This window comes from Chryseobacterium sp. II3a, from assembly GCF_057815135.1.
Genome location: NZ_JBYPZJ010000006.1, coordinates 230,686 through 315,610, shown reverse-complemented (window position 1 = coordinate 315,610; position 84,925 = coordinate 230,686). Strand labels below are relative to the sequence as shown.

Below are 84,925 nucleotides of genomic sequence, written 5' to 3'. Positions count from 1 at the left end.
GGAGATACCCGGAAACAACTTCTGGCAAGAAGCAGATACCTGCTTTATAAGAGCCGGGAAAAATGGACTCTATCCCAAAGACAGAGAGCCTGCATCCTTTTTACTGAATATCCTGACTTGGAACAAGCTTATCAGCTAACTGATAAACTTAGAAAAATTTATAATCAGAATATTTCAAAATCTATTGCGATGACCAAGTTGGCGCATTGGTTTAAAAACGTCGAAGAGGCAGGATTTAAATCGTTTTCTACATTAAGAAAAACAATAATGAATCATTACAGAGATATTTTAAACTTCTTTGATAAAAGAAGTACGAATGCTTCTGCTGAATCCTTTAATGCCAAGATTAAAAACTTTAGATTACAGCTTAGAGGGGTAAAAGACAAAACTTTCTTTATCTTCAGATTAACCAAACTTTTTGCTTAGCCCCCCAGATTTTGTGCTTGATCCCATGAATGCACCACTAAAAGAATTTCTATATTCGTGGCTAATAAAAAAGGCTAACTCAAAGTGAGTCAGCCTTTATATTTTCAGTAGGTTTTAATATTATTCAAAGTCTTTGTTTTCGTATTTAGAGAAATCTTCTTTCTTTCCGAACATGAATTTGATAATTACCGGAAGCGTTGTTATCAATACAATTACAATGATAATGTATTCTAATTTTTCTTTCAGATTGATATTAAACTGTTCCATGAAAAGTTTATCAAGATAATGTCCTGCAAAGATCAAAATAAATGACCACAGAACAGCACCAATAATATTATCCCTTAGAAATTCTTTTTTGTCCATTTTTACGATTCCTGCTACAATTGGAGTAAATGTTCTCACCACAGGTAAAAATCTTGCCATAATGATGGCCAATGCCCCATGTTTTTCAAAAAAATCATGAGCCTGATAAAGATATTTCTTCTTGAAAAGCATAGAATCTGGTCTCTTGTATAAAGCAGGACCTGCTTTTCTTCCGAAATAATATCCTACTTCATTTCCAACAATGGCAGCAAGCGCCACACCGGAAGCAAGAATAGTTGTATCTAAAAAATCACTTCCTGTAGAACCAAATGTCTCTTTGATGATTTCAACGGCATATATTCCTGAAACAAATAATAAAGAATCTCCAGGCAGGAAAAATCCTACAAAAAGACCTGTTTCAGCGAACACAATAAATAAAATAAGCCAAAACCCTCCCATTTTAATATAAAACTCCGGGTTTAATAAATCCTTCCAGCTATTGAAATCTTCCATATATATTGATGAACAACAAAAATAAGTCTAAAATATCTGAAACAAAAATTAATTATAAGATTTTAACTAAAATTTCACATGATATTTATAAGTCAAGATCATCATCGGAAACTGCGGTCCCATCGGCCATAAGGAATGCTTTAAGAAAAGGAGTAAGGTTTCCGTTCATTACAGCGTCCACATCTGAGGTTTCATGGCCTGAGCGTACATCTTTTACCAATTTATAAGGATGCATTACGTAGTTTCTGATCTGGCTTCCCCACTCGATCTTCATTTTGTTAGCTTCAATCTCATTTCTGGCCTTCATACGTTCTTCCAATTCCATTTCATAGAGTCTGGAACGTAAGAGCTGCATTGCTTTTTCTTTGTTCTGAAGCTGGGAACGGGATTCTGAGTTTTCAATGATAATTCCTGTTGGTGCGTGACGAAGACGTACAGCCGTTTCTACTTTGTTGACGTTCTGTCCTCCGGCTCCGGAAGACCTCATCGTTTCAAAGGAAATATCAGCAGGATTAATATTAATTTCAATCGTATCGTCTACTAAAGGATAAACATATACGGAAACAAAGCTGGTATGGCGTTTAGCATTCGAATCAAAAGGTGAAATTCTTACCAATCTGTGAACTCCATTTTCGCCTCTTAAATATCCAAAGGCAAATTCACCTTCTATTTCTAAGGTTACCGTTTTTACTCCGGCTACATCTCCTTCCTGAAAGTTCAGTTCACGGATCTTATACCCTTGTTTTTCTGACCACATGGTGTACATTCTCATCAGCATGGCTGCCCAGTCACAACTTTCTGTTCCTCCGGCTCCGGCAGTAATCTGAAGAACAGCAGAAAGCTCATCACCTTCATTGGAAAGCATATTTTTGAATTCCAGGTCTTCAATTTTTTCCATCAATTGCGGGAATGTATCATCCAGCTCTTTTTCTGAATCCGGATCTTCTTTAGCAAAATCTGCTAATACCTGAAGATCTTCAAACTGGGTATGAATCTCATCATAACTTTCTACCCATTTTTTCTTGGAACGAAGCTGCTTCAGGAAAGCTTCTGCGGTTTTAGGATTATCCCAAAACTCAGGTGCCGCTGTTTTTTCATCATCATTGGCTATTTCGATCTTCTTTTTTTCAATCTGTAAATATCTGTGTAAGTCTTCAATTCTGGATTGAGCTTCTTTTATCTGGTCGTTGTTGATCACGATTTTTTCTTTTTTGCAAAAATAAGGGATTTCTTTCAGAGTGGAAAGCTTAGTGTTCAAGGTTTAAAGTTTCCGATAAAGCAGAAATCATCTTTTAATCTTCCCGAAACCTTTTTCTTTATTTCAGATCTATTATCTTTTCGTCTATTGTCTTTTATTCTCTCTTTATTTCCGCTTCAAAGATTTTTCTCAGATATTCTTTTGACTTTTTACTTTCTATTTTGAATCCTGCCATAGTTAGCCCATACATAAATAGCAGCATAATTAAAGGAATAAAAAATTCTACGGTTATTTCTTCATCTCTTATCCCTTTCATCAATATGAAAACAAAGAAAGAGGAAGCTATTAAACACCATCCTATTGTAAAGAAAAATACGAATCCATCCAGGGTCATGGTTACCTGAATTTCCGTTCCATAATTATTGTTTTGAATACTTCCGTATATCTGGGGCAGAAATGAGTTTCTATAGTTGATGACTCTGCTGATATCAAACCTGTCAGTATCTACAGAACCTTCATAATCCTGAGTATGATTCCTTCTAAAGCTGAATTTTTTCGGTTCAACAACATCTGAAAGTCTTTTTATGATTTCCTGTTGGGACAAATTTGTTCTGTAAACAATACGTTCAAAAGGCAAATATTTCATTGAATTTAATTCTTTAATACCATAGTTGTGATGAGTTCTCCAATCTTCGGAGCTAAAGCCACTCCCATCCCGGAAAGTCGTACTGCACAAAATTGTCTTTCTGAAAGTTGTTTCACAATAGGAGTTTTCTCATTTCCCATAGCCATAATTCCGGACCACCGGAGAGCAATCTTAAATTCCTTATTAGGCAGAATGACTTTTTTTAAAAAATTTTCTAAGTGATTTTGTAAAAATTCAGTGGTTTCAAAAGCAGAGGTTTCTTCAGTTTTAAAATCCTGATTTCTTCCACCACCCAACAAAACTCTATTTCCAACATTCCTGAAGTAATAAAAGCCTTCATTATAATGAAAGGTTCCCTTTAATTTTAAATTTTCTATAGGTTCGGTCAAAAGAATCTGTCCTCGGGCAGGAATTATATTTTCCTTTTCCAAAAATGCCGAACTGAATGCATTGGTACAGTGAATTAATTGATCTGCCTGAATGGAAAGTTCTTCTGAAAGGCCGATATTCAATTCATATACAGTTTCCTCAACATATCTTACTTCTGTTCCAAATAAAAATTCAATCTTCAATTCATGGCATCTTTCTAAAAGTTTCTGCAATAATTTTCCTGAATGCAGGCTTCCTTCACATGGGTTCTCAATCAAAAATTGAGATTTATGAAGTCCGAATTCTGTTATTTTATCCTGTTGTAAGGAATAGGTCTGTTGAAGTCCGGTTATAGATTTAAGTTTTTCATTGACTTGATTGATATACTGTAAAGGTTCTTCATTATTCAGAATTTCATATCCTCCATTCAACTCAAAATCTATCTCATCATTTTTAAAATATTGTGTGATCTTCTGAAGTCCCTCAAACCGCATTTTAACGAGGTCTAATGTCTTATCCCAACCCATCTTTTGAGAATCAGCAATCACTTCTGTAAGACTTCCAAAGCAGGCAAAACCTGCATTTCTTGTTGAAGCACCTAGTGGAACAGTATTTCTCTCGATAATCAAAACCGATCGGCCAGGAAGCTTCTCTTTAATAGAAATTGCTGTCCAAAGCCCGGAAAATCCGGCCCCAATAATGATAATATCTCTTTTACGATAAAAGGTTTCCTGCTCCCAAATGCTGATCATGAGTAATGAATAATGATTAATTAATGATACATGATAATGGAAGATATGAGATAATAGACAGATAGATGATAGACATGGAGGTTAAAAAAAAGAGGTTATTGAATGATTATCACATTACCTCACATCTCAGACCTTGTATCTCGAATCCCGCCTACTCTTCTTTTTCTCCGTTATGATGAAATCCGATCGCTCGTCTAGGCTCCTCAACTACCTTATACGTTTCAAGTTCTTTTTTTAGAGCCTGGATTCTAAATTGAAATTCATCAAAATTATTGATGATGACATCTGCTAAAAACCGGGCTACCTGATCGAGATATTCTTCAGTAAGTTTTGCCGCAGCATCTCTTAATGCTCCATTGATAAGTTGCTGATCTATTTTAAGCTTTTCGTTTCGGGTTCTTTGATAAAGATTTTTGATCCTTTTCTTTAAGCTTTGGGTAAAGTCAATTAGCATGGTATTGCTGAAAACCTTCATCCTTGAAGAAACTTCATGCCAGAAAGGAACTTTGTCTGCTTTATTATTTTTAAGTATTTTGTATAATAGAGAATCTTCTTCAAGCCCTCTGGTCATCGCATATAGGATAATTTCTGAACGTTCAGAAGCATTCGGCGGAAATATAGGAATCATCACATCAAATCTTCCCGGCGCTAAAATTTCTTCATCAATTTCAGATACAGAATTGGCTGAACCTACCATCAACACGCCTTCTTTCTCAAATTTTGCAATATAGTGCAGGATAAGCTCCTGGGCTTCAAGATTACAGGATGCAACATCGGTCTCTGCTTTTCTTTGCATCATGATTTCATCAAAATCATCAAGGAAAAGCAGCATTTTATTTTCTTTCATCATCGCTAAAAGAAAATCACTGAAATTGATCTGATTCCCGTCAATTAATGAAGTTCCCAGATAATGTTTTTTCACTTCCTTGAACTGATAACCTATGATTTCAGCAATTTTATTGGCCCAGAAAATTTTCCCGCTTCCAGGAGGCCCATACAGAATAATCCCTGCCGGTTTATTGATCCCCCAATCTTTGATCTGCTGCGGATTCAAAAATGGCTCAAGAACAGTGGATGTATAGAAAAACAAGTCCCTATATCCTATAAAATCTCTTTGTTGTAAGCTGGTTTTATGTCCGAAATAGTCATATACAAACTGGTAATTCCCACCTAGTTTATTATCGATACCGTAACTTGAAATTGAAGATTTGAAAAAGCCATTGTCAAAAATGTTAGGATTATTATCTTTAATCGCTTTCTCAACTTTCTCTTTCGGTTGATTGATCACTTCAGCAATCTGTTCCAGTGTTTTATTCTTGTCCAGATCCTTTTCGTATAATCTTAAAAAGTCTACATTTTCACGAGCAAATTTTTCAAAATCCTGCTGTACTTCAAAATTTGTACTGATACAGTCTACCAATTCCAGATCAAAATCCTGTATAAACTGCTTTATTGCTTCTGCAGAAACATTGAGTTCTTCTGCAAGTTCAATTAACTTCATAATTCCCTATTAGTTCTATCAAATTTAATATTTTAATCTTGAAATTCTATGAAATCCTATCAATTTAACAACATTTTAATTTGATTCCTATCAGCATTCTATATTTTGAATTATTTTATACTATTAAAAAATGAAAGTTTCCTATTTTTACCTTCCCACTCTCCTATTATTTCATAATTTTATCAAAAACTAAGCGAATGAAAAAGATTTATTATACTCCGGGATTAATCAGTGCTTTGGTGATTCCTGTTCTAGTTTGGCATTTTGGAAACAGAAAAATTGAAGAAATCACCACTTCAGTGATAGATATTGGTATTCCAGCCAAATTACAAAAAGACAAAAACAATAATAATGATACTCTTGAACCATTAAGAAGTTCAAATTTTAAAAAAATAGAAGTTCCGGCTGGTAAAGGAAAAGAAAATTCAGATTTATATGTTTCAGAAATTAAAGCTCTACAGCAAAGAAATGAGAGAAATACTGGCATTGAGTTTATTCTAGGGGAAGAAAACACTTATGGGGATTTTGTTTCTCTTCTCAATGATATGCATATTTCAAAACATGAAGATTATGGAATAGATTTAGAAAAAACAGGAAATCTTCTTGTGCCTGTCACTTATCTGGATCCGTACCCGTTGGCAGAACCTTGTTTGCTTTGTAATGACGTGGTAACTACCTATGTAGATACTGACTCAATGGAACCCAATCTTTTTGAAAAAACACAGGAATTTTTCTCTCATTTTACCAAAGAAGCTTATGTTCTTATCATAGGATTTCTCATATTATCCAATATTTCTATATTAAGTTTTAAAGAAAGGTACCCATCCTCTACATACAATTTAAAATAAAAGGCTGCCAAATGGCAGCCTTCCTTTCACATTACTTTTTATCTAACAACGGAAGATATTTTCCGTATCCTTTTTTCTCCATATCCGCTTTGGGAATAAACTTCAAGGAAGCACTGTTGATACAGTAACGAAGTCCTCCTTTATCCTCTGGTCCATCTGTAAAAAGATGTCCTAAGTGAGCGTCTCCGGTTTTACTTCTTACCTCTACCCTTGTCATTCCGTGGCTACGATCCAGTTTTTCATCAATCAGACCTTTGGTGATCGGTTTTGAGAAGCTTGGCCATCCGCAGCCGGATTCAAATTTATCTGTAGAAACAAACAAAGGTTCTCCTGTTGTGATGTCTACATAAATTCCTTCACGAGTTTCATTCCAGTATTCATTTTGGAAAGCTCTTTCTGTTCCGTTTTCCTGTGTTACATTATATTGTTCTGCACTAAGTTTTTCCTTTAGAACCTTTTTATCCTGCTTTTGATAGGTTGTCGCTTTTGGGAGTGGGTTGGCTTTTTTCGCCATTTCAAAAAGTCCCGGTTCAATATGACAATATCCGCCTGGGTTTTTATCCAGATAATCCTGATGATAGTCTTCTGCTTTATAGAAATTCTTCAAAGCAGTAGTTTCTACTACAACCGGTTTGCTATATCCTTTTGCCAGCTTCTGAACTTCATTTTTTACAAGAGCTTCATCGGCTTTATCAGTATAATAAATTCCTGTTCTATATTGGTCTCCCCTGTCATTTCCCTGCTGATTAAGGCTTGTAGGATCAATGGTTTTAAAATAAAGATCAATAAGCAATTTCAAATCTACCTGTTCAGGATCATATTTTACTTTCACTGTTTCTGCAAAACCTGTTGTGTGGCTTACTACTTCTTCATAGGTAGGATTCTGAGTTTTCCCGTTAGCATACCCTACTTCTGTTCCTACAACCCCACGAATCTGCTGAAAGAAATGCTCTGTTCCCCAAAAACATCCACCGGCAAAATAAATTTCCCTTACATTTTTATTATCCATAATTTCCTGTTTTTCTCTTTTCACGTCTGTTTCAATAGGCTTATTCTTTTTAAAAAGCCCGCTTCCGGCAGCAAAGACTGCAATACCCAGAACAATTCCGAGTACAATTAATATATTTTTCATATTTAGCTTTTTATTCATTATTTTTTATTTTGTAATACCATGAATCCAAATCCTAAAAGCATCAGATCCTTCAATATAAAAAAGTCCGTAACAGGAATTCCATCTACTATTTTCCACATTCCAGGAGTCGTAAACAGATAGCTTAATGTTACCAGAAAAGTAACAATCATTCCTATTCCTGCATATCTTTTTAGTACAGCAAATTTCGCACTAAATATCAGTAGTAAAGCAATGATAATTTCTATCGCTCCGATAAGATTTGACACTGTCTGAGCGCTCATAATCTTATATACGAAAAAAGTTAAGAAATGGTTTTCTACCAAAGGTTTTATAGCTGCTGCTTCAGTAGGAGTGAATTTGAAGATCCCTATCCAAAGCAATATAAGCGCTGCTCCGAAAAGAGAAATATAATATCCCAGGGAATACGTTGATTGATTTTTATCCGGTTGATGTACTGTTCCGATCATTTTTTTAGGTTTTGAATTAATACTTTTATCATTTTCAAAAGGATAGTCGGTACTATTTCAAAATCCTGACAAAATTTTCTTAAAAATCTAATTTTTCAATCATTTTATTTTTAAAATCCTGAATTTCAGATTCATTAATTTCAGCATTTTTTTCTGTAAGTGTCTTTCTGAAAATCTTATCCAGCAACTTCAGTTTTTCATTATAGACCTTACACCATTTACAGATAGCAATATGAAGGCTCAATCTCCTGTTTTCTTTGGCAGAGATTGTTTGGGCATTACGTTTTTCCATCAGCAAAGTGGCTTCTTTACATGGCAAAAACAGAATATGTAATATCTTTTTCAGCATTTTAATTATAATCTTGAAAACCAGTTAAACTCCAGACATTCTCTCAATTGCATACGGGTTCGTTGAAGGATCTTCCAAAGGTTAGTCGTAGAAACATTCAATTCCTGACTCACATCAGATGCTTTTTTTTCTTCAATGTAATACATTTTCAATAAAATTTTCCATTTGGCAGGCAATTCCTCGATACATTCTTCAAGTGTTTTATTAAATTCCTGATTGTCTAACAGTTCAGATTCAGTGGAAACATTCCAATCATTCAGAACATCATTATTTTTCCATGAACCAGATTCATCAAAAAAGTGATCCAGCCTTATATCAGGCTCAGATTTATATTTTTTACGGTAAAAATCAGCAATTTTTCTCTGAAGAATAGCCATAAGCCAAGTGAGTGGCTGACTCTTCCCTTCAAAAGAATCATAATTGGAAAAGGCTGCAATAAAAACATCCTGAACCACATCCTGAGCGTCTTCTTTATTGGAAAGCATATATAAAGCTTTCTTCAAAAGCGGTCCGGAGTATTGCTCTATCCAGCTTTTCAGAATTTCGTTTTTCATCATTATGGGTTGTTTTTATCTTATTTCAGATCTTAACGAAGGTAATAAGTTAAATGCAAATAACAAAAATTTTCTTGGAGTGAATACTTTGTTGTTGGAAATCGCAAAGGCACAAGATTTAGAGAATGAGATTGTTTTTAAGGCACAAAGATTTTATCTCCAATAAAATTGTACACTGTTGTATTGGCTATGAATACACAAGTTATTTACCTGCAAATAAATTCTATGTGGTTAAATTAAAGTGTTTTTTAAACCACATAGATACATAGAATAAGATTATTCCTGCATTCGTGGCAAAAAATAACGCTTGTCTTTGCATCTATCCGTATAATAAAAATGATATTCAATATGTAATTTTTTACCTCTTGTCATTGGCTACGCCGAATCTTTGATTTCTGGTGAAGGAAGAATCTCATTAATGAGTTTAGATTCTTCATTTCACTTCTGAACTACGTTCGCAAACCTTCAGTTTGTATTCGGAATGACAGATCGAAATAACAAATTGATATAAAATTAGAGTTACCATAAAAATTTAAGAGTCTATATGAGCATATATTTCTAACTATTACTAATTATTATGTCCGGCATTTGATAAAACATCCTTGAAAATATGAAATATTAAATATTAAATCACCTAAAAATCTTAAATTTGCATCTTATCAAAATTTGATATTAAAAAAAGCAAAAGCAATACTATGACATCACAAGAGATACGTCAAAAATTTTTAGACTATTTTAAAAGTAAGGAGCACCTTATCGTTCCTTCAGCTCCTATTGTGCTGAAAGACGACCCTACCCTTATGTTTTCCAACTCAGGAATGACGCAGTTCAAGGATTTCTTCCTTGGTTACAAAACCCCTACGGCCCCAAGAATCGCCGATACACAGAAGTGTTTAAGAGTTTCAGGAAAGCACAATGATTTGGATGATGTAGGTAGAGATACTTACCACCACACTATGTTTGAAATGTTAGGGAACTGGTCTTTCGGGGATTACTTCAAAAAGGAGGCTATTGCTTTTGCCTGGGAATTACTGACTGAAGTATACGGAATACCAAAAGAGAATTTATATGTAACCATTTTTGAAGGAGATGCATCTGAAAATCTCAACAGAGACCAGGATGCTTATGATTTCTGGAAATCTCATATTGCAGAGGATAGAATTATCAACGGAAACAAGAAGGATAACTTTTGGGAAATGGGTGCAAGCGGACCTTGTGGCCCTTGTTCGGAAATCCATATCGATTTAAGAACTCCAGAAGAAAAAGCTAAAGTTTCTGGTTTGGAATTGGTGAACAACGATCATCCTCAAGTAGTTGAGGTTTGGAATCTCGTTTTCATGGAATTTAACAGAAAAGCAGATGGTTCTCTGGAAAAATTACCTGCTCAGCATGTAGATACAGGAATGGGCTTTGAGCGTCTTTGTATGGCACTTCAAGGGAAATCTTCCAACTATGACACAGATGTTTTCACTCCGCTTATTGCGAAGGTTGAAGAACTTTCAGGGAAAAAATATACCGGAATTTTAGAAGATGAAAAAGATATTGCCATTCGTGTAGTTGTTGATCACATCAGAGCTGTCTCTTTTGCAATTGCAGACGGACAATTGCCTTCCAACGGAGGAGCTGGTTACGTTATCAGAAGAATTTTGAGAAGAGGAATTTCTTATTCTTACCGATTCCTAGATATGAAAGAACCTTTCCTTTACAAATTGGTTGCTGTTCTTCAGGAACAAATGGGAGCTTTCTTCCCTGAACTTGAAAAGCAAGGAACTTTGGTAACAGAAGTCATCAAAAGTGAGGAAGATTCATTCTTAAAAACGATTGAAAATGGTCTGATCAGAGTTGATAAATTAATTCAACAGACCATTACTGATAATCTGAAAGTATTACCAAGCGAAGAGGTTTTCGAATTGTATGATACCTATGGTTTCCCTGATGATTTAACAAGAATTATTGCTGAGGAAAAAGGATTAACGATCGATGAAAAAGGTTTTGAAGCTGAAATGGAGAAGCAAAAACTTCGTTCAAAAGCTGATTCTGCTCAGAAAGTTTATGACTGGGTAACATTGGAAGAAAAGCCTGAAATATTTGTGGGATACGACCAGATTGAATCTGAAACCTATATTACAAGATACAGAAAGGTAGAAAATAAAGACGGAGAATTTTATCAGGTAGTATTAAGCAACTCTCCTTTTTACCCTGAAGGAGGTGGACAGGTTGGAGACAAAGGTATTCTTGAGAATGCTACGGAAAGCTTCGAAGTTCTGGAAACTAAAAAAGAAAATGGATTGATCATTTCTTTGATTAATGGTCTTCCTAAAGATGCAGGAGCTGTTTTCTATGCTAAAGTAAATGCAGCAGATAGAAAGAACTCTCAAGGTAACCACTCTGTAACTCACCTTTTACATGAGGCATTAAGAGATGTCCTGGGAACTCACGTAGAGCAAAAAGGTTCTTACGTAGGTCCTGATTATCTGCGTTTCGACTTCTCTCACTTTAATAAAATGACTGAAGAAGAAATTGCTTTAATTGAAGAAAAAGTAAACCACAAAATCAAAGAAAGCATTGCATTACAGGAGTTCAGAAGCATTCCAATCAAGGAAGCTTTAGAGAAGGGAGCAATGGCTTTGTTTGGTGAAAAATATGGTGACAATGTGAGAATGATCCAATTCGGAAGTTCTAAGGAACTTTGTGGGGGAACACACGTAAAAAACACCAGCGAAATCGGTCATTTCAAAATTACTTCTGAAGGGTCTGCTGCAGCAGGAATCAGAAGGATTGAAGCGATCTCAGGAGACAAATCTGAAGAATATTTCAAAGGTCTTGAAAAACAAATCATTGAACTTTCTCAATTATTAAAATCCAAAGATGTTGTAAGATCTATCGAGAAATTAATTGAAGAAAATGCATCATTAAAATCTGAAGTTGATGCTCTCAAAAAAGAAAAGGCAAAAGGAGAAATCGGTGATTGGAAAAATGCTTATGAACAGAAAGGTAACAAACAGTTATTAGTAAAAAAGACTTCTTTGGATGCTGGATCTGTTAAAGATATCGTATTCCAGTTGAAGAAAGAAATCCCAACTTCGGTGACGATCATTCTTTCTAATGCTGATGGTAAGCCAATGATTACGGTAGGAGTTTCCGATGATCTGGCAGCAGACTATCAGGCAGCAGCTATTGTAAAGGATCTTGCTAAAGAAATCCAAGGTGGCGGAGGTGGAAATCCAGGTTTCGCAACAGCTGGAGGTAAAAACCTTGATGGATTGGAAAATGCTTATCAGAAAGCTTTGAATATTTAATAAAAAAAAATTCAACATATTGAAAAACACCTGAATGAATCCATTCAGGTGTTTTTATTTATATCCATTCTAATTATTGACTATTCCTTAACAAACCTCTACCTAATCTTAAACTATTTGTTTTCTCCCCGTAAAGTCTAATTAACACTAGCCTATTAGTTTTGCCATAATCGAAATTCAAAAAAATGTAATTATGAAAATTAACAAAACTATTGGAGCTTTAGTCTTTGCTGCACTTGCTTTTCAAAGCTGTAATGAAGACAATAACAGCGATAATAATACTCCTGTCAATGACAAAATCAAAATTGAAAACTTCTCTAAAGAGTCGGCTTTTGTGTATGGGATGACTGGTTTTGAAAACTTAAATATTACCACGCTTATTTCCAGTTCCGATGTTCTTTCTGGCTCTCCTGATTTTGTTTTCGGAGGACAGCCGGATGGAATGGGAATCATGAAAGATCCTAAATCCGATGGTTATCTGATGATTACCAACCATGAGATCAAACAATCTGTCTCAAGGGTATATCTGGATAAAACATTCAGACCTGTAAAAGGAGAATATATTTTAAATGGAACCGGAGGAATGACAAGATTGTGTTCTGCGACTTTGGCAACTCCTGAAATTCATGGTTTCAGTGCATTCCTAACTGCCGGAGAATCTGGTGAAGAAAGTATGGTTCATGCTTTGGATCCATTGTCACCAGCTTCTCAGGCATCAGATAAAACCCGAGTAAAGCCAGCTTTAGGAAAGGCTTCTATGGAAAATGCGGTTCCGCTTCCTAAAGATGTTTCTAATGGAAAATCTTATATCCTGATTGGTGAGGATCAGTCGTATTCTTCTTCCCATCAGTCTGCAGGGCAGCTGATCATGTATGTATCAGATACTCAGGGAGACTTGAACAACGGAAAATTATATGCTCTGAAAAGAACAAATAATAATTATACTGAAACAGATATGACGAAAGGAAACTCCTACGATGTAGAGTTTGTTGAGATTCCTAACGCCAAAAACCTTACCGGAGCTCAAATCAATCAGAAAAATATTGATAATAATGCGATCCGTTTTTCAAGAGTTGAAGACGTAGATTACAGAAAAGGAGCAGGAAAAGGAAGAGAGATCTACTTTACTGCTACAGGAGAATCTTCTGATGGTGCAAACCCAAAACCGGGATTAACGATGTGGGGAAGAGTTTACAAACTTGTTCTTAACTCCAGTAATATGCTGGCAGGAAAATTAGAAGTAGTGGCAGAAGGAGATTCTGATCCAGGAAATAACCTGATCAATCCTGATAATTTATGTGTAACTGAAAACTTCGTTTACATCCAGGAAGATGGAGACTCCTATTACAAAGCAGCCAAACATGATTCTCATATCTGGCAATTGAATATCGCTACAAAGCAATATAAGCCATGGCTGAATATGAAACATAACAGAGGTAATACTGCATGGAATACAGCTTACAACCAATCCGGAGACCTTGAGAAGTACGGTTCATGGGAGTATGGAGCAATGGTTGACATTTCTGATATCATTGGAGTTCCTAATACATTTGCTGTGAATATCCACTCTCACACCTGGCAGCTGGATAAATTTAAAAATCCTGACGGTTCCGGAGTCAACACCAACAAGGAAGGTGGACAAATTGTAATTATCAGAAACGTAGAAAAATAGTTTTAAATTCTCTATATAAATCAAAGTATCAACAGAAAAACCCTGTTGATGCTTTTTCATACTTATGAAGAAACTTTCAAAATATCCGATACTTCTTCTTTTATATTCTGCGGCGGCACTTTTTGTACTTTCCTACTGTAAGAATGAGAAACAGCAGCCAGTATATGAAGATCTGGGTTCTGTGAAAAACAGAATCATCACCACCAACACTGATTTTGAAAAACAGATCAATGAACTGAAAGCCCTTGTTTCTCAAGACTCTGATGAAAAGCTACTTCAGGAGAAGTTTGAGAGTATCAGAAAAACTTATAAAAAAATGGAATGGGCTATAGAGTATTTTCTTCCGCATTCTGCAAGATTCATTAACGGCCCTGCTCTTCCGGAAATAGAAATGGATGAACATACAGAAATAGAACCTGAAGGATTACAGGTTTTGGAGGAAATGTTTTATCCTTACCAGAAAGGAAATAAAGATGAGGTAACCAGAATGCTCAACAAACTCATCAATAAAAGCAATACCATAAAAACCAATTTTCAGGTTATTACTATGAGCAAAAATCAGGTTTTTGATGCTTTAAGGCAGGAAACTTTCAGAATTTCAAGTCTGGGAATATCAGGTTTTGACACCCCTATTTCCGGAGTATTTTTAAAGGAAATTCCTTCTTCTCTTGAAGGGATTAGAGAAACCTTGGAACAAATATCAACTGACAGATCAAAAGATAAAGCTCTAAAAAGCATTATAACGGAGATCAATGCAGCTACACAAGCTCTGAAAAAAAATACGGATAAAAATACATTCGATTATAAAAACTTTATACCGGATCACCTTAATAAGATCACCGCCCTGATGCTTGATTTTAAAAATCAGGAAAAAATTCCTGATGTAGAGGTAACGACAGCATTAAACAAAAATGCGGCTACTTTTTTTTCTCAAAATGCTTTCAATCCTAATGCTTTCAATCCCGGAAAAGAGTATGCTTATTCCGAAGAAAAAGCCACTCTTGGACAGCAGCTTTTTAATGATCATATGTTATCAAATAATAACAACCGCAGCTGTGCAACGTGCCACATTCCCGAAAAAGCTTTTACTGATGGGCTTGCAAAATCGATGTCGCTTGAAAATTCGGAACTTACAAGAAATGCTCCATCTCTTAACTATGCAGGATTTCAACATGGTCAATTTTGGGATATGAGAAAGGATGATCTTGAAGGACAAAGTTCGGATGTTATCTCTAACAAAGAAGAAATGCATGGTGATTTAACTATCATTCTTGCCAAAATTAACCAAGATAAAAACTATCAGGCTGCATTTAAAAAGATTTATCATTCACAAAAAACTGAGGTATGGCAGCTTCAGAATGTATTGGCAAGTTATATACGTTCTTTAGCAAAGTTCAATTCCAATTTTGATGAATATATGCAGGGAAATAAGTCAGCAATGAGCGAAAGTCAAAAACGTGGGTTTAATCTTTTTGTTGGGAAAGCACAATGTGCAATATGCCATTTTCTTCCTTTATTTAATGGTACTGTCCCTCCCAATTTCAAAAAAACAGAACAGGAAGTATTGGGAATAGCTATCAATGGAGAAAATAAAACATTCGACAATGATCTGGGAAGAGGAAAATTCCATGAAACAGTGGCGGCATTGCAGCATTCTTTCAAAACACCTACTCTTAGAAACATTCATAAAACAGCTCCTTATATGCACAACGGAGGTTATAAAACCTTGAAAGAGGTCATGAATTTTTACAATAAAGGCGGTGGAAAAGGTTTCGGATTTAAGGTAGAAAACCAAACACTTTCTGATGCTCCTTTGCAGCTAACAGAACTTGAAATAGATGATATTATTGCATTTATGAAGGCTTTGGATGATAATAAATAATGTAAGATCTAAACAATGATAAAAACTCCTGGACAAATAGAATTCAGGAGTTTTTTTATTGGAATTTTTCAGAAAATATAGAAACACCATCTAAAGGTATACTTTGCAACGGGTATTTTAGAAAAATAGTAATCCCTATCTTAGATTAAATCAATGTTATACTGTGTTAAAAACTTTTCTACCACAATAAATATTATTAATTTTGACCTAGTTTTTTTACATGAAAAGGGGTTTACAATTATTTTTTTTCCTGATATGCTTTTTGGGGTATTCACAGCTTAAAATTAAAGTTGTAGATGCCGCCAGTGAAAAACCCGTCTCAAAAGCTAAGATTTTCTGTGGCAGTACCATTCTTGGCTATACCAACACACAGGGGATTCTTGAATTTAAAGCGGAGTGCAAAAACATAGAAGTTGAAGCTGAATCATACCAAAAGGAAACAACCACTGTAGAAAGCAGTATGGAAGTTTACCTGACCAAAAAAACTTCAAAAACCACCAATATTGAAACGGTAGTGATTGAAGACAAAAGTGATCCGAGAGCTTTGGAAATTCTGAAAAAGGTAAATAAGCTCTTCAATGAAAACTCTCCCAAAAGCTTAGGTTCTTACACTTATAAATCTTACGAAAAAATTTCCCTTGATATTGATCAGGACAGTCTGACTCAATTCAATCAGTATTTTAATGATTTAAACTTTTTTAAGAAAAAGAGGGAAAAAGACTCCCTGAATAACATCAGTGCAAGAAAAATTTTTGCGAAAAGCAAACTCTTCCTTTGGGAAAGAGCCCAGGAGTTTTTATATTCCAAAAAATACGGTGAAAAGATTAATATCCTTGATAACAGAATTTCAGGTCTGAAACAGCCGGTCTATGAAATGATTGCTCTTCAGCAAAGTAACAGAGATATTGTTCCCGAGCAGGTAAAACCAGAAAACAGAGGTCTTTACAGGTATTTTCTTTCCGATACTATAGAACTTGACGGAAGGAAAAACTTTGTCATCCGTTTTCGTGAGGTGAACTATAAAAATCCTGATAAAAAAAGAAAGTACACAGGAGCCATCTATATTGACACTGAAACTTACGGGATCAAAAAAATTGAAAACTTCAGTAAAAACAAGAACGACGGTATTATCACCAGTACCTGGATTTTTTACAACAACAAATGGTTCCTTGCCCATGAAACTACAAAGCTTAAAATGGGAAAAATGGCTATGGACGATAAGGAACATACCGACAAAAAAGATAAAAAAAGCTTTGGCACTTACGCGTTTCTTACTTCAAAATATTTTGACTTTGCTTCCCCTATTGAAGAAAAACCCCAGGATTTCAAAGGGTATACTTTCTCTGTAAAAAGCATTGACGGGCATTCTCTGAATCAATATAGAACTGAGCCGCTTACAGAAAGGGAACAAAATACTTACAAAACCATTGACAGTCTTGGTAAGAGATATAAGATTGACAGCAAAGCACAAATCATTTCAGGATTGCTTAATGGGCAAATAAGAGTTGGTATTGTGGATTTTGCTGTAGATGAAATCGCCAATTATAACTCCTACGAAGGATTCCGATTGGGATTAAAGGCTAAGATCAATGAAAACTTCAATCCTTATTTCTCTCCGGATTATTATTTTGCTTATGGTGTAAAAGACAGAAGATGGAAATACGGGATGGGAATCGATATCAAAACAACGTTGGAAAAGAATTCCTTTTTCAGGTTTGATTTTTATGATGATGTGACTGCTTCGGGGGAATTTTACAGAAGACTCTGGAATTTCAAAATGCGAATGATGAACTTTGGAAATAACCTGAACAATGATAAGTATTTCCACTTTAAAGGCGCCTCATTATCTTACCTGAATGACGTTACAAACGGTCTTACCTTAGCCCTTGCTGTAAGAAGAAATATTGAGGAAGCCGAATTTGATTATCAGTTCAGAGATGGCGGATCTTCTTTCAAGAACTTCAATACGTTGTTTACATTAAAGTATTCACCGAATTCTACTAATATTATGACCCCTCAGGGAAAATCTCTGATTGATCAAAAATATCCTGAATTATACTTCAATTATGAACAGAGTTACAAAATGGCGGGTGGAAGTTTCAATTATTCCCGTTTCGATGCTCTTTTTGTTCATAATTTTAAAACAGCAATCGGAACAACAGGTTTCAGATTGTATGGCGGAGTTGTTTTAGGAGAAGCTCCAATCTGGAAAAATTTTACGATGAACGGGCTTGCCTCTCCGGGCAAGGATTTTAATTTTAACCTTACTTCGTTTCTTGGGTTTGCTACTTTAGAAGGTGGAAAATATTATAACGATAAATTTGTTGCTTATTATTTCACTCATAAACTGCCATTTTACTTTAAAAGTTTTGGACATAATGTTTCCAGCTTTGATTTTGTACTGCGTGGAACGATTGGTGATATGAAACATCCGGAATACCACCAGTTCAAGTTTAAAAAACTGGATCACCTGTATCAGGAGGTAGGATTGGAATGGAACAACTTCCTTTCCAGCTATTTCAACCTTGGGTTATTTTACAGAGTGGGATATTATGCTACGCCACACTTTAAACAGAATTTTGCTATTCAGTTTAAATTGAAATTCCTTGAATTTTAATCAAGAATAAATTATACATACAATAACATGCAAAGAATAGAGATCAAAGCGGAGGGCTTTTTTGAGTTATTAAAATTAAAAGATACTTCCATGTGGGCTATTTTCTCACAGATGATTGATGGGAATGAAAAAGAAATCATATTTTTAGATCATGAAGGTAAAATCCTTTTCAACTATATTTTACCAGCTGATGCAGAGAAACTGGAAGAAGACAGAAAAGAGTTCTCCAAACAGTTTGCTGATAAGCTTAGCAGTTTAAATTAAAAGCCAATGAATAAGAATTATATTTTTTCTTTACTGGGTCTTCTTGTATTCAGTATCGGAAATGCTCAAAGCTATCAAAAGCCTTTGGTATCAGCGATCAAAGAAGCTGATCTCAGAAAGGATATGTATGAATTGGCTGCAGATCAGTTCTGGGGCCGAGAAGCAGGAACACTTGATGAGTTAAAAGTATCGATGTGGCTGGCTGACAAAGCCAAGGAAGCGGGGATGAAACCTGCCGGTGACCATGGTACTTTTTTCCAGTTTTTTGATATGTACAGACACCAGACTACTCCACAAAGCAGCCTGACAATCGGAGATACTCCATTGAAACTATGGAAGGATTTCCTTGTGGCAGAGCCAGTAAATGCTTCTATAGATGCTGAAATTGTTTATGCAGGAAATACGGAACCTGAAGATCTTGCCAAACTGAATCTTAAAGGAAAAGTGCTTGCAGTAAATGCTTCTGACAAAAACATTGATAAAGAAATGACACTCTTTGTAAGAAGATATCCCGGATTTGTAAGAACAAAATATTACAATAAAGCGAATGAGCTGGGAGCAAAAGCGATCATTTTTATTACGGATGATATCTCAGACAAAAGCTGGGTGGAAGTTCTTCCTCAAATGACCAGAGGAACCTATGGTGTAGAAGGGCTTAGAGAAAAAATCACCAATAATATTCCTGTTCTTTGGATCAAGAGAGAGAATGCTGCCTGGGTAAAAAACAACCCTAAAGTTGCTCTTAACCTGATGACGGAAACGTACAAATATCCTTCAGTAAACATCATCGGGAAAATTGAAGGCACAGACCCTGTTCTTAAAAAAGAATATGTTCTGTTGAGCGGGCACCAGGACCACGACGGAATCAGACATCCTGTAAAAAACGACACGATTTACAATGGTGCTGATGATAACGCAAGTACCTGTGTTGCAATGCTGGCCATGGCAAGAGCTTACAAAAAACAACCGGGAAAAAGAAGTATTCTGTTTGTTTTCCATGGTGCTGAAGAAAGAGGATTATTAGGTTCAAGATGGCATGCTTCCCATCCCGTAGTTCCGAAAGAGAATATTGTAGCAGTACTGAATGGGGATATGATTGGAAGAAACGATAACAATGAAGCTGCACTATTAGGTGGAAATGCCCCGCATAAAAACTCTGAAGAGCTTGTAAAAATGGCTGAAGATGCTAATAACGAAAGTACAAAATTCAAGTATTTAAAAGATTGGGATTCTCCAAATCATGCTGAGTATTTTTATTTCAGAAGCGATCATCTTCCATATGCTAAAGTAGGTATTCCTTCCATATTTTTCACCAGTGTGCTGCATGATCAGTATCACACTCCACAGGATGAATCTGAAAACATCAATTACAAGAAACTATATAAAATGACAGAATGGATGTACAGAACATCCTGGAAAGTTGCCAATGAGGCTGAACGTCCGAAAGTCATTTCAAATTTTACGCTTGAAAGATAAAATGACCAACTCCGGCTCACATTCGTGAGCCGGAGTTTTCTTTTAGTAATCCCCCGAATGCATGAATATTTTTAGTTGAGTGCTATCATTTTCTTCTTATATAAACATCAACATATAGTTTGTCATTCTGACGAAGGAAGAATCTCAACTTCTCTTTCAGAATATGTCGTATAGATTTCTACAGAATAACGAACAGGAAGTTAGAAGACTAATAATTTTCAGCAAATAATAGGGAATGACTTCAACTCTTTTAGCAACAAAATTCTATGTAACTATGTGGTTATTTTTTTAAACCACATAGATACATAGATTAACTACAGCCATAATTTTATTCGTGCATTCGTGGCTGATAAAAATGTGGATGTATTTATAATTAGATCAACAAATTCATCAAAGAAGGATCATTGTTGAGGTAGTTAACAAAAAAATCCTGCTTTTTCATATTATCCATCAAGGGAGTGAAATCTTCTTTTTGCTTCAGAGCAATTCCTACTACGGCAATTCCTTTTTCTTTTGAATTTTTCTGAGTATATTCAAAAAAAGTAATATCGTCATTCGGCCCCAGCACATCCATTACAAAAGTTTTCAATGCTCCCGGCCGCTGTGGAAACCTGACTAGAAAATAGTGCTTTAAGTTCGCATATAGTAAAGCTTTTTCTTTGATCTCTTCCATTCGGGTAATATCATTATTGCTTCCACTGATAATACAGACTACATTTTTTCCTTCTATCTGATCTTTATATTTTTCTAAAGCGGCTACGGAAAGGGCACCTGCCGGTTCTACCACAATTGCATCTTTATTATATAAGGAAAGAATGGTTTCACATACGAGGCCCTCCTCTACTGTAACTACATCGTACAAAGTATTTTTACATAATTCAAACGTGAGATTTCCTACCTGCTGTACAGCAGCACCATCTACAAAGCGACTGATCTTTTCAAGATGTACGGGTTTACCATTTTCCAGAGCCTTTTTCATGCTTGCTGCCGCTGAAGGTTCTACTCCAATGATTTTGGTTTGAGGAGATAATTCTTTAAAGACAGAACAAGCACCAGCTGCTAATCCACCACCACCGATCGGTACAAAAAGATAATCTATAGGTTCTTCCGACTGTTCCAAAATCTCTAATGCAGTTGTCGCCTGGCCTGCAATAATCGCAGGATCATCAAAAGGATGAATGAATGTTCCGTTATTTTCATTACAAAACCTCATCGCCGCATCTTTTGCTTCATCAAAAGTGTCTCCATGCAGAACAATATCAATATAGTCTCCACCAAACATCCTAACCTGTTCCAGTTTTTGTCCCGGTGTAGGTAAAGGCATGAAAATAGTTCCTTTCACTTGCATGGTATTGCATGCGAAAGCAACTCCCTGAGCATGATTACCGGCACTGGCACAAACAATCCCTCTGGAAATATCTTCTCTTGACATGGTAGACATTTTGTTATAAGCCCCACGAATTTTATAAGATCTCACCCTTTGAAGGTCTTCTCTTTTAAAATGAATTTGAGCATTATAAATTCCTGATAAATTATTGTTAACAGCCAATGGCGTTCTGACACACACATTTTTAAGTCTTTCTGCTGCTTTGTAAACAGTATCCAATACAGATAAATAGGTTTCTCCCGTCCTCATTGTTCTTTTATATTAATTGTTCTCCGGTCTCAGGCTTCGTACAGTTTTTCCTGCTTGCCACATTTCGCTTTCTCTTAACTCTGTTAACTCTACTTCTAATTTTTCTCTGTAATCAGGTTTGCTATTACTGTCAATTGATCTTTGGGCTTCATTTCCTGCGGCAACATTATCATACAATTCCTCAAATAAAGGAGAAGTGGCATCTCTGAAACGCTTCCACCAATCCAATGCTCCTCTTTGGGCTGTTGTACTGCAGTTAGCATACATCCAATCCATCCCATTTTCTGCGACTAAAGGCATTAATGATTGAGTAAGTTCTTCCACCGTTTCATTGAAAGCTTCAGAAGGACTGTGCCCGTTTTTCCTTAATACATCATATTGTGCAGCAAATATTCCCTGTACAGCTCCCATTAACGTTCCTCTTTCTCCGGCAAGATCGCTGTATACTTCTTTTTTAAAATCTGTTTCAAATAAATATCCGCTTCCTATTGCAATTCCCAATGCTGTTACTCTTTCCCTTGCTTTTCCTGTAGCATCCTGATAAACGGCAAAGCTGCTGTTCAAACCTCTGTCCTGAAGGAACATTCTTCTCAATGAAGTTCCTGATCCTTTCGGAGCTACCAAAAACACATCTACATCAGCCGGAGGAACAATTCCCGTACGTTCATTAAAAGTAATTCCGAAACCATGAGAGAAATACAGTGCTTTTCCAGGAGTAAGATGTTGCTTAACCTTCGGCCAGTATTCAATCTGTGCTGCATCACTCAGAAGATAGCAGATAATGGTTCCTTTTTCTAAGGCTTCTTCTATTTCAAATAAGGTTTCTCCAGGTACAAATCCGTCTGCTACAGCCTTATCCCAGGATTTAGAATTCTTTCTCTGCCCTACGATTACATTAACTCCATTGTCTTTTTGATTAAGAGCCTGCCCTGGCCCCTGCACTCCATAACCAATTACGGCTACCACTTCATCTTTTAATACTTCTTGAGCTTTATTGAGTGGAAACTCTTCTCTTGTTACTACATTTTCTTCTACTCCTCCGAAATTTAATTTTGCCATTTTCTATAATTTTATTTTGTTGTTTATTTTAATTTTGTTGACTATATACAATTTTACTCTACTCTCATTGGCTACGCCGAAATAACATTCATCGACTGAAAGGAGATAATCTTCGATTTCTGACAAAGAAAGAATCTCATAATATAATTTAGATTATTCATTTCGCTTCGTTACATTCAGAATGACAGACTCATAATAATAAGGCAACTGTATTGTATATAATTACCTTGTTATGTTTAGCTAGCGTATTCTATTGCTGTGAGATATGGATTTTTATGATAATGAACTTCCAATACATCTACCTGTTTTTCCATTTGCCTGGTGATCTTCTGAACAGATTCTTCTGTTTCTCTAATGGTAATCACAAACTTTTTTACATTCTCTGTTTCAGACGGCCCCATATTGAAATGGGTTATAGAAATTCTCCTTCTTGAAAAAATAGCATTGATTCTGCTCATCAATCCCAAACAATCCTCCGTATAGGCTGTTATGGTATATTCTTTATTTTCTGTTCTCATTTTTGTTGATTTTTATTATTTATGATTCAATACAATTTCTGAAACACTTTTTCCCTGGGGAATCATTGGAAATACATTGTGTTTTTTGCCTGTCATTACCTCCAGCAGAAAGGCTCCTTGATGACTAAGCATTTCCTCCAATGCTTCTTTCAAATCTTCTCTCTGACTAACCTTTCTTCCCGGAATATGATATCCGTTTGCTACCTGAACAAAATCCGGACTCTGGATGTCTACGGAAGAATACCGTTCTTCATGAAAAAGCTCCTGCCACTGTCTTACCATTCCCAGATAACTGTTGTTCAGAATTAGAATTTTAACCTCAGGATGATACTGCATGATTGTTCCCAATTCCTGGATATTCATCTGAGCTCCTCCGTCTCCCATTACTGCAATAACAGGAAGATTGTGTTCCCCATAAGCCGCTCCTATTGCTGCCGGAAGACAGAATCCCATTGTTCCCAATCCACCACTTGTAACATTAGTCCGGGAGTGTTGGAAGTTGGAATACCTGCACGTGATCATCTGATGCTGACCTACATCCGTTACAATTACTGCTTCTCCTTTCGTCATTTCATTAAGACATCTGATAACCTCTCCCATCGTCAGTTCTTCTTCATTGGGATACAGCTCTTCATTAATAAGATTGATGTTTTCCACTTCCAGACAGTCTTTAAATCTTTGATGCCATTCCGGATGTTCTCTTTTTTCAATCAGCTCTGTAAGAATCGGTAAAGTCTCTTTACAGTTTCCAAGAACCGGAACATCTGCCTTTACATTTTTATTGATCTCTGACCGGTCAATGTCAAAATGAATGACTTTTGCCTGTTTCGCATATTGATCTAATCTTCCGGTCACACGATCATCGAAGCGCATTCCTACAGCAATCAGCACATCACATTGATTGGTTAAAATATTAGGTCCATAATTTCCATGCATTCCTACCATTCCTACCGCCTGTGGGTGATTTGTAGGAATAACACCTATTCCCAAAGCCGTCCATGCTACCGGAATTCCTGATTTTTCAGCAAATTCTAAAAACTCACGTTCTGCTTTTCCAAGCATAATTCCCTGTCCCGCAATGATGAAAGGACGCTCTGCTTTATTAATAAGCTCTGCCGCCTGTTCAATATGTTCCAGCGACAGTGCAGGATCTGGTTTATAACTTCTCAAAGAGTCGCAAGGAGAATATCCTTTGTATTCAACTTTCTGCAATTGGGCATTTTTCGTCACATCAATAAGAACAGGCCCAGGACGCCCAGATTTTGCAATATAAAATGCTTTAGCTAATACTTCAGAAAGTTCATGGGCATCCGTTACCTGATAATTCCATTTGGTAACAGGGCTGGTGACATTCATAACATCAATTTCCTGGAAGGCATCTGTTCCTAAAAGATGTTCAAATACCTGTCCTGTAATACATACCAACGGAGTATTGTCTAATAAAGCATCTGCAAGACCTGTCACTAAATTGGTTGCTCCCGGACCGCTCGTTGCCATAACCACTCCTACTTTCCCAGAAACTCTGGCCAACCCCTGTGCTGCATGTACAGCCGCCTGCTCATGGCGAACCAGAATATGCTCCAGCTCGTCTTTGTAATCATAAAGGGCATCGTAAATGGGAATGATAGCACCACCGGGATAACCGAAAACTGTTTTCACGCCCTCCTGTAGAAAGGCTTCAAGAATAATCCGGCTTCCGCTGAGTTCTGTAGCTGTTGATTGATTTAAATTCTTCATACTCTCTGATTTTAAATTTCATCCGTTACACAGCCTTCAGCGGCGGATGATACGGTTAATGCATATTTATAAAGCAATCCTTTTTTCACTTTTAAAGCAGGTTTTTGCCAGCCTTGTTTTCTTTTTTCAATCTCTTCTTCTGAAACTTTAAGCTGTATGGTATTGTTTACAGCGTCTATTTCTATGAGATCGTTATCTTCTACAAATGCGATTAAGCCACCTTCATGAGCTTCAGGGGTGATATGCCCTACTACAAAACCATGAGTTCCGCCGCTAAATCTTCCGTCTGTAATCAAAGCGACACTGCTTCCAAGCCCTGCACCAATCAAAGCACTTGTAGGTTTCAGCATTTCTGGCATTCCGGGAGCTCCTTTGGGCCCTTCATTACGAATCACAATCACATCACCATGCTGTACGGTTCCATCTTCAATCCCTTTGATGAGGTTCTTCTCCCCGTCAAATACGCGGGCTTTTCCAACAAACCTTTCTCCTTCTTTTCCTGTTATCTTGGCAACACTTCCTTTTTCAGCAAGATTTCCGTATAGAATTCTCAAATGTCCGGTTGGTTTTATAGGATTCGATAGAGGTCTTATAATTTTCTGGGTATTAAAATCCAATGTTGGAACATCTTCTAAGTTTTCAGCTAATGTTTTTCCGGTAACAGTTAAACAGTCTCCGTGTAACAATCCTTTTTCCAATAGATATTTCATTACAGCAGGTATTCCTCCGTGTTCATACAGGTCCTGCATCAGATATTTCCCACTTGGTTTCAAGTCAGCTAAAACGGGGGTGCAGTCACTCATTGCCTGAAAATCATCCTGGGTAATAGATACTCCCACACTTTTAGCCATTGCAATGAAGTGAAGAACCGCATTGGTACTGCCTCCTAAAACCACAATCAGACGGAGTGCATTTTCAAAAGCTTTACGGGTCATGATATCCGAAGGCTTGATATCTTTTTCAAGAAGAATCTTCAAATATTTTCCTGCTTCCAGGCATTCATCTTGTTTTTCTTTGCTTAAAGCAGGATTAGAAGATGAATATGGAAGGCTCATTCCCAATGCTTCTATGGCAGATGCCATTGTATTCGCAGTATACATCCCTCCACAGGCACCTGCACCAGGACAGGAATTTTTAACCACTCCATCAAAATCCTCTTCTGTGATTTCTCCTGCGATCTTTTTTCCTAAGGCTTCAAAAGCAGAGACAATATTCAAAGTTTCACCTTTGTAACATCCTGGGGCAATAGTTCCGCCATATACCATCAATGAAGGTCTGTTCAGTCTTCCCATTGCGATGATTGTTCCTGGCATATTCTTGTCACAACCAGGCAAAGCAATCAATCCGTCGTAATACTGGGCACCACAAATAGCTTCAATACTGTCTGCAATTACATCACGGCTTACCAGTGAATAGCGCATCCCATCAGTTCCATTACTCATCCCATCGCTTACCCCAATCGTATTAAAGATTAGCCCTGCCAATCCATGATCCCATGTTCCTTTCTTGACGACTCTGGCCAGATCGTTGAGGTGCATGTTACAGGTATTTCCATCATACCCCATACTTGCAATCCCGATCTGTGCTTTGTGCATATCTTCTTCTGTAAAGCCAATTCCGTATAACATGGCTTTTGCCGCTGGCTGCTCACTATTTTGTGTGAATGTTTTTGAATATTTATTTAACATATTTTCCTGCATTTGCTGATCTTCCAGTCTGTTTAAGTGATTCTTTTTTTCTTTAATTTTGGTTCAAAACTACAGCTTGTAATATTTTTTCAATGCTCAGTTTTTTTGAAACTACAATATCCAATTGTTTAAAAACAGATTGTAATAAATTAATAATCAATGTTTTAAATTTTTAAAATTTACAATGACAGAACTCTCACTAATTTTGAATAAGCCTGTTGTACCTTTTCACTTGCAGTATCTTCCCATTGTTTGTTGAAAGGGACATCATCCAGGGAATCCAGTGCAACAATTTCAGCGGCTGTACCACAGAAAAAAGCGGCATCTGCCCCTCTCATTTCTTCGGGTTTGAAGAAGGTTTCCTTCACCGGAATATTCAGTTCATCACATATTTCAAAGACAGTCTGACGGGTAATTCCTGGAAGGATACTGCCTTTTGCCGGGGTAAATAATATTCCGTCTTTTTCGTAAAAAACATTGGCACCCGAGCTTTCTGCAACATTTCCATTTTCATCCAGTACCAAGGCTTCATCATACCCTTTATCTTTGGCATCCTGGCAAGCTAAAATGGAGTTTACATAATGTCCGCCTACTTTAGCTTCTACCTTGAAAGCTTTGGGATTAGGACGTTGGAAAGGAGAAGTCATGATTTTCATTTTATCTGCCAGATAACCGTTGCTCCATTCCCAAGCCAGGAGAGATAAGTAAGATTCTTTGCCTTTTGAAAGGGACATATTGGGTGAACAGGTTACCAAAGGGCGGATATAAGCATCTGTAAAACCATTTTTTTCCAACAGCTCGTAAGTAAGATCTGTAAGCTGATCTACTGAATATTCGAAGGGAATATGCATCAGTTCTGCGGATCTTTTCAATCTTTCATAATGTTCTTTTGCTTTAAAAATCCTGGTTCCATGAGCTGTCCTGTAAGATTTAATTCCTTCAAAAACTGAATATCCGTAGTGAAGAGACTGCCCGTAAAGATTAGTTCCAGCGTCTTTAGCCTTCATAAAGTTTCCATCAAAATAGATGACCGTGTCGTCGTTGTAATACATGTTATAGTGGGTTAAAATTTAAAAATCAGGAATAAAAAAAGCCCTCTCACACTGTGAGAGGGCTCAATATATGTACAGTCATACATCTTCCGTCTCACAAGCGTAAGGGAATAATAATGACGATAATAATTACTGCGAATAACTGATACATAATTGTACTCTAAAAAATTAAAATAAAAAAAAGCCGCTTCAAAATGAAACGGCTTATATAATTTAAGAAAAATCTATTTTAACATGCCGTTTCCTGACTGTTGTAAATGACAACAGCTGCAATAGAAATGACCATAATATTTTTCTGATTCGTAAAATTCATACTGCAAATGTATAAACTTTTTAAAAACCCACAAGTTTTTTTAGCACTTTTTATTTTTTTTGTAAAAATTGATTAAGGGTTTCCTTTGCTTGAGCCACATCATGAACTCTCAAAATTTTAGCTCCTTGTTCCAGAACTTTTAGGTGTAATTTCTGCGTTTCTTCATTGATGTCAAGCGGAGATTTTCCAAGCGGTTTATAGATAAATGATTTTCTTGAAATACCTATTAATAAGGGAAATTTTCCAAATCCAAGATATTCAACCTCATTGATCATTTTCATCTGATCTTCTACAGTTTTTCCAAAGCCAAAACCGGGATCTAAAATGATGTCTTTTACTCCTTTTTGCAACAGCTCATTAGTCTTTTCAGAAAAGTATCTGTTGACCTCTAATGTTATATCTTCAAACCTAATTTTATCATGCATGGTTTCATAGGAAGGATTGACATGCATCAAAATGTAAGGAAGCTGAGTTTCTGCTGCTGTATCAAACATTTTTTCATCATATTGCCCTCCTGAAATATCATTAATCATGTCTATTCCTTCATTGAATCCAAATTGTACTGTTTCAGCATAAAATGTATCTAAAGAAATCAAGGTTTCTGGAAATTCTTTTTTGATCTTAGAGATCACATTTCCAATTCTTTTAATTTCTTCTTCACTGGTCAAAAACTCAGCATTAGGACGGGTAGATTGTGGCCCGATATCGAGAATTTCTGCTCCTTCTTTCATCAGTTTTTCAGCATGTTCCAATGCCCGTTTTTCATCATTAAATTCCCCACCATCTGAGAATGAATCCGGCGTCAAATTCAGGATTCCCATGATCTTTGGAGTGTCTAATTGTACTAGCCTGCCATTGCAGTTGATAGAATGGGTTTGAGAGTTTGAGAGTTTGAGAGTTTGAGGGTTTGAACGCATAAAGAGTCTATAAATGATTTTATGTACTACAAAATTAGTGATTTGCACTTGGATTGGGAAGCTAATGTCCAGAAATCAGATCTCTAATTACTTATTTCCACTCGATACTCTCACACTCTCCTACACTCCTACTCTAAAACCCTGCAACTCTCAAACATGATTCCCCTCAGACTCGTTTCATAAACAAAACCGAATTCGTATATTTGGAAGATTAAGAAATTTTATGTCAAAAACATCAGTACAGTTCGAGAAAGTTATCAGTCAGTGTCGTGATCTTTTCAGTAAAAAATTACAGGATTACGGACCTGCGTGGAGGGTTTTGAGACCAAGTTCCATTACGGATCAGATTTATATCAAAGTCAACAGAATCCGTACACTGCAAATGACTGATGTAAAAATGGTGGATGAGAGTGAAGAGGATGAATTTATCGCAATTGTCAACTACTCTATCATTGGGCTTATTCAGCTTGAAAAGGGGCTTTCCAATGATTTTAATGAAAATAAGGAAGAAATTTTAAGTCTGTATGACAAATATTCCCGTGAAGCCCAAGCTTTAATGGAAAGAAAAAACCATGATTATGGGGAAGCGTGGAGAGATATGAGAATCTCTTCCATTACAGATCTTATTTACCAAAAAGTATTAAGAACCAAACAGATTGAAGATAATCAAGGAAAAACGATCGTTTCAGAAGGCCTTGATGCCAACTATTTCGATATGTTGAATTATGCTGTTTTCTGCCTGATTAAATTCTCTGAACAAAAAAACCAATTCGAACCCAAAACTATTTAACATGATCAAAGGTTTATTACGCTTTATTATCGCTGTCATTTTTATCCTTTCAGGTTTTGTAAAAGCTGTGGATCTGGTAGGATTCTCTTTCAAAATGGAAGAATATTTTTCACCTGCAGTCTTCAATATGCCGTTTTTTGAAAAATTTGCCCTGCTGTTTTCAATTATCGTTGTTGTACTGGAGCTTTTCCTTGGATTTATGCTGTTGCTGAAAATGAAGCTTAAATTTACCTTATCAGCTTTGATCGCTCTTTGTATATTCTTTGGTTTCCTTACGTTCTACTCCGCTTATTTCAATGTAGTAACGGATTGTGGATGTTTCGGAGATGCTATTAAATTTACACCTTGGCAAAGTTTCTTTAAAGATGTTGCTCTTCTTGTAGGGCTGATCATTTTGTTTATCCTGTACAAAAAAGATTTCCGTAAAACGGATGAATACGGCAGCAGCAGAAAAGAATCTACAGGGAAGTTTAAATATTATATTTTCGCTGCTTTTTCTTTGGTCATGATCTACATTATGGCTCAGGGAATTATGCATGAACCGATGATTGACTTCCGTGATTATAAGATAGGAACAGACATCAAAGGTGAGAAAGAAAAGATCAATAAAAACCCTTCTGAATACAAGACTTTTTATTCCCTGAAAAATCAAAAAACAGGTGAGGTTATAAAGGTGAATCAGGATGAATACATCAAAGAAACAAAGTACTGGGCAGAAGGCTCGCCTTGGAAAATTGAAGATGGGAAAAATGAATCTGTTCTTGTAAAAGAAGGCTATAAATCTGAGATTGTAAAATTCAAGATTGAAGATCCTACAGGAATGGAACTTACCGATGAAATCATCAAAGCTCCAAAAGCAATTCTTGTATTTTCTTATCACCCGAAAGAGGTTTCTGCAGATCTTCTTCAAAAAGTAGAAGCTAAAGTAAATGCACAGAAGGGAACACTTATCTATGGCGTTTCAACAGATCAGAATACTTTTAAAACCATTAAAAATGCAATGATGGATGGTACTGCCATTAAAACCATTGCAAGAAGCAACCCTTTTGTACTGGTTCTTCAAAACGGAAAAATTATTGACAAGCAGCCTGCTAAAGATTATATTAAGTAAGCCAAATTATGGAATCAAATTTTGAATACATCAGCGGAAATTATATTACAGAAGAAAAACTATGTGATATAACGGAAATTACGAAGGATAAACTGAATGCACTTATTCAAAATCACCTGGTTCCGGAAGCTTCTTATGTGGTCACCAGAAGTATAAAGATCACCTCTCCCCTTAATGATGAATTTCAAACTGAAGTTACGGAGAAGTACTTTAGTAAAAACTGTGTTTCATTGATTCAGAAGAATAAAGAAAAGAAAGATTCCCATGAATATAAAGCAGAATTCAGAGAAAAATTCATTCAGAATCTCATGAAGCATCCCCACAAAAATTTTGCCTATCATAATGCTTTTAATAATGATCAGGAAAAACTTGAAGAGATCTTTGAGAGTGAATGGGAAGCTTATTGTAACGGTATATATGGAATATGTACCATCAATTCTACTGAAGAAGACATTGTAAGGAAAGAAATTGCTGTAAAAAAATTAATACATTTCAACACCTTGTTTTCTCAAAAAACACTGAATGAAAATGAGATTAAGGAACTCATCCAGCTGAATAAAGAATTCAACGAAGTTGCTGAAAGATTTGCTCCTTACCAAAGAGCATACAGCAGCAGAGGTAAATACCTTGACAAAATTTTAGAAGAAAATAACTTAGACTATCTAGTAAAAAAATATTAAAACATGCAAAAATCAAATAAATCAATCGCCGGTTACCATTTATTAATGATCCTTTCTTCTGTAGACGGAGAATTTGCTCCTGAAGAAGGAATGCTGGTACAGCAATATCTGGCAGATGAGTTCCCATTCCGAATGAACCTTGACAATGAGCTGGAAACTCTTGCTGTTTTACAGCCTGAAGAATGGAAAGATCATTTTGAATTTCATGGAAGATGTTTCCTTGAAGATTCTACAGAAGATGAGCGTATAAAATTTACTCAGTTTGCCAAGTCTCTGATTAAAGCAGACAATAAGGTCACTGAAGAAGAACATACCTTCTATGTTTTACTGAAAAACTTATGGGGATTATAATTTCTCCTCACATCAAAAAAATACCATGAAAAAAATTTATCTAGGACTATTAGTAATGAGTGCATCTACATTTCAATCTCAGAAATTTCCGGATCTGAAAGCTCCTGTCGCAGAAAAGCAGGAACACATCAGAGAGATTCATGGTGATAAGGTCAATGATCCTTATTACTGGATGATCGATTATTTTAAAAAAGGAAAAGATTCTACCAAAGTTGTTGATTATTTAAAGGCCGAAAATACCTATTGGGAAGGCATGATGAAAGATACTGAACCTTTCAGAGAAAAGCTTTTCCAGGAGATGAAAGCCAGAATCAAAGAGAAGGACGAATCTGTCCCGGTTTTTAAAAACGGATATTATTATTACACCCGTACAGAAGCTGGAAAACAGTATTTTAAATATTGCAGAAAAAAAGGAAGCCTGACCGCTCCTGAAGAAATTCTTCTGGATGTAGATCAACAGGCTGAGGGTCATTCCTATTATTCTGCTTCAGGTTTCAGTATCAGTCCAGATAATACAAAAATGATTTATGGTGTGGATGATGTATCCAGAAGACAATATAAATTATTTTTAAAAGATCTGTCAACAGGAAAAACCATTGATCTGGGTATTAAAAATACAACAGGATCAGCCACATGGGCGAATGATAACAAAACAATATTTTATACTTCCAAAAACCCTGAAACTCTTTTAACGGAAAAGATTTTCAGACATACCCTGGGAACTGATTCTTCAAAGGATGCCCTGGTATATGAGGAAAAGGATAAAACCAACTATATTGGTGTAGGAAAATCCAAGAATGAGAAATTCATCATGATCTATTCTCAGGCTACCACTTCTTCCGAAACCAGGTATCTTGATGCCAATGATTCCAATGGAACATTTAAGGTTTTTCAGCCTAGAATAAAAGATGTACTGTACGATGTCACTCCTCTGGAGGATAAATTTTTGATTACCACCAATAAGGATGCTCTTAACTTTAAAGTTGTAGAAACTCCTTTAAACAAAACAGGTGTTGAGAATTGGAAAGATTTTATTCCTCACAGAAAAGAGGTTCTGATGGAAGGAATTACCGAGTTTAAGAATTATTTGGTATTCAGTGAAAGACAGAACGGGCTTTCTCAATTGGTGATCTATGATAGAAAAACAGGTAAAAAAGACTTTCTGAAATTTGATGAAGCTGCTTACACCGTTTATCCATCAGGAAATCCAGAGTATAACACAGATAATTTCCGCTTCGGATATACTTCCATGATTACACCGAGTTCTCAGTATGAACAGGATTTAAAAACAGGTAAAAGAAGTCTTTTGAAGCAACAGGAAGTTCTGGGCGGCTACAACAAAGATCTTTATACAACGGAAAGGCTTTTTGCTACAGCAAAAGACGGAACCCAGATTCCAATATCCATTGTTTACAAAAAAGGATTGAAAAAAGAAGGAAACAATCCGCTTCTTCTTTATGCTTACGGTTCGTACGGAAGTTCTATGGATGCTACATTCAGCAGCACAAGACTGAGTCTTCTGGACAGAGGTTTTGCCTATGCTATTGCTCACATTCGCGGCGGCCAGGAAATGGGAAGACAATGGTATGAAGACGGGAAAATGATGAAAAAGAAAAACACCTTTACCGATTTCATTGACGCCGGAGAATATCTTGTGAAAGAAAAATATACATCACCTAAACATTTATATGCTCAGGGCGGAAGTGCCGGAGGACTTTTAATGGGTGCTATAGCGAATATGAGCCCTAGCCTTTGGAATGGTGTTATTTCACAAGTTCCTTTTGTAGATGTTGTCAATACCATGCTTGACACCAGTATTCCTTTGACAACCAACGAATATGACGAATGGGGGAATCCAAACAATAAAGAGGCTTATTTCTATATGAAATCTTATTCTCCGTACGAAAATATAGAAAAGAAAAATTATCCGAATCTATTGGTAACAACAGGACTGCATGATTCTCAGGTCCAGTATTTTGAACCTGCAAAATGGGTCGCTAAACTAAGAGATATGAAAACGGATAAAAACGTCTTATTATTAAAAACAGACATGGACTATGGCCATGGTGGAGCTTCCGGAAGATTTGATTATCTGAAGGACCTTGCTTTGGTGTATGCTTTCATGTTTAAATTGGAAGGGATTAATAAATAAAGCTCTCGCAAATTTTGCAGATAACGCAGATCGATACTTTATGACAGAAAATGAAATTTCATATATTGTACGAAAGTCTGTTTTCAAAGTTTATAATCAGCTAGGTCCTGGTTTACTGGAATCTGTGTATCAAAAAATTCTCATCTACGAATTAGAAGAAAATGGATTGAGCGTTAAATCTGAAGTTTTACTTCCTGTTTATTATGACAATAAAAAATTTGATATCAATTTTAAAATTGACATTTTAGTGGAAGATAAAGTTACTTTAGAATTAAAATCTGTAAAAGAGTTGGATAATGTTTATTATAAACAATTATATACTTATTTGAGATTGTCTGACAAGAAACTGGGACTATTAATTAACTTTAATACAACCAATATTTTAGGTAATATAAAAAGAGTGGTCAATAATCTGTAAAAATCTATTATGACTACATTAATCTGCGAAATCAAACTAATCTGCGAGAGAAAAAATAATGCACGCAGATTTTGCAGATAACGCAGATTCAAAGAATGAATTTAACTAAAAAGTAAAATAAATCAATATATAAATCTTATGAGAAGAAAAATAGTTGCAGGCAACTGGAAAATGAACAAAAATGTAATTGATGCACAACAATTAATGATTCAATTGCTAAGCTATAAAAACAATAATGCTACCAACTGTGAAGTTTGGATCGCTCCACCATCTTTATACTTAATGATGGCTAAAGATATCTTTGAGAAGGATGAAATCGGAGTATTTTCTCAGGATATGAGCGAGCACGAAAGCGGGGCCTACACAGGAGAAATCTCTGCTGATATGTTAGAATCTATCGATGCTACAGGTTCATTGATCGGGCACTCTGAAAGAAGACAATACCACGGAGAAACAGATTCTCACTGCAACAGAAAAGTAAAATTAGCATTAGATAAAGGTCTTACTCCAATCTATTGTAACGGAGAAACTCTTGAGCAAAGAAAAGCAGGACAACACCTTGAAGTAGTGAAAAACCAAACTGAAGTCGCTCTTTTCAGCCTTTCTGCTGAAGAAATCAAAAAAGTTGTGATCGCTTACGAACCGGTTTGGGCTATCGGAACTGGAGAAACAGCAAGCCCGGAGCAAGCTCAGGAAATTCATGCACACATCAGAAATATCATTGCTGCTAAATACGGACAGGAAGTAGCTGATGAGGTTTCTATCCTTTACGGAGGTTCTGTGAAACCCGATAATGCGAAAGAAATCTTCTCTCAGCCTGATATTGACGGAGGTCTGATTGGAGGTGCTGCTTTAAAATTAGAGGATTTCTCTAAGATTATTGAAGCTTTCAACTAATTGAGAAGAACAATATAGGAAATAAAGCCCTTGGAACTAGTTTTCAAGGGCTTTTATTATAGGTTTTGGCTAAGCCGATGAGTTTATGTTCCTATTTTTTAAACGGGCTAAAGCCCGTTTCTATTGAATATATTCTATGACCTATTCAATTTTACACAAGAAAAACGTCCTGTTTGTCATTGACTACGTCGAATCTTCGATTTCTGACGAAGGAAGAATCTCCACATTGCTATCCAAAAATCATAGTTTAGATCCCTTCGAATGACAAAAAACCTGAAAACCTAATCTGAAAAATTATTTCGGAATAGCAAATAAAATGGAAAGCCACTCCTAAAAAAGAGAATTCTTTTTCAAGAAGCTAAAGCCCGTTGCTATTGAATTATACAATAGTATACAATAAAAAACGGCAGAATAAATTCCGCCGTTTTCCGTTAAAAAAATCTAATTATTGAATATCGACTATATACATAGTTCCTTTATCAACCTTACCCGTTTTAGGCAGTATCTTTGCCTTAGGATTCCCGTTTCCATCATCTACTACTCCAAAATCGTCATCATTGAAAACAGCCAGTTTATTATTTCCTAAATAAACAATTCCCTCAAATTTATCATGTTCATAGCCAAGCTTTGCAACAAGGTCTACAGCTAGTTTTTTAGTAACAGGTTTAATTCCTGCATTGGTAAGCTCATCCCAGGTACATTGTTCCAAAGCTTTTCCGTTCACCTTCATTCCATCTACCGCAGCAAGGTCTGTTCCGGTTACATCTGTAGCATCGCTTAGATTGATTCTGTACACCTTTTTAATTCCACCCTGTGTTCCGAAATTACTATCTCTTTCAATGACAAGAAATTCATTATTCCCTAATGCTGTAATATCACACACCGAATCAGAAGCTCCTCCATCCTGTTTATAAACATATTGTTTCGTTTGCCCTGTAATGGTATCGAAAGTTACAATTCTCGTTAAAGTGGTATTTGTTGCCAAAGCTTTTGATGGAACCAACATCATCGATTGCATTGTTCCCACCAATGTTTTTCCGTCAGGAGTCATACAAAGACCTTCCATTCCTCTGTTCGCTCGTCTTTTAGCCAGCACTGCTGGTAATTTTCTATTTCCTGTATTTACCCCAATCGGACTTATTCTTTCCAGTTCTACTCCATCAGCACTGTAATGAACAATATGAGGGCCATATTCATCAGAAACCCAAAATGTACCGTCTGGTGCAGCCACAATACTTTCACTGTCTAAACCATATTTATCCGTACCCAGAACATTTCCTGCAGCATCATAAGCCACTTCACCTGTACTTCCCATTCCTATAGGGTTTGGAAGTCCGGTAATAGACTGTCCGGATGGATTTTTAAGCTTAATATATTTAATCACTTCTACTTTTCCTTCTGCATTAATTTTAAAATGCATAATGGTAGGAGTAAAATCAGGTGTTAAAAACTTTTTCCCGTTCTGATAATCTGTATTCGGGCCACGGTCTGTAATAACATAAAACTCACCTTTTCTTGTGGGATGAGCTGCCGCTCCGGATCCGAATCCACCATTAATGACATCTACTCCGTTTATTGTTGCCAGTTTTGAAAATGGAAACTCCTGCGGAAGTTTAGAATAATTAATATCCGAATTATTGATATTGTTGTCATCATCTTTGCATGACCACAAGGCAGTCATCATCAAAGCAGATAATAGTATTCTTTTCATAGTAACTTTTATGGCGCGAAAGTATAAATTGATTGTAAACTGATCTTGAATACAATGATAATTGTATTTTAACAATAGAATTCTAAGATGAATTCAACATAAACAACAAAAACATGAATTTAACTCATAAAATTCAAAATAAAAAATCCAATTTATTATCAATTAGTAAAATCCATCCTTAAAAATATAGTTCAATATCAGGAAAAATTGAAAACTGATATATAATTCACAAAATAGACATCAAAAATTTATATGATATATTTGCGCTGTTTTTAAGGTTGAACACTGTTCACAATAGGGAATCAAGTGAGAATATTATTCAAATCTTGAGCTGTACCCGCAACTGTAAGCTGTTTTACCTATAGCTATTAATAATACCACTGGGCTAAGATCCGGGAAGGTTAGCTGTAGGATGCGAGCCAGGAGACCTGCCTTAAATACGCGTTTAGTTTCAGGATGATGAACCATCCTGTAGATAAATAAGTTTCGGGAATAAAACTTTAATTTAATTATATTATGAGAAAAATCTATCTTTTTTTCTTACTGCTTTGTACGCAGTTTTTCTTTGCTCAATTCACAGAAAACGATATTAAGTTTTGGGTGGGAACCGGTTCTAAAAAGGCTTATTTCATTGCCGATTTCAATGATAATAATACTCCTAAATCTTATGCATGGGGCTATCGTTTTGATGATAATAATTTAACAGCCGAAGACATGATCAATGCGATTGTGGCTGCAGAACCTAAAATAGAGGCTGACATTCCTTCAGGATTTCTGTACAGTTTCAAATACAATCACCATACTCCAAGTACAGATGATTACTGGATTACCTGGACCGGATCAAATGCCGGAAATATGTCCAATCAAAATAATGGCGTAGGGTATACGACTTTAACAGACGGGCTGTGGTTTGGTATTACTTATGGTCTTGATTTCATCGACACACCACCATCAACACCAGTTCCTGCTTACAGTTCTCAATGGTATACTTCATCCCAAATTACCAACTGGATTGGAACCGGAAATAACAGAAGTCTTGTTGTAGTAGATTTTGGGACTCATAGTTCTAATGGTAATGCCAATTCTTTTGCTTTTGGAATTCAATATAATGGTATCTTAACAGCGGAACAGGCACTACAGCTTATTCAAACTCAGGCCCCTTATTTCAATTTTACTTCAAGCAATAATCAGGTTTCCAGCCTGTCATTAAATACTTTCACAGGAACCAACTCCGGAGCAGAAAATTGGAAATTATATTCCGGAAAAGATCTTTCAAGCTGGCAGAAAAAAGATGATCTTAGCCAGATTCAACTGAACAACAATACATGGCTGGGATTAAGCTTTGGAGAGAGAAGACCTTTCACTCCTACTGAAGCAAGTAATGCAACATTGTCTGTTGCCTCTGTATATAAGAAAGCATCATTCAACATTTACCCTAATCCAACAAGTGATTTCATTCAGATTGAAACTTCTGAAAATATCAGAGAGGTTACGATCTATTCTTCTTTAGGACAGAAAGTAATGACTTCCCAGTCAACGAAGATTAATATTAGATCTCTAAATACTGGCATATATTGGGTAGAGATTAAGACGAAAAATGGTTCTTCCCTGCATAAGGTTGTGAAGAAGTAGAGAGGGAATTGTTTAACCACCCTGTCAAATCTACGATTTGACACCCCTCCAGAGGAGGGGAATATTACGTCTTCAATTATTATTTTCTTCGTTATAGAAATTCGTTCAGCTTTGGCTAAAACAAAAAACGCATCCAATTCGGATGCGTTTTTCATTATGATGTAATATCAATTATTTTTTCTCTGCTCTTTGAAGAACTTCGTCTACCATTCCATAGCTCTTAGCTTCTTCAGAAGTCATCCAGTAATCTCTGTCAGAAGATTTCTCTACCCACTCATAAGTTTGTCCTGAGTGGTGAGCGATAATATCATAAAGCTCCTGCTTTAATTTTAACATTTCTCTTAAGTTGATCTCCATATCAGAAGCAACTCCCTGAGCACCTCCTGAAGGCTGGTGAATCATTACTCTTGAATGTTTAAGCGCAGAACGTTTTCCTTTTTCTCCTGCAACCAATAATACAGCTCCCATTGAAGCAGCCATACCTGTACAGATAGTAGCTACATCCGGTTTAATGATCTGCATTGTGTCATAAATACCTAATCCCGCATATACACTTCCACCAGGAGAGTTGATGTAGATTTGAATATCTTTAGACGGATCTGCACTTTCTAAGAATAAAAGCTGAGCCGTAACGATATTCGCTACCTGATCGTCAATTCCAGTTCCAAGGAAGATAATTCTGTCCATCATCAAACGGGAGAAAACGTCCATTTGAGCAACGTTTAATCTTCTCTCTTCCATGATGTACGGAGTTAAGTTCGTTGGGCCATACATTCCCATATACTGATCGGTAGCCAAACCGTTGTTTCCTAAATGTTTTACAGAGAAATCTCTGAATTCCTTTTTAATGTCCATATTTGTATTATGTATTATTTTAATAATATTTTCGATGTTTAAATTACAATATTTATTCCTAAAATTTTATAGGACTTTTTGTCATAGATTACTGACTCCTTTTGTCTTTAAACTATCTTTTTCTATTGACATAGATTCCTTTAATCGGGGAATATTCAATAATATTACTTAATCTGATAGAAGCTTGTTTCAGCAGAGTGATTTTTTTAATCAGTTCATAATATTTTACTTCATCAGTGCTGCTGTATTGGTCCAGTTCCTTCGCTGTTTCTGTAATCAGATAATCAATATATCTGTATTTGTGCAGTAAAACATCCCCTTGAATCTGATCTGCGACTTTATCTCCATAATTAGGCGGATAAATATTTCTTGATGCCCAGTTTTCCAGTTCATCCAGCGGCATCAAAGCATCTACAACCTTTGTCGTAATGTCTTCATCCATAAAAGATACAAAAAAGTTTCCACTTCTCAGCTCATCTTTCTGAATACCCTCTCTTACCTGGTTGATAATGATCTCATTTTCTTTGACTAAAAATGTATACTGCTCCTCTTCAAAATGATGAAGAATTTCTTCAATTACCGTAATCTGATATTCTTCATTGTTCTCATTTTTTCTTTTCAACACTACATCACCAAACATCAGCATGTGATCCACCAGCTTATTCTCCATAAACAGAACATCAAACAAAAAAGGATCTTCTTTTTCCTGATCCAAGGGAACGATCTCCAGCTTCGGAGCTACTTTTTCCTTCTGTTGTTGCTGAACATGATGGGTTTGATTTTGGGTAATCTGTTTTTGAACATCCAGCTCATTGAAAAGACTCTGCTCAGAAAGACCGAATTTATTGGAAACCTCTTTCAAATACACCTCTCTTTTCAGTGCGTTTTGTACGAAAGAAACCGATTTTACAATGTCACGGATGGCCTCAGCCTTTTTGATAGTATCATTTCCAACATCCCGTAACAGAATTTCCGCTTTAAAGTCAATGAAATCCATCGCTTCATTTTCTATATACTTTTCTACATATTCCTGCGGATGTTTTCTGGCAAAGGAATCCGGATCATCACCATCAGGGAAAAGCAAAACACGAATGTTCATCCCTTCCGTCAGCAGCATATCAATGCTTCGGAAACTGGCTTTGATACCAGCATTATCTCCGTCGAAGAGAATGGTTACATTTTCCGTAAGCCTCTTGATGAGTTTAATCTGTTCTGTAGTCAGCGAAGTTCCCGAACTTGCTACAACGTTTTCAATTCCGGACATGTGAAGGGAAATCACATCCATATATCCTTCCACCAAAAGACAGCCATTCTTTCTTGAAATAGCCTGCTTGCTTTGGTTTAATCCATAAAGAACATTGGATTTATGATAGATCTCCGTTTCCGGTGAGTTGAGATATTTCGCTGTTTTTACATTATTCTTAAGAATTCTGGCTCCAAAACCTAAAACCCTCCCTGAAAAACTATGAATCGGGAAGATTACTCTTTCACGGAATCTATCGACTCCCGCAGGAGTATTTTCCGGGAAAATAGACAGTCCGGATTTTTCAAGGATTTCCTTAGTATATCCTTTCTCAAGAGCATACGCAGTAAAAGCGTTTTTCTTTTCAGGAGAATATCCAAGCTGGAATTTCTTAATGATATCATCCTTAAGTTCTCTTTCTTTAAAATAAGCAAGTCCTATACTTCTTCCTTCCTGATCCTCCCAAAGAATTTCCTGAAAATACGTATTGGCCACTTCATGAATCTTATACAATAGATCTTTTTCTGTCTGGGCATGTTTTGCTTCCTCAGAAATTTCACGCAGATCTTCTTCAATTTCAATTCCGTATTTCTTAGCGGCATGACGAAGGGCCTCAGGATAAGTGAAGTTCTCGATTTCCATTAGGAAAGAGATAGCAGTCCCTCCTTTTCCGGTAGAGAAATCCTTCCAGATCTGCTTGCTTGGCGAAACAACAAAACTGGGAGACTTTTCTTCATGAAATGGGCTGAGTCCCTTAAAATTAGACCCTGCTCTTTTCAACTGCACATATTCACCTACAATCTCTTCAACGCGGATTGTGGAGAATATTTTATCAATGGTCTGTTTAGAAATCATGCTACAAAAATACACATAAAAAAAAACCTTACAATTATATAACTAGTTATATATATCGACTGTTTTATGATTATTTTTGCAAACAAATAAGCTTATGCAATTCACTATACATACAATCGAAGACTGGCAGGAAGTTGTTAACCGCATCCTTCCTGAACTAAAACATAATATCCTTCTTCTTAAAGGAAACCTAGGAGCGGGAAAGACCACTTTCTCCCAATTTTTGCTTAAAAACCTGGGAAGTGAGGATGAAGTAAGTTCTCCTACCTATTCCATCGTTAACGAGTACAATACTTCTAAAGGAAAAGTATTCCATTTTGATCTTTACCGCTTAAAAAACATTGAAGAAGTATATGATATTGGGATCGAGGAATATCTTGATAACTCTTTTCTATGTATTATTGAATGGCCTGAAGTGTATGAAGAAGAGCTTTACGGGCTCAACTACCACACAATGAGTATTGTGAACACAGGTGAAAACAGAGAAGTTTCATTCGAGTAAATATTATGTATCTTTGCTTATTAATTCAGTATTAAAATAACAATCTGTAAGACATAATTTAATTTAAGGATGAGCACAAACATTTTTACTCCTTTCACAGAAGAAGAATTGATGCCGAAAGAAGAAAAATTGGAGGTTATAAAGAAGGGAAAACAGTTCAGTATTGGAATTCCTAAGGAAACCTGTCTCAACGAAAGGAGAACCTGCATTACTCCTGACGCTGTACAGGTATTGGTAGAGCACGGTCATGAGATTATCATAGAAGCTGGGGCCGGAGAAGGTTCGTTTTTTACAGATTTACAGTATTCTGAATCTGGAGCAAAAATTACCAATGATCCTAAAGAAGCATTCGGGCAGGATTTGATTTTGAAAATCAACCCTCCTACTTTGGATGAGATTGATTATATGAAGCCTAATACTTATATGGTTTCAGCGCTTCAGATCAACCTAAGAGATAAGGAGTACTTCCTTAAGCTTGCAGAAAAAAAAATAAATGCCATTGCCTTTGAGTTTATCGTAGATGAATACAAACAGCTTGCATTGGTAAGACTTATCGGTGAAATTGCAGGAACCGTTTCTATTTTATATGCTTCAGAATTATTAGCCCTGTCCAATGGATTAATGCTGGGAGGAATTACAGGAGTAAGGCCCGCTGAAGTAGTGATCCTCGGTGCTGGAATTGTAGGTGAATTTGCTACAAAAGCAGCTATTGGTCTGGGAGCAAGTGTCAAAGTATTCGACAACTCATTATCAAAGTTAAGAAGACTTCACACCATGGTAGACAGCCGCGTGCCGACTTCTATTATTGATCCTAAAGAACTCAGCAAAAGTTTAAGACGTGCTGACGTAGTTATTGGAGCACTTCCAAGATTAAATATGACCCCTATTGTGACTGAAGATATGGTCATGAAAATGAAAAAAGGCAGTGTCATCATCGATATTACGATAGACAATGGTAAGGTTATAGAAACCTCCGAATTAACGACTATGGATGATCCTTATATCATCAAGCATGGGGTAATCCATTGCGGACTTCCCAATCTTACTTCAAGAATGCCGAGAACCACCACTAAGGCTATCTCAAATTTCTTCCTTTCCTATATTTTAAATTATGACGAAGAGGGCGGCTTTGAAAATATGCTGATCCGCAAAAATGAAATGAAGCAGAGCTTATATATGTACAAAGGAAGACATACCAAAAAGATCATCTGTGACCGTTTCGGACTTACGTACCACGATATCAATCTTTTAATTTTCTAAATGAAAAAACTTAAATTTTATGCAATAGGCTTCGTTCCGGGGCTACTTATCGTATTTTTTATATTAAACAAAAAAGGAGCAAGCTGTAGCGGCTATTTACCGAACAGCCGTGTGATCGCAGAATCCCTTTCTAAGGAATTTAAGTATTCCGAAGAGGCCAAAACAGCGATGAATGCCTACAAGATTGATGAAAAATTTATAAAAGACAGCATCATTACCAACGGAAAGGTAGATTTTGAAAGAAGTCATGCTCAAAAAAAACCGTGCCCAAATTATCTGATCATTTATCCTGAAAAAAATCCGTCTTACGAGATTACTTTTGAAAAGTGTGAAGAAACCGTAATGGTAAATGGGCTTAAGAAGCTAAAATAGTTTCAAAAATAACAGCTTTATGGACGGCAATTACTACATGATTCATGATTATCTGATATTCATCGGAGTTTTTGCCATTTTCCTTTTTCTGACAGCCAGTATCTATCTCTTCAGTCAAAATCAGAAACTGAAACAGAGAAATATCAAGCTTTCAGAATCCAATAAAATTATTGAGCAAAGACTGAATGAGGTTCGCCTGGAACATATCGGCACCAAACTGAATCCGCATTTGTTTAAAAACATTCTTAACTCTGTTCAGTCTCATGCCTACCAGACCTATATGTCTTTGGATAAACTGGCCAATGTTCTGGATTATATTTTATACGAAAGCAACAACAAATATGTAAGCCCCAAAGAGGAGTTAAACTTTGCCCTAAGTCTTATTGAGATCAATAAAATTAAGGTAAATCCTCTTTTCGACTTCAGGATCAAATTTAAGATCAATAAATCGGATTCGATATATGAAGAGAAAGTTTTTGCCCCTCTTATTTCTGTTGATCTTATCGAAAATGCATTTAAACACACCGATTTTTTAGCCCAAGATTCTTTTATTTCCATTTTCATGGAGCTTGAAAATCGTGTATTTACTATGAAGGTAAGCAATAAAGCTTCTTTAAAGAATAGCCTTGAAAAGGAAAAAAGCGGTTTTGGAAGCCAATCTTTGGATCAAAGACTAAAAATGATCTACAATACCCATTATCATCTGGAAAAAAGTTCAAAAAACGGTATCTTCACCGCAGAATTAAAAATCAATTTAGGTGAATTCTATGATAAAATGCGTTATTCTGGATGATGAATTGTTAGCCATCAGCTATTTGAAACTTCTCTGCGAGCAGATTGATGATGTGGAAGTCGTAAAGGCATTTAATGATCCTAAACTTTTTCTGAACGAAATTGATTCTCTTGATTGCAATCTCTGCATTCTGGATATTGAAATGCCCGGAATGACAGGACTTCAGGTCGCTGAAATTATCTCCGGTTCTAAAAAGATCATCTTCACTACCGCATACAAAGAATATGCTGCAGAAGCCTTTGATCTTAATGTGGTGGATTATGTAAGAAAACCCATTAAAAAAGAGCGTCTAATCCAGGCCTTTGAAAAGGCTAAAGAACAAATCAGCACCATCCAGAAAAAGACTTTTATTGAATGGAATACCAACATTGGTAAAACGGTCATTTTAACAGAGCAGATTGCTTATATCAAAACTTCTGAGATAGACAGCCGTGATAAAGATATTATTCTCAATGACGGAACTACCATTGTTTTAAAGAACCTGAATTTTAAAAACCTTCTGGAAATGCTTCCGGCTAAGGACTTCGCTCAGGTCAACAAAAAAGAAATAATTGCTCTGGCATCCATCAAGATTTTTTCAACCAACGAAATTATTACAACCATTACTGTAGAGGATAATAACTTTCTGAAACTTCAGATTGGAGATGCCTATAAAAATTCATTAATGGAATTGTTCGGAAAATAGACTTTTCAAATATTTTCATTTTTATTACAGAATACAACCTCTTTATTACACATCAGTTTTTTCGGTTAATTATCCATTTAATTTTACTGTGAATTAATTGATTTTATAAATGAAAAACTTAATGTATGCTGCTGGAATTCTCATATCCGGATTCTGCTTTTCCCAGGAAACTTCAAAAGTGAAAGCTTCTTTTTTTGATGGAATTGCAGTGGCCGGATATGTAGATCATGGGGCTTTTATCAACTTCACAGGACCCAATGTAAGCTTTACGCAAAAAAACACCAAATTTGTTCTTGGAATGCTTCCTTCTTTAAAGATTAAAGAAGATCAATCTTCTACTACCAAAAATAGTCCCATTATGCCCACCCTGGGAGCAGGTCTTACCATGGTTTATAAAAAGATTGCAGCTCAGATTCCGGTGTACTACAACACAAAAACTTCGGATCAGAATGGAAAATGGAACATCGGAGTCGGTCTTGGATATTCATTTAAGTAAATTGATTACATTTTTTGGAACATTCATTACATTTTAAAAACATAGGTATTTCAATATAAAGATATTCTTATCAACTTTGCATCAAAATAAAGGAATCATGAATTTGGGGAAATATAAAAATATTATATTTTACATCAGTACCATTGCATTTTTTTCGTGCCTTATGTACTGGTTTTTTGTTGAAGGTAAAACACTGGAAATTGGGGAGAATATTGCTCCCAGCAAGGCTACAGGTTCTACGATGTGGGAAAACTTTGTTGATTCATTTCTGATCAACCTTCATCATCCACTAGCGCTTCTTCTTGCGCAGATTGTAACCATTATCCTGGTTGCCAAACTTTTTGGATGGATTTGTATAAAACTGAAACAACCGTCAGTAATTGGTGAAATGATTGCAGGTATTGTTCTGGGGCCATCTCTTTTCGGATTATACTTCCCTGAGCTTTCAGCATTTATTTTCCCTAAAGAATCGCTGCCTAACTTACAGTTTTTAAGCCAGATCGGGCTTATCCTGTTTATGTACATTGTAGGGATGGAGCTAGATCTGAGCGTTTTGAGAAAAAAAGCACATGATGCTGTTGTTATTAGTCACGCCAGTATTATTATTCCATTTGCATTGGGTGTGGGGCTTTCTTATTTTATCTATAAAGAATTTGCACCGGAGGGTATCCAGTTCAGTTCATTTGCTTTATTTATAGCGATTGCCATGAGTATCACGGCATTCCCGGTACTGGCAAGAATTGTTCAGGAACGAAACCTTCATAAGACCAAAATAGGTACTGTTGTGATTACCTGTGCTGCCGCAGATGATATTACAGCATGGTGTATTTTAGCAGCGGTAATTGCGATTGTAAAAGCAGGATCTTTCTCAGGGTCTATATTCGTTATTTTAATGGCGATCTTGTATGTTTTCATCATGATCAGAGCCGTGAGGCCTTTCTTACACAGAATTGCGGAATCTCAAAAGGGAAAAGGATTTATCAATAAAGGATTAGTCGCTATCTTTTTCCTTGTATTGATTATTTCATCATATGCAACGGAGGTTATTGGAATTCATGCACTTTTTGGAGCTTTCATGGCTGGAGCTATTATGCCTGAAAATGTAAAATTCAGAAATCTTTTCATAGAAAAAGTAGAAGATGTTGCCTTAGTTCTGTTATTGCCTCTTTTCTTCGTATTTACAGGGTTGAGAACCCAAATCGGGCTGCTTAATGATCCTCACCTTTGGAAAATTGGTGGTCTTATCATTCTTACTGCCGTTACAGGAAAATTTGCAGGAAGCGCACTCACCGCAAAATTCCTCAATATAAGCTGGAAAGATAGTCTTACAATTGGAGCGTTAATGAATACAAGAGGACTTACAGAGCTTATTGTTCTTAATATCGGATATGACCTAGGAGTATTAAGCCCGGAATTATTTGCACTTCTTGTTATTATGGCTTTATTCACCACTTTTATGACTGGGCCATGTCTGGATCTCATCAATTATCTTTTCAAAGGAAAAGAGTCTATGATTGAAGAAGGACAAAAAGATGATGATACCAAATATAGAGTCCTACTATCTTTTGAAACGGCAAAATCAGGAAGTAAGCTTCTTAGACTGGCAGATAATTTCACCCATAAAATGAATGGGAACAAGAGTGTAACGGCTATGAATATAGCACCTGTAGATGAACTTCATGCTTTTGATATTGAAAACTTTGAAAAGGAACAGTTCAAAAACGTCATAGAAACTTCTCAGGAACTTAACCTGGAAGTCACCACTCTTTTCAAAGCTTCTACTGATGTTGAAAGTGACCTGACGAGTATTACCAATAAAGGAAATTATGACCTTCTTCTGATCATGCTTGGAAAATCGATGTATGAAGGAAGTTTATTAGGCAGATTATTAGGATTTACAACCAAAATTATCAATCCTGAAAAATTATTAAATACGGTAAAAGGTAAAGGAAATATTTTTAACAACTCTCCTTTTGATGATCTTACCTTGCAGGTTTTAGATAAAGCAACCATTCCGGTAGGTGTTCTTGTAGAAAAAGAATTTACCACTGCAGACAAGGTATTTGTCCCTATCTTCAACCTGAGTGATTTTTATCTTCTTGAATATGCAAAAAGGCTGATTAACAACAATAATTCTCAGATTATCATTCTTGATGCTGCAGGACAGATCCGTAACAATATTGAAGTGAAAGAACTGATCCGAAGCATTGAGCAGGTGGCCCCTAATCACATCACTTTATATAACGAAAAAAAAATTGAGAAAGAGTTCCTGAATTCTCAGGATCTGATGCTTATCAGCAGCAAAAGCTGGAAAAGCCTGATCGATACAAAGAGTCTTTGGCTCTCTGATATTCCATCAACATTAATCATATCAAATCCGTAACACCGATATTTTCTATTTCTACTAGAAGCTGTAAATATTATTCGTTGTCTGTAAAGAAAAAACGGGTATATTTATAGCTTCAATTTTTTTGGATATGCTGATTAACAATGAAAACGGGGTCCTGGAACTGAGTGATTTCAACACTCGCCTATACAAAGGAATGTTGCTTGAACAGCTGAAAAACACTGATTTTTATAAAGAAAAATATCACAATACATGGGATGTGAAAACCGGATATTTTTGGTATTATTTTAAAGAGGTAGAAATAGAAAGTCATCAGCTTTCCCTCAGTCTCTGCTTTTTGGGAGATCGGCTGAACAGCATTCACATGAATACATGGGAAAATACTGATGCCAAAGACTGGAATGAATGGACAGAAGAAAAAGAGATGCAGGTATTTTATCGGAATAATAAGTTTCTGACCTTAATTTTGGGAATGCCTCCCACCCGGAAAAAGAAAATACCTTACCCAAGCTGTACTTTCATTTTTCCCTGGGGAAGTGTCTGGTCGGTTTATGATCCCCGAAGTGCCAGCAGTTTTATGGGAATCAGCTATGAAAAAGAAGAAAAATAATTAATAACTATAAAAACAAAGATTATTCTATGTGCCGATATGCCATGATGGTTTATAAATGTCATTATGCTTGTTTCAACTGTCAGAAAACATTCAAACGTCGCGTTTTAAAAGATGTAGACAGAGATGCTCAGGTCTCCGTGGAAGCCAAATGCCCAGAATGCGGGAATCTAATGGCCAATATGGGACTGGACTTTGAATCGCCGGCAAAAAATGATCATAAACAATGGGCACATATTAAAGATCTATACACAGTAGGAATTACCTTTCATTCCTGTGGTTGTTCCGGGCCGGGCTATATTCCCCAGGACCGCAAAGCGATCATTACTTATCTTGAAAAAATACGTGCAGAATATATGCACTCACTGGTCTATTGGAGATACCGTATAGAACCGGAAACCAAAAGAGAACGTGAAATTGAATATCAGCAAAACGGTTCTAAACTATGGACTGTGAGCCGCAATGCTTTTAAGAAAACGGTGACCAATCAGGAAGGAATTAATTACTGGATCAATAAAATTAAAGAGGTGGAGGAACGTCTTACCCTTATTAAAGAAACTAAATAAATTGTTTTTTCAACCACAAATCGAAGATTCGACGAAGTCAAAATCTGCATAATCTGCGAGAGTAAAATAAAGATTCTAAGCACAATAATCTGTGAAAATCCGCGTAATCTGTGGGAAATAAATTTAACCACAAAAGACACAAAAGTTTTTAAATGCTTAAGTGATTTTTAAGTGACAAACAGTATGCGTAAGAAGTTCACATAAGTCTTTGAAAATCTACAATTTTCAGTATTAAAGAACCGTTTGCAATGTATTCTATGCTTTTATGTGGCCAAAATAAAAAACTTACTTTAACTTTTCTAATTTTAAAAGCCTTATAAAAGTCTCTTTAATGCTTTTATCCTCTTCTCTCATATAATTGCCACTGAACGGAGCTCCACAATCCTGACTGTTGACGATATGGATCAAATTTCCTTTTTCAAAATAGTTACGGGTTTCCGTAATCTCTGATTTTTCAAAATCAAAAGCTTCCGTATCATTATTTTCTTTCATCGCTTTTACATCATAAAAAAGTGGACGATTGTATTTGTAATCTTTTTCAAAAACGAATGACAACTTACCGTTCATCAGATAATATTCTATCAACAACTGCCCCATTTCTCCATAGTGCCTGGCCATGATTTTTTCCAGACGATTATTTTTGTAGTAATAAGTAGCTTCTCCACCTTCAGCAGACTCTCCTTCAATATCTTTCTTTTTAATAGAAGTCCATTTTGTAATCGAATTGATTCTCTTAAAGTTAGCCTGAATGGGTTTTAACCGATTTTTCAGATATTCATTGGGCTCAATGTCTGCTTCATTAAGACTTTCCTTAATTCTTAAAGTATCTTCTTTTGTTGAACAAAACTTATGAAAAGTATTTCCTGCATATCCGAAATGAAATGTAATCAATAAAATGAATAGAGTTTGCAAATATTTATTTCTCATATTGTTATGTTTAAAGATTGATGATTCTACAGAATATCATGATATCCCTTTCTTACAAAATTATTAAATCTTTTACTCATTTAAAGCTAAATATCTGGCTATTCTTTGTCATAGTTTTACTACAATTCTTCAGATTTTTCATTAAAAGTTCATTCTAATTTAATTTTTTAATAGTCCTTTTTAGCATAATCAGGTATTCTAAACTTGAACAGTACTTAAAAGGACATTTGATCCTTATATCTATAACTACAACGGATCAAAAATCCCCGTAAACAGTGAAAACGCTATGTAGAAAAAAGAATTATCTTCAACCCATGAAAAAGAGGATCCCATTTTGTTTTTTTATTGCTGTTGGAAGAATGCAAAAAACAATAGCATTTAAAAATTTTGATCAAGTGAAAATCTAGTATTAAAACTGACAGCTCACATCATATGAACATTAAAAAAATTGGAGTTACATTATTTATTTTAGGAATGCTTTCCTGTGGCAAGGAAAATAAACCTCTGACCATAAAGGAAAAAATCAGTATCCGCGATAGTATTGCAGCAGACAGGCTTTCCCAGATAGGGCATGATGAACACATTAAAGATACCATAACCGGAACTTGGAAGTATTATGGTAACAAAGACAGCCATATATTAGAAATGTTCCATATGATCTTAAAGAAAAACGCTCATAATGATAGTATTACAGGCTCCTACGAACTGAAGAAATTAGGAAAACCCGAACGCGGAATCATCACAGGGTATATTACTGATAAAAAAGCTGTAGCTGAATTTTATGCTCAGCCAGGGTCATCAAAAGATAAAGGTAAAATAGAATTGTTAGGCTGGAACAATAAAAAATATGACTCCATGAAAGTTAATCTTATAGAAGCACCAGTAAAACCTTCTTCTTTTCCTCAAACCTTTATTCTCGATAGGAAAAAAGAAATGCCAATAAGGGGGTGCAATTTCTTAGGTAGAAAAAAATCATCCACAAAATAAATATAGCCCATTATTAATGAAAAAGATAAGCATAATCACCATTACTTTATTTCTGATCACAGGATGTAAAAACGATCCAAAACAAACGGTCAAAGAAACTGGGCCTATAAAGAAAGACAGCACTATTGCAAAAGCTTCTATAGAAGAAAAAGCTGTTGAAGAAAAGTCCGTAGAAGATAACAAGATCATTCCTACCCTGAAAGAATGTACAGAAAAGACAGTCGAATATGAAACGCAGCAGGAATGTATTTTCCCTAAAAATACAATGAAAGAGGTTTACCAGAAAACCATTAAAGAAAAAGAAGTAGAAAAAGCAGAATTACTCCTTACAGAATTGCCTAAACAAAGCAGTGAAAAAGAAATTCATCAGGATGGACTGGAAACGATAAGTTACAAAGTATCTCCAAATAAAGTTGAAATTGAATTTTTATTTGCAGGTGGTGTTACTACCCTTGAATTGGAACAGAAAGGAGAAAATGTAAAAAGAACCATCATTCATAGTGCCGATTAAGGCCAGTCCCGATATAATGAAAAAAGTTTTTTTTATCCTTACCGTTATGTGTATTACCTCCTGTACAAGCCTGCCGGAGGAAACTGCAAAAGATTCCGGTTCTCCCCTGCATAAACAGTGGAAAGGAGACTATTCTATCTCTCATGATTTTGGGAAACTGGATGAAAACGCAGAAATGACATTGGATTATGGTCTCACTATTCTCAAAGACAGCTGTACTTTTTGGGGACTTGGCTACAAAACCTTCTTCACAGATATTTGCAGCATCAGTGGAAATGAAAAACAGATTACTGTAAAATACATGAGACAGATTGAAGGTAACCCAATGAGTAACCACGCTCCTACTGATACCTTAGCTGTTGTATTCCGAAAAGATGGAAAATATTTTCTCCAAAGCAAAGTGGTTCCCAACAAGCATTGGCAGTACAATACTCCAATTCTTCTCAAAAAGAAATCATAAAAAGTAATCAACTTTGAAAAATATTTTATAATTTCGCTTTGTGAATTTTAATAACGGAACATATTATTATAGAATTTTTAACTCAGATCTGGGATAGGGATTCTTATGAACATAACTTAAAACCTCGTCCTAGGACGAGGTTTTTTTATTTAAAAAAATTTAAAAAGATGAAAATAAGTATTATTGGAGTAGGATTAATCGGAGGTTCAATGGCCTTGAAATTAAGAGAGAAAAACATCGCCAGCTTCATCTACGGAATTGATAACAATAAACAACATATCAACGAGGCATTAGATTTAAAAATAATTGATGCGGGGGCAGACCTGGAAAAAGGAATCAAAGATTCAGACCTTATTATCCTTGCTATACCTGTAGATGCTGCCAGAAAGCTGCTTCCTAGTGTACTGGACCTTGTTTCAGATCACCAAACTATTATGGATGCAGGTTCTACAAAGGCCGGAATTGTAGGAGCTGTGAAAAACCATCCGAAACGTTCAAGATTTGTAGCCTTCCACCCGATGTGGGGTACTGAAAACAATGGACCTAAATCTGCCATTGCTGAAAGTTTCTCAGGCAAAGCGGGAGTGATCTGCAACAAAGAAGAATCTGCTGAAGATGCACTCAGCCTCGTTGAAGGTATTGTTAATGCTCTTGAAATGCATCCCATCTATATGAATGCAGAAGATCATGATATTCATACAGCATACATTTCCCATATCTCCCATATCACATCGTATGCTCTTGCCAATACCGTTCTGGAAAAGGAACGTGAAGAAGAAACGATCTTCCAGCTTGCCAGTTCCGGATTCTCCAGTACCGTACGTCTTGCGAAATCCCATCCTGAAATGTGGGTTCCGATCTTTAAACAAAACAAAGAAAATGTACTGGATGTATTGAACGAACATATCACTCAGCTCAGAAAATTCAAATCAGCTTTAGAAAAAGAAAACTATGAATACCTGGAAGAATTAATTACCAATGCCAATAGAATCAGAGGAATATTAAGATAAAACACTGATAATCAAATCATCTATTGTCATAAATCAATAAAATAACCACAAAATAATTTTTTGTGGTTATTTTATTGATTATTTTTAAAATATTTTTTTTAATAAAATTAAAAAACATTTTAACTTTATTAAAAATTATATTACTTTCGTAAAAAATAAATTCAATGAAGTTACCGATAATCTGCCCAAGCTGTGATCATACTCTTAATGTAAGCCAAATGAAATGTCCCAGTTGCAAAACAGAGGTAAGCGGAGATTATGAACTTCCGGTTCTTCTAAAGTTGAATCGTGATGAGCAGGATTTTGTCTTGAATTTTTTCCTGTCCAGTGGAAGTATTAAAGAAATGGCCAAACAGGCAGGCTTATCCTATCCGACAATGAGAAATAAAATGGATGACCTGATTAAAAAGGTTGAACAACTAAAAAACAACCAATAAAACCTATTAATAATCTGTAAACTCAATCTATTATGAACTGGAAAACCGTTTTTAATCCGTTTGAAAGGTTTGATGAAAAACTACTTCTCCTTACCGGAATACTTGCTGTTATTCTTTCTATTGCTGCAGGATATTGGACAGGAAGTACTTTCACGAGTATCTACAAAATAAGCTCTGTAGAAAATGTTTCATTATCTATCATTGCAATCTCTACTCTATTAAGCTTCATTGTTGCTATTGTTGTTCTTTTCGTTCTAGGTAAAATCCTAAACAGCAAAACAAGGATCATTGATATTGTCAATACCGTTTTAATCTCCCAATTTGTACTGATTCTTTTTCAATGCATCGGAAAAATACCATCCATTAAACTGGCTGGGAAAAATGTCATCAAGTATCAGTCTGATCCCTCAGGTGTATTTCCCTTTCTGGATTTTGTGATTATGATTTCCATGACAATTTTTTCTATTACCACACTCATCTATAGCATTACTCTTTTCTATAACGGATTTAAAACAGCAACCAATATCAAAAAGTGGCAGCATATTGTACTCTTTTGCATGGTCTCATTGGTCAATACTTTAGTCTGTCAAATTCTCATTAATAAAATCATTTAAAATATCATGAAAATCAAATTATTATTAGTGCTGGCATGCCTGGCACAGCTTTGTCATGCCCAAATTGAAGGAACATGGAACGGAGAATTGGACGTACAAACGATGAAATTGCCTGTCATTTTTAAAATATCTAAAAAAACAGATGGCTATACTACTACGCTGATAAGTCCCAAACAAAGTTCTAAAGAAATCCCTACAGATAAAACAGATTTCAAGAACAATGAACTCATCCTTGAAATAGGCAGTATACATGCAGGCTATAAAGGAACCTACAAAACGGATCATTTTGAAGGAACTCTGATTCAGAATGGCAAAACGATGACTTTAAACCTTTATAGAGATGTCAAACCGGAAACTTCCGATGTTTCTTACCTAAATGGAAAACCAATTAATACAAAAAAAATCGATGATTTTCTGGATTATATGGTTCAAAATAATCAGGAAATCGGAAGTATTGCCATTTTCAGAAACGGAAGCCCAATCTATAAAAGAGATTTTGGCCAGAATCTTCTGCCCGTAAATACTACCTATGACCAAAATACCGGGTATCAGATAGGCTCCATTAGTAAACTCATCACAGCAGTAATGCTTTTTCAGCTAATAGAAAAAGGGAAATTAGACCTTGCTGATCCGCTTTCAAAGTTCTATCCTGAGATTCCCAATGCTAAAAAGATCACCATCCAAACAATGCTGAATCATACCAGCGGACTGGGAGATTATGTTGGAGAATCTATTAAAGATAACTGGCTTTTTGGAAAAGCTGTAGGTGATAGAGCGATTATCGAAGTGATTAAAAAAGACGGGGTAAAATCTAATCCCGGAGAAAAACTAAAATATTCCAACTCAGCCTATTTCCTATTAAGCAGAATATTGGAAAAGATCCATGAAAAGCCTTATAATGAAATTTTAAAGGAAAATATTCTGGAAAAAGCGGCTATGCCTCATACCTATTCTGTACTCGACAACACAAAAAATATCTTTAAATCTTATGAATTAAAAAAAGGAATCTGGACCGCAATAAAAGATTTTGATTTTCATAATTGTATAGGACTCGGAGACATCACTTCTACCCCTGAAGACCTTAACATCTTTATCAATGCTCTATTCAACGGTAAGTTCATCAAAAAAGAAACTCTTGACATGATGATTTCCAATAAAAAAGAAAGAGTATTTGGTCCGGGAATCATGAAAGTACCATTCTATAATATTATTTCCTACGGACATGGAGGAGATACAGCAGGAAGTCATTCTATACTCACTTTTGAACCTACAGATCAATTGTCTTATGCTGTTACCATTAATGGTCAAAATTTTCCTCATAACAACTTTTATATTGCCATTATGAACCTGATATATAACAGAGATTACCAATATCCTACATTTAATAATACAAGCATTCCTGTTGCTGATCTTGAAAAATATGCAGGAGATTACACCTCAAAAGATATTGATTTAAGCTTAAAAATATTTATCAAAGAAGGTTCTTTATATGCCCAGGGAACCAATCAGGCTGAATTTCCACTCACTGTTGTAGAAAAACATCAATTTGTCTTTGAAAATGCAGGGATAAAACTCACCTTCATTCCTGAAAATAATCAACTTCATCTAACACAAGGCGGAAAAACCTATTTATTCAACAAAAATGTCTCCAACAAATAACCTCTCATTAATACCACAATTGAAGACGTAACCATTCCCATCCTCTGGAGAGGTGGTCAACAAAAAAATCCTTAGACATATCTAAGGATTTTTATATTTTTAAGAATAATCTGTACTAACATTCCGGAACATTCACAGCAATCGCCAATCCTCCTTCAGAAGTTTCTTTAAAACGGTCACTCATGGAAAGAGCGGTCTCCCACATTGTTTGAATCACCTCATCTAAAGTTACTTTTGCTTTGGTAGGATCACTTTCCAAGGCAATATTAGCAGCTGTGATTGCTTTCATCGCTCCCATTGTATTCCTTTCAATACATGGAATTTGTACTAGTCCTCTGATAGGGTCACAAGTTAAGCCAAGATGATGCTCCATTGCAATTTCTGCGGCCATCAATACCTGTCCTACACTTCCGCCCAAAATTTCGGTAAGTCCGGCTGCTGCCATCGCAGAGGAAACTCCAATTTCAGCCTGACACCCTCCCATTGCTGCAGAGATTGTTGCATTTTTCTTAAATAAAGTACCAATTTCTCCAGCCACCAATAGGAAACGTATAATATCATCTTCACTGATAGAATCTGTAAAAGCCTGAGAATACATCAGAACCGCCGGGATTACCCCGCTGGCACCATTAGTAGGTGCTGTAATGATTCTTCCAAAGCTGGCATTCTCTTCATTTACGGCCAATGCAAAACAGGCAATCCATTTATTGATATTGGTAAAGTTTTCTTCCGCATCAACAACCTGCTGGAACCATTCATCCTTATTTTTATAGATCTTATCTCCCAGTAATTTTCTATTGATTCCTGCGGCTCTTCTGGAAACATTTAATCCACCGGGAAGAATTCCTTCCTTATTAACGCCTTTATAAATACATTCTTTGATCTGCTGCCAGATATACAATGCTTCTGCTTTTGTTTCTTCTTGGGTTCTCCAGCTTTCTTCATTAATAAAAATTAAATCAGACATCTTTTTAAGCCCTAGTTTTTCACAGTATTTTGCAATATCTGAAGCCTTGTGACAAGGGTATAATGTTCTTACACACTGCTTCTGAATAGAGTTTTTCTCCTGACTGGCAATAAAACCACCGCCTACAGAATAAAAATCCTGAACAAGTTCGGTTCCATCCTCAAAAACAGCTCTGAAAATCATTCCGTTTGGATGAAAATCAAGAGATTTTTTCATATTGAGAATCAAATGATGCCCATAAATAAATGGAATCACCTTTTCCCCTCCAAGATTAATGGTTTGAGTACTCTTTATATAATCAATTTTCTCGTCAATCTTTGTAGTATCAATGATCTTATAATCTTCTCCATTCAGGCCAAGCATTCCGGCAATATCTGTTCCGTGTCCTATACCCGTTTTGGCCAATGAACCAAAGAATTCAAGGAAGACCTCTTTCACTTCTTCTATTGATCTTTCCCTTTTTATAATTCTGATAAATGCTGATGCAGCATTCCATGGCCCCATCGTATGTGAACTGGACGGGCCTATCCCTACTTTAATAATCTCAAAAACCGATATTGATTCCATAAATGATCCTTCATTTTCCTCAAAGCAAAGATACAGGATAAATCTTATAATATGTATAGTAAAATCCCACAATTAACAGCCTTTCATCATGAATATAACAAATGGGTAATCTGTATTTTTGTAAATTAGCCAATATCTTAATCTGTTTCAGAATGGAAACATTAATGAAAAGCATTACACAGCATGTTAAGCTTAGCTCCGAAGAGGTTTCTCTTTGTAAAAGCTTTTGGACAGAAAGAACATTGGAAAAGGGAGAATTTTTATTAAGAAACGGAGAGATCTGCCGGCATGACAGCTATATTATTTCAGGAGTTTTAAAGGCTTTTTGCATCAATGCTGAAAATGGAAATGAAGAAATTCTCTTTTTAGCAATTGACCACTGGTGGGCCACTGATATCTCCAGTTTCTCCAAACAAAAAGTATCTATTTACAATATACAGGCCGTTGAAAAAACAACACTCCTTCAGATCAGCCAGCCTTCTTTTCAAAAAATGCTGGAACAAATCCCCTCTTTGGAAAAATACTTTAGGATTATTTTAGAGGGTTATTTAGGAACTCTTGAACAAAGAATTGTTTTTAACCATATGTACAAGGCTGAACAGAAGTATTATGATTTTCTTGAGACCTATCCGGATATAGCTTCCAGAGTTCCTCAATATTTAATAGCATCCTACTTGGGAGTATCTGCAGAATTTATCAGCAGAATCAGGAAAAAAAATAAATCCTATTGAACTAGATCAATTTTTCTCCAATGAATAATCAGGAATTTTGCTGTTATAAAATCATAACAAATGAAAGTACTGATCATCAATACGAGTGTAAGAAACGGAAGATCTTACAGCAGAAAATTAACCCAGCTTTTTGTTGAAAACTGGAAAGCCAAATATCCATCAGACACCTTCACCTATAGGGAAACCGGAATTGATAGTATCCCTAATATTGACGAACGATGGATTGCCGGTGCATTTAAAAAACCTTCAGACAGAACAGAAGAAAATAAGAAAGCTTTACAGCTAAGTGATGAACTGGTAGACGAACTCAAAGAACATGACATATATGTTATTGCAACCCCGATGTACAACTGGTCTATTCCGGGAGGATTAAAAGCCTACATAGATCAGATCATGAGAATTAATGAAACCTGGAAATTCAGATCCGGAGTTCCTGATGGCGATTATGTGGGATTGCTGGAAAACAAAAAAGGATTTATATTATCAAGCCGTGGTGATACCGGATATGGCGAAAATGAAAAAAACGGACACCTCAATTTTCAGACGACCTATCTTAAACATATTTTAGGAATCATGGGAATCACGGATATTACCATCTTTTCATTGGATAACGAAGAATTTGGAGGTGAAATTTTTGAAAATTCAAAAAATACCATCTTCAAGGCTATTCAATCTATAGAATAAGACTCTATTTCATTCATCAATTAAAGCGTTCCTGATGTTGGGAAAGATCCAGCCCCATATTTTCAGATTCCTCCGAGACCCTTAATGTAATAATCATGTTGGTCACTTTATATAACAATAGAGATCCGAAAAAAGTAAACACGGATACCAGGAATAATGCAGCCAGGTGATGAAGAAACACGTCAATTCCACCATGAAGAAGACTGGCTTTCTCACCATGAGCAAAAACAGCGGTCAGAATCATTCCCATAATACCGCCTACTCCATGACAGGCAAAAACATCCAAGGTATCATCTATTTTGTTTAAAGCTTTCCAGTTGACCATCAGATTAGAAACAATAGCAGAGATAAATCCTATGAAAAGACTCTCCTGAATACTTACAAATCCGCATCCGGGGGTAATTGCTACAAGACCTACCACTGCACCAATACAGGCTCCCAAGGCAGATACATTTCGCCCATTGATCCTGTCAAAGAAAATCCAGGTCATCATGGCTGAAGCTGAAGCAATGGTAGTCGTTCCAAAAGCAGTGGCTGCAGAAGCAGAAGCACTTAGAGCAGATCCTGCATTGAAACCAAACCATCCAAACCACAACATTCCTGTTCCTAGAAGCACATACGGAATATTGGAAGGTTCATGGTGCGGATTTTTCCGTTTTCCTAATACCAATGCACCGGCAAGTGCTGCAAAACCTGCACTCATATGTACTACCGTTCCACCGGCAAAATCTTTCACTCCAAAATATTTGTTTAAAAGGCCTTCAGGATGCCATACCATGTGACAAAGCGGAGTATAAATACAAATGCTAAACAAAACAATGAATAAAAGGTAAGAAATGAAGCGAACTCTCTCTGCAAAAGACCCTGTAATAATTGCAGGAGTAATAACGGCAAATTTCATCTGGAATAAAGCAAACAGAATAAAGGGAATAGTAGGTGCCATTACACTATGCGGCAGGCTGCCAACTCCATTAAAAAAAGGATAGCTTAACGGGTTTCCAATAATTCCATAATGTTTCCCACCAATGGTAATCCCTAAAGATTCACCAAAGGATAATGAGAAACCAACCACGACCCAAACAATAGAGATCACTCCTAAAGCAATAAAGCTCTGAAGCATTGTAGAAATTACATTTTTCCGTCCTACCATTCCTCCATAAAAGAAAGATAATCCCGGCGTCATCAACAACACAAGCCCTGCAGCAGCCAAAATCCAGGCTACATCTGCTCCTACAATTTTATCTTCAGTTAAAAATGCTCCTTGATCAGAAATATCTGTAACCGGAGTCCAGAACAATCCTCCAATGGCGACCAATGCAATCAAAGAAAATGAGATAATCCACTTCAAACCTATTTTCATAAAATTTATATTTAACCCTATCAAAATTACATATAAATATCATGAAAAATACATTTATTTAACAAACACCCCCATAAAAAAAACTATTCACCTAATAACATTATTGCTTTTTCACTAAATATCTCATTCAGTATTTTAGAAACTTCTTTGGCTTTAGTAGCCGGAAACAGATGGGTTCCTCCTTTAATTACATAATCTGGTTTTGAATTCCTGATCGGGAAAACAATATCCTTATCTCCAAGAATCTGAATAACCTCAGGGTTTTCTTCAAATTTCCACTCTGCAACCTTTTCTACAGACCATTTCAGATAATAAGGATCTCTTACTCTGAAATACTGAAGAATTCTTGGATTCTTCGGATCGAACAATTTCCTGAGCACTCCATATACATTGGCTGCCCTTGTATTAAATAGCCCTACAGGTAATATTCTAGGGATTTTGGTTACTTCCCCGGTTTTTATGAATTTGGATTTTTCTTTATCAGATTTGATACTTCCCAGAATAACTACTTTTTCGGCTGGTTTCAAACGATTAATCTCCTGCACCATAATGCCCCCAAAAGAGTATCCCAACAGATAAAATGGCTCTGAAGTATCTATTTTTTCCGCCATTCTCTCCACATAGGTATGAAAAGGTTCATTTTTTTCAGGAATGAGCCAGTCTATAAATACAAGTTCACAATGCTTGGGAAACTGTAGTCTTTCAAGTACCTTGAAGTCTGCTCCAAGACCGCTTACAACATAAATTTTCATCCTACTAATTTATAAAAAAAGCTACTATTGGGGTAAAAAAGTTGATTGAGAAAACCTTTATCATTTTTAAAGCCTCATAGGGAGACAAATCTTATATATTAGAGGTATACATCCCTGATCCCCATCCCACCTCCCTACAAAAAAAAGCAGCTCCAATGAGCTGCTTTTCTTATCAACATTATTTAATTTTATTTCTTCTTTACAGGAACTCTGTTTTCATTATCCAATTTTTCAGTAGATACTTTAAACTGAATATCCATTTCGTTCTTGATGAAGTAATCTTTCAGGGAAGATTGGTAGAATACTTTAAAGTCTCTTCTGTTCAAAGAGAACTTCGCAGATTCAATAACTACGGTAAACTGGGTAACATATACATTCGCCGGGAAAGTAATGGTCTTTCTTACTCCTTTAAGGGTAAGATCTCCATATACGGTAGAGTTATACTCACTGTTTGCTAAAGGAATTATTTTAGTCAAATGGAATTTGGCAACCGGAAATTTCTTTACTTCAAAGAAGTTCGTGCTTTTCAGGTCATTGGTAAGTTTGATCTGATCCTCATCAGAAACATCACCCGCCATCATACTTCTCATATCTATGATGAATTCACCATCTACCAAAACCGTATGATCAAAGTTGAATTTTCCACTTTTTAATTTTATCGTTCCTGAATGGGAGGAAGCCTCAGTTTTCACAACCTTATATCCCCACCACCTGATCTCTGATGAAGTTACTTTCGAAACTTTATCAAATTTCCTTTGGGCAGAAACAAATGATATGCTTGCGCACACCATAGCAAACAATAGTAATCTTTTCATTCTTTTTTATTTACAATTCAACAAAAATAAAAAAAAGTGTAGAACTTCTACACTTTTAATAATCTTTTTTTGATTAATTTATTGAGCAGTCACCTTTACTACCATATCAATATCATCTTTCACAAAAACATCCTGCATTGTAGATTTATAAGCAACATCAAATTTTTGTCTGTCGAAAGAGAATTTGTTAGATACTAAACTTACTACTCCTTTGCTGTAAGAAATTTTAGCAGGGAAAGTAACTGCACTTGTTTTTCCTTTCAAAGTAAGGTTTCCAGTTACTAAAGAGTTGTAAACTTTATCATTATTTTTCTTTACACCAGTAATTTTGAAAGAGGCAGTAGGAAATTTTTCAACTTCAAAGAAGTCACCATTCTTAAGGTGTCCGTTTAATTTTTGCTGATATTCTCCGGTAAGGTCAGTAGCATTGATAGAAGTCATATCCAATACAAAGTTTCCTCCCACAAGCTGGTTTCCTTTCATTACCATATCACCTGATTTTACTTTCACAGTTCCGTCATGAGAACTTGCTTCAGATTTTGCCACTTTATATCCCCACCAGTGAACATCAGAGGCTACTACTTTTTTAGATTGTCCAAATGCCAAACCTCCAGCTAATACTGCTAGTAAAAATATTTTTTTCATTGTTTAGAATTATTTTAATTAAGTTTAACAAAGGTAGCCAACTTATCCGATAGATTTCATTGATGTATATCAAGATTCTCAATTATTTTTATGAATAATATCATCTCATAAAAAAACTCCGAATTTCTTCGGAGCTTTACTTTTTATTCTTGATAGTAGGCCGTATACAGTGCCATACCTTTTAATGCGGTGTGGTTTTGCTTGACCAGATAGATCGGAATATTTTTAAGCATTCCTTCCATTTTATCACTGATCTTGAATTTTTCGTAGAACTTATCTTTATCAATATATTCTCTTACCATCTGAGGAATATCTCCGGCGATCAGTAATCCTCCGGTAGCTTTTACCTTTAAGGTTAAGTTATTGGCTTCTCTTGCCAGGAATTCCAGGAAAGTGTCCAGCGCAATTTTACAGATCAATACATTATCTTCTACGGCAGCTCTGTAAAGTTCTTCAACAAAATTACCATTCGCAAGACGTTCTCCTAACCATTCTGGTTCAGGATGCCTTTTTACATCTCTTAAGAAACGATAAATATTGAATAATCCTGATTTGGAGAGTACATTTTCCCAGCTTACAATACCATAGATATTATTAAGGAACTGGTAAAATTCCACCTCAACATTCGTTCTTGGTGAGAATTCAGAATGTCCTCCTTCTGTAGCGAAAGGTCTTAGGTTTTTCCCGTCAAAGAAATATCCGGCTTCTCCCAATCCATTTCCTGGAGCAAGGATCGCTACATTTCCTTTTTCAAGATGACCGCTGGTATAAATCGCTTCAAGATCATCATCTTCTAGAAGAGCCATTCCATAAGCGGAAGCTTCCAGGTCATTCAGCATCTCTACCTTTTCAAAACCGAAATCTCTTTTATATTCTTCAATATCTAAGTTCCAGCCCAATCTTGCAGGGCTGCTTTTTCCGTCAATTACAGGTCCTGGCACAGCCATTCCCAGACGTTTTACATTTTCCAGCTGATTATCCTGAATAAACTTCTTTAAGATATCGTTAAAAGAAGTATATTCCTTGGTAGCATACGTATTTTGTAATTTAATCTCAAGACCTCCGTTACCGGAAACAAAATAGCCTAAGATTGTCATATCTTCACGGAGACTTGCTCCAATGATAGAAACATTATCATTATTATTGTTCTCTACTCCTGGTAAATAAAGTGGAAATTTTGGATTCAGAATCATAACCTCAAATTTTACCAAATATAACAATTGTTTTCGTAAATCCTGCACAGAACAAAAAAACCTTTCCACTTTCGTGAAAAGGTTTTGGTTAATAATTGTTTATATATTAAATCTAACTACTTTCCTAATGGAATATTATAACCGAATCCTACTCCGATATTCCCCACATTATAATCCTGGCCAGCTAAATCTCCTTTAGTTCCTACAAAAACCTTCTGGTATTGTACGAAGAAATTCCAGTCTCTGTTGTGGTATCCGATCTCCGGTTTGATATAGAAACCTCCGTTTGCTCTTTCCACATTAGTGTTAGAAGCTACTGTTTTATCTCCAACTAAGAATCCGTACCCTAAGTCAGTTCCGAAATAGAAACCTGTTTGTTTTGGATAAATTCTTATCAAAGCAGCTACAGGAACTACTCCTACATCATTATTTTTATAACCGTTATTTTCTTTTCCAAAATAGTGAGTATATCCGGATGCGATACCCAATCCAAATCCAGGTGTAATAAGGTTTTGATAAGCCACATCCACTCCTACTGCAGCAGAAAGATTATCTGAAGGAACTGCTAAACCAACATTTGCGCCCACTTTAATCATGTTATTCATTTGTGAACTTTGTGCGCTTGCGATACCTGCTGTTAAAATACCAGCTAGTACTATTGCCTGTTTAAACATTTTCATAACTCTAATTTTAAAATTTTACTAAACAAGAGGATGTAAAAATCGTGCCAAGGTAGGTGAATCCTAGTTTTTTAACATCAAACAAAAACACAACAAAATGATTATCAACCACTTATTTTTATATTAAAATTCAAATGTTTGTTTAACAATTTTTATAAAAAACAGAGCCTGAAATGTGAAATAATTCTAAAAAGTTAAAAATTTGAAGACTAAAAAACGTAACTCTTTGGTATAAAACAGATTCTACTATTGGCAAACGCAAAGGCGCAAAGAAATTTAAATACGATACTGCTTTTAAGACGCAAGAAAATCAAAGATTTTCAGCAAGGATACTGCTTTATTTTTGCCACAAATACAGGAATGATTTTATCCAACTAAGCCTACTTGATTCGTTTGTTTTAACCTTATAGATACATAGTTTTTAGAAAATGAAAATCAAATATTTTATTCGGCACCCGTAACGATTATAAAACAGTCTACAATTTTATCGCAGATAAAATCCTTGCGCCTTACAACAGAAAGTCGGTCAAAAATTTTTGCGCCTTTGCGTTTTCCAACAATCCCACGATCCACACCCATTATCTATTACCTATTCCTCATGATAATATTAACAAACCTTAACCCGTTATTATTTTAACCTTTATTCTCCAGAAACATCAAAAAAATAAATACTCCCACCATGGCTGATTCACTATCAAAAAACAAACATCTTCTCTGGCGTGCAGGTTTCGGGGTTGGAATTAATCAAATTAATGATTTGAAAAATAAAAACTCTAAAGCTTTGATTAATGAATTATTTAAAGAAGAAAGCTTTACAGAAATCACCTACGATACACCGGATATTGATTCTACAGTAGATTATATGAACTCTACAGCTCCTTCCGATAAGAAAAAGGAAATGCAGCGGATCTATAGAGTACAAAACGAAGAACTGAATCTTAATTTTCTGGATAAAATGGTGAATAGTAAAGAGCAGATGAAAGAAAAGATGGCTTTTTTCTGGCATGGACATTTTGCCTCAAGGGTTCAAAATCCAAAATTCAACAGACAACTATTAAATACTATCCGGAAGAATGCGTTGGGAAACTTTAAGGATCTTCTTTTCGAGGTAAGTCAATCGCCCGCCATGCTTAACTTTCTGAATAATCAGCAAAATAAAAAAGATCATCCTAATGAAAACTTCGCCCGTGAAGTGATGGAACTTTTTACCATGGGAAGAGGAAATTACACAGAAAAAGATGTGAGAGAAGGAGCCAGAGCCTTTACAGGATGGAGCTATGATAAAGAAGGAAACTTTAAGGAAAGAAAGAACCAGCATGATGAAGAAATTAAGACCTTTCTTGGAAAAACTGGTAATTTTAATGGAAATGATGCTTTAAACATCATTCTGGAACAAAAAGCGACCGCAGCATTTATCACAGCGAAAATCTATAAGTTTTTTGTCAATGAAAATGTAGACCAGAACATCGTGAACACTCTAAGCACAAGCTTCTACAATTCCGGTTATGATATAAAAAAGCTGATGATGGATATCTTTTCAAGCTCATGGTTTTATGATCAGAAAAATATCGCAAACAGGATAAAATCACCCATAGAGCTGATGGCTGGAATGATGCGGATGCTTCCCATGCAGATTCAGAATCCTGAAAACCTCATCGTATATCAAAAACTGTTAGGGCAAATGCTGCTCTATCCGCCCAATGTTGCAGGATGGCCCAACGGAAGATCCTGGATTGACAGCTCTACGCTGATGTTAAGGCTTCAAGTACCTCAAATCTGGTCTGGTCTTCGTCCGCTTGAATATAGTCCGCGGCAAGATGACGACATTGATATGGGAATGAAATCTAAGGAAAATGCTTTGAATAAAAGCTTTAAAAACCCTAACATTACCATAGACTGGAACCGCGTGGATCAGATTTTTGCCCATAAAAACTGTGAAGATTACTTAATTCAAAACCCCAAAAGCCTGGATATGAATACAGTGAACAATTTTTCTGATAAAAGCGTGAAAATGACCATTATTAATCTGATGTCAACCCCAGAATACCAGTTAATGTAAAACCGACACTTCATCCAACTAACACTTAAATCCAACCCTATGTTAATCAAAAGAAGAGAATTCCTCAAAATAAGTTCACTGGCCACCGCATCACTCTTGCTGCCTAATTTCCTAAAAGCTATGACACTGGATGAAGCGCTGAACCCCAATCAGAATATTCTTGTAGTCCTTCAGTTTACAGGTGGCAATGATGGTTTGAACACAATTATTCCTACCAAAAATGACATCTATTTCAGAGAGAGAAAAACACTGGCAGTTCAGGATTCTCTGTCTCTTACAGATGAAGCGGGAATCAATCCTTCCCTCTCCTATTTTAAAGAACTTTTTGATAACGGAGAGCTTTCTGTAATGAACAATGTGGGTTATCCCAATCCGGATAAGTCCCATTTCCGAAGCATGGATATCTGGCAATCGGCAAGCAGAAGTGATGAGTTTCTGGATACAGGATGGCTGGGCCGTTTTCTGGATGAGGAGTGCTACCGTTGTGAGCATCCTACTCAAGCTTTGGAAGTAGACGATATGCTGAGTCTTGCTTTGAAAGGAGAAAACAATAAAGCCTTTGCCTTTAAAGATCCTAAAAGACTGTATCAGACAAGCCAGGAGAAATATTTCAAGTCTCTTTATGACCATCATCACGACGATGAAACCGTTTCTTATCTTTATCAGACTCTGGGTTCCACCATTAATAATGCAGGGTATATATTTGATAAAAGTAAGGCTAAAAAAACAGAGCAGACTTATCCCAATTCTCAATTAGGAAAGGATTTTAAAACAGTAGCTTCTTTAATCAAATCAGATATCAATACCCAGGTGTATTATGTTTCCATTGGGAGTTTTGATACGCATGTGAACCAAAATGATAGACAAAAGAAACTTTTTAGTGATATCAATGAGGCTGTAAAGTCTTTTGTGGCTGATATGAAAAGTAATGGTCTCTTTAACAATATTCTTTTAATGACCTTCTCTGAATTTGGCCGCCGGGTGGCTCAAAATGCCAGTAATGGAACGGATCACGGAACTGCCAACCAGATGTTTTTCATCAGTGGAAATCTTAAAAAGAAAGGCTTACTGAACAGTCTTCCCGATCTGCAGAATCTGAAAGAAGGAGATCTGATTTATACTGAAGATTTCAGAAAGGTCTATGCCACTATTCTCAAAAACTGGCTGAAAGCGGATTCGTCTAAAGTTTTGGGGTGGAAAAACGGGGTTTATGACTTTATATAAATTGTTCAAGATTTATTTAACCGCAAAAGCTTTAACACTTAAGTTATTTTTAAGTTACTACTAACCGTTTCAGAAGTACACTTAATTTTTTGAAAATCTACGATTTTCTTGAATACAACAATGAAAATTTCATTTGAAAGCCTGCATATTCCCCTCCAGAGGAGAGGGGTCAAAAATTCTTGGAATTTTTGACGGGTGGTCATTAAGGTAACTTGCTTTCTCCAACACTTTTTTTCTATCACAAAAAAAAGAGACCATCCAATAATGACAGTCTCTTTCAATAATTTTAAATTTTAAACTACTTTTACGTTTAAGCAGTAATCTGCTTGGGTTCTTTCTCTTTCTGATCTTCTTTTTTATCTAGTTTCTCAGATATTTTTTTAACGATATACTCTATCGCTATAGGTGCTATAATGGCAATAATTGCTTTAAATATTCTTGATTTCATAGTGCTATTTTGTACCTAACCACTACAATTTCTAAGCCAATATAATAATCTGTGGTATATTTTTAATCGATCATTGATATAAAAATCAGCAAACCTATTTTATATAAAGCCCATTAAACCTATATAATACTAATTTTTTTCAGGAACGATCAGCTCTTGGTAATTTTTACTTCCTGCTTTGAATTTTTCTTCCATCCGCAGTCTTAATTTTTGAGGTTTATGTACCACCAGAGAATCTCCAAAGCCCAGCAATAGCCTTTCTAATTCATAGTTGATCTGCACACAGATCTTAAAAAGAGTTCCCCCTTCAACCTCATTGATGATTTCCTGACTTTTATGGAGTGGTTTTGTTTTGATATAAGGAGCATTGGCAGCATCCACAAAGAAAACAACATTCCTGGGAGCCAAAGATTCGGCAACCGTAACGCCTACAATATCTTTAAAATACTCATCTCCATCTAAATCTTTATCAATATAAGGAAGGTTTTCATCTGTTTCAATACTTTCCATTCTGTCCAGTGCCAGATTATACATTTTCTGCTTATAGAGACAGATAAGAAACCAACGGTTGTTGTATTCTTTCAACAGCTGCGGATGCACTGTATACACACTGGATTCTCTTGCGGTAAAGCTTTTATATAAAATCTTCAATACTTTTTTGTTGAGGACACTTTCATATAGAATGTCAATATGCTCCAATCCTTTCAATTGTTCATTTTTATCCAGATGAATAATTGATTTCTGGCTGGTTGAATGAATAGAATCTTCCAGCTTCTGAATGACACCATTCATTTCCTTGAACATTGAAAAGTCCTTGAACTGTTTTAAAATCTGAACCGCATTATTCATCGCTTTCAGATCGCTTTCGTTCACAGAAATGTTATGGATGCTGTAATCCGGATCACTGTAACGATAATATTTTCTTTCATAAACCTCAATAGGAGCTTCATACCCGAACTTTTCACTCCGCATATTCTGAAGATCCAGCTGGATGGTTCTTTTGCTTACATAAGACTCCTTACCCTCAAATTCAAATAAAGCTTCGGAACACTCATCAATAAGATCTTCTAAAGTATACTGTCGATATTTGTTTTTGAGGCATTTATCTAATGTTTTATAGCGGATCAGTGCATTTTTATTGGATGACATGGTGATTATTTTTGCCTAAAATCTATTTCTCTCTCAATGGATTTCCTTCAAAGATCAATCCGTCCCATCCGAACTCCATAAAGTTTCTGATATTCTGATGATCGGTCCCATCAGGATTTTTAAGTACATCTTCTCTATAAAATTCTCCGAAAAGCGGAAGGGTTTCTTCTTTGGTTAATCCATGATAGGATGCAAAACCAAATATTTTACATGAACCATTGTTCTGCCCTTCTTCATTTCTTGTATTTCCGTTTTTGAATGCTGTAGGCGTGAAATCGTAGTTTGCATCTATATAAGCAATCACATCATTGAATTGAACGGTTTCAGGAAAATGCTTTAATTGTTCTAATAAAATCATAGTTGTAAGTTTAATTTCTGTTGATATAAGGTCAAAACACTAATTTTCAAACGAGTGAACTGACCTTTTTTATATTTTTTGTAAAAATAATCAAAAATTTTTTATCTACGCAAAACTATTGCGCAATAAGTATATTACTTTGCACTATCAAAATGACAAAACAATGGAATTTAATGGAAATCACTTAATCGAATTGGGATATAGACCAGCTAAATGGTTTAAAGATGCCATTACTCATATCAATGAAAATCATCTGGATGAAATTCAGATCAAAGAATATCTGGAACAGTTCAAACAACCTGAACTTATTCCACTTCATGAAACCGCTCCTGAGTTTATCATTAACATCAGAGCTGAACATGAAAATGAAACGGATAATGTAGAAAAAGTAATCAAGACAATGAAAGTCCTGATGAAAACACCTACCCTTACTGCCGGAGCTTTAATGCCGGATGCCTGTCCTACAGGTCCTGAAGGACAGATTCCTGTCGGAGGTGTGGTAGTGGCCAAAAATGCCATTCACCCAGGATTCCATAGCGCAGATATCTGTTGTTCTGTAATGCTTACAGATTTCGGAAAGGTTAATCCTAAAGATATTCTGGATGCGGCTCATTCTGTGACGCATTTCGGATACGGAGGAAGACCAAGAGGAGAACAGATGCCTATGTCTCAAGAGTTGATGGATGCTTTCAGAGAAAATGAATTCTTAAATGATGAGAAACTGATTAGTATTGCCCGTTCTCATATGGGAACACAAGGAGACGGAAATCATTTCCTTTTCGTTGGAGTTTCCAAGAATACAGGAAATACAATGTTAGTTACACATCATGGATCAAGAGCTCCGGGTGCAGCACTTTATGATAAAGGAATGAAAGTGGCCAACCGTTTCAGACAGGATATTTCTCCTGAAACATTAAGAGAAAATGCATGGATTCCGTATGATACGGATGAAGGAAAAGCGTATTGGGAAGCTCTTCAGCTTATCAGAACATGGACAAAAGAAAACCATACTTCTATTCATGATGCAGTTTTAAATAAACTGGAAATTGAAAAAGAAAACAGATATTGGAATGAACATAATTTTGTTTTCAAAGATGGTGATCTGTTTTATCATGCTAAAGGAGCTACTCCTCTGGATGATAAGTTTATGCCTGATATTACGGGGCCGAGACTGATTCCATTAAATATGGCGGAACCGGTACTGATTGTTCAGGGAAAAACGAATGAGAGAAATCTTGGTTTTGCCCCACATGGAGCGGGAAGAAACTTCAGCAGAAGCCAGCATAAAAGATCTATGGCTCATAAAACCACTGAAGAGATCTTCAATGAGGAAACTGCAGGATTGGATATCAGATTCTATTCCAATGAAATTGATATTTCTGAGCTTCCAAGTGCTTATAAAAGTGCCGCTAATGTAAGAGCACAGATTGAGGAATACGGACTTTGTGAAGTTCTGGATGAAGTGATGCCTTACGGATGTATTATGGCCGGTGACGTTCAGAAAAATGCTCCTTGGAAGAAAAAGAAGAAATATAGAAAAGCATAATCTTTAATAGTAAACCTTATGGGTTTTGACAATCAGTAAGGTTTACAAAACAACCAAAACTAATCACCAAACCTTATGGGGGTAAAATCCTATAAGGTTCATGAAAACTTTTTCATAACGGCAGGGGCAGTAGCTCAGATGGATAGAGCAACAAAAAACTACTTTCCGCTTTAGGCAAAGAAAGTTCCTATGAATCACCAGTTTGTAGGTCACAGGTTCGAGTCCTGTCTGCTCCTCAACATAATTTAAGGCAAAGAAAGTTCCTATGAATCACCAGTTTGTAGGTCACAGGTTCGAGTCCTGTCTGCTCCTCAACATAATTTAAGGCAAAGAAAGTTCCTATAAGTTAGAAATACTTTCCGCCTTTTTTACAAATCATAAGGCAAAGGGAGTTCCTATATTTTTTGGATAAATTACTCCCCGCTTTATAAAACTATAGGTAAAAGGAGTTCCTATAACACTTCACTTTTAATGAACCTACTCCTCACTTATTTTTTTAAAATTAAAACAATGAAAACATTACAATTATTCAACGCTGTATTGGCCAAAGAATCAAATGCAAAGCCATTTATTTCTAATGACGGTTTTATTATTGAACCTGATGCAGTTTGGGCAAAAAAAGACATCATCTCCTATTATTCAAAAGAAAAACTGAACGGAAATGATTTGAATAAAACGTTCCATAAATCCTGGGAGAAAATAAAAAACACATCCAGATTTGATTTGTTTCTTGAGCAGATCCAACATTATATTTCAACTTATGGAAGTGATTTCCAGAGCGAGATCTATATTCCTCAAGAAATATTGAATGTTCCTGATACGAAGTTGATCTTTAAAGTCATAAAAGCTTATACCGTAGAAGAAATGCAGGAAAAATGCCTTTCTCTTTTACAATCCGGAATCGCTTTGAAAGAAGAAACGATTGATGATCTGCTGTATATCCTGCATACGGAACTGGAATATGATTTTACAGGAAAAGAAAATATCAGAAATAAGGAAGCCATTATAAAAATAGCCGATCGATACGATGCTTACCCTGAAAATCCTGTTGAATTTTTCCGTTATGTGATCTATAAGACCACCCAAACGACATTATTAATCAAAAATGATGAATTAATTGATTTAATTAAACAAAGTAAATTCAACCCAACGTATCTGTTTGAAAGCTTTGGTATGGAAAAACTGGCAGAAATTTTCAACAGATTTAAACCGTTATTCCTTGCTTATAAAAACAGGGCTCCGAAAGCGATTAATAAGATCTCAAAGTTATCTAAGGTCAATCATAAGCCATTAGTTTCGAACCCATTGAACAATGCTACCCATACATTGCTGGAAAACAGTGATTGGCATTGGCTGGAAAATGCGACACCGTTTGCATTATTTAAAGCATTATCAGCGTGTTACTCAAGAATGTATGGTCAGGATACTTTTGTCTACAGAGTTAGAAACGGAAAATCATGGGTTAAAAAAGGGAAGGAAACTTATGTGAATCAATTCAACTATGAGTTTATTTTAGACTTTCTGAAACTGAAGTATGAACATATTTCCGGAAAGAAGTTCTATTTCCCTGAAAATATAGAGTTTGCCCTTCCAACTTCTGAAAAAATGTTTGTTGGAAATATTCCTACCGGAACCCGATTTTATGGAGATAGACTAGCTGTTGGTATTTATTGGGAAGATCAATGGGGAGCCCGAGACCTTGACCTTTCAGGATTGAATATTGCAGGAAAAATAGGTTGGAATGCCGCTTATAATCATGCTGACGGACAATTGATGTATTCCGGAGATATGACTTCTGCGCCTAACGGTGCTGTTGAATATCTTTATGCCAATAAAGGCTTGAGTACACCAACACTTGTGATGAACAATGTTTTCAGTGGAGATGCCAACTGTGGATATAAAATCGTTATCGGTAAAGGAGATGATATTTCGTACAACTATATGATGAACCCTAACCAACTCTTTGCAGAAACCAGATGTAACTCTGTGCAGAAGCAAATGATTCTGGGAATGCTGCTGCCAAAAAACGAAAAGCAATGTTTCGTACTATTGAATTTCGGAGCGGGTCATGCTCATGTCTCAGGAAATACGGAAGTATCTATGATGGCCACCAATGCATTGTACCAGCAATGGTATGAAGCGATGTCCTTCAATGAGCTTATTAAAGAACTTGGTGCAGAGATTACAACAGAAAAAGCGGAAGCTGATTTTGATTTCTCTCTGGAAAGCCTGGAAAAAGATAGCTTTATAAAAGTTTTTAAATAAAAATGCGCTGTTCAAAAATTTTGAATGGCGCTTTTGATTTTAGCAGATGATTTTATCTCTCAAAGACTGAACAGATTTTCTTAAACATAAACATTTGTGCGATTTGTGTGATCTGTGGGAGCTTTTTATTTCCCACAGAATACACAGATTTTTACTCTCGCTGATTTTGCAGATAACGCAGATTTATTTTTAGATATTTACGTTTATTATCCATTTACTTTTTTGATGGAAAAATAATCCTCTTTAGCTTCAATAATTACTTTCTTTCCATAATCAATCTGAATACTGAACATATTTTCTAAAGGAAACTGCAACACTGCCTGTAGAATTAAACGGATTACTCCGGCATGAGCAATAATCAGAACTTTTTCAACGTCTTTTTTAATAACCAATTCATTCCAAAAGCTGAGGACACGAGATTGCATTTCAAGGAGATTTTCTCCGCCTGATGCTTTTACATGGATAAAATCTTTGTACCAGGGATTAATTTCTTCTTCCGGAATTTCTGTCCATTTCTTTAGCTCCCAGTTTCCGAAATTCATTTCCCGAAGTCTTTCATCCGTTGAATAATTCAACTTAAAATGTTCTGCTAAAAGATAACAACGTTGTGCCGGGCTTGAAATGACTAAATCAAAATCATGATCCAGGTTTAAGCTATTAAAATCTTGTAAATACTCTTTTCGTAAGGGCATCTCAGCAAATCCATAACACAGATTTTCCGGATTATCTACTGCGGTATGACGAATCAGATGAATTTCCATACGATCATGGTTCCCAGGTAAAACAATACTTCGGTGACCTGTTGTACAGCTCCCAGACAGTCTCCGGTATAGCCGCCAATATGTTTTTTAAAATACCAGCCCATACAGATCTTTCCTAAATAAGCTAATCCAAAAGCCAGTATCAAACGCCAGTCAGGAATTAAAACAAAAGAAAGTAAAATACTGATCAACCCAACCAGCAAAGCCATTCCATCCAATGGTTTATTCGCCAAAGGTTTTGATTTGCTTACGTCAATATCCGTCACATACTGATGCGTATAGATCATAGTTCCGGAAATAAAACGGCTTGAAGTGTGTGCCAGGATAATAATACCGAGAGTTTTCATCAGATCAATGGATCCTAGCGCCTGAATACTGAGAAATTTTAAAGCAAACAGTAAAATAATTCCAATGGTTCCATAAGCTCCCACCCTACTGTCTTTCATAATGGTAAGGATCTTCTCTTTTCCATATCCGCCACCGAAACTGTCGCACATATCTGTAAAGCCATCCTCATGAAATGCTCCGGTAAGAAGAACACTGCTGATCATCATCAGGACAATTCCTATTTCCAGGTTAAAAAGTTGAGTAGAAAAGTATAAAACCCCAGCATTAATCAATCCTACCAACAATCCAATCCAGGCAAAATACTTCTGTGATTTATTCATAATCTCACTGGAATATGGGATGGTAAACGGAACAGGAATTCTGGTGAAGAACATCAATGCCGTTGCAAAGTAGATCAGTTCATTCTTTATGGTCTTCATTTATTCTTTATTTGAAACATGAGCATCTTCAAAACTGGACATTTCATTCAGGAAATTTACAGCACTTTGAATAAGCGGATAAGCCAATGCACAGCCTGTTCCTTCTCCCAAACGTAGATTAAGGTTCAGCAAAGCTTTCTGCCCCAATAATTCAAGAAGCTGAAGGTGGGCATTCTCATCACTTACATGGCAGAATATACAGTTATTCAATATATCCGGATTCTTTTTCCATGCGGTAGCAATTGCAACGGTGGCAATAAATCCATCTACCATAATCAACATATTCTGTTGGAAGGCTTCCTCCATGGCGCCGATCATCTGGGCAATTTCCAGCCCGCCAAAAGTCATGGCAATTTCATCAGGAGTTCTGATGTCCGGATATTTCTCTATGACTGCTGATAAAATATTGATTTTGTTTTGAAGCTGATCATCATTCAGTCCTGTTCCACGTCCTATACAGCTTACAACAGGAAGATCAAACAATTGGCTCATCATCAGAGAAGAAGCGGAAGTATTTCCAATTCCCATTTCGCCAAATCCAATGATGTTACAGCCTGTTTCAACAATTTCTGTCACTACCGAGTTTCCATTCTGCAAAGCCTTTTGATATTCTTCAGAAGTCATCGCTGGTTCCTCCAGAATATTACGGCTGGATTTTCTGACTTTATGATTGATTAAATCTAACCCTTCCGGGAAATCAAAATTCACCCCTGCGTCTACAATTTTAATATTGATTCCGTGCTGCCTGCAGAATACATTGATGGCCGCTCCACCACCTAAGAAATTCATCACCATCTGATAAGTTACTTCCTGTGGGTAAGCACTTACTCCAGCCGTTGCAATCCCGTGATCAGCAGCAAAAACCACCAGATGAGGATTTGAAAGCTGTGGAGAAGTGGTATTTTGGACCATTCCTATTTTGTGGGCAAGATGCTCCAGGTGTCCTAATGCGCCTAAAGGTTTGGTTTTAAAATCAATTTTATGCTGTAGTTCGGTTGTCAACATGGTTGTAAAAATAGTTATGTTAAATAGAGAAAGTGCAATATTAGTGAAATAAGGAGTATTTTGGGTAATGTTTGTGCTATGGATGGAGAGAAAATAGATAATAGATAATAGACGAAGAGATGAGAGACAAAAATCCCGAATTTTAGATATTGAGCCTATTCGATGACCTTAAACTTAGCACTCCAGAACTCTCAAACTCTAAAACCCACCACTCTCAAACTCAAAAAAACTACGTAATAACATTGCGCATTACTCTCTTTACTTTGCAGTATAAAATTGAAAAAATGACACCAAAAATACTAGAAAAAATAAAAGAAGTGGAGGCAGCACGAGGTGTGGAAGTCCTTCTTGCCGTTGAATCCGGAAGCCGAGCCTGGGGCTTTGCCTCACCGGATAGTGATTATGATATACGCTTTATATACCGCCATGAAAAAGACTGGTATCTTTCACCATGGGATAAGGATGAAACGATAGAATTTATGACCGAAGATGATCTGGATGGCTCCGGATGGGATCTCCGAAAGACTTTTCATCTTTTGCTGAAATCGAATGCCGCTTTACTGAGCTGGTTCTACTCGCCTATCGTTTACACGGAAAATGCAAAGTTTGTAGAGCTTTTCAAACCATTAGCGGATGCCTGCTTTTCGCCAATAGCCGTTTCTTATCATTATTTAAGCATGAGCAAAAAATACCTGGAAGCCTGCAGAGCTGATGAAGTGAAATTAAAAAGCTATTTTTATTGTCTGCGAACTGCCTTAACCGGAAAATGGATCATAGAAAAAGGAACGGTTCCACCGGTGTTGTTCAGTGAGCTGCTTGTTTTAGTGGATGATAAAACCAGAACAAAAATAGAAAATCTCGTAGCCCTAAAAGCAACCAAAGGAGAAGCTTATTATCACCCGAATGATTGGGGATTGTTTGAGTTTTTGGAGAAAACTATAGCTTATAATGAGGAGAAATCAAAGGATTTGAAAGGTGGAAATGTTCATAAGAAGGAGATGGAGAAGGTTTTTAGGGAGATATTAGAGAAATGTTAAGGATTACGGGAAACCGTAGTCTTTTTTTGTGGATATAAATTAAATTAGCCTAGCAAAAATTGAATATATCATTAATATTATTTAATTTACAATAAAAAAAACAAATGACCATCTTCCAAGAAACTCAAATTACAATTTCAAAAAATATATTCGTTCACTTTCTAAATATTGAAAATTATATTCCTGATTTATTAAAACTTATAGATAGTGAAATTGGTTTTATTAGAAATGGCCCATTAAATGACGAAGACTTAAAAGATGTAAAAAAAAGAATAAAAATCTGGATTGACAGAAAAGGGTCAGATGAAAGAGCAAAAAATGGGTTCATTGCTGAATTTATTTGTCATTTATACTTAAGATATATAAAATTCGAACAATACTCTTTATTTAAAAACCTTGAAGAAAATGGACCTAAAAAAGGATTTGATGGTCTATATCTCTACAATAATGAAGTATGGATAGTTGAAAGTAAGTCTACTGCTAATGAAAAGAAAACACATAATAGTAAAATCAATGAAGCATATAATGATATTAGGAGTAAATTAGAATCTAGTGAAGAAAATGGCACTAATGATCCATGGGAAAATGCCAAACATCATATACAAATAGTAAATCCTAATAAATCATTATCTGAAAACGTAAAAAAATTAAGTTCAGATTTTATTAACAATAAGAAACACAAAATAAAAGAGTTTAATATAATTCCATGTTCTACAATCTATTTAAAAGATAAATGGCAAGCAATAGATGTTAAAAATCTAAAAATTAAATTTAAAGAAAATATAAAAAAAATAGATGCAAAAAAAGTAAACATTCTGTGTGTTAATAAAAAAAGTATTGATGATTTTATAAAATATATTAATAACTAGATATGGAAAAAGACGTACAACAATTACGTAATTTAAAAAAGAATAAAAATTTCCAGCATATTTTTCGAAAATTATGTCTTAATGAAGCATTACATTTTGAAGAAAAAGAATATATTTTAAAATGTTCTTTATTATTTTTTAAGCTATATGATTCCGATAAAAGATATTCTTCCTTTTTTAAAATTGGTTATTACATAATTTTAAAGTATTGTCTATCATATAATAATTATCAACCTTTATATGATGTTTCAATTCAATTAGGCTTCTACCCAATAATTGAAGCAATATTAATCAAACATCGCTCTGATGTTAAAGCCAAAAACATAATATTAGATATATTTACTTATACACTATTTAAAAAAGATTACGAAATAAAAAAAGGATACATAGAAAGTTTTGAACAAAATAATTCAAGAAAAAAAATAATAAATTATGATAACAATGAAATTGCTTATGTTGCTCCTACCTCATATGGAAAAAGTTCCCTCATTAAAGAATATATAAAAATTAATAAGCCTAAAAAAATAGCAGTAATTGTTCCTACAAAATCGTTACTATTACAAACTTATTTAGATTTAAAGGAACTATCAAATGACTATAAATTAGTATTACATGATGAAATGTATAATAATGAAAATAATTTTATTGGTATTTTAACACAAGAAAGAGCAACTAGAATATTAAATAAAAAAACTAAAAATTATTTTGATCTTTTATTTATTGATGAAGCTCATAATATTTTAAAAAGAGATTCTAGAAGTTTTATATTAGGCCGATTAATACAATTAAATTATAAGAGAAACAATAGCCAAAAAATAGTCTATTTATCTCCATTAATTGACAATTCAAAAAATTTAAAATTAAAAAGAACAGCAATAGGAGAAATATCAATTAAAAAAGTTATGCATGATTTTAAAAGCTTTGAGTTGTATTATTTTAATAATAAACAAAGCTTTTTTTATGATAGATTTTCCTCGGATAGATTTTTAATTAAAAGTCAGATAGAATATTTTGACTATATCAAAATAAATTGTCTAAACAAAAACTTTTTCTATCAAAATAAGCCTGCTATTATTGAACTATTTACTGAAGAACTATACAATAACTTGAGTTTTTTAGAAGATAACGTGGAAATTAAAAAAATACTATCAGTACTCAAAAAAGAAGTTCATAAAGATTTTAAACTTATAAGATTTATACAAAAAGGAATAGTTTACCTGCATGGCATGATTCCTAATATCATTAAAGAATATATTGAAAGTAAATATAGAGAGATTAATGATATTAAATACTTAGTAGCTAATAAAGTAGTTCTGGAAGGAATAAATATGCCTATTGAAACAATATTTATAACCAATAATAGAGTTGGTAGAAAAAATATTACTTATAATGATTTAATAAACTTAATTGGTAGAGCTAACAGACTTAATTTTATATTTAAAAATAATAATATTGATAAGCTTATTTCAAAAATACATTTTTTAGAACATGATACTTTTCAAGGTAAAAACTCAATGAATAGTACACTAGAACTTTTAAATAAAGAAAAAGTTAAAGATATTATTCATAATCCTTTATCAGAAAATTATGATATAGAAAAAATAGAATTTTCGGGTCAAGATAAAGAAGAAAAGAAAAAAAAGCAAGAAGAGGAAGATAAAAAGCTAAATAATTTTTCTGATTTTATTTTAGAAGAACCAAAAAATGAATTTGAAAGAATAAAGAGGTATTGTATAGAAAACTCTATAAGTAGTTATTATAAAGATATTAATTTAGCCGTCGAAACTATTTTAACAAATATAAAAAATTATAAATTTGAAGAAGAACATAAAATTGTAGATATTCTCAATGAAATCTTTATTAAAAATCATAACATTAATATTGATGATTTCGAAATAATACGTTTAGATCAAGAAAAAGCAAGAAACTATTATAATAATTATATTTATGTCACACAACATTTACACTTAAACCAAAGAATTATTTCGACGAAAGAATATTTTGAAAAAAAATCTAAATCCAATGATCCTTACCTGTATATAGGAGGAAGCTATGGTGAATTAACAGCGGAAGAAGCAGGGAAAAGTTCACTGCATAATAATGAAAAAAAATATCAACAAAAAGTATATATTAACTTACATAATGAAAAAGTTGATTTTATTAATATAGCAATTGTTAAATTAAAAATGGAGGAAGATTTTGTGGGATATAAATTAACACAATTAATTTCATTTCTTAATGATTTCAAAATTATACCAAATGATTATTATTTAAAAATAGTTTATGGAACAACAAATGAAGAGATAATTAACTTGGTTCGTTTTGGATTAAGTACTAGTTCAATATCAGAATTAAAAAGAGATAATCAATTATCAAATCTAGTATTAGATAAAAATGGTAATTTAAGTACAAAAAATCAAAATGATTTTAAAACTTATTTAACTTCAAAACCGGAATTATTTCAGTTTGAAATACAAAAATATTTGAATTAATCCCATGACCATCCAAGACCTAAAAAACAAAAACCTCCTCCTCTTCGAAGCCATCTCCGGAAGCCGTGTTTTTGGGCTGGCAACAGAAACTTCGGATACGGATATCCGTGGAGTGTATTATCTGCCAAAGGACAATTTCTTCGGACTGAATTACATTCCGCAGATTTCTAACGAGACAAATGATATTACCTATTATGAAATTGGAAGGTTTGTGGAGCTTTTGCAAAAGAATAATCCTAATATTCTGGAGGTTTTGGCAAGTCCTGAAGATTGTATTCTGTATAAACATCCGTTGATGGATCTTCTGAAACCAGAAGACTTTCTGTCTAAATTATGCAAAGACACCTTCGCCGGATATGCTGTTTCCCAGATTAAAAAGGCAAAAGGTCTTAACAAAAAGATTCTGAATCCTGTTGACAAGGAAAGAAAATCTGTTCTTGATTTCTGCTTTATTCTGGATGGACAAGGTTCTGTTCCCTTGAAAAAATGGTTGTTAGACAATAGGAAAGTTCAGGAAAAATGTGGATTAACAGCTATTGATCATACCAAAGGAATGTTTGCCCTATTTTATGATGACTCTCCAACATTGGGGTATAAAGGAATCATCCAATATGAAGAAGCCAACCAGGTTTCGGTATCTTCCGTTCCCAAGGATGAAAAGCCGGATGCTTACCTGTTCTGTAACCTTGATGCCTACTCCATTTACTGTAAAGATTACAGGGAATACTGGAAGTGGGTGGAAGAACGCAATGAAGACCGATACAATGTCAATCAAACGCATGGACAGAACTACGACAGCAAAAATATGATGCATACCATCCGTTTGCTGCAATCGTGTGAACAGATTTTCAAAAGAAATTCTCTTCAGATCCGTGTAGAGAACCGGGATGAATTGCTGGATATTAAAACAGGAAACTGGTCTTATGAAGCTGTCATGGAAAAAGCAGAAAACCTTATTAAATCCATTGAGCATCATTATTCCATCTCAACTCTTCCTGAATCGTCTGATCTGGATAAAACGACCAAAATCCTGGTTCAGATAAGAGAACAATTATATGGAAAGTCATGAGTAATGAGCAATAAATAATGAGTAATGATGAGTGGGAAACTACAACTGTGGTCACCCACTCTCATACTCTCTCACCCTCAAACTTACTTCTTCTTCGAAGCTTTTGCAATTTTGTTGTACTCCAGACAAAGTTTCATCCAATACTCAAAATCTTCAGGTTTCTGAAAACCGATAGGTTCCACATAGCAGTATTCCTTAAGTTGCTTCCCTCTCATAATCATAGGAAGAAAGCCTGTTTTCTCGGTAACTTCGTCTTCTTTTTCAGAGTTATAGCGGCACATCAGGTTGTCGTGGCTGATATTGATACACATTTTATCATTCACCAGAAATGCCAGCCCGCCAAACATTTTCTTTTCCTCTACTTTAATATCATTCACTTGAGCTAACCACTCTCTCACCCGGTCAGCCAATTCAGTATTATAAGCCATAATGATAAGATTTTACTATTAAAGATAAGAATTTCTAAGCTGATTCTCAGATTTCTATCTACATGTTAAAATAAAATTTTATTTAAATTAATTATTGTTTTACGATAATTAATTATACATTTGCAATACTAATTAATGATCGTGATATGAATCAGACTAAAATTATTTCCCGTATTTTATTTTATATCTGCTCTGTATTGGCAGCCGGATACCTTATCATCGTACTGTATTCCCTTTTCTGTCTGGCTACAGGTTACTCTGTAGTATCTTATGGAAACAACGGACAATATCTTCACATCAATTATCCGTTCACTGAACAGCCATTTTTGAATATAGAAGATAACTATCCTTATATTATTTTTTCATTTCTGTTGGTTTTATTCCCTTACGGAATCTTTTTCTGGCTTTCAGCAAAAGTTTTCAGGGTATTCTTCCAGCCAAAACTTTTTACCCAGCAGCATATCCTGCAGCTTAAGAGATTTTACCTGTACAATATTTTCATCCCGCTTCCCTTGGTGATTATCGCGAGTTTCTTTGTGGAAGTAGAAAGTATTATCTGGGGCCTGGTGTTTATTCACTTTATGCTTGGAATTTTCTGTCTGTTTCTTGCGAATATCTTTAAGCAAGGGCTACATTTGCAAAACGAACAAGACCTAATTATTTAACATGCCAATTATAGTCAACTTAGACGTCATGCTAGCCAAACGAAAAATGCAGAGTAAGGAATTGGCAGAAAAACTGGGAATTACTCCCGTCAACTTATCGATCCTCAAAACCGGGAAAGCCAAAGGCGTACGCTTTGACACCCTGGAGGCCATCTGCAAAATCCTGGAATGCCAGCCAGGAGATATTCTGGAATACAAAGAGTAAGAATCATAGAGTTCAAGGTTTAAAGTTCTTAGTTTAAGGTTGACATCCTTTCAATCGTTTAGTGTTTGAAAGCAGGAAGTCTTATACTTGGCTCCGTATTCATGTCTCTCATCTATCCGTCTATTATCTATTCGTCTCTTTAAACAACTGTAGTCCCCAACCGGATTACCAACTCTCCTATTACCCAAACTCACTATTATGAATACCTTATCCATCAACAACCTCAATCTTACGTATAAAAATGGTTACCAAGCCATTGATAACATTTCTCTTGAGATCACCAACGGGATGTTTGGACTTTTAGGCCCGAATGGAGCCGGAAAATCGTCCCTGATGAAAACCATTGTAGGATTGCAAAAACCCAGTTCCGGGAACATCTTTTTTAATGATGTTGATATTATTAAAAATCCTGAATTTATCAAACAAAACCTAGGATTTTTGCCCCAGGATTTCGGAGTCTATCCTAAAATTTGTGCCTATGATCTTTTAGAGCATATTGCAATACTGAAAGGGATTACAGATAGGAACAACCGTAAAAAACAGATTCTGGACCTGCTTGAAAAAGTGAATCTTCTGGATTTTCAAAAGAAAGAAGTTCATACTTTTTCTGGTGGAATGAAGCAGCGTTTCGGAGTCGCTCAGGCATTACTGGGAAATCCTAAAATCATTATTGTAGATGAGCCTACAGCCGGCCTGGATCCTGAAGAACGAAACCGTTTCAATATTCTTCTGAACGACATCAGCCAAGATATTATTGTCATTCTTTCCACTCATTTGGTGGAAGATGTGAGAAATCTGTGCTCAGAAATTGCCATTATGAACCATGGAAAAATCCTTAGAAAAGGAGAACCCAAGCGATTAATGGCAGAACTGGAACATAAAATATGGTCCCGCTCTATTGAGAACAATGACCTGAAAAAATATCACTCCCATCATGAGGTCATCAGCAGACAATTGATAGAGAGAAATCACCATATCACCATATTTTCCGAAGACATCCCTGAAGATTTCAAGCCTGTAACTCCTTTATTGGAACACTTCTACTTTTATACTTTAACGCAAAAGCCTTAGTCATGAATGCCCTATTTTCTTTTGAAGTCAGACGCAATACCAAGCACTGGCTTACCTATTGTATTGCCTTAATTCTTGTATTCCTCGGTATTTTCTGTGGGAATCAATTCAATCTTTCTGTGGGAGAAGGAATCTATTTAAACTCACCTTATACCATTGGGTTTATGACCGGAATGCTGAGCCTTTCCATCATTTTTTTTGCTACCATATACGCCTTACAGCTGTTGTTTAAGGAACAGGATTTCGGATTTGATGTTGTCCTGTTTTCATTTCCTCTTTCCAAACAAAATTATCTGAAAGGAAAGTGTCTGAGCTACTTTTTGCAGACATTTTTAAGTTTTTCATTTCTGATGTTTGGTTTTGTCATAGGTCAGAGTCTGCGTACCGGAAGTGAGATGCAGGAAGGATTTCATATTATCTACTATCTCTACCCTTTGCTCATTTTTGGCTTAGTTAATACGCTTTTGGTGTGCAGTTTTCTTTTTTTAATGACTTTTATTTTCAGAAAAAAACTACTGGTTGTCGTTGGCGGATTGTTACTGTATGTTTTCTACATGATTATTTTATTATTTTCCAATTCACCGTTCATGGCCGGAGCAATGCCTCAGTCATTGGAAGCCCAACAAATTTCAGCGATCCTTGATCCTTTCGGATTATCTTCTTATTTTCTGAATGCAAGATTACTTACCGCCGAACAGAAAAACGTACAGTTGGTTCCTATGACAAGCTATTTTCTTTTCAACAGAATCTTTTGTTTCATTATATCGATAGCTTTTCTATGGCTGACTGTAAAACAATTCTCCTTTTCAAATATTTCAAAGCAAAAGGCAAAAAAAGCATCTCCAAAAACTGATTCTCAACCAACATTTTTCAAATCCGGATATGCTTCGGTACAACCTCATCATGGAAAAATTTCTGCAGTGCAATCCACATTATCCTTTGCCAAAACAGACCTGACTTATCTGTTCAAAAGCATTACAGTTCCTGCAGTTTC

At 35.5% G+C, this 84,925-nt stretch carries 80 protein-coding genes, 1 tRNA gene and 1 riboswitch (1 of these 82 cut by a window edge); of the genes, 47 read left to right on the top strand and 34 right to left on the bottom strand.

Features of this window, described 5'->3' with window-relative positions; genetic code table 11:
* The coding region (locus AC3HD6_RS16370) for an ISL3 family transposase (RefSeq protein ID WP_488897300.1) at window positions 1–426 on the top strand (426 nt) is incomplete at its 5' end.
* Between the two features lie 120 nt (window positions 427–546).
* Here AC3HD6_RS16370 and AC3HD6_RS16365 read toward each other — a convergent pair.
* The 5 genes from AC3HD6_RS16365 to AC3HD6_RS16345 all read right to left on the bottom strand — a co-directional run bounded on the left by AC3HD6_RS16365 (window position 547) and on the right by AC3HD6_RS16345 (window position 5,708).
* Entirely contained in the window at window positions 547–1,242 is a 696-nt protein-coding gene (locus AC3HD6_RS16365; protein ID WP_488897299.1) for a DedA family protein, read from the bottom strand.
* A gap of 85 nt (window positions 1,243–1,327) precedes the next feature.
* Window positions 1,328–2,440 (bottom strand): peptide chain release factor 2, encoded by a 1,113-nt coding sequence (prfB, locus tag AC3HD6_RS16360; protein WP_488897307.1) that lies wholly within the window; start codon window positions 2,438–2,440, stop codon window positions 1,328–1,330.
* Window positions 2,441–2,594: 154 nt separating this feature from the next.
* Window positions 2,595–3,086: a hypothetical protein gene (locus AC3HD6_RS16355; protein ID WP_488897298.1), complete on the bottom strand. Its 492-nt coding sequence runs from the start codon at window positions 3,084–3,086 to the stop codon at window positions 2,595–2,597.
* Window positions 3,087–3,091: 5 nt separating this feature from the next.
* Window positions 3,092–4,207 (bottom strand): NAD(P)/FAD-dependent oxidoreductase, encoded by a 1,116-nt coding sequence (locus AC3HD6_RS16350; protein ID WP_488897297.1) that lies wholly within the window; start codon window positions 4,205–4,207, stop codon window positions 3,092–3,094.
* Window positions 4,208–4,358: 151 nt separating this feature from the next.
* Window positions 4,359–5,708, bottom strand: coding sequence for an AAA family ATPase (locus tag AC3HD6_RS16345; protein ID WP_488897296.1), 1,350 nt, complete (start codon window positions 5,706–5,708; stop codon window positions 4,359–4,361).
* A gap of 197 nt (window positions 5,709–5,905) precedes the next feature.
* Between AC3HD6_RS16345 and AC3HD6_RS16340 the strand changes: the two genes are divergently transcribed.
* Entirely contained in the window at window positions 5,906–6,556 is a 651-nt protein-coding gene (locus tag AC3HD6_RS16340) for a hypothetical protein (protein ID WP_488897295.1), read from the top strand.
* Window positions 6,557–6,587: 31 nt separating this feature from the next.
* Here AC3HD6_RS16340 and msrB read toward each other — a convergent pair whose 3' ends face one another.
* From msrB to AC3HD6_RS16320, 4 genes are all read right to left on the bottom strand, one after another.
* A complete protein-coding gene (gene msrB, locus AC3HD6_RS16335) occupies window positions 6,588–7,688 on the bottom strand; it encodes a peptide-methionine (R)-S-oxide reductase MsrB (RefSeq protein WP_488897294.1) in 1,101 nt (366 codons plus the stop codon).
* Between the two features lie 17 nt (window positions 7,689–7,705).
* Window positions 7,706–8,155: a DUF417 family protein gene (locus AC3HD6_RS16330; protein WP_488897293.1), complete on the bottom strand. Its 450-nt coding sequence runs from the start codon at window positions 8,153–8,155 to the stop codon at window positions 7,706–7,708.
* A 79-nt stretch (window positions 8,156–8,234) separates the two neighbouring features.
* Window positions 8,235–8,504, bottom strand: a complete 270-nt coding sequence (locus AC3HD6_RS16325) for a hypothetical protein (protein WP_488897292.1) — start codon at window positions 8,502–8,504, stop codon at window positions 8,235–8,237.
* A 5-nt stretch (window positions 8,505–8,509) separates the two neighbouring features.
* Entirely contained in the window at window positions 8,510–9,061 is a 552-nt protein-coding gene (locus AC3HD6_RS16320; protein WP_488897291.1) for a sigma-70 family RNA polymerase sigma factor, read from the bottom strand.
* 692 nt (window positions 9,062–9,753) lie between these two features.
* On the opposite strand from AC3HD6_RS16320, the gene alaS reads away from it, so the two are divergent.
* The 6 genes from alaS to AC3HD6_RS16290 all read left to right on the top strand — a co-directional run bounded on the left by alaS (window position 9,754) and on the right by AC3HD6_RS16290 (window position 20,268).
* Window positions 9,754–12,357: an alanine--tRNA ligase gene (alaS, locus tag AC3HD6_RS16315; RefSeq protein WP_488897290.1), complete on the top strand. Its 2,604-nt coding sequence runs from the start codon at window positions 9,754–9,756 to the stop codon at window positions 12,355–12,357.
* Window positions 12,358–12,550: 193 nt separating this feature from the next.
* The gene (locus tag AC3HD6_RS16310; protein WP_488897289.1) at window positions 12,551–14,029 is read left to right on the top strand and encodes an alkaline phosphatase PhoX; all 1,479 of its coding nucleotides are present in this window, start codon (window positions 12,551–12,553) and stop codon (window positions 14,027–14,029) included.
* 64 nt (window positions 14,030–14,093) lie between these two features.
* Window positions 14,094–15,911 (top strand): cytochrome-c peroxidase, encoded by a 1,818-nt coding sequence (locus AC3HD6_RS16305; protein WP_488897288.1) that lies wholly within the window; start codon window positions 14,094–14,096, stop codon window positions 15,909–15,911.
* Between the two features lie 220 nt (window positions 15,912–16,131).
* Entirely contained in the window at window positions 16,132–18,528 is a 2,397-nt protein-coding gene (locus tag AC3HD6_RS16300; RefSeq protein WP_488897287.1) for a hypothetical protein, read from the top strand.
* A gap of 27 nt (window positions 18,529–18,555) precedes the next feature.
* The gene (locus tag AC3HD6_RS16295; protein ID WP_488897286.1) at window positions 18,556–18,792 is read left to right on the top strand and encodes a hypothetical protein; all 237 of its coding nucleotides are present in this window, start codon (window positions 18,556–18,558) and stop codon (window positions 18,790–18,792) included.
* A 6-nt stretch (window positions 18,793–18,798) separates the two neighbouring features.
* Complete coding sequence (locus AC3HD6_RS16290) at window positions 18,799–20,268, top strand: M28 family peptidase (RefSeq protein WP_488897285.1); 1,470 nt, start codon at window positions 18,799–18,801, stop codon at window positions 20,266–20,268.
* Between the two features lie 373 nt (window positions 20,269–20,641).
* On the opposite strand, the gene ilvA is transcribed toward AC3HD6_RS16290, so the two are convergent.
* From ilvA to folP, 7 genes are all read right to left on the bottom strand, one after another.
* Window positions 20,642–21,904 (bottom strand): threonine ammonia-lyase IlvA, encoded by a 1,263-nt coding sequence (gene ilvA, locus AC3HD6_RS16285; protein ID WP_488897284.1) that lies wholly within the window; start codon window positions 21,902–21,904, stop codon window positions 20,642–20,644.
* Between the two features lie 12 nt (window positions 21,905–21,916).
* Entirely contained in the window at window positions 21,917–22,963 is a 1,047-nt protein-coding gene (gene ilvC, locus AC3HD6_RS16280) for a ketol-acid reductoisomerase (protein WP_488897283.1), read from the bottom strand.
* A gap of 236 nt (window positions 22,964–23,199) precedes the next feature.
* Complete coding sequence (locus AC3HD6_RS16275; protein ID WP_488897282.1) at window positions 23,200–23,481, bottom strand: ACT domain-containing protein; 282 nt, start codon at window positions 23,479–23,481, stop codon at window positions 23,200–23,202.
* A 15-nt stretch (window positions 23,482–23,496) separates the two neighbouring features.
* Window positions 23,497–25,218 carry a biosynthetic-type acetolactate synthase large subunit gene (gene ilvB / locus AC3HD6_RS16270; RefSeq protein ID WP_488897281.1) on the bottom strand — a complete coding sequence of 574 codons (1,722 nt, stop codon included), beginning with the start codon at window positions 25,216–25,218 and terminating at the stop codon, window positions 23,497–23,499.
* A gap of 11 nt (window positions 25,219–25,229) precedes the next feature.
* On the bottom strand, window positions 25,230–26,906 hold the full coding sequence (gene ilvD, locus AC3HD6_RS16265) for a dihydroxy-acid dehydratase (protein WP_488897280.1): 1,677 nt from the start codon (window positions 26,904–26,906) through the stop codon (window positions 25,230–25,232).
* 179 nt (window positions 26,907–27,085) lie between these two features.
* Complete coding sequence (ilvE, locus tag AC3HD6_RS16260; RefSeq protein WP_488897279.1) at window positions 27,086–27,958, bottom strand: branched-chain-amino-acid transaminase; 873 nt, start codon at window positions 27,956–27,958, stop codon at window positions 27,086–27,088.
* Window positions 27,959–28,321: 363 nt separating this feature from the next.
* Window positions 28,322–29,188, bottom strand: coding sequence for a dihydropteroate synthase (gene folP / locus AC3HD6_RS16255; RefSeq protein WP_488897278.1), 867 nt, complete (start codon window positions 29,186–29,188; stop codon window positions 28,322–28,324).
* Between the two features lie 223 nt (window positions 29,189–29,411).
* On the opposite strand from folP, the gene AC3HD6_RS16250 reads away from it, so the two are divergent.
* The 7 genes from AC3HD6_RS16250 (at window position 29,412) to tpiA (ending at window position 35,587) form a co-directional block, all read left to right on the top strand.
* A complete protein-coding gene (locus AC3HD6_RS16250) occupies window positions 29,412–29,978 on the top strand; it encodes a DUF1599 domain-containing protein (RefSeq protein ID WP_347218816.1) in 567 nt (188 codons plus the stop codon).
* Window position 29,979: 1 nt separating this feature from the next.
* A complete protein-coding gene (locus tag AC3HD6_RS16245) occupies window positions 29,980–31,089 on the top strand; it encodes a BT_3928 family protein (protein WP_488897277.1) in 1,110 nt (369 codons plus the stop codon).
* Window positions 31,090–31,097: 8 nt separating this feature from the next.
* Window positions 31,098–31,769: a DUF6058 family natural product biosynthesis protein gene (locus AC3HD6_RS16240; protein WP_488897276.1), complete on the top strand. Its 672-nt coding sequence runs from the start codon at window positions 31,098–31,100 to the stop codon at window positions 31,767–31,769.
* 3 nt (window positions 31,770–31,772) lie between these two features.
* Entirely contained in the window at window positions 31,773–32,120 is a 348-nt protein-coding gene (locus AC3HD6_RS16235; protein ID WP_488897275.1) for a TerB family tellurite resistance protein, read from the top strand.
* A 25-nt stretch (window positions 32,121–32,145) separates the two neighbouring features.
* The gene (locus AC3HD6_RS16230; RefSeq protein WP_488897274.1) at window positions 32,146–34,272 is read left to right on the top strand and encodes a S9 family peptidase; all 2,127 of its coding nucleotides are present in this window, start codon (window positions 32,146–32,148) and stop codon (window positions 34,270–34,272) included.
* A 40-nt stretch (window positions 34,273–34,312) separates the two neighbouring features.
* On the top strand, window positions 34,313–34,690 hold the full coding sequence (locus tag AC3HD6_RS16225; protein WP_488897273.1) for a GxxExxY protein: 378 nt from the start codon (window positions 34,313–34,315) through the stop codon (window positions 34,688–34,690).
* A gap of 138 nt (window positions 34,691–34,828) precedes the next feature.
* Window positions 34,829–35,587, top strand: a complete 759-nt coding sequence (gene tpiA / locus AC3HD6_RS16220; protein ID WP_488897272.1) for a triose-phosphate isomerase — start codon at window positions 34,829–34,831, stop codon at window positions 35,585–35,587.
* A 445-nt stretch (window positions 35,588–36,032) separates the two neighbouring features.
* Here the strand turns inward: tpiA and AC3HD6_RS16215 are convergent, their stop codons facing one another.
* Window positions 36,033–37,298, bottom strand: coding sequence for an esterase-like activity of phytase family protein (locus tag AC3HD6_RS16215; RefSeq protein WP_488897271.1), 1,266 nt, complete (start codon window positions 37,296–37,298; stop codon window positions 36,033–36,035).
* Between the two features lie 258 nt (window positions 37,299–37,556).
* A riboswitch (cobalamin riboswitch) is annotated at window positions 37,557–37,748 on the top strand.
* A gap of 66 nt (window positions 37,749–37,814) precedes the next feature.
* Between AC3HD6_RS16215 and AC3HD6_RS16210 the strand changes: the two genes are divergently transcribed.
* The gene (locus tag AC3HD6_RS16210; protein ID WP_488897270.1) at window positions 37,815–38,930 is read left to right on the top strand and encodes a T9SS type A sorting domain-containing protein; all 1,116 of its coding nucleotides are present in this window, start codon (window positions 37,815–37,817) and stop codon (window positions 38,928–38,930) included.
* Between the two features lie 171 nt (window positions 38,931–39,101).
* Here AC3HD6_RS16210 and clpP read toward each other — a convergent pair whose 3' ends face one another.
* Together clpP and dnaG are read right to left on the bottom strand one after the other, a co-directional pair.
* Window positions 39,102–39,785 (bottom strand): ATP-dependent Clp endopeptidase proteolytic subunit ClpP, encoded by a 684-nt coding sequence (clpP, locus tag AC3HD6_RS16205; RefSeq protein ID WP_068942181.1) that lies wholly within the window; start codon window positions 39,783–39,785, stop codon window positions 39,102–39,104.
* Window positions 39,786–39,897: 112 nt separating this feature from the next.
* Window positions 39,898–41,883, bottom strand: a complete 1,986-nt coding sequence (gene dnaG / locus AC3HD6_RS16200; protein WP_488897269.1) for a DNA primase — start codon at window positions 41,881–41,883, stop codon at window positions 39,898–39,900.
* A gap of 94 nt (window positions 41,884–41,977) precedes the next feature.
* On the opposite strand from dnaG, the gene tsaE reads away from it, so the two are divergent.
* The 9 genes from tsaE to AC3HD6_RS16155 all read left to right on the top strand — a co-directional run bounded on the left by tsaE (window position 41,978) and on the right by AC3HD6_RS16155 (window position 49,514).
* On the top strand, window positions 41,978–42,385 hold the full coding sequence (gene tsaE / locus AC3HD6_RS16195; RefSeq protein WP_488897268.1) for a tRNA (adenosine(37)-N6)-threonylcarbamoyltransferase complex ATPase subunit type 1 TsaE: 408 nt from the start codon (window positions 41,978–41,980) through the stop codon (window positions 42,383–42,385).
* Window positions 42,386–42,454: 69 nt separating this feature from the next.
* Complete coding sequence (locus tag AC3HD6_RS16190) at window positions 42,455–43,645, top strand: alanine dehydrogenase (RefSeq protein WP_488897267.1); 1,191 nt, start codon at window positions 42,455–42,457, stop codon at window positions 43,643–43,645.
* Window positions 43,646–44,017 carry a hypothetical protein gene (locus AC3HD6_RS16185; protein WP_488897266.1) on the top strand — a complete coding sequence of 124 codons (372 nt, stop codon included), beginning with the start codon at window positions 43,646–43,648 and terminating at the stop codon, window positions 44,015–44,017.
* Window positions 44,018–44,036: 19 nt separating this feature from the next.
* Complete coding sequence (locus AC3HD6_RS16180) at window positions 44,037–44,810, top strand: histidine kinase (RefSeq protein WP_488897265.1); 774 nt, start codon at window positions 44,037–44,039, stop codon at window positions 44,808–44,810.
* Window positions 44,785–45,495, top strand: coding sequence for a LytR/AlgR family response regulator transcription factor (locus tag AC3HD6_RS16175; protein WP_488897306.1), 711 nt, complete (start codon window positions 44,785–44,787; stop codon window positions 45,493–45,495). Before AC3HD6_RS16180 ends, AC3HD6_RS16175 begins: the two co-directional genes overlap by 26 nt.
* Before the next feature lie 109 nt (window positions 45,496–45,604).
* Entirely contained in the window at window positions 45,605–45,991 is a 387-nt protein-coding gene (locus AC3HD6_RS16170; RefSeq protein WP_488897264.1) for a hypothetical protein, read from the top strand.
* A 97-nt stretch (window positions 45,992–46,088) separates the two neighbouring features.
* Window positions 46,089–48,374 carry a cation:proton antiporter gene (locus tag AC3HD6_RS16165; protein ID WP_488897263.1) on the top strand — a complete coding sequence of 762 codons (2,286 nt, stop codon included), beginning with the start codon at window positions 46,089–46,091 and terminating at the stop codon, window positions 48,372–48,374.
* A gap of 94 nt (window positions 48,375–48,468) precedes the next feature.
* Entirely contained in the window at window positions 48,469–48,948 is a 480-nt protein-coding gene (locus AC3HD6_RS16160) for a hypothetical protein (RefSeq protein ID WP_488897262.1), read from the top strand.
* A gap of 29 nt (window positions 48,949–48,977) precedes the next feature.
* Complete coding sequence (locus AC3HD6_RS16155; RefSeq protein WP_488897261.1) at window positions 48,978–49,514, top strand: hypothetical protein; 537 nt, start codon at window positions 48,978–48,980, stop codon at window positions 49,512–49,514.
* 285 nt (window positions 49,515–49,799) lie between these two features.
* On the opposite strand, the gene AC3HD6_RS16150 is transcribed toward AC3HD6_RS16155, so the two are convergent.
* Window positions 49,800–50,441, bottom strand: coding sequence for a hypothetical protein (locus AC3HD6_RS16150; protein ID WP_488897260.1), 642 nt, complete (start codon window positions 50,439–50,441; stop codon window positions 49,800–49,802).
* A gap of 432 nt (window positions 50,442–50,873) precedes the next feature.
* Between AC3HD6_RS16150 and AC3HD6_RS16145 the strand changes: the two genes are divergently transcribed.
* The 7 genes from AC3HD6_RS16145 to AC3HD6_RS16115 all read left to right on the top strand — a co-directional run bounded on the left by AC3HD6_RS16145 (window position 50,874) and on the right by AC3HD6_RS16115 (window position 56,119).
* On the top strand, window positions 50,874–51,428 hold the full coding sequence (locus tag AC3HD6_RS16145) for a hypothetical protein (RefSeq protein WP_488897259.1): 555 nt from the start codon (window positions 50,874–50,876) through the stop codon (window positions 51,426–51,428).
* A 16-nt stretch (window positions 51,429–51,444) separates the two neighbouring features.
* Window positions 51,445–51,939 (top strand): hypothetical protein, encoded by a 495-nt coding sequence (locus AC3HD6_RS16140; RefSeq protein WP_488897258.1) that lies wholly within the window; start codon window positions 51,445–51,447, stop codon window positions 51,937–51,939.
* A gap of 16 nt (window positions 51,940–51,955) precedes the next feature.
* Window positions 51,956–52,399 (top strand): DUF5991 domain-containing protein, encoded by a 444-nt coding sequence (locus tag AC3HD6_RS16135; RefSeq protein ID WP_488897257.1) that lies wholly within the window; start codon window positions 51,956–51,958, stop codon window positions 52,397–52,399.
* 167 nt (window positions 52,400–52,566) lie between these two features.
* Window positions 52,567–53,409 (top strand): prephenate dehydrogenase, encoded by an 843-nt coding sequence (locus tag AC3HD6_RS16130; protein WP_488897256.1) that lies wholly within the window; start codon window positions 52,567–52,569, stop codon window positions 53,407–53,409.
* Between the two features lie 164 nt (window positions 53,410–53,573).
* Window positions 53,574–53,846 carry a DUF2089 family protein gene (locus tag AC3HD6_RS16125; RefSeq protein WP_488897255.1) on the top strand — a complete coding sequence of 91 codons (273 nt, stop codon included), beginning with the start codon at window positions 53,574–53,576 and terminating at the stop codon, window positions 53,844–53,846.
* A gap of 32 nt (window positions 53,847–53,878) precedes the next feature.
* Entirely contained in the window at window positions 53,879–54,460 is a 582-nt protein-coding gene (locus tag AC3HD6_RS16120; RefSeq protein ID WP_488897254.1) for a YIP1 family protein, read from the top strand.
* Between the two features lie 6 nt (window positions 54,461–54,466).
* Window positions 54,467–56,119: a serine hydrolase domain-containing protein gene (locus tag AC3HD6_RS16115; protein ID WP_488897253.1), complete on the top strand. Its 1,653-nt coding sequence runs from the start codon at window positions 54,467–54,469 to the stop codon at window positions 56,117–56,119.
* A gap of 115 nt (window positions 56,120–56,234) precedes the next feature.
* On the opposite strand, the gene AC3HD6_RS16110 is transcribed toward AC3HD6_RS16115, so the two are convergent.
* Entirely contained in the window at window positions 56,235–57,653 is a 1,419-nt protein-coding gene (locus AC3HD6_RS16110; RefSeq protein ID WP_488897252.1) for an L-serine ammonia-lyase, read from the bottom strand.
* Window positions 57,654–57,805: 152 nt separating this feature from the next.
* Here AC3HD6_RS16110 and AC3HD6_RS16105 point away from each other — a divergent pair, with 152 nt between their 5' ends.
* The gene (locus tag AC3HD6_RS16105; protein ID WP_488897251.1) at window positions 57,806–58,384 is read left to right on the top strand and encodes a Crp/Fnr family transcriptional regulator; all 579 of its coding nucleotides are present in this window, start codon (window positions 57,806–57,808) and stop codon (window positions 58,382–58,384) included.
* Between the two features lie 60 nt (window positions 58,385–58,444).
* Window positions 58,445–59,068, top strand: a complete 624-nt coding sequence (locus AC3HD6_RS16100) for an FMN-dependent NADH-azoreductase (RefSeq protein ID WP_488897250.1) — start codon at window positions 58,445–58,447, stop codon at window positions 59,066–59,068.
* Between the two features lie 16 nt (window positions 59,069–59,084).
* Here AC3HD6_RS16100 and AC3HD6_RS16095 read toward each other — a convergent pair whose 3' ends face one another.
* From AC3HD6_RS16095 to AC3HD6_RS16070, 6 genes are all read right to left on the bottom strand, one after another.
* Complete coding sequence (locus AC3HD6_RS16095) at window positions 59,085–60,428, bottom strand: ammonium transporter (protein WP_488897249.1); 1,344 nt, start codon at window positions 60,426–60,428, stop codon at window positions 59,085–59,087.
* Window positions 60,429–60,511: 83 nt separating this feature from the next.
* Window positions 60,512–61,180, bottom strand: coding sequence for an alpha/beta hydrolase (locus tag AC3HD6_RS16090; protein ID WP_488897248.1), 669 nt, complete (start codon window positions 61,178–61,180; stop codon window positions 60,512–60,514).
* A 188-nt stretch (window positions 61,181–61,368) separates the two neighbouring features.
* The gene (locus AC3HD6_RS16085; protein WP_488897247.1) at window positions 61,369–61,995 is read right to left on the bottom strand and encodes a YceI family protein; all 627 of its coding nucleotides are present in this window, start codon (window positions 61,993–61,995) and stop codon (window positions 61,369–61,371) included.
* A gap of 78 nt (window positions 61,996–62,073) precedes the next feature.
* Window positions 62,074–62,640 (bottom strand): YceI family protein, encoded by a 567-nt coding sequence (locus tag AC3HD6_RS16080; protein ID WP_488897246.1) that lies wholly within the window; start codon window positions 62,638–62,640, stop codon window positions 62,074–62,076.
* 143 nt (window positions 62,641–62,783) lie between these two features.
* Window positions 62,784–63,833, bottom strand: coding sequence for a glucokinase (locus AC3HD6_RS16075; protein ID WP_488897245.1), 1,050 nt, complete (start codon window positions 63,831–63,833; stop codon window positions 62,784–62,786).
* A 116-nt stretch (window positions 63,834–63,949) separates the two neighbouring features.
* Window positions 63,950–64,513, bottom strand: a complete 564-nt coding sequence (locus tag AC3HD6_RS16070; protein ID WP_068942122.1) for a hypothetical protein — start codon at window positions 64,511–64,513, stop codon at window positions 63,950–63,952.
* A 679-nt stretch (window positions 64,514–65,192) separates the two neighbouring features.
* Between AC3HD6_RS16070 and AC3HD6_RS16065 the strand changes: the two genes are divergently transcribed.
* Window positions 65,193–66,572 carry a DUF1800 domain-containing protein gene (locus tag AC3HD6_RS16065; RefSeq protein ID WP_488897244.1) on the top strand — a complete coding sequence of 460 codons (1,380 nt, stop codon included), beginning with the start codon at window positions 65,193–65,195 and terminating at the stop codon, window positions 66,570–66,572.
* A 39-nt stretch (window positions 66,573–66,611) separates the two neighbouring features.
* Complete coding sequence (locus AC3HD6_RS16060) at window positions 66,612–67,796, top strand: DUF1501 domain-containing protein (RefSeq protein ID WP_488897243.1); 1,185 nt, start codon at window positions 66,612–66,614, stop codon at window positions 67,794–67,796.
* Between the two features lie 310 nt (window positions 67,797–68,106).
* Here AC3HD6_RS16060 and AC3HD6_RS16055 read toward each other — a convergent pair whose 3' ends face one another.
* The 3 genes from AC3HD6_RS16055 to AC3HD6_RS16045 form a co-directional block, all read right to left on the bottom strand.
* Window positions 68,107–68,244 (bottom strand): hypothetical protein, encoded by a 138-nt coding sequence (locus AC3HD6_RS16055; protein ID WP_164465458.1) that lies wholly within the window; start codon window positions 68,242–68,244, stop codon window positions 68,107–68,109.
* Between the two features lie 129 nt (window positions 68,245–68,373).
* Complete coding sequence (locus AC3HD6_RS16050; protein WP_488897242.1) at window positions 68,374–69,393, bottom strand: helix-turn-helix transcriptional regulator; 1,020 nt, start codon at window positions 69,391–69,393, stop codon at window positions 68,374–68,376.
* Window positions 69,394–69,415: 22 nt separating this feature from the next.
* Complete coding sequence (locus AC3HD6_RS16045; RefSeq protein ID WP_488897241.1) at window positions 69,416–69,751, bottom strand: HopJ type III effector protein; 336 nt, start codon at window positions 69,749–69,751, stop codon at window positions 69,416–69,418.
* Window positions 69,752–70,496: 745 nt separating this feature from the next.
* Here AC3HD6_RS16045 and AC3HD6_RS16040 point away from each other — a divergent pair.
* From AC3HD6_RS16040 to AC3HD6_RS16030, 3 genes are all read left to right on the top strand, one after another.
* Entirely contained in the window at window positions 70,497–71,297 is an 801-nt protein-coding gene (locus AC3HD6_RS16040) for an RtcB family protein (protein ID WP_394336987.1), read from the top strand.
* Window positions 71,298–71,420: 123 nt separating this feature from the next.
* Window positions 71,421–71,533: transfer RNA gene (locus AC3HD6_RS16035), tRNA-OTHER, on the top strand.
* A gap of 274 nt (window positions 71,534–71,807) precedes the next feature.
* The gene (locus tag AC3HD6_RS16030) at window positions 71,808–73,562 is read left to right on the top strand and encodes a hypothetical protein (protein WP_488897240.1); all 1,755 of its coding nucleotides are present in this window, start codon (window positions 71,808–71,810) and stop codon (window positions 73,560–73,562) included.
* A gap of 206 nt (window positions 73,563–73,768) precedes the next feature.
* Here the strand turns inward: AC3HD6_RS16030 and cobC are convergent, their stop codons facing one another.
* Genes cobC through cobT form a run of 3 tightly spaced genes read right to left on the bottom strand, consistent with a single transcriptional unit; the run spans window position 73,769 to window position 76,113 of the window.
* Window positions 73,769–74,323: an alpha-ribazole phosphatase family protein gene (gene cobC, locus AC3HD6_RS16025; protein WP_488897239.1), complete on the bottom strand. Its 555-nt coding sequence runs from the start codon at window positions 74,321–74,323 to the stop codon at window positions 73,769–73,771.
* Window positions 74,308–75,090 carry an adenosylcobinamide-GDP ribazoletransferase gene (locus AC3HD6_RS16020; protein WP_488897238.1) on the bottom strand — a complete coding sequence of 261 codons (783 nt, stop codon included), beginning with the start codon at window positions 75,088–75,090 and terminating at the stop codon, window positions 74,308–74,310. The genes cobC and AC3HD6_RS16020 overlap by 16 nt, the downstream gene beginning before the upstream one ends.
* Window positions 75,091–76,113, bottom strand: coding sequence for a nicotinate-nucleotide--dimethylbenzimidazole phosphoribosyltransferase (gene cobT, locus AC3HD6_RS16015; protein ID WP_488897305.1), 1,023 nt, complete (start codon window positions 76,111–76,113; stop codon window positions 75,091–75,093).
* Between the two features lie 266 nt (window positions 76,114–76,379).
* On the opposite strand from cobT, the gene AC3HD6_RS16010 reads away from it, so the two are divergent.
* The 4 genes from AC3HD6_RS16010 to AC3HD6_RS15995 all read left to right on the top strand — a co-directional run bounded on the left by AC3HD6_RS16010 (window position 76,380) and on the right by AC3HD6_RS15995 (window position 81,562).
* Entirely contained in the window at window positions 76,380–77,132 is a 753-nt protein-coding gene (locus AC3HD6_RS16010; RefSeq protein WP_488897237.1) for a nucleotidyltransferase domain-containing protein, read from the top strand.
* A 104-nt stretch (window positions 77,133–77,236) separates the two neighbouring features.
* A complete protein-coding gene (locus AC3HD6_RS16005; RefSeq protein ID WP_488897236.1) occupies window positions 77,237–78,001 on the top strand; it encodes a Hachiman antiphage defense system protein HamA in 765 nt (254 codons plus the stop codon).
* A 2-nt stretch (window positions 78,002–78,003) separates the two neighbouring features.
* Complete coding sequence (locus AC3HD6_RS16000) at window positions 78,004–80,493, top strand: DEAD/DEAH box helicase (RefSeq protein WP_488897235.1); 2,490 nt, start codon at window positions 78,004–78,006, stop codon at window positions 80,491–80,493.
* A gap of 4 nt (window positions 80,494–80,497) precedes the next feature.
* Window positions 80,498–81,562, top strand: a complete 1,065-nt coding sequence (locus tag AC3HD6_RS15995) for a nucleotidyltransferase domain-containing protein (RefSeq protein ID WP_488897234.1) — start codon at window positions 80,498–80,500, stop codon at window positions 81,560–81,562.
* 83 nt (window positions 81,563–81,645) lie between these two features.
* Here the strand turns inward: AC3HD6_RS15995 and AC3HD6_RS15990 are convergent, their stop codons facing one another.
* A complete protein-coding gene (locus AC3HD6_RS15990) occupies window positions 81,646–81,990 on the bottom strand; it encodes a TfoX/Sxy family protein (RefSeq protein ID WP_488897233.1) in 345 nt (114 codons plus the stop codon).
* Window positions 81,991–82,136: 146 nt separating this feature from the next.
* Here AC3HD6_RS15990 and AC3HD6_RS15985 point away from each other — a divergent pair, with 146 nt between their 5' ends.
* The 4 genes from AC3HD6_RS15985 to AC3HD6_RS15970 all read left to right on the top strand — a co-directional run.
* Window positions 82,137–82,655: a DUF2975 domain-containing protein gene (locus tag AC3HD6_RS15985; RefSeq protein WP_488897232.1), complete on the top strand. Its 519-nt coding sequence runs from the start codon at window positions 82,137–82,139 to the stop codon at window positions 82,653–82,655.
* 1 nt (window position 82,656) lies between these two features.
* Window positions 82,657–82,860, top strand: coding sequence for a helix-turn-helix domain-containing protein (locus AC3HD6_RS15980; RefSeq protein WP_045494476.1), 204 nt, complete (start codon window positions 82,657–82,659; stop codon window positions 82,858–82,860).
* Window positions 82,861–83,058: 198 nt separating this feature from the next.
* Window positions 83,059–83,931, top strand: a complete 873-nt coding sequence (locus AC3HD6_RS15975) for an ABC transporter ATP-binding protein (protein WP_488897231.1) — start codon at window positions 83,059–83,061, stop codon at window positions 83,929–83,931.
* A 2-nt stretch (window positions 83,932–83,933) separates the two neighbouring features.
* A protein-coding gene (locus AC3HD6_RS15970) for an ABC transporter permease/M1 family aminopeptidase (protein WP_488897230.1) crosses the window boundary here: on the top strand, window positions 83,934–84,925 show its start. The gene runs 2,179 nt beyond the window's last position; 992 of the gene's 3,171 nt are visible here — the first part of the coding sequence; the start codon lies at window positions 83,934–83,936; its stop codon lies beyond the right edge, outside the window.

Coding starts and splice junctions, on each gene's coding strand:
- AC3HD6_RS16365 (WP_488897299.1), bottom strand. CDS start 1,242: ATGGAAGATTTCAATAGCTGGAAGGATTTATTAAACCCGGAGTTTTAT.
- AC3HD6_RS16355 (WP_488897298.1), bottom strand. CDS start 3,086: ATGAAATATTTGCCTTTTGAACGTATTGTTTACAGAACAAATTTGTCC.
- AC3HD6_RS16350 (WP_488897297.1), bottom strand. CDS start 4,207: ATGATCAGCATTTGGGAGCAGGAAACCTTTTATCGTAAAAGAGATATT.
- AC3HD6_RS16345 (WP_488897296.1), bottom strand. CDS start 5,708: ATGAAGTTAATTGAACTTGCAGAAGAACTCAATGTTTCTGCAGAAGCA.
- AC3HD6_RS16340 (WP_488897295.1), top strand. CDS start 5,906: ATGAAAAAGATTTATTATACTCCGGGATTAATCAGTGCTTTGGTGATT.
- msrB (WP_488897294.1), bottom strand. CDS start 7,688: ATGAAAAATATATTAATTGTACTCGGAATTGTTCTGGGTATTGCAGTC.
- AC3HD6_RS16330 (WP_488897293.1), bottom strand. CDS start 8,155: ATGATCGGAACAGTACATCAACCGGATAAAAATCAATCAACGTATTCC.
- AC3HD6_RS16325 (WP_488897292.1), bottom strand. CDS start 8,504: ATGCTGAAAAAGATATTACATATTCTGTTTTTGCCATGTAAAGAAGCC.
- AC3HD6_RS16320 (WP_488897291.1), bottom strand. CDS start 9,061: ATGATGAAAAACGAAATTCTGAAAAGCTGGATAGAGCAATACTCCGGA.
- alaS (WP_488897290.1), top strand. CDS start 9,754: ATGACATCACAAGAGATACGTCAAAAATTTTTAGACTATTTTAAAAGT.
- AC3HD6_RS16310 (WP_488897289.1), top strand. CDS start 12,551: ATGAAAATTAACAAAACTATTGGAGCTTTAGTCTTTGCTGCACTTGCT.
- AC3HD6_RS16305 (WP_488897288.1), top strand. CDS start 14,094: ATGAAGAAACTTTCAAAATATCCGATACTTCTTCTTTTATATTCTGCG.
- AC3HD6_RS16300 (WP_488897287.1), top strand. CDS start 16,132: ATGAAAAGGGGTTTACAATTATTTTTTTTCCTGATATGCTTTTTGGGG.
- AC3HD6_RS16295 (WP_488897286.1), top strand. CDS start 18,556: ATGCAAAGAATAGAGATCAAAGCGGAGGGCTTTTTTGAGTTATTAAAA.
- AC3HD6_RS16290 (WP_488897285.1), top strand. CDS start 18,799: ATGAATAAGAATTATATTTTTTCTTTACTGGGTCTTCTTGTATTCAGT.
- ilvA (WP_488897284.1), bottom strand. CDS start 21,904: ATGAGGACGGGAGAAACCTATTTATCTGTATTGGATACTGTTTACAAA.
- ilvC (WP_488897283.1), bottom strand. CDS start 22,963: ATGGCAAAATTAAATTTCGGAGGAGTAGAAGAAAATGTAGTAACAAGA.
- AC3HD6_RS16275 (WP_488897282.1), bottom strand. CDS start 23,481: ATGAGAACAGAAAATAAAGAATATACCATAACAGCCTATACGGAGGAT.
- ilvB (WP_488897281.1), bottom strand. CDS start 25,218: ATGAAGAATTTAAATCAATCAACAGCTACAGAACTCAGCGGAAGCCGG.
- ilvD (WP_488897280.1), bottom strand. CDS start 26,906: ATGTTAAATAAATATTCAAAAACATTCACACAAAATAGTGAGCAGCCA.
- ilvE (WP_488897279.1), bottom strand. CDS start 27,958: ATGTATTACAACGACGACACGGTCATCTATTTTGATGGAAACTTTATG.
- folP (WP_488897278.1), bottom strand. CDS start 29,188: ATGCGTTCAAACCCTCAAACTCTCAAACTCTCAAACTCTCAAACCCAT.
- AC3HD6_RS16250 (WP_347218816.1), top strand. CDS start 29,412: ATGTCAAAAACATCAGTACAGTTCGAGAAAGTTATCAGTCAGTGTCGT.
- AC3HD6_RS16245 (WP_488897277.1), top strand. CDS start 29,980: ATGATCAAAGGTTTATTACGCTTTATTATCGCTGTCATTTTTATCCTT.
- AC3HD6_RS16240 (WP_488897276.1), top strand. CDS start 31,098: ATGGAATCAAATTTTGAATACATCAGCGGAAATTATATTACAGAAGAA.
- AC3HD6_RS16235 (WP_488897275.1), top strand. CDS start 31,773: ATGCAAAAATCAAATAAATCAATCGCCGGTTACCATTTATTAATGATC.
- AC3HD6_RS16230 (WP_488897274.1), top strand. CDS start 32,146: ATGAAAAAAATTTATCTAGGACTATTAGTAATGAGTGCATCTACATTT.
- AC3HD6_RS16225 (WP_488897273.1), top strand. CDS start 34,313: ATGACAGAAAATGAAATTTCATATATTGTACGAAAGTCTGTTTTCAAA.
- tpiA (WP_488897272.1), top strand. CDS start 34,829: ATGAGAAGAAAAATAGTTGCAGGCAACTGGAAAATGAACAAAAATGTA.
- AC3HD6_RS16215 (WP_488897271.1), bottom strand. CDS start 37,298: ATGAAAAGAATACTATTATCTGCTTTGATGATGACTGCCTTGTGGTCA.
- AC3HD6_RS16210 (WP_488897270.1), top strand. CDS start 37,815: ATGAGAAAAATCTATCTTTTTTTCTTACTGCTTTGTACGCAGTTTTTC.
- clpP (WP_068942181.1), bottom strand. CDS start 39,785: ATGGACATTAAAAAGGAATTCAGAGATTTCTCTGTAAAACATTTAGGA.
- dnaG (WP_488897269.1), bottom strand. CDS start 41,883: ATGATTTCTAAACAGACCATTGATAAAATATTCTCCACAATCCGCGTT.
- tsaE (WP_488897268.1), top strand. CDS start 41,978: ATGCAATTCACTATACATACAATCGAAGACTGGCAGGAAGTTGTTAAC.
- AC3HD6_RS16190 (WP_488897267.1), top strand. CDS start 42,455: ATGAGCACAAACATTTTTACTCCTTTCACAGAAGAAGAATTGATGCCG.
- AC3HD6_RS16185 (WP_488897266.1), top strand. CDS start 43,646: ATGAAAAAACTTAAATTTTATGCAATAGGCTTCGTTCCGGGGCTACTT.
- AC3HD6_RS16180 (WP_488897265.1), top strand. CDS start 44,037: ATGGACGGCAATTACTACATGATTCATGATTATCTGATATTCATCGGA.
- AC3HD6_RS16175 (WP_488897306.1), top strand. CDS start 44,785: ATGATAAAATGCGTTATTCTGGATGATGAATTGTTAGCCATCAGCTAT.
- AC3HD6_RS16170 (WP_488897264.1), top strand. CDS start 45,605: ATGAAAAACTTAATGTATGCTGCTGGAATTCTCATATCCGGATTCTGC.
- AC3HD6_RS16165 (WP_488897263.1), top strand. CDS start 46,089: ATGAATTTGGGGAAATATAAAAATATTATATTTTACATCAGTACCATT.
- AC3HD6_RS16160 (WP_488897262.1), top strand. CDS start 48,469: ATGCTGATTAACAATGAAAACGGGGTCCTGGAACTGAGTGATTTCAAC.
- AC3HD6_RS16155 (WP_488897261.1), top strand. CDS start 48,978: ATGTGCCGATATGCCATGATGGTTTATAAATGTCATTATGCTTGTTTC.
- AC3HD6_RS16150 (WP_488897260.1), bottom strand. CDS start 50,441: ATGAGAAATAAATATTTGCAAACTCTATTCATTTTATTGATTACATTT.
- AC3HD6_RS16145 (WP_488897259.1), top strand. CDS start 50,874: ATGAACATTAAAAAAATTGGAGTTACATTATTTATTTTAGGAATGCTT.
- AC3HD6_RS16140 (WP_488897258.1), top strand. CDS start 51,445: ATGAAAAAGATAAGCATAATCACCATTACTTTATTTCTGATCACAGGA.
- AC3HD6_RS16135 (WP_488897257.1), top strand. CDS start 51,956: ATGAAAAAAGTTTTTTTTATCCTTACCGTTATGTGTATTACCTCCTGT.
- AC3HD6_RS16130 (WP_488897256.1), top strand. CDS start 52,567: ATGAAAATAAGTATTATTGGAGTAGGATTAATCGGAGGTTCAATGGCC.
- AC3HD6_RS16125 (WP_488897255.1), top strand. CDS start 53,574: ATGAAGTTACCGATAATCTGCCCAAGCTGTGATCATACTCTTAATGTA.
- AC3HD6_RS16120 (WP_488897254.1), top strand. CDS start 53,879: ATGAACTGGAAAACCGTTTTTAATCCGTTTGAAAGGTTTGATGAAAAA.
- AC3HD6_RS16115 (WP_488897253.1), top strand. CDS start 54,467: ATGAAAATCAAATTATTATTAGTGCTGGCATGCCTGGCACAGCTTTGT.
- AC3HD6_RS16110 (WP_488897252.1), bottom strand. CDS start 57,653: ATGGAATCAATATCGGTTTTTGAGATTATTAAAGTAGGGATAGGCCCG.
- AC3HD6_RS16105 (WP_488897251.1), top strand. CDS start 57,806: ATGGAAACATTAATGAAAAGCATTACACAGCATGTTAAGCTTAGCTCC.
- AC3HD6_RS16100 (WP_488897250.1), top strand. CDS start 58,445: ATGAAAGTACTGATCATCAATACGAGTGTAAGAAACGGAAGATCTTAC.
- AC3HD6_RS16095 (WP_488897249.1), bottom strand. CDS start 60,428: ATGAAAATAGGTTTGAAGTGGATTATCTCATTTTCTTTGATTGCATTG.
- AC3HD6_RS16090 (WP_488897248.1), bottom strand. CDS start 61,180: ATGAAAATTTATGTTGTAAGCGGTCTTGGAGCAGACTTCAAGGTACTT.
- AC3HD6_RS16085 (WP_488897247.1), bottom strand. CDS start 61,995: ATGAAAAGATTACTATTGTTTGCTATGGTGTGCGCAAGCATATCATTT.
- AC3HD6_RS16080 (WP_488897246.1), bottom strand. CDS start 62,640: ATGAAAAAAATATTTTTACTAGCAGTATTAGCTGGAGGTTTGGCATTT.
- AC3HD6_RS16075 (WP_488897245.1), bottom strand. CDS start 63,833: ATGATTCTGAATCCAAAATTTCCACTTTATTTACCAGGAGTAGAGAAC.
- AC3HD6_RS16070 (WP_068942122.1), bottom strand. CDS start 64,513: ATGAAAATGTTTAAACAGGCAATAGTACTAGCTGGTATTTTAACAGCA.
- AC3HD6_RS16065 (WP_488897244.1), top strand. CDS start 65,193: ATGGCTGATTCACTATCAAAAAACAAACATCTTCTCTGGCGTGCAGGT.
- AC3HD6_RS16060 (WP_488897243.1), top strand. CDS start 66,612: ATGTTAATCAAAAGAAGAGAATTCCTCAAAATAAGTTCACTGGCCACC.
- AC3HD6_RS16055 (WP_164465458.1), bottom strand. CDS start 68,244: ATGAAATCAAGAATATTTAAAGCAATTATTGCCATTATAGCACCTATA.
- AC3HD6_RS16050 (WP_488897242.1), bottom strand. CDS start 69,393: ATGTCATCCAATAAAAATGCACTGATCCGCTATAAAACATTAGATAAA.
- AC3HD6_RS16045 (WP_488897241.1), bottom strand. CDS start 69,751: ATGATTTTATTAGAACAATTAAAGCATTTTCCTGAAACCGTTCAATTC.
- AC3HD6_RS16040 (WP_394336987.1), top strand. CDS start 70,497: ATGGGAACACAAGGAGACGGAAATCATTTCCTTTTCGTTGGAGTTTCC.
- AC3HD6_RS16030 (WP_488897240.1), top strand. CDS start 71,808: ATGAAAACATTACAATTATTCAACGCTGTATTGGCCAAAGAATCAAAT.
- cobC (WP_488897239.1), bottom strand. CDS start 74,323: ATGGAAATTCATCTGATTCGTCATACCGCAGTAGATAATCCGGAAAAT.
- AC3HD6_RS16020 (WP_488897238.1), bottom strand. CDS start 75,090: ATGAAGACCATAAAGAATGAACTGATCTACTTTGCAACGGCATTGATG.
- AC3HD6_RS16010 (WP_488897237.1), top strand. CDS start 76,380: ATGACACCAAAAATACTAGAAAAAATAAAAGAAGTGGAGGCAGCACGA.
- AC3HD6_RS16005 (WP_488897236.1), top strand. CDS start 77,237: ATGACCATCTTCCAAGAAACTCAAATTACAATTTCAAAAAATATATTC.
- AC3HD6_RS16000 (WP_488897235.1), top strand. CDS start 78,004: ATGGAAAAAGACGTACAACAATTACGTAATTTAAAAAAGAATAAAAAT.
- AC3HD6_RS15995 (WP_488897234.1), top strand. CDS start 80,498: ATGACCATCCAAGACCTAAAAAACAAAAACCTCCTCCTCTTCGAAGCC.
- AC3HD6_RS15990 (WP_488897233.1), bottom strand. CDS start 81,990: ATGGCTTATAATACTGAATTGGCTGACCGGGTGAGAGAGTGGTTAGCT.
- AC3HD6_RS15985 (WP_488897232.1), top strand. CDS start 82,137: ATGAATCAGACTAAAATTATTTCCCGTATTTTATTTTATATCTGCTCT.
- AC3HD6_RS15980 (WP_045494476.1), top strand. CDS start 82,657: ATGCCAATTATAGTCAACTTAGACGTCATGCTAGCCAAACGAAAAATG.
- AC3HD6_RS15975 (WP_488897231.1), top strand. CDS start 83,059: ATGAATACCTTATCCATCAACAACCTCAATCTTACGTATAAAAATGGT.